Source organism: Caballeronia sp. SEWSISQ10-4 2 (assembly GCF_030464885.1).
GTDB lineage: Bacteria > Pseudomonadota > Gammaproteobacteria > Burkholderiales > Burkholderiaceae > Caballeronia.
This window is the reverse complement of record NZ_JALPRJ010000005.1, coordinates 1-115,343: the sequence shown is the minus strand read 5'-3', so window position 1 is coordinate 115,343 and position 115,343 is coordinate 1. Positions and strand designations below refer to the sequence as shown.

General features: G+C 59.7%; 109 protein-coding genes and 1 pseudogene (1 of these 110 running past the window's edge). 66 read left to right on the top strand and 44 right to left on the bottom strand.

Annotation, left to right across the window (positions count from 1 at the left end):
• The 6 genes from M0D69_RS04990 to M0D69_RS04965 all read left to right on the top strand — a co-directional run.
• Nucleotides 1–1,459 carry the 3' portion of a fatty acid--CoA ligase gene (locus tag M0D69_RS04990; RefSeq protein ID WP_301780966.1) on the top strand. It extends 191 nt beyond the left edge of the window, so 1,459 of the gene's 1,650 nt are visible here — the last part of the coding sequence; its start codon lies off the left edge, out of view; the stop codon is at nt 1,457–1,459.
• A gap of 24 nt (nt 1,460–1,483) precedes the next feature.
• On the top strand, nt 1,484–1,948 hold the full coding sequence (locus tag M0D69_RS04985; RefSeq protein ID WP_301780965.1) for a MaoC family dehydratase: 465 nt from the start codon (nt 1,484–1,486) through the stop codon (nt 1,946–1,948).
• A gap of 60 nt (nt 1,949–2,008) precedes the next feature.
• A complete protein-coding gene (locus M0D69_RS04980) occupies nt 2,009–3,715 on the top strand; it encodes an alpha/beta fold hydrolase (protein WP_301780964.1) in 1,707 nt (568 codons plus the stop codon).
• Nucleotides 3,716–3,809: 94 nt separating this feature from the next.
• Entirely contained in the window at nt 3,810–4,232 is a 423-nt protein-coding gene (phaP, locus tag M0D69_RS04975; RefSeq protein WP_301780963.1) for a TIGR01841 family phasin, read from the top strand.
• A 72-nt stretch (nt 4,233–4,304) separates the two neighbouring features.
• Nucleotides 4,305–5,147 (top strand): poly(3-hydroxyalkanoate) depolymerase, encoded by an 843-nt coding sequence (gene phaZ, locus M0D69_RS04970; RefSeq protein WP_301780962.1) that lies wholly within the window; start codon nt 4,305–4,307, stop codon nt 5,145–5,147.
• Complete coding sequence (locus M0D69_RS04965; protein ID WP_301780961.1) at nt 5,144–6,403, top strand: DUF445 domain-containing protein; 1,260 nt, start codon at nt 5,144–5,146, stop codon at nt 6,401–6,403. Before phaZ ends, M0D69_RS04965 begins: the two co-directional genes overlap by 4 nt.
• A gap of 87 nt (nt 6,404–6,490) precedes the next feature.
• Here M0D69_RS04965 and M0D69_RS04960 read toward each other — a convergent pair whose 3' ends face one another.
• On the bottom strand, nt 6,491–9,232 hold the full coding sequence (locus M0D69_RS04960; protein ID WP_301780960.1) for a LuxR C-terminal-related transcriptional regulator: 2,742 nt from the start codon (nt 9,230–9,232) through the stop codon (nt 6,491–6,493).
• Between the two features lie 245 nt (nt 9,233–9,477).
• Here M0D69_RS04960 and M0D69_RS04955 point away from each other — a divergent pair, with 245 nt between their 5' ends.
• The 10 genes from M0D69_RS04955 to M0D69_RS04910 all read left to right on the top strand — a co-directional run bounded on the left by M0D69_RS04955 (nt 9,478) and on the right by M0D69_RS04910 (nt 20,977).
• Nucleotides 9,478–10,734, top strand: a complete 1,257-nt coding sequence (locus M0D69_RS04955) for an acyl-CoA dehydrogenase family protein (protein WP_301780959.1) — start codon at nt 9,478–9,480, stop codon at nt 10,732–10,734.
• A 35-nt stretch (nt 10,735–10,769) separates the two neighbouring features.
• Nucleotides 10,770–11,885 (top strand): trans-acting enoyl reductase family protein, encoded by a 1,116-nt coding sequence (locus M0D69_RS04950; protein WP_301780958.1) that lies wholly within the window; start codon nt 10,770–10,772, stop codon nt 11,883–11,885.
• A 66-nt stretch (nt 11,886–11,951) separates the two neighbouring features.
• A complete protein-coding gene (locus M0D69_RS04945) occupies nt 11,952–13,193 on the top strand; it encodes a thiolase family protein (protein ID WP_301780957.1) in 1,242 nt (413 codons plus the stop codon).
• A 72-nt stretch (nt 13,194–13,265) separates the two neighbouring features.
• Complete coding sequence (locus M0D69_RS04940) at nt 13,266–14,870, top strand: AMP-binding protein (RefSeq protein WP_301780956.1); 1,605 nt, start codon at nt 13,266–13,268, stop codon at nt 14,868–14,870.
• Nucleotides 14,871–15,004: 134 nt separating this feature from the next.
• Entirely contained in the window at nt 15,005–15,754 is a 750-nt protein-coding gene (locus tag M0D69_RS04935; protein WP_301780955.1) for an electron transfer flavoprotein subunit beta/FixA family protein, read from the top strand.
• A 21-nt stretch (nt 15,755–15,775) separates the two neighbouring features.
• Nucleotides 15,776–16,735 (top strand): electron transfer flavoprotein subunit alpha/FixB family protein, encoded by a 960-nt coding sequence (locus M0D69_RS04930; protein ID WP_301780954.1) that lies wholly within the window; start codon nt 15,776–15,778, stop codon nt 16,733–16,735.
• Nucleotides 16,736–16,750: 15 nt separating this feature from the next.
• Nucleotides 16,751–18,541 (top strand): acyl-CoA dehydrogenase C-terminal domain-containing protein, encoded by a 1,791-nt coding sequence (locus tag M0D69_RS04925; protein ID WP_301780953.1) that lies wholly within the window; start codon nt 16,751–16,753, stop codon nt 18,539–18,541.
• 77 nt (nt 18,542–18,618) lie between these two features.
• Nucleotides 18,619–19,374 (top strand): OmpW family protein, encoded by a 756-nt coding sequence (locus tag M0D69_RS04920; protein ID WP_301780952.1) that lies wholly within the window; start codon nt 18,619–18,621, stop codon nt 19,372–19,374.
• Between the two features lie 108 nt (nt 19,375–19,482).
• Nucleotides 19,483–20,319, top strand: coding sequence for an SDR family oxidoreductase (locus M0D69_RS04915; RefSeq protein ID WP_301780951.1), 837 nt, complete (start codon nt 19,483–19,485; stop codon nt 20,317–20,319).
• Between the two features lie 34 nt (nt 20,320–20,353).
• Nucleotides 20,354–20,977, top strand: a complete 624-nt coding sequence (locus M0D69_RS04910; RefSeq protein WP_301780950.1) for a phospholipid-binding protein MlaC — start codon at nt 20,354–20,356, stop codon at nt 20,975–20,977.
• A gap of 55 nt (nt 20,978–21,032) precedes the next feature.
• Here the strand turns inward: M0D69_RS04910 and M0D69_RS04905 are convergent, their stop codons facing one another.
• Nucleotides 21,033–22,679: an extracellular solute-binding protein gene (locus tag M0D69_RS04905; RefSeq protein WP_301780949.1), complete on the bottom strand. Its 1,647-nt coding sequence runs from the start codon at nt 22,677–22,679 to the stop codon at nt 21,033–21,035.
• Nucleotides 22,680–22,881: 202 nt separating this feature from the next.
• Here M0D69_RS04905 and M0D69_RS04900 point away from each other — a divergent pair, with 202 nt between their 5' ends.
• From M0D69_RS04900 to M0D69_RS04890, 3 genes are all read left to right on the top strand, one after another.
• Nucleotides 22,882–23,898, top strand: a complete 1,017-nt coding sequence (locus tag M0D69_RS04900) for a sugar ABC transporter substrate-binding protein (protein WP_301780948.1) — start codon at nt 22,882–22,884, stop codon at nt 23,896–23,898.
• An 82-nt stretch (nt 23,899–23,980) separates the two neighbouring features.
• Nucleotides 23,981–24,772, top strand: coding sequence for a TIM barrel protein (locus tag M0D69_RS04895; protein ID WP_301780947.1), 792 nt, complete (start codon nt 23,981–23,983; stop codon nt 24,770–24,772).
• Between the two features lie 52 nt (nt 24,773–24,824).
• The gene (locus M0D69_RS04890; RefSeq protein ID WP_301780946.1) at nt 24,825–25,880 is read left to right on the top strand and encodes a Gfo/Idh/MocA family oxidoreductase; all 1,056 of its coding nucleotides are present in this window, start codon (nt 24,825–24,827) and stop codon (nt 25,878–25,880) included.
• An 81-nt stretch (nt 25,881–25,961) separates the two neighbouring features.
• On the opposite strand, the gene M0D69_RS04885 is transcribed toward M0D69_RS04890, so the two are convergent.
• Nucleotides 25,962–26,345 carry a hypothetical protein gene (locus M0D69_RS04885; RefSeq protein WP_301780945.1) on the bottom strand — a complete coding sequence of 128 codons (384 nt, stop codon included), beginning with the start codon at nt 26,343–26,345 and terminating at the stop codon, nt 25,962–25,964.
• Between the two features lie 23 nt (nt 26,346–26,368).
• Between M0D69_RS04885 and M0D69_RS04880 the strand changes: the two genes are divergently transcribed.
• The 12 genes from M0D69_RS04880 (at nt 26,369) to M0D69_RS04825 (ending at nt 39,142) form a co-directional block, all read left to right on the top strand.
• The gene (locus tag M0D69_RS04880; protein WP_301780944.1) at nt 26,369–27,175 is read left to right on the top strand and encodes an aspartate/glutamate racemase family protein; all 807 of its coding nucleotides are present in this window, start codon (nt 26,369–26,371) and stop codon (nt 27,173–27,175) included.
• 764 nt (nt 27,176–27,939) lie between these two features.
• Nucleotides 27,940–29,232 carry an NAD(P)/FAD-dependent oxidoreductase gene (locus M0D69_RS04875; protein WP_301780943.1) on the top strand — a complete coding sequence of 431 codons (1,293 nt, stop codon included), beginning with the start codon at nt 27,940–27,942 and terminating at the stop codon, nt 29,230–29,232.
• 18 nt (nt 29,233–29,250) lie between these two features.
• Entirely contained in the window at nt 29,251–29,976 is a 726-nt protein-coding gene (locus M0D69_RS04870) for an SDR family NAD(P)-dependent oxidoreductase (RefSeq protein WP_301780942.1), read from the top strand.
• A 123-nt stretch (nt 29,977–30,099) separates the two neighbouring features.
• Nucleotides 30,100–30,492, top strand: a complete 393-nt coding sequence (locus tag M0D69_RS04865) for a Rid family hydrolase (protein ID WP_301780941.1) — start codon at nt 30,100–30,102, stop codon at nt 30,490–30,492.
• A gap of 173 nt (nt 30,493–30,665) precedes the next feature.
• Nucleotides 30,666–31,796, top strand: coding sequence for a porin (locus M0D69_RS04860; protein ID WP_301781032.1), 1,131 nt, complete (start codon nt 30,666–30,668; stop codon nt 31,794–31,796).
• A gap of 83 nt (nt 31,797–31,879) precedes the next feature.
• The gene (locus M0D69_RS04855; RefSeq protein WP_301780940.1) at nt 31,880–32,734 is read left to right on the top strand and encodes an ABC transporter substrate-binding protein; all 855 of its coding nucleotides are present in this window, start codon (nt 31,880–31,882) and stop codon (nt 32,732–32,734) included.
• Nucleotides 32,735–33,025: 291 nt separating this feature from the next.
• Nucleotides 33,026–33,727: an amino acid ABC transporter ATP-binding protein gene (locus M0D69_RS04850; RefSeq protein ID WP_301781031.1), complete on the top strand. Its 702-nt coding sequence runs from the start codon at nt 33,026–33,028 to the stop codon at nt 33,725–33,727.
• Between the two features lie 10 nt (nt 33,728–33,737).
• Nucleotides 33,738–34,409, top strand: coding sequence for an amino acid ABC transporter permease (locus tag M0D69_RS04845; RefSeq protein ID WP_301780939.1), 672 nt, complete (start codon nt 33,738–33,740; stop codon nt 34,407–34,409).
• Nucleotides 34,410–34,419: 10 nt separating this feature from the next.
• Nucleotides 34,420–35,082, top strand: a complete 663-nt coding sequence (locus tag M0D69_RS04840) for an amino acid ABC transporter permease (protein WP_301780938.1) — start codon at nt 34,420–34,422, stop codon at nt 35,080–35,082.
• A gap of 192 nt (nt 35,083–35,274) precedes the next feature.
• Nucleotides 35,275–36,618, top strand: a complete 1,344-nt coding sequence (locus tag M0D69_RS04835) for an FAD-binding oxidoreductase (protein WP_301780937.1) — start codon at nt 35,275–35,277, stop codon at nt 36,616–36,618.
• A 186-nt stretch (nt 36,619–36,804) separates the two neighbouring features.
• Nucleotides 36,805–37,545, top strand: coding sequence for an SDR family oxidoreductase (locus M0D69_RS04830; RefSeq protein ID WP_301780936.1), 741 nt, complete (start codon nt 36,805–36,807; stop codon nt 37,543–37,545).
• A 613-nt stretch (nt 37,546–38,158) separates the two neighbouring features.
• Nucleotides 38,159–39,142 (top strand): LysR family transcriptional regulator, encoded by a 984-nt coding sequence (locus tag M0D69_RS04825; RefSeq protein ID WP_301780935.1) that lies wholly within the window; start codon nt 38,159–38,161, stop codon nt 39,140–39,142.
• A 54-nt stretch (nt 39,143–39,196) separates the two neighbouring features.
• Here M0D69_RS04825 and M0D69_RS04820 read toward each other — a convergent pair whose 3' ends face one another.
• The gene (locus tag M0D69_RS04820; protein WP_301780934.1) at nt 39,197–40,423 is read right to left on the bottom strand and encodes a GNAT family N-acetyltransferase; all 1,227 of its coding nucleotides are present in this window, start codon (nt 40,421–40,423) and stop codon (nt 39,197–39,199) included.
• 166 nt (nt 40,424–40,589) lie between these two features.
• Here M0D69_RS04820 and M0D69_RS04815 point away from each other — a divergent pair, with 166 nt between their 5' ends.
• Nucleotides 40,590–40,766, top strand: coding sequence for a hypothetical protein (locus tag M0D69_RS04815; RefSeq protein ID WP_301780933.1), 177 nt, complete (start codon nt 40,590–40,592; stop codon nt 40,764–40,766).
• 257 nt (nt 40,767–41,023) lie between these two features.
• Here M0D69_RS04815 and M0D69_RS04810 read toward each other — a convergent pair whose 3' ends face one another.
• From M0D69_RS04810 to M0D69_RS04800, 3 genes are read right to left on the bottom strand one after another with little or no spacing between them, the layout of a single operon-like run.
• Nucleotides 41,024–41,548: a DUF1993 family protein gene (locus M0D69_RS04810; protein WP_301780932.1), complete on the bottom strand. Its 525-nt coding sequence runs from the start codon at nt 41,546–41,548 to the stop codon at nt 41,024–41,026.
• Nucleotides 41,545–42,039 carry an SRPBCC domain-containing protein gene (locus M0D69_RS04805; RefSeq protein WP_301780931.1) on the bottom strand — a complete coding sequence of 165 codons (495 nt, stop codon included), beginning with the start codon at nt 42,037–42,039 and terminating at the stop codon, nt 41,545–41,547. Before M0D69_RS04805 ends, M0D69_RS04810 begins: the two co-directional genes overlap by 4 nt.
• The gene (locus M0D69_RS04800; RefSeq protein ID WP_301780930.1) at nt 42,036–42,410 is read right to left on the bottom strand and encodes a helix-turn-helix transcriptional regulator; all 375 of its coding nucleotides are present in this window, start codon (nt 42,408–42,410) and stop codon (nt 42,036–42,038) included. The genes M0D69_RS04805 and M0D69_RS04800 overlap by 4 nt, the downstream gene beginning before the upstream one ends.
• A gap of 161 nt (nt 42,411–42,571) precedes the next feature.
• On the opposite strand from M0D69_RS04800, the gene M0D69_RS04795 reads away from it, so the two are divergent.
• Nucleotides 42,572–42,820 carry a hypothetical protein gene (locus tag M0D69_RS04795; protein WP_301780929.1) on the top strand — a complete coding sequence of 83 codons (249 nt, stop codon included), beginning with the start codon at nt 42,572–42,574 and terminating at the stop codon, nt 42,818–42,820.
• Nucleotides 42,821–42,939: 119 nt separating this feature from the next.
• Here M0D69_RS04795 and M0D69_RS04790 read toward each other — a convergent pair whose 3' ends face one another.
• A complete protein-coding gene (locus M0D69_RS04790; protein WP_301780928.1) occupies nt 42,940–43,686 on the bottom strand; it encodes an SDR family NAD(P)-dependent oxidoreductase in 747 nt (248 codons plus the stop codon).
• Nucleotides 43,687–43,852: 166 nt separating this feature from the next.
• Between M0D69_RS04790 and M0D69_RS04785 the strand changes: the two genes are divergently transcribed.
• From M0D69_RS04785 to M0D69_RS04700, 18 genes are all read left to right on the top strand, one after another.
• Nucleotides 43,853–44,767: a LysR substrate-binding domain-containing protein gene (locus M0D69_RS04785; protein WP_301780927.1), complete on the top strand. Its 915-nt coding sequence runs from the start codon at nt 43,853–43,855 to the stop codon at nt 44,765–44,767.
• A gap of 122 nt (nt 44,768–44,889) precedes the next feature.
• Complete coding sequence (locus M0D69_RS04780) at nt 44,890–45,222, top strand: helix-turn-helix transcriptional regulator (RefSeq protein WP_047897031.1); 333 nt, start codon at nt 44,890–44,892, stop codon at nt 45,220–45,222.
• Between the two features lie 2 nt (nt 45,223–45,224).
• Entirely contained in the window at nt 45,225–45,683 is a 459-nt protein-coding gene (locus tag M0D69_RS04775) for an SRPBCC domain-containing protein (RefSeq protein WP_301781030.1), read from the top strand.
• 96 nt (nt 45,684–45,779) lie between these two features.
• On the top strand, nt 45,780–46,280 hold the full coding sequence (locus M0D69_RS04770; RefSeq protein WP_301780926.1) for a glutathione S-transferase family protein: 501 nt from the start codon (nt 45,780–45,782) through the stop codon (nt 46,278–46,280).
• Complete coding sequence (locus tag M0D69_RS04765; RefSeq protein WP_367619688.1) at nt 46,202–46,411, top strand: glutathione S-transferase family protein; 210 nt, start codon at nt 46,202–46,204, stop codon at nt 46,409–46,411. The genes M0D69_RS04770 and M0D69_RS04765 overlap by 79 nt, the downstream gene beginning before the upstream one ends.
• A 536-nt stretch (nt 46,412–46,947) precedes the next feature.
• Nucleotides 46,948–47,331 carry an integrase gene (locus M0D69_RS04760; RefSeq protein ID WP_301780924.1) on the top strand — a complete coding sequence of 128 codons (384 nt, stop codon included), beginning with the start codon at nt 46,948–46,950 and terminating at the stop codon, nt 47,329–47,331.
• A gap of 557 nt (nt 47,332–47,888) precedes the next feature.
• Nucleotides 47,889–48,344: a hypothetical protein gene (locus M0D69_RS04755; protein ID WP_301780923.1), complete on the top strand. Its 456-nt coding sequence runs from the start codon at nt 47,889–47,891 to the stop codon at nt 48,342–48,344.
• 68 nt (nt 48,345–48,412) lie between these two features.
• Entirely contained in the window at nt 48,413–49,426 is a 1,014-nt protein-coding gene (locus M0D69_RS04750) for an S-adenosylmethionine-binding protein (protein WP_301780922.1), read from the top strand.
• Nucleotides 49,427–50,968: a DEAD/DEAH box helicase gene (locus M0D69_RS04745; RefSeq protein WP_301780921.1), complete on the top strand. Its 1,542-nt coding sequence runs from the start codon at nt 49,427–49,429 to the stop codon at nt 50,966–50,968. It abuts the gene before it with no gap.
• Nucleotides 50,965–51,876: a toprim domain-containing protein gene (locus M0D69_RS04740; RefSeq protein ID WP_301780920.1), complete on the top strand. Its 912-nt coding sequence runs from the start codon at nt 50,965–50,967 to the stop codon at nt 51,874–51,876. The genes M0D69_RS04745 and M0D69_RS04740 overlap by 4 nt, the downstream gene beginning before the upstream one ends.
• Nucleotides 51,873–52,433 carry a hypothetical protein gene (locus M0D69_RS04735; protein WP_301780919.1) on the top strand — a complete coding sequence of 187 codons (561 nt, stop codon included), beginning with the start codon at nt 51,873–51,875 and terminating at the stop codon, nt 52,431–52,433. The genes M0D69_RS04740 and M0D69_RS04735 overlap by 4 nt, the downstream gene beginning before the upstream one ends.
• Nucleotides 52,426–52,761, top strand: a complete 336-nt coding sequence (locus M0D69_RS04730; protein ID WP_301780918.1) for a hypothetical protein — start codon at nt 52,426–52,428, stop codon at nt 52,759–52,761. The genes M0D69_RS04735 and M0D69_RS04730 overlap by 8 nt, the downstream gene beginning before the upstream one ends.
• On the top strand, nt 52,758–53,093 hold the full coding sequence (locus tag M0D69_RS04725) for a hypothetical protein (protein WP_301780917.1): 336 nt from the start codon (nt 52,758–52,760) through the stop codon (nt 53,091–53,093). Before M0D69_RS04730 ends, M0D69_RS04725 begins: the two co-directional genes overlap by 4 nt.
• A gap of 168 nt (nt 53,094–53,261) precedes the next feature.
• A complete protein-coding gene (locus M0D69_RS04720) occupies nt 53,262–53,789 on the top strand; it encodes a hypothetical protein (RefSeq protein ID WP_301780916.1) in 528 nt (175 codons plus the stop codon).
• A gap of 72 nt (nt 53,790–53,861) precedes the next feature.
• Nucleotides 53,862–54,539 carry a hypothetical protein gene (locus M0D69_RS04715; RefSeq protein ID WP_301780915.1) on the top strand — a complete coding sequence of 226 codons (678 nt, stop codon included), beginning with the start codon at nt 53,862–53,864 and terminating at the stop codon, nt 54,537–54,539.
• 84 nt (nt 54,540–54,623) lie between these two features.
• On the top strand, nt 54,624–55,466 hold the full coding sequence (locus M0D69_RS04710) for a S49 family peptidase (protein WP_301780914.1): 843 nt from the start codon (nt 54,624–54,626) through the stop codon (nt 55,464–55,466).
• A 48-nt stretch (nt 55,467–55,514) separates the two neighbouring features.
• On the top strand, nt 55,515–55,775 hold the full coding sequence (locus M0D69_RS04705) for a hypothetical protein (RefSeq protein WP_301780913.1): 261 nt from the start codon (nt 55,515–55,517) through the stop codon (nt 55,773–55,775).
• 61 nt (nt 55,776–55,836) lie between these two features.
• Nucleotides 55,837–56,190: an HNH endonuclease gene (locus tag M0D69_RS04700; protein WP_301780911.1), complete on the top strand. Its 354-nt coding sequence runs from the start codon at nt 55,837–55,839 to the stop codon at nt 56,188–56,190.
• A 376-nt stretch (nt 56,191–56,566) separates the two neighbouring features.
• Here the strand turns inward: M0D69_RS04700 and M0D69_RS04695 are convergent, their stop codons facing one another.
• Both M0D69_RS04695 and M0D69_RS04690 read right to left on the bottom strand, forming a co-directional pair.
• Nucleotides 56,567–57,298 carry a hypothetical protein gene (locus M0D69_RS04695; protein WP_301780910.1) on the bottom strand — a complete coding sequence of 244 codons (732 nt, stop codon included), beginning with the start codon at nt 57,296–57,298 and terminating at the stop codon, nt 56,567–56,569.
• Nucleotides 57,299–57,723: 425 nt separating this feature from the next.
• Entirely contained in the window at nt 57,724–58,065 is a 342-nt protein-coding gene (locus M0D69_RS04690) for a hypothetical protein (protein ID WP_097268374.1), read from the bottom strand.
• Between the two features lie 465 nt (nt 58,066–58,530).
• Here M0D69_RS04690 and M0D69_RS04685 point away from each other — a divergent pair, with 465 nt between their 5' ends.
• The 3 genes from M0D69_RS04685 to M0D69_RS04675 are packed head-to-tail and all read left to right on the top strand — an operon-like array spanning nt 58,531 to nt 60,760.
• A complete protein-coding gene (locus tag M0D69_RS04685; protein WP_301780909.1) occupies nt 58,531–59,238 on the top strand; it encodes a hypothetical protein in 708 nt (235 codons plus the stop codon).
• Nucleotides 59,235–59,924: a hypothetical protein gene (locus tag M0D69_RS04680; protein ID WP_301780908.1), complete on the top strand. Its 690-nt coding sequence runs from the start codon at nt 59,235–59,237 to the stop codon at nt 59,922–59,924. The genes M0D69_RS04685 and M0D69_RS04680 overlap by 4 nt, the downstream gene beginning before the upstream one ends.
• A gap of 20 nt (nt 59,925–59,944) precedes the next feature.
• Nucleotides 59,945–60,760 (top strand): hypothetical protein, encoded by an 816-nt coding sequence (locus M0D69_RS04675; protein ID WP_301780907.1) that lies wholly within the window; start codon nt 59,945–59,947, stop codon nt 60,758–60,760.
• Nucleotides 60,761–61,510: 750 nt separating this feature from the next.
• On the opposite strand, the gene M0D69_RS04670 is transcribed toward M0D69_RS04675, so the two are convergent.
• Nucleotides 61,511–62,560 (bottom strand): site-specific integrase, encoded by a 1,050-nt coding sequence (locus M0D69_RS04670; protein ID WP_301780906.1) that lies wholly within the window; start codon nt 62,558–62,560, stop codon nt 61,511–61,513.
• Nucleotides 62,561–62,690: 130 nt separating this feature from the next.
• Here M0D69_RS04670 and M0D69_RS04665 point away from each other — a divergent pair, with 130 nt between their 5' ends.
• Entirely contained in the window at nt 62,691–63,440 is a 750-nt protein-coding gene (locus M0D69_RS04665; protein WP_301780905.1) for a thioredoxin family protein, read from the top strand.
• A gap of 429 nt (nt 63,441–63,869) precedes the next feature.
• Here the strand turns inward: M0D69_RS04665 and M0D69_RS04660 are convergent, their stop codons facing one another.
• The 3 genes from M0D69_RS04660 to M0D69_RS04650 form a co-directional block, all read right to left on the bottom strand.
• Nucleotides 63,870–64,448, bottom strand: coding sequence for an NnrU family protein (locus tag M0D69_RS04660; RefSeq protein WP_301780904.1), 579 nt, complete (start codon nt 64,446–64,448; stop codon nt 63,870–63,872).
• 100 nt (nt 64,449–64,548) lie between these two features.
• Entirely contained in the window at nt 64,549–64,674 is a 126-nt protein-coding gene (locus tag M0D69_RS04655) for a hypothetical protein (RefSeq protein ID WP_301780903.1), read from the bottom strand.
• Complete coding sequence (locus tag M0D69_RS04650) at nt 64,674–65,570, bottom strand: LysR family transcriptional regulator (RefSeq protein WP_301780902.1); 897 nt, start codon at nt 65,568–65,570, stop codon at nt 64,674–64,676. Before M0D69_RS04650 ends, M0D69_RS04655 begins: the two co-directional genes overlap by 1 nt.
• A gap of 150 nt (nt 65,571–65,720) precedes the next feature.
• On the opposite strand from M0D69_RS04650, the gene M0D69_RS04645 reads away from it, so the two are divergent.
• Both M0D69_RS04645 and M0D69_RS04640 read left to right on the top strand, forming a co-directional pair.
• A complete protein-coding gene (locus tag M0D69_RS04645; RefSeq protein ID WP_301780901.1) occupies nt 65,721–67,100 on the top strand; it encodes an NAD(P)H-dependent oxidoreductase in 1,380 nt (459 codons plus the stop codon).
• A gap of 76 nt (nt 67,101–67,176) precedes the next feature.
• Complete coding sequence (locus M0D69_RS04640) at nt 67,177–68,481, top strand: MFS transporter (protein ID WP_301780900.1); 1,305 nt, start codon at nt 67,177–67,179, stop codon at nt 68,479–68,481.
• A gap of 147 nt (nt 68,482–68,628) precedes the next feature.
• On the opposite strand, the gene M0D69_RS04635 is transcribed toward M0D69_RS04640, so the two are convergent.
• From M0D69_RS04635 to M0D69_RS04610, 6 genes are all read right to left on the bottom strand, one after another.
• Nucleotides 68,629–69,750, bottom strand: coding sequence for a porin (locus M0D69_RS04635; protein ID WP_301780899.1), 1,122 nt, complete (start codon nt 69,748–69,750; stop codon nt 68,629–68,631).
• 208 nt (nt 69,751–69,958) lie between these two features.
• Nucleotides 69,959–70,690 carry an ethyl tert-butyl ether degradation protein EthD gene (locus M0D69_RS04630; RefSeq protein ID WP_301780898.1) on the bottom strand — a complete coding sequence of 244 codons (732 nt, stop codon included), beginning with the start codon at nt 70,688–70,690 and terminating at the stop codon, nt 69,959–69,961.
• Nucleotides 70,691–70,748: 58 nt separating this feature from the next.
• The gene (locus M0D69_RS04625; RefSeq protein ID WP_301780897.1) at nt 70,749–72,185 is read right to left on the bottom strand and encodes an amidohydrolase; all 1,437 of its coding nucleotides are present in this window, start codon (nt 72,183–72,185) and stop codon (nt 70,749–70,751) included.
• Nucleotides 72,182–73,729: an amidohydrolase gene (locus tag M0D69_RS04620; protein WP_301780896.1), complete on the bottom strand. Its 1,548-nt coding sequence runs from the start codon at nt 73,727–73,729 to the stop codon at nt 72,182–72,184. Before M0D69_RS04620 ends, M0D69_RS04625 begins: the two co-directional genes overlap by 4 nt.
• A 60-nt stretch (nt 73,730–73,789) precedes the next feature.
• Nucleotides 73,790–75,118, bottom strand: coding sequence for an MFS transporter (locus M0D69_RS04615; protein WP_301780895.1), 1,329 nt, complete (start codon nt 75,116–75,118; stop codon nt 73,790–73,792).
• A 234-nt stretch (nt 75,119–75,352) separates the two neighbouring features.
• Complete coding sequence (locus M0D69_RS04610; RefSeq protein WP_301780894.1) at nt 75,353–76,303, bottom strand: LysR family transcriptional regulator; 951 nt, start codon at nt 76,301–76,303, stop codon at nt 75,353–75,355.
• Between the two features lie 185 nt (nt 76,304–76,488).
• Between M0D69_RS04610 and M0D69_RS04605 the strand changes: the two genes are divergently transcribed.
• The 4 genes from M0D69_RS04605 (at nt 76,489) to M0D69_RS04590 (ending at nt 80,869) form a co-directional block, all read left to right on the top strand.
• Nucleotides 76,489–77,928, top strand: coding sequence for an amidohydrolase (locus tag M0D69_RS04605; protein WP_301780893.1), 1,440 nt, complete (start codon nt 76,489–76,491; stop codon nt 77,926–77,928).
• Nucleotides 77,929–77,964: 36 nt separating this feature from the next.
• The gene (locus tag M0D69_RS04600; protein WP_301780892.1) at nt 77,965–78,732 is read left to right on the top strand and encodes an alpha/beta fold hydrolase; all 768 of its coding nucleotides are present in this window, start codon (nt 77,965–77,967) and stop codon (nt 78,730–78,732) included.
• 156 nt (nt 78,733–78,888) lie between these two features.
• Nucleotides 78,889–79,140, top strand: a complete 252-nt coding sequence (locus M0D69_RS04595; RefSeq protein ID WP_301780891.1) for a DUF4148 domain-containing protein — start codon at nt 78,889–78,891, stop codon at nt 79,138–79,140.
• Between the two features lie 619 nt (nt 79,141–79,759).
• Complete coding sequence (locus M0D69_RS04590) at nt 79,760–80,869, top strand: poly(3-hydroxybutyrate) depolymerase (protein WP_301780890.1); 1,110 nt, start codon at nt 79,760–79,762, stop codon at nt 80,867–80,869.
• Between the two features lie 94 nt (nt 80,870–80,963).
• Here M0D69_RS04590 and M0D69_RS04585 read toward each other — a convergent pair whose 3' ends face one another.
• From M0D69_RS04585 to M0D69_RS04575, 3 genes are all read right to left on the bottom strand, one after another.
• A complete protein-coding gene (locus M0D69_RS04585) occupies nt 80,964–81,995 on the bottom strand; it encodes an alpha/beta fold hydrolase (protein WP_301780889.1) in 1,032 nt (343 codons plus the stop codon).
• Nucleotides 81,996–82,098: 103 nt separating this feature from the next.
• Nucleotides 82,099–83,607, bottom strand: a complete 1,509-nt coding sequence (locus M0D69_RS04580) for a M81 family metallopeptidase (RefSeq protein WP_301780888.1) — start codon at nt 83,605–83,607, stop codon at nt 82,099–82,101.
• Between the two features lie 105 nt (nt 83,608–83,712).
• Nucleotides 83,713–85,002, bottom strand: a complete 1,290-nt coding sequence (locus M0D69_RS04575) for an MFS transporter (RefSeq protein ID WP_301780887.1) — start codon at nt 85,000–85,002, stop codon at nt 83,713–83,715.
• A 133-nt stretch (nt 85,003–85,135) separates the two neighbouring features.
• Between M0D69_RS04575 and M0D69_RS04570 the strand changes: the two genes are divergently transcribed.
• Nucleotides 85,136–86,098 (top strand): LysR family transcriptional regulator, encoded by a 963-nt coding sequence (locus tag M0D69_RS04570; protein ID WP_301780886.1) that lies wholly within the window; start codon nt 85,136–85,138, stop codon nt 86,096–86,098.
• A 110-nt stretch (nt 86,099–86,208) separates the two neighbouring features.
• A complete protein-coding gene (locus M0D69_RS04565) occupies nt 86,209–86,415 on the top strand; it encodes a hypothetical protein (protein ID WP_301780885.1) in 207 nt (68 codons plus the stop codon).
• A 53-nt stretch (nt 86,416–86,468) separates the two neighbouring features.
• On the opposite strand, the gene M0D69_RS04560 is transcribed toward M0D69_RS04565, so the two are convergent.
• Both M0D69_RS04560 and M0D69_RS04555 read right to left on the bottom strand, forming a co-directional pair.
• A complete protein-coding gene (locus M0D69_RS04560) occupies nt 86,469–89,924 on the bottom strand; it encodes a molybdopterin-dependent oxidoreductase (protein ID WP_301781029.1) in 3,456 nt (1,151 codons plus the stop codon).
• Nucleotides 89,925–90,027: 103 nt separating this feature from the next.
• Complete coding sequence (locus M0D69_RS04555) at nt 90,028–91,473, bottom strand: short-chain fatty acid transporter (protein ID WP_301780884.1); 1,446 nt, start codon at nt 91,471–91,473, stop codon at nt 90,028–90,030.
• Nucleotides 91,474–91,768: 295 nt separating this feature from the next.
• On the opposite strand from M0D69_RS04555, the gene M0D69_RS04550 reads away from it, so the two are divergent.
• Nucleotides 91,769–92,656, top strand: a complete 888-nt coding sequence (locus M0D69_RS04550) for a LysR family transcriptional regulator (protein ID WP_301781028.1) — start codon at nt 91,769–91,771, stop codon at nt 92,654–92,656.
• A gap of 1 nt (nt 92,657) precedes the next feature.
• On the opposite strand, the gene M0D69_RS04545 is transcribed toward M0D69_RS04550, so the two are convergent.
• From M0D69_RS04545 to M0D69_RS04495, 11 genes are all read right to left on the bottom strand, one after another.
• Nucleotides 92,658–98,123: an AAA family ATPase gene (locus M0D69_RS04545; protein WP_301780883.1), complete on the bottom strand. Its 5,466-nt coding sequence runs from the start codon at nt 98,121–98,123 to the stop codon at nt 92,658–92,660.
• Nucleotides 98,124–98,941: 818 nt separating this feature from the next.
• Nucleotides 98,942–99,910: a pseudouridine-5'-phosphate glycosidase gene (locus M0D69_RS04540; RefSeq protein ID WP_367619687.1), complete on the bottom strand. Its 969-nt coding sequence runs from the start codon at nt 99,908–99,910 to the stop codon at nt 98,942–98,944.
• A 145-nt stretch (nt 99,911–100,055) separates the two neighbouring features.
• Nucleotides 100,056–101,111, bottom strand: coding sequence for a 4-hydroxy-2-oxovalerate aldolase (dmpG, locus tag M0D69_RS04535; protein WP_301780881.1), 1,056 nt, complete (start codon nt 101,109–101,111; stop codon nt 100,056–100,058).
• A gap of 14 nt (nt 101,112–101,125) precedes the next feature.
• The gene (locus tag M0D69_RS04530) at nt 101,126–102,043 is read right to left on the bottom strand and encodes an acetaldehyde dehydrogenase (acetylating) (RefSeq protein ID WP_301780880.1); all 918 of its coding nucleotides are present in this window, start codon (nt 102,041–102,043) and stop codon (nt 101,126–101,128) included.
• Between the two features lie 15 nt (nt 102,044–102,058).
• The gene (gene dmpE / locus M0D69_RS04525; protein ID WP_301780879.1) at nt 102,059–102,841 is read right to left on the bottom strand and encodes a 2-oxopent-4-enoate hydratase; all 783 of its coding nucleotides are present in this window, start codon (nt 102,839–102,841) and stop codon (nt 102,059–102,061) included.
• Nucleotides 102,838–103,824 (bottom strand): pyridoxal-phosphate dependent enzyme, encoded by a 987-nt coding sequence (locus M0D69_RS04520; protein WP_301780878.1) that lies wholly within the window; start codon nt 103,822–103,824, stop codon nt 102,838–102,840. The genes dmpE and M0D69_RS04520 overlap by 4 nt, the downstream gene beginning before the upstream one ends.
• A 59-nt stretch (nt 103,825–103,883) precedes the next feature.
• Complete coding sequence (locus M0D69_RS04515; RefSeq protein WP_301780877.1) at nt 103,884–104,363, bottom strand: RidA family protein; 480 nt, start codon at nt 104,361–104,363, stop codon at nt 103,884–103,886.
• 66 nt (nt 104,364–104,429) lie between these two features.
• Nucleotides 104,430–105,062, bottom strand: a complete 633-nt coding sequence (locus M0D69_RS04510; protein ID WP_301780876.1) for an alanyl-tRNA editing protein — start codon at nt 105,060–105,062, stop codon at nt 104,430–104,432.
• A gap of 378 nt (nt 105,063–105,440) precedes the next feature.
• A complete protein-coding gene (locus M0D69_RS04505) occupies nt 105,441–106,253 on the bottom strand; it encodes an AraC family transcriptional regulator (RefSeq protein WP_301780875.1) in 813 nt (270 codons plus the stop codon).
• Between the two features lie 218 nt (nt 106,254–106,471).
• Nucleotides 106,472–107,425, bottom strand: a complete 954-nt coding sequence (locus tag M0D69_RS04500) for a DMT family transporter (protein ID WP_301780874.1) — start codon at nt 107,423–107,425, stop codon at nt 106,472–106,474.
• Nucleotides 107,426–107,542: 117 nt separating this feature from the next.
• Complete coding sequence (locus tag M0D69_RS04495) at nt 107,543–108,526, bottom strand: NADPH:quinone reductase (protein WP_301780873.1); 984 nt, start codon at nt 108,524–108,526, stop codon at nt 107,543–107,545.
• A gap of 715 nt (nt 108,527–109,241) precedes the next feature.
• Here M0D69_RS04495 and M0D69_RS04490 point away from each other — a divergent pair.
• Nucleotides 109,242–109,730 (top strand): SRPBCC family protein, encoded by a 489-nt coding sequence (locus M0D69_RS04490; protein ID WP_301780872.1) that lies wholly within the window; start codon nt 109,242–109,244, stop codon nt 109,728–109,730.
• 235 nt (nt 109,731–109,965) lie between these two features.
• Here the strand turns inward: M0D69_RS04490 and M0D69_RS04485 are convergent, their stop codons facing one another.
• The 7 genes and pseudogenes from M0D69_RS04485 to M0D69_RS04460 form a co-directional block, all read right to left on the bottom strand.
• Nucleotides 109,966–110,298: a BON domain-containing protein gene (locus M0D69_RS04485; RefSeq protein ID WP_301780871.1), complete on the bottom strand. Its 333-nt coding sequence runs from the start codon at nt 110,296–110,298 to the stop codon at nt 109,966–109,968.
• A 242-nt stretch (nt 110,299–110,540) separates the two neighbouring features.
• Nucleotides 110,541–110,705 carry an aldehyde dehydrogenase family protein gene (locus M0D69_RS04480; protein ID WP_301780870.1) on the bottom strand — a complete coding sequence of 55 codons (165 nt, stop codon included), beginning with the start codon at nt 110,703–110,705 and terminating at the stop codon, nt 110,541–110,543.
• Nucleotides 110,706–110,763: 58 nt separating this feature from the next.
• Nucleotides 110,764–110,874: pseudogene (locus M0D69_RS43700) on the bottom strand (aldehyde dehydrogenase family protein); the annotation flags it as partial.
• A gap of 160 nt (nt 110,875–111,034) precedes the next feature.
• Complete coding sequence (locus tag M0D69_RS04475) at nt 111,035–111,814, bottom strand: alpha/beta fold hydrolase (protein WP_301780869.1); 780 nt, start codon at nt 111,812–111,814, stop codon at nt 111,035–111,037.
• Nucleotides 111,815–111,889: 75 nt separating this feature from the next.
• Complete coding sequence (locus tag M0D69_RS04470) at nt 111,890–112,180, bottom strand: muconolactone Delta-isomerase family protein (RefSeq protein ID WP_301780868.1); 291 nt, start codon at nt 112,178–112,180, stop codon at nt 111,890–111,892.
• 57 nt (nt 112,181–112,237) lie between these two features.
• Nucleotides 112,238–112,573 (bottom strand): 4-oxalocrotonate tautomerase family protein, encoded by a 336-nt coding sequence (locus M0D69_RS04465; RefSeq protein ID WP_301780867.1) that lies wholly within the window; start codon nt 112,571–112,573, stop codon nt 112,238–112,240.
• Nucleotides 112,574–112,682: 109 nt separating this feature from the next.
• Nucleotides 112,683–113,501 (bottom strand): oxidoreductase, encoded by an 819-nt coding sequence (locus M0D69_RS04460; protein WP_301780866.1) that lies wholly within the window; start codon nt 113,499–113,501, stop codon nt 112,683–112,685.
• Between the two features lie 103 nt (nt 113,502–113,604).
• Between M0D69_RS04460 and M0D69_RS04455 the strand changes: the two genes are divergently transcribed.
• A complete protein-coding gene (locus tag M0D69_RS04455; RefSeq protein WP_301780865.1) occupies nt 113,605–114,519 on the top strand; it encodes a LysR family transcriptional regulator in 915 nt (304 codons plus the stop codon).
• A gap of 38 nt (nt 114,520–114,557) precedes the next feature.
• Here the strand turns inward: M0D69_RS04455 and M0D69_RS04450 are convergent, their stop codons facing one another.
• Complete coding sequence (locus M0D69_RS04450) at nt 114,558–115,244, bottom strand: IS6 family transposase (protein WP_301781027.1); 687 nt, start codon at nt 115,242–115,244, stop codon at nt 114,558–114,560.
• Nucleotides 115,245–115,343 lie beyond the last annotated feature (99 nt).

The window sequence follows — 115,343 nt, the reverse complement described above, 5'->3', positions numbered from 1 at the left end:
GCGGCATGGCAGTACCGTCGCCGTGATGGACTGGGACAGTCACCGTTACCTCGAATGCTACTTCGCGGTCCCGATGATGGGAGCCGTGCTGCAGACGGTCAACGTGCGACTTTCGCCAGCGGAGATCGCCTACACGATCAATCATGCAGGCGCGGACGTGCTGCTTGTCCACACCGATTTTCTGCCTGTGGTCGAAGCGATCAAGGACCAGCTCGAAACGGTGCGCACATTCTTGTGGATCGCCGAAGACGGCAGTGAAGCTTGCGCACACACCATCCCGTTTTCCGTCGAATACGAGGCGATGCTTGCCGCCAGTTCGCCCAGCTATGAGTTTCCGGACTTCGACGAAAACACGCGAGCCACCACGTTCTACACGACCGGCACAACTGGCTTGCCCAAGGGCGTCTACTTCTCGCATCGTCAGCTGGTTTTGCACACCATCACCTTGATGGCTGCGTTATCGAGTCCGGTGTCTGGTCAGCGCTTTCACCGCGGTGACGTGTATATGCCGCTCACGCCGATGTTTCATGTGCACGCGTGGGGCATGCCCTACATTGCCACCGTGCTCGGAGTGAAGCAGGTCTATCCGGGCCGCTATGTGCCGGACCGGCTGGTGCAGCTCGTGCGCGACGAAGGCGTCACGTTCTCGCATTGCGTCGGCACGATCATGCACATGGTGTTGAGTTGCCCAGAGGCCAAGACTGCCGATCTGAGCGGATGGAAGATCATCATTGGCGGGGGCGCATTGCCTCACGGCCTCGCGCGTGCCGCGCTCGACCGCGGCATTGATATCTTTACCGGATACGGCATGTCCGAGACCTGCCCCGTGCTGAGTCTCGCGCAGCTAAAGCCTGGCCCTGAACCGCTCGATACCGATGAGGAGGTGCGCCAGCGCTGCAAGGCCGGTTTGCCCGTACCGCTCGTCGATCTGCGCGTTGTCAATGACGCGATGAAGGACGTTGCGCACGACGGACAGGCACACGGGGAGATCGTCGTGCGCGCCCCCTGGCTGACCCAGGGCTACCTGAAAAATCCGGCGGCCTCCGCGCAGCTTTGGGAAGGCGGCTATCTGCATACCCAGGACATCGGGAACATCGACACTGCAGGCTGTCTGCAGATCACCGATCGCATCAAGGACGTGATCAAGTCTGGCGGCGAGTGGGTATCGTCGCTCGAAATCGAGAGCTTGATCTCGCGGCACCCGGACGTCGCCGAAGTTGCGGTGATCGGAATCAAAGATGATAAATGGGGCGAACGGCCCGTCGCGCTGGTGGTTCTCAAGGCGGATGTCCCGACAACGGTTACTGAGGAAGACATCAGAAAGCATGTCCTCGCGTTCAGTGAAACAGGGCAGATCTCGAAGTATGCGGTGCCGCAGATCGTCAAGTTCGTGGATGCGCTGGAGAAGACGAGCGTCGGCAAGATGAACAAGAAGTGGATGCGCGACCAGTTCGCCTGACCGATCAAAAAGAGGAGACAACCGATGAGCATCCAGGGATATAGCGTGGCGACGCTTGGCGACTTCGTCGACAGGGAGTTGGGCGTGTCGGAGTGGGTCGTCGTCGATCAGGCACGCATCGACGCATTCGCGCAGTGCACTGGCGACAAGCAGTGGATCCACGTGGACGTGGAGCGCGCGAGACGCGAGAGCCCCTACGGCGACACGATCGCTCATGGCTACCTGACGCTCTCGTTGCTGGCAGCACTGGCGATCGACGTGGGCATCATCCCTGCGGACGCAAGGGCCGGCCTGAACTACGGGCTGGACAAAGTGCGCTTCGTCGTGCCAGTGAAAGCCGGAGCACGCGTGCGAAGCCGTGTGGTGCTGCTCGCGGTTGAGGAAAAAGGTGGTGGCCGCGTCATCTTGAAGACCGCAAACGAGTTGCAGATCGAGGGCGAGGACAAGCCGGCGCTGATCGCGGAAACCTTGGCGATGCTGGTGACCTGACACTGAACCGGCTGAGGAAGTCGAGGACGTAACTCAGGGAGCAATTTAAGGAGCAGTCAAATGGCAGCAAGCAAGGACAACCCGTCGAAAAGCGGCGCGCCGGACGATCTCGCGGTTAGCGCGACCGAGGGCATGCTCGGCCCGAACCCGTTCGTCGGGGTGCGTCCGTGCGATATTCTAGCCACCGCCCAGCAGATCGGTGCGCAAGCGGTTCAGCACCCCACGTTGCTTGTGGAGCAGGAAGCGGCCTTGGCCCGCGAGCTGATTTCGGTATTGTGCGGCAACGCGACGTTGACGCCGCTGCAAGGCGATAAACGCTTTAACGATCCTGCGTGGCGGGACAATTCGCTGTACCGCATCACGCTGCAAAGCTATCTTGCCTGGCGCAACGCGCTGACGGGTTTTGTCGACAGATCGGCGCTGGATGACAAGAGCAAGGAACGCGCGCAGTTCGTGCTGTCGCTCCTCACCGATGCACTGGCACCGACGAACACGCTGATCGGTAATCCAGCTGCGCTCAAGAAGATCATCGAATCAGGAGGCGCAAGCCTGCTTGGCGGTTTCAGGAACATCCTGACGGACATGCTGAAGAACCATGGGATGCCCGCGCAGGTGGACAAAACTGCGTTCGAGGTGGGCAAGAATCTGGCTGCCTCACCGGGAGCGGTGGTGTTTCGCAACGAGGTGCTTGAACTGATCCAGTACACGCCGGCGACCCGCGAGGTCTACGCTCGCCCGCAACTGATCGTGCCGCCCCAGATCAACAAGTTCTACGTTTTCGACCTGTCCGAGGGCAAGAGCATCGTCGACTATCTGGTGAAGAGCGAGTTCCAGGTGTTCGTCGTGAGCTGGCGCAATCCCACTGCCGAGCAACGTGACTGGGACCTGGACACCTACGTCACCGCGCTGCTCGAAGCCATCGCAGCGGTGCGGGACATCACCGGCAGCGAAGACATCAACCTGCACGGCGCCTGCTCCGGCGCGATGACCATCGCGGCGTTGCTTGGGCACCTGGCGGGCCGCGGCGAAAAGATGGTCAATGCCGCCACGCTAATGGTGGCCGTACTCGACAGTACGGCCGAGTCGCAAATCGGTCTCTTTGCCACGCCGGAAACCATCGCGGCGGCCAAACAGAACAGTACGGCCAAAGGTGTGCTCGCCGGTGAGGAGATGGGCCGCGTGTTCGCATGGATGAGACCCAACGATCTGGTGTGGAACTACTGGGTCAATAACTATCTGCTGGGCAACACTCCTCCTGTGTTCGACATCCTTTACTGGAACAACGACACCACCCGGTTGCCCGCCAGGCTCCACGGCCAGTTGCTCGACATTTTCACAGGTAATCTGTTCAGCAAGCCTCGTGCGCTGACCATCCTGGGTACGCCGATTGATCTGTCCAACGTGAAGTGCGACAAGTATGTCGTGGCCGGCATTACAGATCACATCACGCCGTGGAAGGGTGTGTACAACACGGCAAGGACGTTCGGAGGCAATACACGGTTCGTACTGAGTTCGAGCGGCCACATCCAGAGCCTGATCAATCCGCCGGGCAATCCAAAGTCGAAGTTCTTCCTCAACTCCGAACTGCCGGCGAGTCCCGACGAATGGCTCACCGCTGCCCAAACCGAAAAGGACTCGTGGTGGGGCAATTGGAGAGACTGGCTGATCGCACGTTCCGGTGAACGGCGAGCCGCACCGGAGTCGCTCGGCAGCAAGCGGCATCCGCCGACGGTCGCGGCGCCCGGGACCTACGTTACTCAAACGTGATGCGCAGCACCACGTCCGTATTCGCAGCACCACGTCCGTAACGTCCGTATTAACACCACGACTTATTCAACGCAGTTCTTCCGGAGATTTGATAATGGAATCAACCAATCCTCAAAGCCTTTTCGCCGAGTACACCAGGATGATCGGGCAGTTCAAGCTGCCGGGCATTGACGTCGCCGCCATTCTGGAGTCGCGGCGCAAGGACATCGAGGCGCTGCTGGCGGCCAACACGGCGGCGCTCACGGGGATGCAGGCGCTCGGTCAAAAGCAGGCAGAAATCGTGGGCTCGACGATGACCGGGTTGCAGTCGCTAGTCACGCAACGGACTGCGTCGGAAGGCAAGCCTTTCGCGAGCGCGGGCGAACTGGTCCAACAGGTATGGCGCAAGAGTTTGGCGAACATGCAGGAGCTGGCGGATACGGCCTGCAAGACCCAGTCCGATAGTTTGGCGGTGATCGGCAGGCGCGTTGCGGAGAACGTCGAGGAGTCGAGGGCGCTCTTGCAACCCAAAAAATAGCGCAGTACTGCAATGCGAAGCGCCAATGCGTCCGACGAGATGCCCTGCCTGAAAGTCACCCGGATGAGAGAAATGGACAAGAGTCCTGAGTTTGTCTGCGGCATGCAAATCCAGACGATCGATCTGGATGGCCAGGCGCTTCGCGTCGGTATCCGGCACGGCAGCGACGTGTCGCCGCCGCTGCTCATATTCAACGGCATCGGCGCCAATCTCGAACTGGTCGAGCCGTTCGCCGCGGCGCTGGAGGACGTCGAGGTCATCATCTTCGATATCCCCGGCGTAGGCGGCTCGCCAGCGCCGGCCGCGCCGTATCGCTTCTCGACGCTTTCCGTGCTGACCGACAAGCTGCTGTCGCGGCTTGGCTATGAAGGGCCAGTCGACGTGCTCGGCGTATCCTGGGGCGGCGCGCTCGCGCAGCAATTCGCGCATCTGTATCCCGTGCGTTGCCGCAGGCTGATCCTGGCGGCGACTTCGCCGGGCGTCGTGATGGTGCCGGCCAAGCTCTCGGTGCTGTCGAAACTGATTGGACCGCGCCGCTACACAGATCCCGCATACCTTCAAAAGATAGGCGCCGAAATATACGGCGGAGCGTACCGGCGGGATCCCGCCTTGCTGATGGAACACAGCCGTCACATCCAGGCGCCGCGCGGCCGTGGATACATCTACCAGCTGCTTGCCGCCTGGGGCTGGTCCAGTCTGCCGTGGCTCGGCACCTTGCGCCAGATGACGTTGGTCATGCATGGCAACGACGATCCTATCGTGCCCTTGAGCAACGCGAAGATTCTCGCCGCCCGCATCCGCAATGCGACGCTTTATGTGATCGACGACGGCCATCTGTTCCTCATCGCCCGCGCAAAGGACGTTGCTCCCGTGGTGCGCAGATTCCTGCGGCAGGAGTCGAGTTCAGATGCATGACTGACAACGCAACATCTGATGCGAGGGAGGACCGGAAAGCAGTCCGTTTCAAGCGGATGCGACGAACTGCGACGTGCTTGCTGGGCGCCATGATCGCGCTGCTGTTCGCGTGCGTCGTCTACCAAGCTGAGTATCCCTGGCTGACCTGGTTGCGCGCGTTTGCTGAGGCCGGCACCGTCGGCGCCATAGCAGACTGGTACGCCGTGGTCGCGTTGTTCCGGCATCCGTTTGGTATGCCGATCCCGCACACCGCGATCATTGCGCAGAACCAGCAGCGAATCGCCGAGAGTCTGGGCAATTTCGTCGAGGAAAATTTCCTGACGCCGGAGCTCGTCACCGGCAGACTACGCGACCACAATGCCTCAAGAGCGCTGGCTGAGTGGCTGGCCGAGCCGGCGAACAGCCGGGCAATAGCGGACGTGGTGGCAGACTCCCTCCCCGGACTGCTGAACGGCATCGATGACGCGGACGTCGCGCGATTCTTCGATCGCTCGGTGATGCTGCTGCGCACGCTCGATGTATCCCGCATCGCCGGCAACATCCTGAAAGTCGTGACTGAAGGCGATCGGCACCAGCCCCTGCTGGATCGTGGACTTCAGGCGCTGGAGCAGTGGCTCACGCTCAACGTGGACCTGATCAAGGCGAAATTCAGCACGGCGTCGAGATACACGCCCGCCCGGCTTGACGCCTACATCGTCGATAAATTCGTCGAAGGCATCGTTGCTCTGCTTCATGAAGTCGTCGCGAACGAGCAGCACGAGCTTCGCCGCCAGTTCGACGAAGCCATGCAGGATCTGATCGTCCAGCTGCAAACATCCGCGGTCCATCGCCGCTTTGGCAAAGGGTTGATGCGCGACTGCGTGCGGCACCTCAGGAACGGTGATTACCCTCGAGTGCTGCTTGACCAGGTCCGAACGCGAGTGACAGCGGACGTGAATCGCGAAAACTCACTCGTCCGCGCAGTAGCGGCCAGTCTGCTGGCTTCGCTAGGCAAGGGCCTGCGGAGGGAGCGTGCGATGCAACATAAGCTGAACGCGTGGTGGCTTGATCTCGCTCACACGCTGGTTGTGCGCTATCGGCGCCAGATCCCGGCGCTGATCACCGAGGTCGTGAAAAGCTGGAATGCAGAGGAAGTCAGCCGGAAGATTGAAGCGGAGATTGGTCGCGACCTGCAATACATCCGTATCAATGGCACGTTCGTCGGTGGCGTGGTCGGCGTCCTGATCCATGCAACCGCGCTATTTGCGACCCGGTGACATGTCCGCTTTTGATCAGCCGCCGCAACAGGAGACGCAATCGCGGATATGCGGTAGGGCCCGGAGCCGCGAAGATCGATGCGCAGACTAGCTGATTCCAACGAGGCCGAGCCCCTGTGCGCGCGCGACAGCGTGGGCGCGCTTGTCGACATCCAGTTTCATGAAGATGCTCTTCACATGGGATTTGACGGTTTCAGGCGCAATCCCGAGGGTGCGCGCAATTTCCTTGTTCGACTGCCCCTCGGCGATCAACTCGAGGATGTTGCGCTCCCTGGCGCTCAGCGATTCCCGCTCGGCACCGGGAATTTGTCTGCTCTCGGGTTGGTACCGCGCCCGCCAGCCTTCAAGAAGATGATCGATGTACGCCAATAGCTCCTTCGTCTGCGCCGTGCATCGCGTATCTTCCCGAACCGCATGCAGCAGCGTGCCGATTTCCGGGCCCTGATCGAGAATGGTCCGATACATGCCTGCGGGCGCCGCGACCTTCAGGACGTCGCGAAAGACCTCGACTGCCCTGGCGCGCTCGTTTGCGCCCAGCCACGCGACCGCGATTGCAGTCCGCACGCGCAGCGCGTGATAGTCGCTATGCCGGCTTTCCAGGCTCTGCAGCACCTTGCTCAACAGCGCGACCGCATCCTGCATCCGGTTATGCGCCATCGCCACGAAAGCCGCTCCAACTGCGCAATAGTTGGCGATTTCTGCCGAGTTGGAACGGCGAGGGTTCGAGTAGGCGGCGGTCAGCCGCTCGAGTTGCACGACGCACGCGGACGCTTCGGTCATCCTGCCTTCCGCAAGATAGAGCCGCGTGCGTTCGACCAGGGCGACGGCGATCAGGCGATCCCATTGACGTGCGTAACCAAGGGTCTGTGCCTGGTCGAGCAGCGAGTAGGCCTGCTCGGTGTTTGCGCGTGATACCGCGATTCGGACGAGCAGCAGATAAGCGATCAGTACGCCGTCGACCATGACCGCCACGTTCACCACCGGCATGAGATCGACGATCAGCGCTTCGGCTTCGTCCAGGCGACCTTCTTCGTAACGGATCTGGGCGATCATCGGCGCACACAATGCGGCGGAGGCGGACTGCGGGCCCGCATGGTATTCAGCCAGTCGCGCCGACTCCACGAAATACCGTTCGGCGAGCGCAAAGTGCATCTGCTGCATTTCAGCGAGGCCGAGCAAGCAAAGCCGGTAGACCGAAGAAAACACGTTACGCTGGTCTTCCTCGATCGAATAGGGAATCCACGGTGTCGCGTAGAGATCCTTGAGGTCGCCGGCTTTCCAGTGTCCGAAGCGGACCACGTTGGAGACAACGTTAGTAGTCCAGATATCGGTCGATGGTCGATCGAGGCAGCCCTGCGCCATCGTCAGCGCCGTTTGCGGGTCGTCCTGCAGCGCCGTCACGACCGAACGGATGGCCTGGCATTCCCAGCGGATATTGTCGTGTTCGGGTGTTGCGTCAACGGTAACGTCGCGCCCGATCGTGTCCAGCATGGCGAGCGCATCGTCGAAACGCATGGCCAGCGCCATACCCCAGGCGATCGCCAGCGTGACATCGACCTGTCCTCGCATCAGGTGCGCCGGGAAATGGCGTTGCCAGCCCAGCAGGGTAAGCAGGTCGCCTTTCTTGACGAGTGCCATCGCGCAGTTGCCAATCAGGGTGATTGCATCGTCCGTGTCGCCTGCGGCGATCGCGTGCCTGACAGCATCTGTCCAGATTTCCTGCGAGGCATACCACCGGCACGCGCGGCGATGCAGCTCTGCCAGTTCGTCGCCCGACTGCGTTCCCAGCCGTTGGCGCAGATACTCGCCGAGCAGCGGGTGATAGCGGAACCAATGCCCTTCGAGATCCATCGGCTCCAGCAGCAACTGGCGTGCCGCGATAGCTTCCAGCATGCCCTGGCTGGCTTTGACACCGGTTACCGCCTGGCAGAGCGGGGCGGTCAGCCGATCGAGTATCGCTGTGCGCAGCATGAAAGCGACCATGTCGTCGGGCAAGCGCCTGAGCATGTCTTCGAGGTAGGCAGCGAACGGCCGTGAAGCGCCGGACGGCACACTCAACTCAGAACCCGGCCTGGGTTCTTCCCGCGACAGCACCGACGCTGAAATGCGCAACGCTGCCGCCCAGCCTTCCGTTGTCGCATGCAGCGATTTCACGCCGGAGGTGCCCAGCCTGCCGGGGCATTCGCGCTCGACAAAGCGCTGCGTCTCGTCGAAGTTAAAGCGCAGCGTCGACGCGTCGACTTCCAGCAGTTCGTTTTGCGCTCTCAGCCTGGCGAGCGGCAGCGCGGGATCCGCACGGGTGCAAACGATCACATGCACGTGCGACGGTGCATTCGCGATGAAGAACGACATGGCGTCGTGAATCGCCGGGAGGCTGATCAGATGGTAGTCGTCGAGGAAGATGAACACCTCGTCCTCGACTTCCGCGAGCTCGTTGATCAGCGTCGACATGATGGAGTGCGCAGGAACGAGAGAGGTCTCGGCCGTCAGGCCGATCGCTGACACACCGACGCTGCTGCAGGCATGCCGCAACGACTGGGCGAGATGATGGATGAAGCGCGCGGGTTCGTCGTCCGCGTCATCGAGCGACAGCCATGCTACGCGCGCGCCGCTTGCACGCAGCTGGTTGAGCCAGGTGATCGCCAGCGAGGTCTTGCCGAACCCGGCGGGCGCTTTTATCACGGTGAGCCGTCTGTTCTCTGCTTGAGTCACCAGATCGAAGAGGCGCGGACGATCGATCAAGCCAGTCGGCAGACGCGGCGGAAGGACCTTTGTGGCAAGCAGGACGGGCAGCTTCTCGAAGGGCATCGGTTCCTCGGTCAGACGCATGAACTGCTCCTGGCATTCGGGTTGTCCCTTGGTGCCATCCCCCGTCCATGCAATCGCGCTCCCCTGTACGGGGGATGTTGCGCAGCGCTTCGCGGGCACACCATGGTTTCCATAGAGGACATCGAAGTGCAACCGGACCAGCCTGCCGCGCGCCGACCGGCTATTGCGTGAGGGTCAACCAAGCACGCCCGGGACCGCTACGTCACCCAGGAAATGATACGCCCAACAACCTTCAAGGAGGAGACATGTCAACCGCATCGAATCACGCTGCAACGCACAAACTCGGGCCTCTAGGTGCTGAGCCTGAGTTGTCGGAGATGGGCCAGATGGTCCAGCAGACCGTCCATCGTTATGCGGAGGAGGTTATGCGCCCCGTCGGCGTCAAACTTGATCGCATGACACCGGAGGAGGCTATCGCGTCGGGGTCGCCTTACTGGGAGGCCCGCAAAAAATATGTCGAGCTGGGGTTTGGCGTTGACGGGCTTCTTGAGCTCGAGCCCGCCGAACGGGCCAACATCATGTGCATCCTGTTCGAGGAACTCGGCTGGGGCGACTCCGGACTCGCCGTTTCGTACGGCGCCGGCTTGCTCCCGGCGCTGATGAGCACGATGCTAGGCAATCCGTTTTGCCGGGCGCTGGCGCCAGATTCGAAGCTTGGTTGCTGGGCCATCACGGAACCCGATCATGGCTCCGACTCACTGGACGCGAACGGCATGATCCTGCACCCGCAGGGAACCTACGGCCGGCCCAACTGCGTTGCCACGCTGCGCGGTGACGATGTGATCATCAATGGGCAGAAGTCGGCATGGGTGTCGAATGGCATCGTTGCGGATGTCTGTATTCTCTACTGCGCGGCGGACAGCGGCGCCGGTGTGGAGACGAAGCGCGGGGCCGTGATCGTCGTGCCGATGGACGCCAAAGGCGTATCGCGTGGCAAGCCTCTCGACAAGGTCGGCCAGCGCGCCCTCAACCAGGGGGAAATCTTCTTTGAAAACGTCAAGCTTTCCAAGGAGCACATCCTCGCTGGCCCCGATCAATACCTCGACGCCGTCTACGCAATTCACACGTTCGCCAACGCGATCATGGGTACCGTTTTCACCGGCGCGGCACGTGCTGCCTTCGAACTAGCTCTGGCCTACGCGCATGAACGCAAGCAGGGCGGGTTGCCGATCATCCGTCATCAGTCGGTGGCGTCGAGGCTGTTCCACATGTTCAGGAAGGTGGAAGCGGCTCGTGCCCTGGCGCGCCGTGTCGTGCACTACAACTTCACGTCGCCGCATCCGTCGCTGCACGCAGCGATGACGGCCAAGATCACCGCGACCCAAACCGCGTTCGAAGTTGCCAACGACGCACTTCAGATCTTTTGCGGCAACGGGCTCACGCGCGAGTATCCGATCGAAAAGATCTGGCGTGACGCGCGGGCATCCCTGATTGAGGACGGCTGCAACGAAGTCCTCGCGATCAAGGGCGGCTACTACCTGATCGACCCCGAGCTGCTTTGAACCGCATGCGCCAGCAACTTCAAGGAGACGACGAAATGGCAACGACATACGAAGTGGTGCTCTACGGAGCGAGTGGTTACACAGGCAAGCTCACGGCGTGGAAGCTCGCCGAACGCGGGATTCCGTTCATCGCCGCGGGGCGCAACAAAGAGCGGTTGCAAGAGGAGATGTCCAAGGTGCCGGAACTTGCCGGACATGACTATCAGTGCGTCGCGGTCGAGCACGAAACGAACGCGCTCACCGAACTTTTCAAAGGCAAGAAGGCGGTCATCAACATCGTCGGGCCGTTCATGCAGCTCGGCCGCCCGGTGGTCGAGGCCAGCCTCGCGGCGGGTTGCCACTATTTCGACACGACGGGTGAAACCGACTGGATGTCCATGTTGAAGCGCATGTACGGAGAGGCGTTTGCCAAAAAAGATCTGGCGCTGTGTCCCGGCAACTCGTACATGTGGACCGAAGGCAATCTGGCGGCCGAGATCGCGCTGGAGACCCCGGGCATCGACACGCTCGACGTGGTCTACCTCGGCGATTCGGAAGTCAGCGTCGCGTCGACGATGTCGTTTCTGCGGATGTGCACGAAACCGCAGTTCTTCCTGCGCAACAAGGAGCTGGTGCAATGGCCCTGGGCGACGCCGTATCAGGTCCATGTGCCTGGTGAACACGTGCTGCTGAGCGCGCTGCCCTGGGGCGGAGGCGGCGAACCGATCTGGTACGAGAGCGATCCGCGTGTGCGCAATTGCCAGACGCTGGTGTCGTTCAGAAACCAGGAGCGTTTCAATGGGGTTGTCGGCTTGCTGAGGAAATTCGAGGAAGAGTGCCGGCATCTGGATCCAGCCAAACAGGAAGAGATCACCAACGAATGGGGCAAGGCTGTGACGCAAACCGAGCCTGCCCGTGAGAACCCCGATGTCAACCGTTGCACGCTGTCATGTCAGGGGCGCGGCAACATGAATTCTGTCAGCGTGATTCTGCGCGGCAATTCACCCTATGCGCAAACCGGCGTGCTCGGTGCCGAAGCAGTACGTCGCATTCTGCGAGGGCAGTTGCATGCGGTCGGTTTCGTTTCGCCGGCGCAGGCGTTTGGCGCGCGCAATCTCCTCGCAGCTCAGGCCGAAGAAGGCTACCTGAACTACGAAGTGAAGAGCGTTTGAGCAGGCGTGGATCGGACAGCGCCACGTTGCATCGTCGCGCAGCCAATGAGCGAGGGAGAAGTGACCATGAGCAAGGAAGTGTACGTCGCGGGCATCGGCATGACGCCCTTTGGCAAACATCTGGACACCAGCGTGAAGCAGATGACGTGCAAGGCAGTGGAGGACGCGCTCGCCGATGCCGGTTGTGACAAAGGGCAACTGCAGGGCGCGTTCTTCGGCAACTCGACGCAGGGGCATATGGACGGACAGCACATGATCCGCGGCGAGCTTGCCTTGCGGGCGATGGGCGTGCACGGGCTGCCCGTGATCAACGTCGAGAACGCATGCGCGAGCGCCAGTACGGCGTTTCATCTGGCGGTGAACTACGTGAAGGCGGGTGCAGCGGACATCGTGCTCGCAGTGGGCGCCGAAAAGATGTTTTCGATGGACAAGGCGCGTACGTTCAGCGCGTTCGACGGCGCATGGGATGTGCACGACACCGAGAACGGCAAGCGCAGGTTGCTCGACATGGGCAAGGGGATCGAACCGCCTGAAGGAAGCGTGTCGGAGAAGCCTTATAGCGTGTTCATGGATATCTATGCGTCGATGGGACGCCTGCACATGCGGGAGTTCGGCACGACTCAAAGGCAGATTGCCGCGGTGTCCTCGAAGAATCACGGGCACTCGGTACACAATCCGCTCGCCCAGTATCGGCAGGCCTACACCGTGGAAGAAGTACTCAGCGCGCCTCCGATCACCTATCCGCTGACGCTGCCGATGTGCTCGCCGATCAGCGACGGTGCGGCCGCGGCGATTGTGTGCAGCGAGGCTGGCCTTGAGCTGCTCAAAGGCCGGCGTTCACGTGCCATTCGCGTGCTGGCTTCCGTGCTTCAGACCGGCAGCGACCGGCCGGCTGCCGCGTTCGACCAGCATCTGGTCCGGCTTGGCTCCGTAAAGGCCTATGAACAGGCTGGCGTGGCGCCGCAAGACGTTTCGGTAGCCGAAGTACACGATGCGACTGCGATCGGCGAAATCATCCAGTCTGAAGTACTCGGACTGTGCGAACAGGGCATGGGGGGCGTAGCGGCGGAGCGCGGAGACACCTCGATCGGCGGGCGGATTCCGATCAATCCATCCGGCGGCCTGGAATCGAAAGGGCATCCAATCGGCGCGACCGGGCTGGGACAGCTCTATGAACTCGTTACCCAGCTACGCGGTGAAGCGGGACAGCGCCAGGTCGAGGGCGCGCGTATCGCACTTGCCGAGAACGGCGGCGGTCTGTGCGGTGTGGAGGAGGCCGTAGCCAGCATCACGATTCTGGGACGTTAGCGTTGAGACCGTGGCGGCCGGCGGAGATCCGGCACGAACACGATATCCAACACCATCAGGAGACACAGTGCCATGAGCACCAGACCAGACACCATCCTGGCGGCGCTGATCGCCAATCGCGTCGAGACCATGCCAGATCGGGACGTACTCACGATCGAGGGGGCCGGTGCGCGGCCCGACGAGGTACGCACCTACCGGCAACTCTGGGAAAACGGCCAGCGTCTCGCTCAAGTCCTGATTGATCGGGGCCTGCGTCCCCGAGAGCACTTCGCGTTGCTGATGGCTAACCATGCCGAGTTCATCGAAGCCATGGTGGCGGCATCGATCTCGGGCACCGTATTCGTGCCGATCGATCCGCGCACGAAAGGCGACAAGCTCGCCTACATGCTCGATAACGCCCAGTGCAGAGGCGCCATCGCCGCCGACTACGCGCTCGACAATCTCGCCGCCGTGCGGGGAACGCTTACGCAACTGTCGTGGGTGATCGGGCTTGAAACGGACGAAGGCGCGAAGCCGCTCTCTGACTTTCCCGATGTGCTGTCTTACCGAGCGTCACGGCCGGAGCAGGTACCCGAGTTGCCCATCCTGACCCGCGACCCCGAAAGTCCGATGCAGCTGATCTTCACGTCCGGCACGACCGGCGATCCGAAAGGCATCGTCATGACGCATCTGCGCTACTGCGCAACGTCAGCAGCGGTGCCGGCAATGTTCGGCTACGCAGCCGACGAGCGCCCCTATTCAGGGCTGTCGCTGACCCACGCCAACGCTCAGGTCATTACGCTGGGCGCGTCGCTCGCCACCGGAATGCGGGCCGTGCTGTCGCGCCGCTTCACGAAGTCGCGGCTGTGGGGCATCACACGCAAGTATCAGTGCACCACCTTCACGCTGCTCGGCGGAATGACGACGGCGATCTACAGCGAGCCGGCGAGGCCCGACGACTCGGACAACCCGGTGCGCTTCGTGGTTTCCGCGGGGATGCCCGCTGCGATCTGGACCGAGTTCGAGCAGCGCTTCGGCGTGCGGATCGTCGAGTTCTATGGCGCGGCGGAGGGCGGGCTTACGGTCAAGCATGTCGGGATCGGGCCAGTCGGCAGTATTGGCAAGCCGGTGGCCACGCTCAAGCACCGCATCGTCGACGACGACGGCCGCGACTGCGCACCCGGGGTGCCCGGCGAATTGCTCTTCCGGCCGGCGGACGGATCGCCGTACAAGCTTGAATATTTTGGCAATCCGGAAGCGTCTGCGAAGAAGAGCAAGGACGGCTGGCTGCACATGGGTGACGTCGTGCGTGAAGACGAGAACGGCTGGCTCTTCTTCGAATACCGGAAAGGAGGCGGGATTCGGCATAACGGTGAATTCATCAATCCCGCGCCGATCGAGAAGGTGATTGCCGAGTCAGGCGCAGTCGAGGACGTCTATGTCTATGGCGTCAAGGCGTCATCCGGTGCGCCAGGTGAGAAGGATGTGGTCGCGGCCGTGGTGCCGAAACGTGCGTCCGACTTCGACCCGCAGCAGGTGTTCCGCTTCTGCCGCGCGCAGCTCGAAGCGAGCTCGGTCATCTCCTTCCTGCAGGTCGTGCCCGAGATTCCCAAGACTGCGTCGGAGAAGCCACTGGAGCGCCATCTCCTCGAAATGTTCGAACAGCGGCGCGACAGCGTTTTCACCGAGATTCCATGACGGTTGCCGCAAGCGAGCCGATTACCGTGCACGCGAAGTCGAGATCGAATCGGCGACCCGCCGTGCCCCAACCACCTGAATCTACCCGCTCGTAGCCGGCCGGGTAGAACATCTTTGTCACAACGGAGTGAGCAATGAAAGTACTTGTTCCCGTCAAGCGCGTCGTCGACGCCAATGTGAGGGTTCGTGTGAAGGCTGACGGCAGCGCCGTCGACATCGCCAACGTGAAGCTGTCGATGAACCCGTTCGACGAGATTGCCGTGGAGGAGGCCGTGCGTCTGAAAGAGGCCGGTGTAGCCACGGAGGTGGTCGTGGTCTCCTGCGGCGTGCAGGCGTGCCAGGAAACACTGCGCACTGCGATGGCGATCGGCGCTGACCGCGCCATCCTGGTCGAGACCGGGGCCGACCTGCAACCGCTCGCAGTGGCCAAGCTGCTGAAGGCACTGGTCGACAAGGAGCAGCCGCAACTGGTGATTCTCGGCAAGCAGGCAATCGACGACGACGCTAACCAGGTCGGCCAGATGCTCGCTGCGCTGCTTGGCTTGCCACAGGCGACGTTCGCATCAAAGGTGATCGTGGAAGCCGGGAAGGCGACGGTTACGCGCGAGATCGACGGCGGGCTGGAAACGATCGAGGTAGACCTGCCGGCTGTCATCACCGCCGATCTCCGGCTCAACACGCCGCGTTACGCAACGCTGCCCAACATCATGAAGGCGAAGAAAAAGCCTCTCGATGTCGTGACGCCCGATGCCCTCGGTGTCGACGTCACCCCGAGGCTGACGACGCTCAAGCTGGCGGAGCCCGCGAAACGCCAGGCGGGCATCCGGGTGGCCGACGCCGCCGAGCTGGTGGACAAGCTGAAGAACGTTGCGCGCGTGATCTAGAGAAAAGAGGAGGAGACAAACATGTCAGTACTTGTTATTGCAGAACACGACAATCAAACGCTCAAGACAGCGACCCTGAGCGCCATCACCGCTGCCGCCAGCCTTGGCGACGAAATTCATGTTCTCGTGGCTGGATCTCAATGCGGGAAAGTCGTCGAGCAGGCGGCCAGCATCGCAGGCGTGGCCTGCGTGCGCGTGGCTGACGCCACGCACTATGAGCACGCGTTGGCGGAGAACCTGGCCGCACTCATTGTTGGGCTCACTACGGAGCTAGCTCCCGGCTACAGCCACCTGTTCGCGCCGGCCACCACTTCCGCGAAGAACGTGATGCCGCGCGTGGCAGCCCTGCTCGATGTCGCGCAGGTCTCGGAGATCGTGGCGGTGGAGTCGGCGGATACGTTCGTGCGTCCCATCTACGCGGGGAACGTGCTGGCTACGGTGCGAAGCGCGGATCGCATCAAGGTCCTTACGGTTCGAACCACAGCCTTCGCCGCGGCACCGGGCGAAGGGGGGAGAGCAGTGATCGAACCGATTGCGCCGGCCACGGAGGTTTTGGCTTCCCGCTTCGTAAGCCAGCAACTAACCCGCTCCGAGCGTCCTGAACTGATCTCTGCACAGCGCGTCATCTCAGGCGGCCGGGGCATGGGTTCCGGCGAGAACTTCGCTCTCCTCGACAATATTGCCGACCAGCTCGGCGCGGCGGTCGGCGCATCCCGTGCCGCTGTGGATGCCGGTTTCGCGCCCAATGACTATCAGGTAGGCCAGACCGGCAAGGTCGTCGCCCCGCAGCTTTACATCGCGGTGGGCATATCGGGCGCGATCCAGCATCTGGCCGGGATGAAGGATTCAAAGGTGATCGTGGCGATCAACAAGGATGAAGAAGCACCAATCTTCCAGGTTGCGGACTACGGCGTGGTCGGCGACCTCTTCAAGGTGTTGCCGGAGTTGTCGCGTGAACTGGGCAAGCTGCAACAGAACTGATCCCGGGAGTAAATCATGACCACCTATATTGCGCCGTTGCGCGACATGCATTTCGTGATGAGCGAGTTGGCCGGTCTCGGCACGTTATCGTCGCTACCGGGCTTTGAGGACGCGACACCGGAACTCGCCGGGGCCGTGCTCGAGGAGGCAGCCAAGCTCGCCACGGAAGTGCTTGCGCCGCTCAACAAGACAGGCGACGAGCAGGGTGCGCGCCTGACCCGCGATGGCGTCATTGCGGCAGACGGCTTCAGACCGGCCTACCAGCAATTCGTTGGCGGAGGCTGGAACGGGCTCAGTGGCGATCCTGACTATGGCGGCCAGGGTCTGCCCGAACTGCTGCATGCGGCGACCGTGGAGATGTGGAACTCCGCCAACATGGCCTTCGCCCTGTGCCCGCTGTTGACCGCCGGCGCCACCGAGGCATTGCGACAGCACGGCTCACAGGAACTCAAGGCGCGCTACCTGCCAAATCTAGTTTGCGGGGAGTGGACCGGCACGATGAACCTGACCGAACCGCAAGCCGGTTCGGACCTGGCCGCCGTTCGCGCGCGAGCCATTCCCGAGGGGGATCACTATCGGCTGTATGGCCAGAAGATCTTCATTACGTGGGGCGATCACGATATGACCGGCAATGTCATCCATCTCGTGCTGGCGCGCACGCCGGATGCGCCCGAAGGCGTGCGCGGCATTTCGCTTTTTCTGGTGCCCAAGTTTCTCGTGAATGCCGACGGCTCTCCGGGGCAACGCAACGATGTGCACTGCGTGTCCCTCGAACATAAGCTCGGCATTCACGCGAGTCCGACCTGCGTGATGAGCTTCGGCGATCAGGACGGTGCGACTGGCTATCTGGTCGGGCAGGAAAACAAGGGTCTCGCACATATGTTCACGATGATGAACGAGGCCCGCCAGAAGGTCGGCATTCAAGGATTGGCGATGGCCGAGCGCGCGTATCAACAGGCGCGTGAATACGCGAAAGAGCGCATTCAGGGCAGGCCGGTCTCAAGCAAGTCGAGCGCCGCTGTCGCGATCATTGAACATCCGGACGTGCGGCGCATGTTGCTGACAATGAAGGCCCAGGTGGAAGCGATGCGAGGGTTCGCCTACGTGATGGCGGCCAATGCGGATTACGCGCACCGGCATCCGGATGCCAAAGACCGCAACCGTTATCAGACCCGCGTCGACCTCCTGATACCGGTCCTGAAGGGGTGGTGCACTGAACTTGGCGTGGAGATCGCGTCGCTAGGTGTACAGGTGCACGGCGGGATGGGCTACATCGAAGAGACCGGCGCGTGCCAGTACCTGCGCGACGTCCGCATTTCAACGATCTACGAGGGCACGACGGGCATCCAGGCAGCAGACCTCGCGGGCCGCAAGCTTGCCATAGATCAGGGGGCGGCAATGGCTGAGCTGATTGCGGAGATGCGTCAGCTCGCGCTTGAACTGGAGCGTAGCGCGGATACGCGCCTTGTTCCGGTCGGAACCGCGGTGGCCACCGGCGTGCGGGCGCTCGAGGACGCCACCGCATGGATGCTTGGAGCGCTTACGAAAAACGTGGACGAAGCATTGGCCAGTTCATTCGACTATCTGATGCTCACTGGCTACGTGTGTGGTGGATGGCAGATGGCGCGTGCCGCGCTGGCTGCGTCGAGAAAATGCGCGGCGGGTGAAGATCCGGACTTCCACGAGACGAAGATCGCGACGGTACGGTTCTACGTGGACAAGATATTGCCCAAAGCGAACTCTCATCTGGAGATGATCCGGTCAGGCGCATCCAGCGCACCGGATATCGCCGTCGAGCAATTCTGATCCGGGTTCTTAAACGAGTCGATGAACTAACAAGCTTATATAAATTCGTAATGCGAAATAAATATTGGAGACAAAAAATGAAAATAACCAGATATCTCCCCTTGTTGACAGGGGTAATGTGCGCCGGCGCACTGGCCCAGAGTGCCGGCAGTTTCATTGCGACAGGCGGTACTACATGGATTGACTATGGCCCGTCGTCGGCAACGCCATTGCAAAGCAGCTCGGCGGCGGGCACCTTCACCTCAGCAGGGACGACCGGCCAGATACACAATACCTGGACGGTCGAAACGGCGTTCACCTATTTCATCACGGACAACATCGCGGTCGATCTGGCTACTGGCGTGCCGCCGAAGCTCAAGCTTTACGCGCAGGGTACGGTGACGCCGTTCGGCCCCGGCGGTCCCGGGCTCGGACTGGGCAATCTGCAACCGCTTGCCACAACAAGAGCGTGGCCACCGATTCTCTTCCTCAAGTACTACTTTGGCGCGGCGCAGACGAAACTGCGCCCCTTCATCGGTGTGGGTGTCAATTACACGTGGTATACGGCGATCCAGCTCAATCCGACATTCAATGGTGCGTTGCACACGGTCGCGGGACCAGGAGGGGATGTCAAGGCATCGCTTAGCCCGTCGTGGAATCCTGCATTCAATGCGGGCATCTCCTATAACTTGAGTAAGAACTGGTACGCCACCGCATCGGTGACCTATCTGCCACTCAAGACGAATGCGACGATCACTGCTGTCGCGGCCAACGGGCAAACCGTGCTGACCAACAGGACGCGTATCACGGCCAATCCGTGGATCGGCTTCGTGGGGATCGGATACCGGTTCTAGCGTACGGGATTGGCGGGGCGTCTGAAGCGATCCCTATTCTTCGTTAATCTAACGTCTTGAGTTCAGTGATGCCCTCTTCGGTGCGAGGGCGTACAACCAGGGGGAAACATGCTAGTCACTCGATACCTGGCGAACGACCTGTTCGCAGGTAAAACCGTATTCGTCACCGGTGGCAGCAGCGGCATCAATCTCGGCGTAGCGAGGAATTTCGCAGCCTTGGGCGCCAAGGTGGGCATCTGCGGCCGTACCCAGGAAAAGCTGGACATTGCTGCAACGGAGCTGCGCGCACTCGGCGCCACGGTCTGCCCCGTCGTTGCCGACGTGCGTGATTTCGCCGCGCTGGAAGCGGCCTTCGCCAGGAGCCGGGCGGAACTGGGTCCCATGGACGTGCTGGTCTGCGGCGCGGCCGGCAATTTCCTGGTTCCGGCGGAGAAGCTCTCCCCCAACGGCTTCAAGACCGTCATCGACATTGACCTGCTTGGAGCCTTCAACGCCTCGCGGGCGGCCTTCGAGCAGTTGAAGGAGACGCAGGGCACCATCATCTACATTTCTGCCGGCATGGCCTACATGCCGTACGCCTTCCAGGTGCACGTGGGCGCCGCCAAGGCGGGCATCGACATGTTGATGAGAAACCTGGCGCTGGAATGGGGCCGCTATGGTATTCGCACGAACAGCATTGTCCCCGGACCCATCGAGGGGACCGAAGGCATGAAGCGGCTGTGGAGCGCGGAGCGAAAGGAGGAGTTCATCAACGCCATTCCGCTGCGGCGTATGGGCACGGTGGACGACATCGGGCAGAGCGCGGTCTTTCTCGCCTCGCCGCTCGCTTCCTACATTTCCGGCTGTGTCGTGGTTTGCGATGGCGGCCAGAACCTGTCCGGCTCGGCGCTGTTCAACATGGGGGCCGAGCAGATGCTGCGCGCGCAGGAAGGCGATCGAGTCTAGTATCGCGTTAACGCATTCAGCCAGGCATCGGCATATGAAAACGCTATTCCTGATCCTGGTGTGGTCAACGCTGCTCACATGCGGCGGCGTGGCGTATGCGCAGGTGAACCAATCGGATCCGCAGGCGCTGATCGAGACAGCAACACAGCAGGTGCTGGACGAGGTGCGCATTCGGGCGGTCGAACCGGGCGATATCCCTCGTATCGTCGGCATCGTGAATAAAAGCATCCTTCCCTACACCGATCTTCGTCGCACGACGCAGCTCGCGATGGGCCGGCACTGGAAGACAGCGACGCCTGCGCAGCAGGAGCAGGTCACCGAACAGTTCAAGATGCTGCTGATTCACACGTATTCAGGCGCCATTGCGCTACTTCGCCCGGATCAACAGATTGAGTACCCGCCGTCGCGCATCTCACCGACCGACACGGACGTCGTAGTGCGCACAATCGCGATGAGCAACGGCCATCCAATGGAGATCGACTACCGGTTGTACAGAACGCCAGGCGGTTGGCGCCTATATGACCTGAACGTGCTCGGCGCCTGGCTGATCCAGGCATACCGGCAACAGTTCAATGACAAGATCCAGCAGGCTGGCGTGGAAGGACTGATCCAGTTCCTCGTTGAGCGCAACCAGCAGCTTGCGTCGGGACGACCGTAACCGGCTGCCCTCAGGCAATGGACCTTCGCCTGACGACCATGCTCATTTCTTGATTTCAACGTTCGTAAGAGATATTGGCCAGCGCGTCTTGCAGCTTGCCGAGCCCTTGGCGTATTTCGCCGGCGCCATCAAACAACAAGGCTTGCAGACGATCGCTCAGGATTTGCGTCAGATCGTGGTATCGCGGTGCGGCCGGGCAAGGAAATGCCTGGATGCCGCCGGTCTTGGCTAGCCGATCCATCACGGCAATGACGCGATTGCGCTGCAACACGTAGCGGTCCTCCGCAACCGAATGACGCGCATTACCCGCGGCACCATGCAAGACGAAATACTTCATCAATTCAGGCGACGTCAGCGTTTCGACCGCGTTCCATGCCGACTTCGCGGCGCGTTCAGTGTTTCTCGACGGTATCGCCAGCAGCGCACCTCCCAGCGGCGAAATCGGCTTCATGCCGGGTGCGAACGTTGGATGCAATTGCAGCCCGATACGACCGCCTTTCTGCAACAGCGCATGGCTGTCGAGCATGCCGTACCGATTAGACCAGTGATAACACATGGCCGCTCGGCCGGAGCCGAAGATTTGCGCGTTGCGCGCCCAATGCAAACTGCGTAGTTCAACGGGTGAATAGGGGATCAGCTCTCGAAGATATTCGATGACGCGCCTGCCGGCTTCGCTATCGATATGCAGGACATCTTCGTCGACAGAAAGCGCTCCTTGCGCGCCGAGAATCTGCAGGAATGATTCCGCAAGCGGCAAGCCCGGTGCTGCGCTCCAGGTGATACCCGCGCGCTCCTGGCTCGGCCGCTGCAGGCGGCGCGCGCAGTGAACGACGTCCTCGAAGGTAACTGGAGGGCTGAGACCTTCGGCCTCGAACAGATCCTGGCGGTACCAGAGGAAATCGAGCGTCGGCTGCAGCGGGATCGCGTACAACTGGCCATTGCTCCAGCCGGCTCGCCAGACCGCATCGTAGAAATCCGCGCCGGAAAAGCGCCCGCCAGCTTGCAGCGCCTGCAGTTCGAGCAGGTGTCCATGACGCGATAGTTCGGCTAGCCACGGAAAGGGAATGGCGACGAGCAGCGGAGCCGTTTCTTCGACGTGGGACTCGCCTGCGAGTGTCTGCTCGAGCGCCTGACGGTAAGCATCCTGCGGATACGTCAGCACCCGCAGGCGGACGCCGAGGAAGCGCTCAATGTCGGTGCGGTTGTGCTTGACGATGTCGAAGACCGGATCCTCATAGGCGACGAGCGTCAGTTCGATCGCGTCGTTGAAACCCTGGATCGCCGCGCGCGGCCATGCAATGTCCGGTGCGGGCGCGAGGCTGGCTGCGTCGAAGCGATCGAGCGAATGGGTGTGGCTGGTGCCCACGATGAGGCGGATCGTCTGCTCGGTGATGCTGTCGAGGCGCTCGAGCAGGGCCGCGGACGGGGTCACCGTGGCGCGATTCCCTGTGCCGGAAAGCGGACGAAATTGAAGCCAGCCCCGGGCCTTCAGTGCGAACACCACACGTCGCGCACTCGTGCGAGGCAGGCCCGACAGGTCGGCCAGCGCAGTGATCGTTGTGTACTTGTCGCTCAGGTGGTTCTGCAGCAGCGCGCCAAGCACCGGCCACATGGTCTGAGCGTCGTCGCCGAGTTCGTGGCGCAGTACCTCCGATAACTTGTCAATGACGGCTATTGCGGCGCGGCAATCACGTACATGCATCGAAAGGAGCTCCCATAACTACCGTGATAACAGTGGGATGGCTTGATCGTGGACCAGCATATCACCTCCTGAGTATTGATTTAATTGCAAATAACCAGAATGGGCATTTTTGTACACCTGTTCTGCGACGACTCCGTCATAGGATGCAAGCACGCAGCGCCCCATGAGGCGAACGCGGCTAAAAACGAACAGGAGACGACGTATGAGACGAGTGGCACGCCTGATAGCGGCAGTGGCCGTACTAGCATTCAGCCTGCACGCAGCAGCGGATGCGCGGTTCGTTGTGGTGACGCACGCGCCCGATGCGGATCCGTTCTGGAATGTGGTCAAGAGCGGGATTCGGGACGCCGAGAAGGATTTCGGCGTGTCGGCCGACTATCGCAATCCTCCCAACGGCGATCTCGCCGACATGAGCCGCCTGCTTGAACAGGCGGGTGCGCGCCACTATGACGGCGTAGCGACGACGATCGCCGATCTTGACGTCGTCACGCGTCCGGTGAAGGCGATCGTGGCCAGAGGCGTGCCGGTCATCACCTTCAACTCCGGTACGGCCAAGCAAAGCGAATCGCTCGGTGCGTTAATGCACATCGGCCAGCCCGAGTACGAGGCCGGCAAGGAAGCCGGCCAACGAGCGAAGGCTGCAGGCGTCAAGAGCTTTCTGTGCGTCAACAACAACGTGACCAACCCGGAGTCTTTCGAGCGTTGCAGGGGATTTGCTGAAGCCATTGGCGCGGACTTCAAGAAGGCGACGCTCGATTCCGGAAACGACCCGATCGAAGTCGAAAACAAGGTGTTCGCAACGCTGCACGAACGGCCGGGGACGCAGGCCGTGCTAGCCCTCGGTCCAACGTCTGCTGTGCCCGCACTGCGCGCGGTCCAGAAGCTCGGGCTGACAGGGAAGATCTATTTCGCTACGTTCGACTTGACCCCCGAAGTCGACCAGGCGATCCAGGCTGGGACGGTCGCGTTCGCAATCGATCAGCAGCCGTACCTGCAAGGCTATATTCCGATCGCGTTGCTGGCGATCATGAAGCGGGACAACAACCGGGACGTCGGCAAGGCATGCGCAAGGCTGGCCGTCGATCCGAAGTTCAAGGGGCATCTGCAGACCTACGGCCTGACGCCGCACTTCGGGCCGGCCGGCGTGGATACCGGGCCAGGTTTCGTCACGCGCGACAACGTCCGGACGGTCGAAAAGTACGCGGGACAGTATCGCTGAACGAGTACTGCGCCGCGAGGGCGCTCAGGCCGGATCGCGCGGCGGCATGAAATCCAATCGTGGATGATCAGGAGGATCACGCATGTTTCAACTGGCCGTATGTGCAGAAATGGTTTTTCGTGACCTGCCATTTGTCGAGCGGGTCAAAAAGATTGCCGAGATGGGCTTCCAGGTCGAGATCTGGGACTGGACGAGGCAGGACATTGGCGCGCTGGTCGATACGGGCGCCACGTTTTCGTCGATGACGGGTTACATCGAAGGCGACCTGGTCACGGCAGATGGTGCACAGGCGCTCCTGCGCACCGCCGCGCAATCTATCGAGGTGGCGCAGCGACTGCGCTGCCCGCGCCTGAATCTGCACGGTACCGGACTGGACGGGACCGGCATGCCTGTGAAGCCGACACCGGTTGTATCGGGCGCGATGTGGCTCGCCGCGCGCCGTACGCTGGCGGAGGTAGCCGAGCTCGGGGAGCGTGCAGGCGTCACTTTCTGCCTCGAGAACCTGAACACCGAGTTGGACCATCCGGGCGTACCGTTTGCGCGCGCAGCCGATACGCTCGCGCTGGTCGAAGCGGTGAATAGTCCGCATCTTCGCCTCAATCTTGATCTTTACCACGCGCAAATCGGCGAAGGCAACCTGATCGGATTGGTTCGCCGCGCGCTTCCCTTTGTTGGCGAAATCCAGGTGGCCGATGTTCCCGGACGCTGCGAGCCCGGCACTGGCGAGATTAATTACCCGGCGATTGCCCGGGCACTGGCGGTTGCCGGCTACCGAGGCATGGTCGCGCTGGAGGCCTGGGCGAGCGGAAACGACGAACAGGCCCTGCAGCGGTTTCGGGACGCCTTCTCGGTACACAAGAACGTCACCGCCTGAATTGACAGTTAGACCATCGTCTGACGCAACCATATTAAAGATAGGAATGCATATGAATACACAAAAACCCGTTCGTGTAGGTCTTATCGGCGCCGGCGCCATCGGTTCATTTCACGGCGAGAGCATTGCGCGCCGACTGCACAATGCGCAGCTTGCAGCTATCGCCGATCCTTCCCCGGGTGCCGCGCAGCGGCTTGCGGAGCGACTCGATTGTCCCGTCGCGGTGACGCAAGCCGAAGAGATCATCGCGAATCCGGATATCGATGCGGTAGTCATCGCCGCGCCAGCCCGCTTTCATGCCAGCCTCGTTGTGTCAGCCGCACGAGCGGGGAAAGCCGTGTTCTGTGAAAAGCCGATGGCGTTGACACTCAAAGAAGCCGACATGGCGATCGAGGCCGCACATGCGGCGGGCGTCCCGCTGCAGGTCGGCTTCAACCGTCGCTACGACAAGGCGTGGGCCGAAGCGCGTGACGCCATTGTCTCGGGTGAACTGGGGACCCCGCAACTGCTGCGTTCGCTGACCCGCGATCCGGGTCTTGCCGATCCGGCGCGCGTTCCGGTGTGGGCGATTTTCTTCGAAACGCTGATTCACGACTTCGACACATTGCGATTTCTCAATCCAGGCTCGGAAGTCACGGAGGTTTATGCCATCGCGGATGCGCTCGTTCGGCCGGATTTCAAAGAGCGCGGCCTGCGGGACACCGCGCTCGTCAGCATGAGGTTCGACAATGGAGCGATGGCCACCGCGGAAGCGAATTTCCATGCTGTCTACGGCTACGATGTTCGCGGCGAAGTTTTCGGTTCCGGCGGGATGGTCACGATGGGCGACGTCCGACGCTCGAACATGACCCGGTTCGCGGCGGATGGCGTGTGCAATGCCACTACCCGGCTCAACACGGACCTCTTTCAGGACGGGTACACGGCCCAGCTTGCGTCCTTCATGGACGCGGTGAGATCCGGTGTGGTCAGCGGACCAGGCGGAGAGGATGCGCGCGCCGCGTTGGCGATCGCGCTTGCGTGCGTGCATTCGGTGAACGAAGGACGGCCGGTACGCCTTGCCGACATTCTCGAATCGCCGCCCGTCCTGGCGCCTTATGGCGTCGCGTGACTATCCTGTAGCAGTGCGCTGTCTCAACTATCTTCGGGGCGACAGGTTTTCCTATAGGACCTTGCTATGGGAAACACCGGTTCAGGGATCCTTCACGGGCATTTTTGACATTCGGATACTCGAATCCAGCTTGATGCAGATCAGTTCGGGGCATACCGCCTCACGGTCAGAAAGAGATGGAGAGAAAGGATGTCGAATCAGGCGCGTTATTGCGTAATTGGAGCGGGTGCTGCGGGCCTGGCGCGCGGCGCGAATGATCTGGGCGAGCGCCTCGAGCGCTTGCAGACGGCGGAGTCGCGCATCAATATCGTGCGACGTTTCTAGCACCAAAACCTCGACGAGACCCATCAGCAGCGCGATGCATTCGAGTACCCGACGGTCGCCGTCGAGGTTGAGCACGAGCTCGTGGTTTGACAACCCGCCGAGATAAGCACGAGATAGGAATAGGGTTTTCCTGTTATCCATTGCTTTGCAATTAAGGGGAAAAGATGCGAATTTGCTGGATTCATCCAACGACCAAGACGCCAGAGCTTGCTCCGCTGTGGACAACGATCGAACAAACAGTGTCGCCTGACTTGTTGCCGGGAACCGAGATCGAATATCGATTTTCAGCGGGCAGCGCAAACTTCACGCGGTCCTCTTATGCTGAGCATCTGAACTCGGTGCTCATGCTGGATCAGGCCATACAAGCCGAGAAGGACGGCTTTGATGGGGTATTCATTGGCTGCTGGAATGACGCGCTGTGGGAAGCCCGAGAGGTTCTTAGCATCCCGGTAGCATCGGTCGGCGAACAGTCGATGCTGGCTGCACTGGCGATGGGTCAGCGATTTGCCGTCGTGACTGTTTCACAAAAGACTGCTGTCGCGATCGAGCGAGACCTTTTCGCGTATGGCCTTCATGAGCGGGCTATTTCGCGACCCGTGCGGTCGATTGCGCCGGAATCCGATGGCGATTTGCTGCTTGGGGCGGTGACCGATCCGCATAGCGGCTTCATTCCGCGCTTTGAAGCCGCCGCTCGCGGTTGCATTGCCGACGGAGCCGACATCATCCTCGTCGGTTGCGCCTACTATGGTCCGCTGCTTCGTCGCGTGGGCTACACGCATGTAGCGGACACGGGCATTCCTGTCATTGATTCTACGACGGTCGCGATCAAGTACCTTGAAGCGATGGTGGGGGTGTCGCGAGCCACGGGCATTACGAAGTCAATGGGCCCAATGTTCAGGACCCCTGACCCGGCGAAGATTGAACGGGCTCGTGCTGCGCTGGCTGTAGTCGAGGCGGGTAAGCTCCGGTAAGGTCGTGTTCACGCCTGTGCCAGGCATGTTGATGCCCCCCCGCAGTCGTTTGTGGCAGGGGGCATCGAACCGAAAAATCTCGACATTGTCGAAGCGGACAAGAAGACAGTCGACGGTGATCGGAGCGCGACCGGGCGACTCCGGGTAAGCCCTATCCAAACCTACGATCTGCCCGTCGATCAACGCGGGACCAACCTCGTAGTCCACGTCTTGGAATATAGGCTCAGGACGCAGAAAGAATTCCGCCTCAGCTAGCGGGCAGGCGCGCAAACCGATCTGGAAATAGCTCGTTTAGCGGAAATCCCCGTATCAAATCTACTTCGACCGAGACGGTACAACGCTACATTTTAGGTAGCGTGGGTGCTCTTTCCTGGCTATCCCTGATCCTTGGAACAGGCCCGTAGTCGTTGTTCGAAGACTCAACCACCTGAGCACCCGCATCTTTTCCTCTGCCTGATTGAAGCGAATAACTGAGCTCGCATGCGCGAGTTCGGGTAATTCCCAGCACTGAATGAAGCGACAGCCAGACGCGCTTCGGACACCGTCAACACCCCGCCGACATTTGCCGAGACGCCCGTGCGACAGGGTGATGCGCCTGCGCGCAGTCTGTTGAACGGTATTTCCCCCCATAGGACCTTGCTATGGGAAACACCGGTTCAGGGATCCTTCACGTGCATTTTTGACATTCGGATACTGGAATCCAGCTTGATGCAGATCAGTTCGGGGCATACCGCCTCACGATCAGAAAGAGATGGAGAGAGAGGATGTCGAATCAGGCGCGTTATTGCGTAATTGGAGCGGGTGCTGCGGGCCTGGCAGCACTGAAGACGTTGACCGATGCCGGCTTTGCCGTCGACTGTTTTGAGAAGGGGGGGCGGGTCGGCGGGCACTGGCATCACGACTACGATGCACTGCATCTGATCACACCGAAGAACAGTTCGTGTTTTGACGGCTTTCCGATGCCGGCTTCGTACCCGACGTATCCGAGCCGCGAGCAGGTGGCGGCCTATATGTGCGGCTACGCCGAGACGTTCGGCCTGGACAAGATGATCACGTTCAGCACGGCCGTTGAGCGCCTGGAGCCGATCGGCGAGCGGGGGCGTGACGGCTGGCGTGTGAGCCTGTCGGACGGTGCCGTGCGCACCTACAAGGGCGTCATTGTTGCGAACGGCCATCTGTGGGACCAGAACATCCCGACGGTCGGCAAGGGCTTCACGGGCCGCTCGATCCATTCGGGTTCGTACAGGAACACCAGCGACATCGAAGGGCGGGTGTTGGTGGTGGGTTTTGGCAACTCCGGGTGCGATCTGGCCGTGGACGCTGCGCAAAGCCGCATGGATGTCACGATCGCGATGCGCTGCGGGCAGGTGTTCCAGCCGAAGACCTTCTTCGGTCTGCCGCGCGGGGAGTTGCCGTCGCTGAATGCGCTGCCACCCGAGATGGCCAACATGGTCACGATGTCGCTGATCACCACGGTGTTCGGCACGCACGAGCACTACCCGGGCATGCCGGCGCCTGAGACCTACGATCTGGAGAAGCAGCCGCCGGTGGTCAACTCGCTGCTGCTCTACTGGATCCAGCACGGGCGCATCAAGGTGGCGCCGGGGCTGCGCGCGATCGAAGGCAAGCGCGTGAGCTTCACGGATGACACCGAGGGTGAGTTCGACACCATTCTGTGGGCGACTGGCTTCAAGACGACGCTGCCGTTCATCGACGCGTCGCTGCTGGAGTGGCGCGATGGTGTGCCGCTGCGCACCGCCGCGATGACACTGCCGACGACGCTCGAGTCGCTGTACTTCGTCGGACTGGCTGCGCCGCGCGGTGCCCAGTGGCCGGTGTACTGCGCACAGAGCCGTCTCATTGCCCGATTCCTGACGCAGCACGAGCGCGGCGTGAATGATCTGGCCGAGCGCTTCGAGCACTTGCAGACCGCGGAGTCGCGCATCGATATCGTGCGGCGTTTCTGGCAACAAAACCTCGACGAAACCTATCAGCAACTCGATGTGTTCGAGCAGCCGACGGTCGCCGCCGAAGCTGAATCTGACCTCTCCATCTGACATTTAACGAGAAAGAACATGCAGACACTCAATCAGCAAACGGCGCCCCAAAGTGTGCTCGTGACGGGCGCCAATTCTGGCATGGGGCGCGCTACCGCGCTGCGCTTTGTTGCCGAGGGTTGGCATGTAGTCGCGGTCGATGTAACTGAGCCGACCCATGCCGCCGACCCGAACATCACGTCCGTAGTCGCCGACATTACCGACGAGGCCGCGCTGTCCGCTGGCGTCGAGCGTGCGCTCATGAACAGGCCTCGCCTTGCCGCCGTCGTCAACGCGGCCGGGATCTTTCCGACGTCGTCGCTTACGAGCTACGACGTCGCGCTGTACCGGCGCATCTTCGACATCAACGTGCTGGGCACACTGAACGTTGCGCGTGTTGGGGCGAAGCATATTGGCCCGGAAGAGGGCGGAGCGATGGTGTTCTTCGCCTCCGTGGATGCTTTCGCGGTCTCGCGAAACCAGCTTCTCTACAGCGCGTCCAAGGCCGCCGTTGTTTCGTTGACCCGGTCGCTCGCGATCGAGCTGGCCGAAAGCCGCATCACGGTGAATGCGGTCGCACCCGGCTGGGTGGATACCGAAGGCACGCGTCGCGGTGGGCGCATCGAGGCCGCGATCCCTGGGATCCCGCTCAAGCGCGCGGCGTCAGTCGACGAGATTGCCACCTGGGTGTGGAATCTTGCGGGCAAGCCGTCGTATATCACGGGAGAGACAGTGTGTATCGCGGGTGGCATTTTCATGCGGTAACTGCAAGTCTCAAGGCTGGCGTCAGCGTAAGTCGAGCAGAACTGACAGTAAGGTCGTATCAGTAGCAGTTCGTCACCTTCCGAATAATCGAGTTCACTTTATTTTTTTATTGGAGATTCATACATGACTTCCGCCGCCGCAACTCGCCAAAATATCTCGTCGGGAGGTCCTTACGAAAACGTGTTCGGATACTCCCGTGCGGTGCGAGTGGGAGCGCATCTGCACATCTCCGGCACTTGCGCGCCGGCGAGTCACGAAAAGAGTGATGCCTATACGCAGACACGCGCCATCATCGCCGTCATCGAAAAAGTTATCGGCGAAGCACAGATGAGCGTCTCGGACGTCGTCCGCACGGTTGTCTATGTTCGCGATATCAACGACGCGGAAGCGGTAGCCAAGGCCCATCTGGAAACGTTTGACACAGTACGTCCTGCGAGCACGCTCGTGCAGGTCGACTCCATGTTGCGTCCCTGGCAGAGAGTCGAGATCGAAACGTTCGCGATTGCGAGCGAATGATGTGAGACTTCGGGGTTTGCCCTGGAGTCTTACGTAAGCAGGGTAGGCAGGACGTGATTTGATAGGCGATACCAACGTAATCACTTCGTAGAGCGAAGTTACCGCGAACGAATCAAGTGAAAAATAGACGCTTTTCGACAAGTTTGGAGAATACTGTGAACTACAAGAGAAAACTGATCGTTGTTGCGACGGCAGCTGTTGCCTCCGGCTCCGCCCATGCACAGTCGTCGTCCGTCACACTGTACGGCGTGATCGACGTTGGTATCGATTTCACGAACAACAGTGGCGGTAAGCAACTCTTTAAAATGCAGGACGGAACGTATGACGGCATGTATGGGAGCCGCTGGGGTCTTAAAGGTGAAGAGGACCTTGGCGGCGGTTTGAAAGCAATCTTCAAACTGGAAAATGGTTTTAACCTCAATAACGGAACGCTGGGGCAAGGCGGCCGGGAGTTCGGGCGGCAGGCGTGGGTCGGTTTGTCAGACGCGCGTTTTGGCACAGTGACGCTTGGTCGCCAGTACGATTCAGTCGTCGACTATCTTCAGCCCGTGACGATGGCCGGCAGTTGGGGTGGCCTGGCGTGGCATGCGAGCGACGTCGACAACACGGCCAACTCGTTCCGGGTCAACAACGCCATCAAGTATGCGAGCCCTGATTTGAACGGGTTGACCTTTGGGGGCATGCTGGGATTGAGCAACTCGAACGCGGAGGGAACCAGTAAGATAGGGACGTGGAGCGCAGGCGCCGCTTACTCAATCGGTGGCCTGAGTCTTGGTGCATCGTACTTGTTCGCAAAACAACCGGCAACGCTGTTCCCCGATGGGGATTATGTTGCGAACACGACCGGTGCCGCCGTGGGTGCAGCGGGTCCGTGGAGCTATGTGGGCAATCCGGGCAACGAGCAGATTGTTGGTGCAGGCGCGACCTATACGCTTGGCAGTGCACACCTCGGGGTGGACTACTCGAACGTAAAGTTCGATCGTGCGAATGGCACAACTTCAGCGGTCAAGTTCAACAACTACGAAGCGTGGGGATCGTACGAGTTCACCCCGGCTGCGACCCTGGTTGGTGGTTACACCTTCACTGATGGCAACATCGGTTACTCGTCTGCGAAGCCGAAATACCATCAGTTCAACCTGTTGGCGGACTACAAAGTGAGCAAGCGTACCGAGGCATATCTCTCGGCGGCATACGAGATCGCCGCCGGCGGACAACCTGCATCCATCTTCGATGGAGTCATCGGTAACGCGTCGTCGACCAATCACCAGTTCGCCATGCGTGTCGGTATTGTTCACAAGTTTTGATCATGTTCAGGCCGGAGAAAGACGGCCCGAGCGCAGCAGATCAGACCATTTTCTTATGCACGTCAAATTTTTCTGGAGCAGTCATGAAAGTCTTGTCAATCATCAGCCGCCACGCGGTTACGTCCTCGGCAGCCGTCACCGCGCTTGCCCTCAGTGCGTTTTTCATCCAGAGCACCGCACACGCGGAGGTTGACCCTGGCAACACATGGCAAAAAGTCCGCCAGGCAGGCGTGCTGCGATGCGGCGCAGGAATCACGCCGCCATACGTCATTCGTGACGCGAAGACCCAGCAATACAGCGGCGTCTTTACCGAGCTTTGCAGAGGCTTCGCTGAGAACGTGTTGAAAGTGAAGGCGGAGTTCATCGACACGAGCTGGCCCAACATGATCGCCGGCGTGCAGTCCAGCAAGTGGGAGATGGCTATGTCGCTGAGTTACTCGGAGGAACGTGCGAAGGCGATCAGGTTCTCCGCGCCGGTGGCCTATTCCAGCGTCACCTTCGTATTCAACAAGAACAATCCAAAGCTGAAAGTCGCGCCGAAATCGGTTGCCGATCTGGACAATCCCGATCTCACGCTTGCGGTGATGTCCGGATCGATCGCGGACAAGGCGGCTACTGGCGCGCTGAAGAAAGCAAACATCATGCGTCTTCCGGGAACTGACGAAACCCGCCTCGCGTTGCTCTCGAAGCGGGCTGACCTCATGGCCGATGATAGCGCCACCAACATGATCGTGACGGCAGCGCACCCGGAGTCGTTGATCGGATTCCTGCCCAACCCAGCCCTGGTACCCCAACCGGCGTGCTTCGGCTTGAACAAGGAGACCCCCGATGCCGACATCGAGGTTCTGAATAAATATATCGAAGAGCAGAAGAAATCCGGTGCGCTCGACAGGCTGACGAAACAGGCTGTCGATGCGACGGTGGCGTCCGAGAAGTAACGAGTTCGGCGACGGCGACCTGCGCTCGACGCGTTCTTCGGTATGGGAACGCGTCTCGCCGCAGGTATTTGGAGCTTGGCCGAGCCTCCTGACGGTCAATGAAATTTTGGATGCCGCAGCGCTGACGCTGCTTGCGCAACCCCGCTGAACGTAATGTTGGAGATGTCATTCATGAATGCCGAAACATCGCTCGAAATTCAATCGGCGAACGCGGCGCACGATCGCACAGTGTCGCCCGCGTTTGTCGAGTTTCAAAACGTCTACAAGTCGTACGGCGAGAATCTGGTGGTCATGAATGGCATGAGCTTGAACATGCGCGCTGACGACCGGCTTGTCATCATTGGACCGAGCGGCAGCGGAAAAAGCTCGCTTCTGCGCTGCATGATGGGGCTGGAAGGCATCCAGGGCGGCGAGATCCGGTTTCAGGAGCAACGCTATGTATATAGCCCTGAACGGGGGCAACCGAGCAGGATAGACCGAAAGCTGCAACGGCAAATCGGGATGGTCTTTCAACATTACACGCTCTTTCCCCACCTGTCGGTGTTGGCCAACCTGATCCTGGCGCCGGTCAAGGTCGGTGGTCTCCCAAAGGAAGCGGCAACGGAACGGGCGAAAATGTACCTTGCTCGTCTAGGACTCGAGAGCAAGCTGCACGCCTATCCTAGCCAACTCTCCGGCGGTCAGAAGCAGCGCGTTGCCATAGCGCGCGCGCTCATGCTTGAGCCCAAGTTGATGCTTTTCGACGAGGTCACATCGGCGCTTGATCCAGAGATGGTGGTCGAGGTGCAGAGCGTGATGTTGCAACTGGCAGAACAGAAGATGTCCATGATCATCGTCACGCATGACATGCACTTCGCACGCGACATTGCGACTCGGGTCGTGTTTTGCGCCAACGGTGCAATTGTTGAGGAAGGTGCTCCGAATCAACTGTTCAGACAGCCGAAGGAAGCACGCACGCGCGAGTTTCTGGAAAAGGTTCTGCACCTCGACTGAGGTAAATACCATGAGCTATCACTTCGACTTCGGTTTTCTCAATGGAAACCTGGATACGCTTTTGAGCGGACTCAAGATCACGCTTGAGCTTACGATCGCATCAAACTTGTTGGGCCTGATACTCGGCTTTCTCCTTTGCCTGACGACAATGAGCCGCAGGGCTTTTCTCCGATGGCCGGCACAGATGTTCATCGAGTTCTTCCGGTGTACACCTGCGTTGCTGCAGATCGTGTGGTTCTTCTACTGCATTCCGATGATGTTCGACTTCTTCATCGCACCGGTTCCGCTGGGAATACTCGCGCTGGGCCTGAATCTCACGGCGTTCAATGCAGAGGCATATCGCGCGGGCGTTCAGGCTGTGCCGAAGGAGCATCTGGACGCATGCGTTGCACTCGGTCTTCGCCCGTGGCAACGCACGCTCTACGTTGTGCTCCCCCAGGCGCTGCGCACAGCCACTCCTATCCTGATGACCAATGGCATAGGTGCGCTTCAACAAAGCGCGCTGGTTGCGATCGTCGCGGTGGGCGACCTGATGTACGTGGGCACACGGCTCGCGACAGAAACATACAGGCCGCTTGAAACCTACACTTTGGTTGCACTCATCTACTTCGCGTTGTCCATTCCTGTCTCGCAACTGGTGCGACTGGTCGAGCGTCGACATGATCTGGCTATGCAGCGCTGAGGAGAGAAACATGTCTTATATATCTGTGGTGGCCCCTTATTTGAGCGCCTTGCTTCGAGGGCTTGGAGTAACCATTGTCTTCACTTTGGGATGCGCTGTCGCAGGAAGCATCGGTGGCTTTGTGATGAGCTTGCTGAGGATGTCCCCCAACAGATGGATCGCAGCCGCGACCAGCCTGTATGTTGAATTCTTCCGGGGAACCCCGTTGATTATCCAGCTGTTCTGGATGTACTTCTGTCTGCCGGTGCTATTCAGCGTTTCGATACCGCCGGCTGTATCCGTGCTGCTATCTCTCACGCTCTACATGATTGCCATCACAAGTGAGACGTTTCGCGGAGCCTTGAGATCGATCGCCGGTGAGCAGCATGATGCGTCCATCGCACTGGGTCTCACTCCTCGGGTCAAGATCCTTTACGTGATATTTCCGCAAGCATTGTTGCGTGCAACGCCACCGCTGCTTTCGAACGTGGTAAGCCTGTTCAAGGAAAGCGCGTTGATTTCCAGTGTCGGTATTACGGACTTGATGTTTGTCGGGCAGAACATCTCGAACAACACCGCGCGCCCTTTCGAGTTTTTGACTGCAGTTGGGGTGATCTATTTTCTCGTTGCGTTTCCCCTGACACGCCTCGTTGGCGTTGTGGAAACGCGGATGCTCAGGCGCTACGCGTATTGATGATCCTCGCGAGTGCTTGAGTCTTCGGTGCCGGGCTGTTTGGCGGCAAGTAGCAAGAGTGGCCTCCCGACAAGTCCGTGGTAACGCGGACGCCCGGCTTGCGGGTGACGCGTGGCATCGCGGGCAACGCGAGGTCAATCGAAGGCGGGTCATTCAAAGGTTCTGTTGCGGATAAAAGAGGGTTGAAATTAAGTGGCTAACGTTGCAAGTCAGGCCGAGAAAATGCGTGAACGTCTTCAGGATAGCGTCTGGTACAAGACAGCACCGGCTGCTCCAGAGACCGAATCACTGGAGTCCGACATTGACACGGAAGTTTGCGTCATCGGTGCTGGGTACACCGGGCTCTCTGCCGGCATACACATTGCCGAACTGGGTGGAGATGTCGTGGTCGTGGAGGCGGAAGAGGCGGGCTTTGGCGGATCGGGCCGGAATTCAGGTCACTGTACGCCGACATTTCACTCGTTCGAGCTGGAGCAGTTCCGTCGAATGATCGGCGAGCCTTTTGGTTCGCGAATGGTTCAAATGCAGTGTGATTCTGCAAATTTCCTCTTCGAGTTGGTCCGAAAATACAGGATTGAGTGTGATGCGATACAAAGCGGCTATGTTGAACCTGCCCATTCAAAGAAGGCATTTCTAGCTCAAGAGAAGAAGGTGGCCGAATACAACGCGCTAGGCAAGAACACGCGTCTCTTGAATATCAGTGAGACCGAGGAGCTGACAGGCTCACCTAGATATTTCGGCGGCTGGTTTCATCCAGAAGGAGGAAACCTCAATCCGTTGGCCTACTGCCGAGGGTTGGTGCGAACGTTGATGGGATTGGGGGGCAGGATTTACACGGCGACGCCGGCGGTGGAGATCACGCGGGTGGGATCGAGATGGCGTGTGAAGACCCCGAAAGGGCAGGTTATGGCGGACAAGGTCATCTGCGCCAGTGGTGCATATTCGGCTCCATCATATTGGCCGGGAATGGAAAAAACCTACGTAATGCTAAATATTGTGGGTATGGCAACCCAGCCGCTGCCCCGTGAGATGTTAGAACGAATACTACCCCACAAAAACACGGTACTTGAGACACGCCATGACCCAGCGAGCTTTCGATTGGATCGTGACGGGCGCCTGGTTACATCGATGATGCTGGAAGGTCGGAGAGGCGGGGACGAAGGATATACGAAAGAACTGCTGACGGCACGCTTCCGCTGGCTGCTACCTCAACTGACAGAGTTGAGATGGGAGCACTACTGGCATGGGCGTCTGGATATGCAGCCGCGGCTGTTTCCGAGATTGTTCGGGCTGGCACCTGGCGTTGCTGCCGTGAATGGATACTCAGGTCGCGGTGTTGCCACTGGCACCATGATGGGCAAAGTGCTTGCCAATTGGGCGACAGGTATCCCGCGCGATGAGCTTGCGGTCCCGCTGGAACCGCTTCGCAATGCGCCCCGGTTGATGAAAGCGGCCATGCGAATCATGTTGCCGTATCTAAGATTCGTGGACCAGCGGGCAGCGAAGAGAGATGGCTTAAACCCGCCGCTGTATTAATCGCGACTAGCTATTGCGCATTCAGGGCTAGGGGGCTATCAAAAGCTCTATGTACCGGTTGAGTAAAGGGGTGAACGTTGGAGGAAACGCTTTGCTGGCACCCGGACTGGACAGCCGGATACGCAAACGAGACCCGATGAACAGTTTGGAGCATCAATCGTCCGCACTCGATCCAAGGCGAACACCATGAACAAGCATCCGTGCAGCATTGCGCTCGTTACCGGCGCGGCCAGCGGGATTGGCCGTGCCATCGCACAACGGCTCGTAAGCGAGGGATTGAAAGTCTACGCACTCGACCGGGACGCATCAAAGCTTAACACGCTCGCTAAAGAATGCGGCGTGCTTCCCATCACGCTTGATCTGCGGGACACGTCGCCCTTGCTCGAGCTGTTCGACCAGACTGCAATCGACGTGGTTGTGAACAATGCCGGGCTCCTACCCGCAATTGCCAAATTTACCGACCGGCCTTCCGCGGATATCGACAGCATGATCGATATCAATCTTCGGGCGCCGCTGCGGATCACGCATATGGCGCTGGATGGCATGGTGAAGAGAAAGCGCGGACATCTGTTTTTCGTCGGCTCCAGCGCTGGACGGCTTCCGCATCCGAATACCGCCGTGTACGGGGCGACGAAAGCCGCGATCAGCCTGTTCTGTGACTCGCTGCGCTGCGATCTGCTCGGCAGCAAAATCCGGGTGACTGAGATTGCACCAGGGCGGGTGCAGACGAGCCTGTATCGAACGGCGCTTGGCGAGGCTACTGCAGACGACAAGCTCTACACGGGCTATCGGTCGATTCAACCGGAACATATCGCAGAGTTGATCGTGAACGCCATGACATTGCCAGATTACGTCGATGTATCGCGCATCGAAGTCTTCCCGACCGATCAGGCGGCAGGCGGCTCGCAAATAGTGTCTGTCAGTTGAGCAACGCCTTCATGGCGGAATGCGTCATGACCTCGCGCTGGCGAGGGATGAGCGTGCCGATCTTTCGCTTGCGATCTCGTCCACGACTTCGCGATCTTGATGGCATGGGCCACCGCCGAACTCTGACATCAGTTGCTTATGATCGGCCGGTATAAAGAGTCGAAGGCTGCTACGCGAGTCGCACCTACAAGCGTGTACGCCTAATCCGCGCTGCTGCCGGATACGCCTTTCCTTCAATACGATCTCCCTGCCTCGATAATCCAGCAAATAATGAAACCCGCGCCGCAGGCATTAAAATAGCGATGGATGGGATTGTGTCCGTTCATCCAGCACGCCGCCGCAGAATGTGAACCGAGTAACCAATGAAGTATCGGACGGTGCGGCAAGTGGTTCCCGGTAGTTTATTAAACAGACAAATAAAAGCGATGCGACGTTGGCCTCGTACTGACGGCGTATCGACGCCGAGCGACAGCAATATCGAGGCACCGTACCTGACGAATTCGCTAAAGATGCCAAACCATTGGCTTTTTCGGGGAAGCACTGCAACGACGCTCGAGGCATCGACGGCAGGCTCAGTCAAGTTCATTAAAGGGTCCACTTTCACGAGAGCGCAATGACGTTACAGCAGCTCCATTATTTTCTCGCAGCGATCGAGCATGGCACGCTTTCCAAGGCAGCCGAACAACTCAACGTAGCGCAGCCGACGCTCTCGGACCAGATAATCCGGCTTGAAGAGTCGGTCGGTACAACGCTTTTCATCCGTACAAATCGTAAATTGATTCTGACAGAGGCAGGGCGGGGGCTGCAACCTTTCGCGCAGGCTGCGACGACTGCGTCAAGGCAGGGATACGAAGCTGTGCAGTCGGTTCGCGAGTTGAAGGGCGGTGTGGCGCGTTTCGGCACTTTCGGCACCGCGCATCACTACTTCCTGGCGGATCTGATCGAGGAGTTTCGTTCGCGCCATCCCGAGATGAAGTTGAAAATAATAGGCAACAACTCGTCAGAAGTTGCGGAGGCGGTGAGTCACGGTGAGCTCGAAGCGGGGCTTGTCATGATTCCATTGAGCGAGCGCAATCTCGCGGTCAGTGAGCCGGTCTGGTCAGCACGGGTGGGTTACATCAGTGCGGATCCAAGCCGCCTGCAGACGCCGAAGACCATCGAAGATCTGGCGGCGGCTCCGCTTATACTTACTGAGGCGCGATGGAGCGCATCCGACTCGATCCGAGCCACGCTTCATGCACGCGCGCAGAAGGCCGGCGTAATTCTGAATCCGATCATTGAGGTCGACCATCAGTCGACGGGATTCGAGCTGGCAGCTCGGGGACTGGGTGACGTGATTGCCTCGCGGCCGATTCTTCATCGCCTCGGCTACGAGAATAAATTGGGTTGGACACCTATCGATCCTCCGCTTTTTGAAGTATTCGCTTTCATCCATCGTTACGATGCACCGCTTTCGGCAGCGACAAGGGTGCTTATGCAGTTGATGCGGGAGCATCTCGCGCGCGTGCAGCGTGCATATGCGCACCTCGATTCGGACTATCCGCCGGATGTAGCCGCTAGCGAGGCGAATGGACCGCATAGGCCCTCGACCGGGTAATCACCTGAGGCCTGCGGCTTGGTGCCCGCGGACACCGAGGTCAGATCTCGTTACTCAAGGCGAGTTCGCGGCCATCTCCCCCGGCGGTTCGACGCTCCGGACCGGCGCCAAGCCCAACGTCCGGGCGAGCCGGCCCGCTCGAGCTCTAACTAGCCCCCAGTTCGTGTTCACCGTGTGGAAAGTCCACGCCGAAGAGACATTTTGGTTACTCCAGTATGACTTGAAACGCTCCGAACCCACCCCAAAATCCAGATCGAAGCGCTGTTCGAACGCCCATTTCACGCAGTGTTCGACCGCTATCGAGCCAGGACCGAACTTGCCATACTTCTCGTCGAAACCGCCAATGATCGCGTTGGCGCAAGGGTTCCCAATAGTCGTGATCAAAGCAGCGATAGGCTCGTTATCCAGAGAGACGATGATGAGGCGCGCCATCGCGCGACCGTCGGCTGCGCTGAGCAGCGCGACGAGAAAGCTCTGGAAGTAAGATGAACTCAGCCAGTCACCATGTTTGTGGACTCGATCGCTCCAGCCACGCTTCCATTTCAGCATCCGGTCGACCATTGTTGCAATCTCTTCCGTGTCAGCCGGATCTGCCATGCGTATGACTAACTCTCCTTCCTTGGACAGGCGGCGTTGAAGCGCGCCGGGTTTTTTGCGGTACAAGGTTCCCAGTTTGCCGCAAAGCACGTCCCAGTCGTTTTCGTCTCTCAGTTTCGCAATCCAGGAATCATCCCGCTTGGCGCTCACGACACGGCGGTGCCGCCGTGCAAGATCGTACAGTTCGGATCCTTCGTGCGTGTACGGCAAGTGCATGAAATCGGCGCCACAGCGACGACATGCCAAACGCCACGCACCTTCGATCAGCGCTGCAGCGAATTGATCACTCGCTACAAGAACGCTTGTGTAGTCGCCGGCGTCCGGGCTCAAAGGAAGCATGTAGGTCCATAAAGCCCGCCTGTAGGTAACGAGGGGCCATACCATCACCAGGCGCCCATTTTCGCGACACACGAGGCACCGTAGGCGTCTGCCTTGTGGCTTGGCTACGTGAAGCCACGCGAGCAGGCAAACACTGAAGGCCTGATAGTAGCGGCCATTTGCTCTAGACCAAAGCGCGTCCCAATCATCCTTCAGCGCACGGAACTGGTTTTCGTCGCTGATGATTTCATATTGCAGGTCTGTGTCGCGCATGGCATCTCGAAGAATGATCGTGGTTGGGCGCGGTCGTGTCTCTTCTCGTCGGATACATCGCCCGAAACGGCCGGCAAACGCGTTCGGCTTCAATGTTCCTAAGTGCTGGCGGGGAAACCCCTGTTTGCATGTTTTTCACCAGCATTCTCCTCGCTGCATATCGCCACAACCGTTAGCTTGCGAACACAGTCATCATCATTCACTGGCGGGCTCGACGGGGCCTGAATTCGGGGGAGCGCGCCGGGGTGGTTACGGGCACATGTGGTGGACCCGCAATCCGGCTAGCGGCACTCGTGGTCCGGGCGCCACGATCATGCTCTACGGCTACTGGGCTGACGGCCATCTTGGGCAGTACGCGATCGTGGTGCCTTCGCTGGATCTGGTCGTAGTCAATCGTGTCGATCCGAGGCTTACTTCGAAGCGTGTAGGGGAGTAAAGAAAAGCGAAGCTGCTGTGGTTGATCGAATCAGCTGCCGGTACAGCTGCAACGGACGTTGGACCTGAACTGAAGATCGTAGGGCTAAATAAGGCTCATCAAGTTTGGGCCTGAATGTGGCGTTGGCGTAAAGCCAAATGCAACATCTAAAGCGAAAGCGCCCGGATCGCTCGTCGCTGCCATGTACGGAAACTGGACTATTAGAAACCGCTGCCTGGCCGTCGCCATTCAGCGCTTGCCAGCGCGTGCACAGACCGTCATATGCGCGGGCAGACGAAATTGCCTATCTGGCTCAGGTAATCCTGTTTGCCGATGACAACCCCGCTGTGCCGTAGGATGTCGTAGGCGGTTACGACGTGGAAGTAGAAGTGCGGTAAGGCCCAGGCGCGGAGAAACTGAAGACCATCCATCGCGATCATCATCTTGCCCGGAAGCGGAATGTTGCAATCGCGATCCTCTGCCCCTTCGAAAGCAGCCGCGCCGATTCCCTTTAGATTTTCCAGCGTCGTTGCTATGAGGCGTTGCAGTCCGTCGATAGTCGTCTCATCGTCTGAAACCGGCTGCACGACTCGTCCCGTTAGCCGCGAAGTACCTTCCTCGGCATGAAGACAGGCCAACCGTACCTGTTGCGCAAGGGTGCACATGTCCGGAGCAAGCCTGGCATTCACAAGATCGATCTTGCTCTGACGCGCATGCGCTACGCCTTTGTCCAGGATCGCGGACAGGCTCTCCAGCATCGGCACAAAGCTGTCGACTGCCATGGTGTGCATGGAGATTTTCATACACGTTTCCACCCTTCAAAGGTTTCGAGGTAGTCGGCGAGGCGATCACTACTAGTTTCGATCGGCCTACTAAAGCCTATGGCGATTGCGGCGTCGCGATCCTCAAGCGACTGAAATCGGGCAACCATTGCCCACGCGGTTCTCGCGCCCAGGTCATGGAGCGTGACCGTGATGACGGCGGAGGGCGGTCCATCATTCCGTTTGCCGTTCTCGGCATTTCGCCATGCCAGTGTGTTCGGCTTCTCGACGTCGATAAAGACGAAATTCATGTGAAGCTCACGTCCGTCAGGAAAGCGCATCACGTGGTGCCAAAGGCCGCCACGGCGCACGTCCATCTCACACACCGGGTTGGTGACGCCAGGACCGCCCCACCATTGTGCGACGTGCTTTGCCTCCGTCATCGCTTCCCAGACGATTTCGCGTGGGGCGTCGTAGATTCGGCTCATTACGATTACCGCCTCGGCGGCGGGGATCTCCGTCTTCGTCTTCATGGAGCCTTCCTTTTCGAGTTTCGGGGCTTGGATTTTTTGCGGGCGCTAGCGTGTTGCATCGTCGTCAGATAGTCCGCCAGGCTGTCTGCGTTGCGCTCCCAAAAGCAGCGGTAATCCTCGACCCAGGTGAGCACTGCCGAGAGCGGGCTGGCCTCAAGGTGACAAGGGCGCCATTGCGCATCTTTTCCCCGGGAGACAAGGCCGGCGCCTTCCAGAACCTTCAGATGCTTGGAGATCGCCGCAAGACTCATCTCATGAGGTTCGGCCAGCTCAGTCACCGATACGTCGCCAGTGGCGAGGCGGGCAAGAATTTCTCGCCGTGTAGGGTGGGCGAGTGCGGAAAGCGTCGCGCTAAGCGGGTCGGGTGGCACGTTATATTTAACCTATTGGTTGATAACCAATAGGTTAAATATAACTGGTATGCGTGTCAAGGCCATCTTGCGGGGACCGAGTTCGGCCAATGAAGCGGAAATCCAGTACTGCTAGCTGCATGGCAAAATCGCATTCAAGGTCCGAATCACGAGGTTGCCGCATGTTAACTGAGCGTGAATACTGGTTTCCGGCGAAACGCTATGGCTGGGGTTGGGGCCTTCCGTCGCGCTGGCAGGGATGGGCCGTGTTGGTCACGTACTTTGCGCTGATTGGCTTAGATGTACGACTTTTTCCTCCGGCCCGAGGGCCTTTCACTTTTGCCTTGTTTGTCGCGCTATCGAGCGTCGCCCTTGTGGCTGTGTGCTGGCTCAAGGGCGAGCCGCCTCGTTGGCGGTGGGGAAAAGACTGAGCATGCCTGCAGCGGCACGCTCGGCGCCTAGCTTGACAAGTCGCGAGAGTCGCGAGAAGGGTGCCTCGCGAAGACCGCCCTCAGCCGGGCGCGAAGCAAATCTCCGCGCCCGGACAGGATCAGTTGGCGCTATGACCGCCGTCGACGTTGAGGATATGGCCGGTGATAAATGAAGCTTGGTCCGACGCGATGAAGACGATCGCGTCGGCAAGCTCCTCCGAGAGGCCGAGGCGAGCCATCGGAACACCCGTCACCAGCGCCGCCTTATTGTCCGGCGTGCCTGTAAAACGAGTCAGCATTCCGGTGTCTGTAGGACCAGGGGCTACGCCATTCACACGGATTCCCGACTTGGCGATCTCGAGCGCCACCGACTTGGTGATGCCTTCTACAGCGTGCTTGCTGCCGACATAGACCGAGGCTCCCGCCGCACCCTCGTGCCCGTAGGTCGAGGAGACGTTGATAATGCTGCCGCTGCCTTGTCCTTGCATGACGCGTACTTCGTGCTTCATGCTGAGGATCACGCCGAGAACGTTCGTGTCGAACGTCGCGGCATAGCTTTCCGCAGTCTGGTCCGTGATCGGGCCAACCTGGCCTTCGGTGCCGGCATTGTTCACCGCGACGTCGAGACGGCCAAACCGTGCGACGGTCTTGTCGACCATAGCGCGAACGTCACTCTCCTTGCGGACATCGGCGTTGATGAACTCGGCCTCCGAACCGAACGAGCGCAGCTCCTCGACGAGCGTCTTGCCGGCCTCGTCGCGCCGACCGGCAACGACGACCTTCGCGCCCTTTTTGGCAAAAGCGACGGCGGCGGCACGGCCTATGCCTGTGAGGCCTCCCGTGATCAAAACGACTTGCGTGCTCATTGCACTACTCCTGATGACAGATTGATGGATGTAAGCTTTTGAATAACCGGGACTTGTTTTGTCTATCGACTACCCATGCTTCCATGCCGCCCACTCTAGGCTTGCGTAGCGCCCGCGAACAATACTTTGTAAGCTGAGGGGCATACCTATCAGGCATGGAATGATCATGGAGTTGAGGCACCTGCGTTATTTCGTAGCCGTGGCCGAGGAGGGCAGTCTGACGACGGCCGCCGAGCTCCGGCTCCACACCTCACAGCCTTCGCTGAGCCGGCAGATTCGCGACCTGGAGTCAGAGGTTGGGGTCGAGTTGCTGTTTCGCAGCATTCATGGCGTGGAGCTGACCGCGGCAGGCAAGGCCTTTCTCGACCATGCCCGGCTCGCGCTGGCGCAAGTCGATGCCGCAGTGGAGGCGGCGCGCCGAGCTGCACAGCCGGCAAAAAAGACGTTCGCCATCGGCTTCCAGACCGGTCACGAGATGAACTGGCTGCCGCGGGCCATGTATGTGCTGCGCGACGAGCTGAAGAACATCCAGGTCACGGTATCGAGCGACTATTCGCCGAACCTCGCCGCGGCGCTCGTCTGCGGCCGGCTCGACGTGGCCTTCCTGCGCCTCGAGCCGGCCTTCGACCTGAGCTACGAGGTGGTGGACCACGAACCGTTAATTGTCCTGATGCCGGGCGACCATCGCCTCACCAGCCGCGAAGCGATTCATCCGCGGGAATTCATCGGTGAGATCTTCATCGGCGGTTCGAACAAAGCCAGGGTGCTGCGCGCCGTGACGGAGGACTACCTGCGCCGCGCCGGGCTCGACATCAAACTGGATCATGGAGTGGACAACATGGCGATGGCCATTTCCCTGGTTGCGTCCACTCGCGGGTTGGCGCTTATGCCCGCCTATGCGAAGAATCTGCTGCCGCGGTCCGTGGTCAGCCGTCCGCTGGAGGGGGAAGTGCCAACGATCGATCTGGCCGTGGGTTACAGCAAGGCCAACGCATCGCCGATTCTCAAGCTGTTCCTCGAGGGGATGAAGCAGCTTGGGAGCGAAAGCCCGATGCACCTTTCGGCCCCTGCGGATCGATAACGGGTTGGCGTGAGCAATCTCCCACCGCCAGAAGTTTCGCTATCCGATAGCACACGCTCACGACACGTCATTTCACTCACGAAAATCTTGACAGCGGGCGATCATCGTCTATAGTTCGCCATATGGTGAAGTCTCCTGTAAGTCAGCTTGATCGAACATTTTCCGCCCTTGTGGACCCCACACGCCGGGCGATTCTCGCGCGCCTCGAGCGAGAGCCCGGCTTGTCGATAACGGAGATCGCTCGACCGCTGCCGCTCAAGCTCCCTGCGGTCATGAAGCACCTCGACGTGCTGAGCGACGCGGGGTTGGTGTCACGCAACAAGCGTGGGCGAACCGTTTCGGTGGAACTGATCGCCGGCCCCATGGAGGAAGCGATGGATTGGCTCAAGCGCTATGAGCGGTTCTGGTCCGCCAGTCTTGATCGGCTCACTGACTTTGTTGAGGATGACGAATAATGATCAAGGAGCAGCCGAGCCTGACCATCGTCCGGCGCATAAAGGCGTCGCCGGAGAAGATCTACGCAGCGTGGACCAAGCCCGAACTGATGGCGCGATGGTGGGGGCCTGACGCTGGGCCGGTGCTCAGCGCCGAAGCCGATCCGCGCGTTGGCGGCGCCTTCCGGGTCGTATTTCAGACGCTGGACGGTGAAACGCATGATTGCCGCGGGGAATACCGGGAAGTCGAGGCGGGCCGGAAGCTCGTCTTCACCTGGGAGTGGGTCACCATGCCCGAGCGCCGGTCCCTCGTGACGATCAGGCTGCGTCCGATCGCGGAGGGAACCGAGCTCAATTTCACTCATGCCCAATTCTTCGACGAGGCTGCGCGCGATAGTCATTACGTCGGTTGGAACGGTGCGTTCGACAAGCTCGAAGCGCTTCTTGCCGAACCGGAAAGAACGGGTGACACAACCGCATAAGATCGTGTCCCGGCAAGAATGGCTACCCGATGCGACGCTTCTCCAAGCCGCAAGACGTGATCTTCAAGTCAGATGCAACTGATACTGAGGTCGAATATGAAGCTCTATTACGCTGAAACCCTGGCTCCCCGGAAAGCATGCGCTGTCGCCAAATATCTTGGTCTGCCGGTGGAATATGTCTTTGTCGATCTAAAGAAAGGCGAACAAACCGCACCGGCCTATCTGGCGATAAACCCCAACGGCAAGGTTCCATGCCTGGTTGACGGTGACAAAAGCATTTGGGAGGCCGACGCCATCATCTGCCATCTGGCGCAGCGCGCGGACTCCCGTCTTTGGCCAAAGGACGCACGTCAAACTGATGTCGTGCGTTGGCTCAGCTGGAACAGCCACCATTTTTATCGACATGGCGGGTCGCTTTACTTCGAATACCTCATCAAACCGCAGATCGGACTTGGCGACCCCGACCCGTCAGCGGTAGCGGAAGGGCAGGGCAGGGCTTGTTTCGCAAGTTTGCCACCGTGCTCAATCAGCATCTCCGGGGCCGCAAGTGGCTGGTGGGCGATGACCTCACGATCGCGGACTTTTCCGTCGCTGTGACCCTTCCTTACGCGAAACGAGCGGCGATGCCCCTGGAAGAATTTCCGGAGGTTCAGCGCTGGCATGACCAACTCAGCGCAATCGACGCGTGGCGGGAACCGTTTCCAGCGAGACCGGCGTTGAACGCCTGAGTTTCTGCCCGGTTGGTCCTGACCCCGTGCTTACTTTGGAGGATTGGAACATGGAAACGCACAAGGTTGTGTCGCCTGATGAATGGACGAAGGCGCGAGTCGCATTCCTCGCCAAGGAAAGGTAAACATAATAAAATCAATAACTTATATACGTTTTGTACAGTTTGGTACAGTAGGGCAAACCGCCTGTTTCTGCGCCTTCCCGCCTTGTCAAGTCGCATTCCTCAGACGTTGCGAAAAAGTGACGCCGCGCTGTTAAGATCCCGCTCGGGTCGCTGCTGCGCACGACGACTTACACCGCGTCGCTGCCCTCGCAATGCAGCGTTAACTTTAAGGCCGCATTCCCCCAAGGTTTGCGGCTTCTTTGTTGCCCGGAACAATATCCGTAACGTAACGAATAATCACTTGCCGCCCGCCGACCGGCCCGGACCAAAAGCGGACGTGAACGCTGACGCCATCGCGTCGGTTTTCGTTTCACCGCCCTTCGATGATCCGAAGACAAACCCGACCACCTGTTGCGCGTTCGTGCTTACGTATTGGATAACGGTCCCGACGAAGCCCGCGACCATGCCGACGTAAAGAGCATTACGAAGCAGATTGGTGACCGGCAACTGGCGAAGTCAAACCGCGACCCGGCAAAGAACCGCACGAAAGCCGCAAATGCGTTGATGCTTTCGGGCGGCGGATGGACCCCGCCCGACTCGCGGCGCACCGGTTTGACCTTCATGGAATGTTTGGGCGTGCTGCCCGCCGTGATCGACAGGGTGTTAAACCATCGCGAGCCGAACAAGTTGCGGCGCGTCTACTTGCGTTACGACTATTCGAAGCAAAACCGCGAGGCGTGGCGTCTCCTCGGTGAACGTCTCGGCTTGCTGTTGCGCGACGCCAGCAACGTCGTCGTGCTCAAGTTACGGGCGTGATCCCTCATCAGGCAGAGTGGCGTTCCGGTGCGTCAACAATCAAAAAACTAACGTCAGTGCGACTCGCCAACTTAAATAGTTTGTGGCGAAAAAATATTTTCGTGGTCTCGCACCGTCCAGAATATTTACTGGTGTAAATAATCTGAGTGCCGTGAAACCTTCACAGCCCGCATGCAACGGTCTATTACATCATGTCACGTGGATGGAACGGCTTATAACGCACGAAATATAAGTTACTCCAGTGATCTTCTTAGCGGCGCGAATGCGGTTTTCCGCACTCTTGCGCACTCTTGCGCTCCCTTGCGCGACCGGTATAGTGAGAACCACACCGCACTGCATTGGCGCGTATCAACGATCTGAACTCAATACCGATGCGGTAACCGGGCCGTCCGGATCGAGCCAACGATCCGGTGACTCAATAAGGCATCCTAATGTTGTTTGAATGGCGACACGACCGCGACCATTCAAGTATCTGGTTGGCTCCCGCTGTCGAAAAGCGAACGTTGGCTGGTTAATGCATTTGCCATTTAAATCTGTGCTCACCTGGAGTTACTCGCATGGCTGATATGAATCGCAAGATTATCGAATCAATGTTCGCGGCAGAGAACAGCACAGACAGCGACCAACCGGTCAAGCGCGGCCCCGGCCGCCCGCGCAAAGCAGCGTCCTGCCTTCCTCCGGAACCCGCCCCTGACGATACCAGCGACCTCCGTGCAATCTCTAGTCGTGAGGTGATGTCGATCATGGGCATAAGCTCTTCGTCGCTCCAGCGGCTGAATCAAAGCGACGACCCGGACTGGCCGCGGCCTTTCAGCCTCGTCGGCCCCGCTAAAAACCATTATTTGTTGGCAGACGTTCTGGCGTTCCTGCGCAAAAAGGCAGCCGACGCGCGGGCCGCCAAGGACCGCGCCGAGCAACAGCCTGAACGCAGCACGATCAAACCCGTGTCGCGCCCGACCAAGGCCAAGCCTGTCGAGACGGCCCAAATGAACCAGCGCAAGGCCGCCAATTGATCCGGCAATAGACCACGCACCGCAGAGACACCTAACCCGAGTGGTTCTTACCAGTAGGACTCCAAATTATGGACGATGCCACGGCTGTCAAAAAACCCGATGCGAAAGTGTTCCCGCCGAAGGGCGCGCTTGAACTTCATTCGCTCAGCACCTTGTTCCCGCCCATGACTGATGCGGAGTACGCGACGCTGAAAGCAGATATCGCTGCACACGGCCAGCGCCTGCCGATTGTCATTCATGAAGGCGCGATTCTCGACGGCGCGCACCGCTATCGCGTATGCGCGGAGATCGGCGTGGAGCCGACGATTGTCGAATTCGCTGGCGATGATCCTGTGGCGTTCGTGCTGTCGGCGAACCTGCATCGTCGGCATCTGACGCAGGGGCAACAGGCGGCGATTGTGGCGAACGCTCAGGACTGGGGCCGTGCGCAGACGGTCGGCGGAGACGGCAGCAACCAGCATAAGAGCAAAGCGGCAACGTTGCCGGATAGCTCGGGGCCGCGCGATACGGTCGCTAGCAGGGCGGCGCAAGCTGGCGTGAGCGAGCGTACTCAGCGCATGGCCGATACGGTAGCGAAGGCATCGCCCGAACTCGCGAAGCAGGTTGCCCACGGCGCAGTGAGTCTTCCACAGGCGATCAAGCAGATCAAACCCGCCGATACCGAACCGGAAACGTCCGCGCATGACCGCGCTGGCGTCAAGCCTGCTGGCAAGCCAAAAGTCGCGCTCACGCCGACTCAAAGCGCTTCCTCCGCCAGCGTGGACGAGGACGCCTTCGGCGGCTTTGACGCGGTGGCCGAACTGGAAATCGCGCAGAAGGAAATCGCCGCCTTGCAAGAGCAAGTCGAGGCGCTGTCGTCTGGCGATACCGCTGCGGAACTGGTGAAGGAAATCAAGACGCGCCAAGGCATCGAGGCGCGGCTTGCAGAGACGATGAATAAGGTCAGTCAGCTTGACAATGAGTTGCGCGGTTTCGGCAAGTTGACGAAGAAGTTGCGCGACCTGCTCGGCGTCGAGGCTAATTCCCGGATCGTCAGTGCTGTAAGCGCCGTGCTCGACGCGCTCAAGCGCAAGGCGGCGTAAGTGACTATCTCGCCGGAAGATCAGGCTGTGTTCGACCGGTTCGCGCTTCGCCCGTACCAGATCGAGGCGATCCTCGCAATTCGCGAACTGATTCGGCAGGGCAAGAAAAACATTCTGATTTGCGCGCCTACAGGCTCCGGCAAGACGCGGATAGCCGCCTGCATCATTTTCATGTCGGGGAAAAAAGGCAGCCGCTCCGCCTTCGTGGTGGATCGCCTGAATCTGGTTGATCAGACCTGCAGCACTTTCGACGACTACCGCATCGAGCATGGCGTGCTGCAGGCAAGCCACTGGCGCTTCCGTCCCTATGAGCGCGCGCAGATTTGCTCGGCGCAGACGCTGGCCCGCCGCAAGTGGCCCGAAGCCGACCTGATCGTGGTGGACGAGGCCCACACCGTTCACCAGGTCACGAAAACGCGCATCGAGCCGCGCGACACGACCGCGCTCGGCCTGACCGCGACGCCGTTCACCAAAGGACTCGGCAAGCTGTACGACGCCTTGGTGAATGTCGCGACGACCAACACGCTGATCGAACAGGGTCACTTGTCGAAATTCCGCATCTTCGCTGCGAGCGCGCCCGACATGGAAGGCGTGAGGGTCGTCGCTGGCGAGTGGGACGAAAAGGAAACTTCGAAGCGCGCGATGGCTGTCGTCGGCGATTGCGTGGCGGAATATCTGAAGCACGGAGACGGCAGGAAATTTATCTGCGCGGGAGTCGATTGTAGGCACGTCGAGGAATTGCAGCGCCAGTTCATGGCAGCGGGCGTGATGTGCGCCACGTACACGTACCGGGTGAGCGACGACGAGCGCGCCGACATCGTGAAGGAATTCCGCAAGCCCGATAGCTACATTCGCGGCCTGATCACCGTCACGGCTGCATCGAAGGGTTTCGACGTTCCGGACATCGGCGTCGTCATCATGGCGCGCCCGTTGCGCCGGTCGCTTAGCGAGCATATCCAGTTCTTCGGACGTGGCCTGCGCGCGCATCCGGGCAAGGACGAGTGCATCGTGCTTGATCACTCAGGCAACAGCGAGCGCTTCTGGGACGAATGGACCGCGTTCTTCGAAACCGGCGCGCTCAAACTGGACGATGGTCGCAAGGCGAAACCAAAGAAGAAAGCCATCGACATTGAAGATCGCATGCGCAAGTGCCCGGCTTGCAAACACTTGCATATGGCGATGCCGTTTTGCCCCGCATGCGGTCATGAATACCCGAAGCGTGAGGCCGTCAAGCATCTCGCCGGCACGCTCGCCGAACTGATGGCGAGTGGCGACCGCCGGGCATTGACCGCCGAACTGTGGCCGCAGGTCGTCGGGTACGCGCGCGGGAAACGCACCGGCGATGCCGCGCGCAAGCTGGCGCTCGCGCTGTACCGGAAAATGACCAACCAATGGCCGGGCGCGGACTTCGAGAGCACGCAAGACGCGCCGCTGACCAAGGAAGTAGCGAACAAGATTCGCTCGTTGAACATCGCTTTTGCGAAGTCGAGGCGGCCTGCGGGTTCCCATGACGCCTCGTCCGGCGCGGAGCCGAGGGCATGAATTTTCGCGAAGCCATGACCATCTTCGGCCTGAATCCTCGCGACATCGTGGCCGATGGCCGCTGGTATCGCTGCTCGACCGCCGATCACCCGAAGAAAAAAAACGGCTGCTACATGCTTCGTCCGTGCGGATCACGGGGTTACTTCAGGAACTACGCGCTGGATGACGAATGGCGCGAATGGCAGGACGACCAACCGATGACGCTGGCGCAGCGCGTGCGAGCCGATGTCGAGCTTGCCGCTGCCCGCAGGCGTGAAGCCGAACGCCGGATGCGCGCCGTCAGGCAGATGCGCGCCTATTGGGGCGGCCTCCCGCCGCTGCGCGGTGTGCAGCATTCGTATCTCGAAGGCAAGGGCCTTTCGATGTTGGGCTGCACTGGCCTGCGCGCAGACGGCGACCTTCTGGTGATCCCCGCCGTGCATCGCGGCGCGCTGGTGAGCCTGCAAACGATCACGCCTGACGGCGAGAAGCGATACCGCTATGGGTGCTCGATCAAGGGCGCGGCCTACGCGCTGACGCGCCCGCGCGCGGTGCTCACCTGTCTGGCCGAAGGCTTCGCCACCGGGCTTGCGATCTATCAATCGCTGCCGCAATCGTCGGTGGTCGTGTGCTTCGACGCCGGGAACATGGTGCAAGTAGCGAGCGAGATGAAGCTGCGCGGCATGACGGTGGTGTGCGCCGATAACGATTGGGAAACTGCCGGGCGAACCGGCATCAATACGGGCATCCAGAAGGGCCGCAGCGCCGCCGCAGCGCTCGGGTGTGGGGTTGCCTACCCCGAGGGCATCGAAGGCACTGATTGGGCCGATGCGCTCGCCGAATGGGGCGAGCGCGGGCCGCACAGGTTGCGCATGGAAATCATGCGGCACGTGCGCCCCGCAATGGCCTTGACGGGGGGCGGCGCATGAAGGATCGCAAAAACGCGAAAGAACGTTTCGTCGGGATACCGCATTGGGTCATGATTCACCCGGCATTTCGCGCGGCGTCGCACCGTGCGCGCGCCCTGCTGCTCGATGTGGCGTTGCAGTACAACGGATCGAACAACGGCAAGCTGGTGGTCTGTGGAAAGGCCCTGAAGCCGCTGGGCTGGAATAGTAACGATGCGTTATACAAGGCGAAGAACGAACTGTTGACGCTGGGGCTGCTCACCGAGACCCGGTGCGGCGCGAAGCCGAACAAAGCGGCGTGGTACGCGTTGGGCTGGCGGCCCTTGGATGTCAAAGACGGTCTCGACATCAACCCCCGGTCGTATGTGACGCTGGCCGCCCGAAAAATTGAATCCGGACCCCCGCCACACGGTGCAATGAATCCAAAAACTGCACCGTGTGGCGGTGCAAGGGGTGCGCCGTCTACACCGCCACACGGTGCAGTAGAAGGCACTTTTGGTCCCTCGTCTACACCGCCACACGGTGCGTATATAGATTGCCATACCAGGCGTTTGACCGAAGGGGGTGAGCATGGTTGAGTTGACGGAAATCGGCCTATCCGCACGCATACGCAGACTTGAGCATCGCCGTAGTGATCTTTGGTCGGTAGCCGGTGGTGCCGGGTTAGCGGCGCGCGTTTGCCGTGAGGTATTGAACGGACAGCGCCCGCCGTCCCGAGAGATGCTCGCGCGCTGCTGTTGGAGCCGGGTCGATGTCATCGCCGCCTATCGGGAACGGCTGGCGGAGCGGCTCACCGTCAATCTGCTCGCACGTGCGCAGGCGAAGGCGATCACGCTTGAAATCAGGAAACTGCGCGGTTTGGCGATACGCCCACACAGGGCGACAACGGAGGAGGATTTTCAATGACACGCGACTCAATATACGCACGCATCGCGGCAGTCGCCGATGCGCCGCTAGACGACGACCCGGATGCGGTGAGCCTGCTCGCCAGGGTGGTGGACGCGCTGATGCGCGACGACACCAGCGACGAAACGCGCGCCACTTTGGAATACGTGGCAGGGCATGTGATCCGCTCATGCTGGTGGGCAGCACAGCACGATGCGAGTCTTGGCCTTGGCGGCATCTACGAGACGCCGTCCGCATTGCTGGCGCAGTTCCGCCGGGAACTGGTGGATGCGGCACAGGTGCGCGAGATTCTGCGCGCACCGCGTGCGAGCACGGACGGAGTGGGGCCATGATCGACGCGCTAGTTAGTGGCTGCCGACATAGACCAGTCACGCAGACGGCACATTGACCCGAAATCCCGTTTTCGGCAAACCGGGAAATTTCGGGAAACCGGGCATCGCGGGTAAAAGGTAGGACAAGCAGTTGTGTTCTTTTAATATCATCAAGGAGTATTAATAATCATGGAAAATATTCAAACTTTATCCGATCATTCACCCGAGCTTATGGCATTAGAGAATGACGCCGAGCGGGCGACCGCAGCCTTTAAAGCCGCAGATATTGCTTATCAGGAGTCCAAGCGTGTGATGCAAAAAACGCATTGGGCTTACGACAAGGCGCTCATGGCCCGTGAAGACGAGTCCGGGCGCATCTTGATCGAATTGGAGCGCGCAGCGCGGCCCGAACTCGAAGCCGCCATCGCGAATTTAGAATCCTTTGACCTATTGTTGCGCCGCGCGATTCGGGTCGGCTACTTTGGAGATGAAGACGTCGGGAAACCAATCTCGAATGCTGACGACATCGCGGCAGCACGCAAGGAGGTTGCCGCCGCACAACGGGCGATTCGCGAATTGGCGCACGACGCCCAGATGCCGGGTGACGAAATGGTTAGGCGCTGCACGAAACTCGTTGATGGCGCGCTTCTAGCCGGAATCGAGTGGGTACCGAAGGACAAGTGGAACCACGCAGCAGCCGGGTCTCGCAATTATTAACTCACGTGCAACGGGGTATCGCCAAAAGTGGCGACACGCCGACGCGGCACTTTCAAACATTGGAGTAACACCATGAATAGCCTGTACGAACAATCCGCCGAACTGATCGATCTGGTCGAAAAGTCCGGCATGCGCGGCGAACTGGAAGCGCGCGTCGAAGCGCAGAATCTCGCAGAGTGGCGGCAGCAAATTGCCACGCTGCACGCGCAGCGCAAAGAGCGCGATCAAGTCATGCCGGCAATCGATGCTGCGGCAGTCGAAGCGCGGGAAGCCTACGCGCTGGCCGAGCAGAAGGCGCTCGATGCGCGTCTGCTCATGAACTACGCGATGGGACGCGCTTATGCCACGCGGTGCGGGTTCGGCGAAGGGCAGGTCACGTCCCTGATCGAAAAGCACGCGCCGAAATTCATGCATGACGCCTACGATGATTTGCAGGAGCCGATTGACTTCCTTCGGGGCACGGTCCGGGTTTACTCAACCCGGCAACGGGTCGCGTGGGGCTTTCATAGCATCGACGTGAGCATGAGCAACGCCGACGAGGTTTTCGCGATACGCCATCGGTGCGAGGCCGGTCAATCTGAAATCCGCCGCATGATGCTGGACGACGTCACCCCGCTCGATGAACATCGCGCGCGCTGTGCCGCTATCGTTCACGACTGCCTCGTCTTAACGCAGCCGCATCTCAAAGATGATCGGGAGTGGTTGCGGCACGAGCAAAAAAAGCAGAGTGCGAAGCAGAAATCGGCCTGATTACCTAAACCGGGGTATCGCCAGTTTTGGCTTAGTAATGGAATCAATCACTTGCCAGTGCCACAACGCTGCGCCGGAGGCTCTATGCAACATTCACTCGACAGCATTCGCGCTGCGCCGTGGGCGATAACGCCAGATCGTTTACAGATTATCGCGGCCCTGCCGAGCGTCGGCAGCGGCGAAGCCCGCGCACCGTCGGTTCCTGCGCCCGCGACGATTGGTGGTATCGCCGTGTTGCCGTTGGTCGGCGTTTTAGTACCGAATGCAAGTGATTTGGGCGAGATACTCGGGTTGTTGTCACTCAAGCGTTTCACGCAGAGTTTTCGCGCGGCGCTTGCCGATGATTCGGTCCGAGGTATCCTCATCGACATTGACAGCCCCGGCGGCAGCCTGTTCGGGATTCAGGAACTGGCCGAAGAAGTTTTCCGGGCGCGCGCACGCAAGCCGATTTTCGCTATTGCGGACAGCCTTGCCGCAAGTGCGGCTTACTGGATTGGCTCAAGTGCGTCCGAGTTCTACATCACGCCGGGCGGCGAAGCAGGTTCCATCGGCGTGTTTGCGATGCACCGCAATGTCGCGAAGGCGCTCGACAAGGCAGGCATCAAACCGACTCTGATTAGCGCTGGAAAATACAAAATGGAATCGAGTCCTTTCGGGCCGCTCACTGTCGCCGCAAGGAAGCACCTGCAATCTGAAGTCGATACGCGCCACGACAGTTTCACCCGCAGCGTCGCAAGAAACCGCAATGTCGATGTCGCCGCTGTTCGCAACGGCATGGGTCAAGGCCGCGTATTGAACGCGCAGAGCGCCCTTGCCGAAGGCATGGCCGATGGCGTCGGATCGTATGACCAGATATTGAACAAGCTTGCGCGGCGCGTAGGACAGCGCGCCACGGGTGACTCGGCCATCCTGCGACTACTCCATTAGCCGAGCGCCGTTGCCGCTAAGTTAAACGTCTTTTTTTGGGAGAATTTTATGCAACCGACACCGATAGTCTGGCTCGCGCCGGACACCGCAAAAGGCTCGTTGACCGCGCGCATGGACGCCGCGGGCGCCGTCGATTACCTGCTCGTGAAAATTGACACGAATGCTGCATCCGCCGGGAGCGTGGAGAGCAGCGGGCCGCGCTATCGGGAGGCGCGATACGCGCTCGACGAACGGGGGGCCGATTACTGGATCGATGCAATGTCCGGTTTGCGCATCTATGCCGTGGCAGGCTGGGCGCTGGCGCAGTAGCACCGCCGAGATGCCAAGCCGCCCGAACCGCCCCTGTACGCACCCAGGTTGCAGCGCGCTCGTGAACGGGCGCGACAGCAAATGTCCGGTTCATATGCAAGCCGCGCGCAAACGGGAAAACGCCAATCGGGACAAGGCGGTAACGGCGCTGTACGGTTCGCAATGGCAAAAGGCGCGTGCGGTTTTCTTGCGTGAGCATCCGTTATGCGTCGGATGCGCGACAACCGGTTCGATCACGCCCGCGTCGGTTGTCGATCACGTCATACCGCATCGCGGCGACGTTCGCCAGTTTTGGAACCGCGAGAACTGGCAACCGCTCTGCAAACCGTGCCACGACACGAAGACCGCACGCGAAGACGGCGGCTTTGGGCGTGCTCGTATTCAGACCGCGAAGACAGATAGCGACGAGGCGTGAATGCAGGCTCGCCACGCGGTCGGCGTGCGCGTTGGCGGCGCTCATCGGCGACCCTTCACGAAGCCCGCTACGGGCGCGTGCTGGGCCTTGCTGGGCAGGGGTAGGGGGCATCGAATCGCTGGCAGCAGTCGCCCGTAGAACGTTGGGATGCCAAAATTTATTCGGACGCGAAATGAAGCGAGGGGGTATGCGCAACTCGCGCACTGTTTCTTCAAAATTGCGGTGACGCTTTACGTCGATCACGCGCGCCGGTTTCAAATGGTGCGTCACTTAGTTGCCACCCCTTTGCCGTACAGCGCCAAGGCGATTTCGGAAAGCGTCAGGTGCCGCTGACTGGCGCGCTAGGGCTTGTAAAACAGGCCCTATGCGAGCGTACTCACGTCGGTGTGCGCCGCCTCTGCGCCAGCAAGGCCCGATTATGAGACTTGGTGCTGCCATGAGTGTGTGGGCCGCTTTTAGCTGCCGCGTCGTCATGTTTGTCAGTCTCGGCATTAACCAGCCACAACGAGTCATCAACGAGCCCGACATTCGGCGAAGCCACGTCTAGTGAATCGTCCACGCCGAAACTGACTACCACGTCAACATACTGGCTCGGCTTTGCCCGAATCAGGAATTCCGGCATGTACTCGTTCGACGTGCCACTGGAAAGGGTGCCGGTCAGTCCGCCGTGCGAAATCGACGTGTATCCGTGGTCGTGCATCCACTTCATTACGGTGGGATTCGTCGGCCCGTCGTCAACGTTCGCCTCATAAGCAATCCGCCGCCACGAAATCAGCCCGCTATCCTGCGGGTGCCACGGGTCGGGGGCGTCATTGATGGAAAAAGCAGCCCCGAAAGCAGGTTCCCTTGCGGATGTGTCGCCCAGATACAGTTCGGCGCTGGTGTACGTGACATGAATAAGTGACTTGGACGTGTTCTTGTCCGTAACGTCGTAACTCACGTCGTACAAGACTGTGCCGTCTGGATACTTCTTGATCTGGGTTACGGTCAGGTCGCCGGTATATTCGATTGGCTTCTGTTCGTCCGTACCGAGTGCGATTTTCAGTTGTTCGTTCTGATAGGCAAGCTGTTTGAGCGTCTGGTCTTCAAAGGTGTGTTTGAAGGTCAACCACTCATATCCACCCCCGACCAACGTAATCCCCACGATTACGAGGTTTGCGACCCCCAAACCGCGCTCCCAATTCATGTTTTCCCCCGGAACAGAACTCCACGCACTATAACGGTTCGCCGCTCACATACAGCGGAATTGCAACGAAGCGCTTGCGGGTTGGGCGAACCCTGAATCGGTCATTTGCAATGACACGGTTTGGACCTTTTTACCCTGTTTCCCGCAGAAGTCGTTTGCCTCGCGGTATATGTCAGCTTTCGGCCCGTCAGCGGGACCGAACCCGACTTGCGCACTTCGCTTGGACACTGTGTATGTATCGCCGTCCATCGGCACAACGCCCGTGCTTGAGCACGCTGCCGTTAAACACGCGAGAACAAGCATCGCCGTGTAGGTCTTTTTCATTGTTCTGTTTTCGTGAAGATCAGCTACTTCTGTTGGATTTCGATACGCTGATTCGCTTCGGCCCTGAATTTCGGGCGTTGAAGCTGCGGGTCGTCGGGCTTTAGGCAATAGAAAGTGATTTCGGCTTCGCCGCAACCGCCGTGCAACGCGCATTCGCTTGACTGTTCGTGATCGAGCAGGATTTCGCGGGTCTTCGACTCACAAAAGGCATTCGCCTCCGTCAGGGCTTGGCCCTTGGCCGAAGCGGGACCGCCGAACGGGACACGCGTGGAAATCGTGTAAGTGTCAGGACCGACTTTTATCGGTCCCGTGTCAGTGCAACCGGCAAGCGCGAGCACCGCGCCGCATAGGACTAGCAGTTTCATTGCGTTCCCTCGTTATTATTATCAGCACTTCGGCTTAACGGCATTTCGCCGCCCGAAGTTTAGCCCGTATGCGCCCTGCAATGGCACGTACGTCGAGCCGCACCATCGCTCAGCGCCGGACAGCAACCCGTACAACAACTACTCATCGCAAGGCAACGTGAACCCGTACACGGCAAGTTGGGCACAAGACGCCGGGTTACTAATGAGCCGTCACCTACCGCGCTGTCGGTACGGCAACTTTGGGGAAACCCCACTCGTGGGGTTCGGCATGCATGACGCCTTCGGCTGGCAAGTGTTCGGCCGCTGCAGCAATCAACTACGCGCCTGACTTGCCAGTATTGAGTGACGCTTTCAATTTGGCTCTCGGTGGGTTAACCCCCTTTTATGATCGCTCTGAGCGCAGGCGTAGAATGTTGCAGCGCGTCCTTGAAGGCGCTCCTATTGGAGGTTTGCGGAGATGCTCCTATGATTTTGGACTCGTTCACGATACATACGATAGTCATTCAAATGCAGTATTCAGAGGCTTTTATTCTTTGGGACCGTGCGGGGCAAATCTCTTCCCGGATTGTGAAAATATGGCCGGGGCTGACTTTGGTGGATGGCCAACCGAACCAACAGACCCTTCAAACGAAGGGGGTGCAGGTTCAGACTGGACTCAAGCAATCCACCATAACTCTGCGAGGTGAAAAGTCGCTGGACGCCCAAAGGATACGTCAGATTAAAGAAACGTTTGAGTTGCTGCGGGATTTGCTCGAATTGAGCGAATTGACGCGTGTTAGTGCGCGAGCTTCATATGTACGTAAATTCAAAAGCCTTCGCGATGCGAACAGCGCTCTGATAGACCTAAAAATCGTCAACTGGCCCACCGAGCGGGTGTTCGATCAATCGATGGACGGTGAACGCAATGGGATAGAAGTGCAGCTTCGTTTCGAGGACAAAACGTCTTTTTCAGTGTTGCGCCTAAAAGCCGAAGAGATACGGCTTGAAATGGAGATGGATGCGGATTTTTTTGACGAGCCGATCAAAGAGTCTCGATATCGGATGGTTATCGACTTCGATCGAGGTGTGTTGGGGGCAATTGACGCTGCCAAGTTTAGAATGGATGATTGGCTGAAAGGGTACGTTCACGTCCTAAGACGGGATATCAACAAGGTGATTCAGCCAAAACCATGACAACAGAGACAACCATTTCCGTGAACGGGACGGAACTTCCGCAGCCGACCGGGCAAACCACGGGCGCTGCTGTATTTTCGCAGACAGTCCGCACAGCTTGGAAGCCAAGTGTCGTGCGCGTGATTTCGAACCGCGGCGGCTCCACTTTGTCTACCGATGACGAGTTGCCGGCATCCGCCAGTCCGGCTCCTCCGCAGCCGGAGCAGGTTTACCCTCACTTGTTTGACGAAGCTACGTCGGCCGGTCAAACACGCGCGCTCGTTGAGCTAGCATTGAATGATGCCCGACTCGCGCTTGAGTCATTTGGACGTAGTGACTTTGATTCTATCGGGTCACGCCTAGCCTTGATTGCCACTTCGATGCAGAAGGCGCATCGGTTGACCACTTTCAATGAGAGCTTTGGAGCCGTCATTTCATATGTTCGACGCGCGGCTCTTGCAGCGAACAGTCCAGATGTGACCCGCGCGGGGTTAAACGGCTTGATACAGGTTCTACAGTCATTGCGCGCAAATCCAGCGATGGATTTGGACGATGCCAGTGATCTCGTAGAGGCTCTGTCGGCCGAGGGATGGCAAGGCGATCATGATGTGGTTAATGCGCTTATAACGGTACTGTTCACTGAGAGCAATGATTCGGACGTTCCTAACGACCAGGCCGAGTTGTTCTCCGAGTCCAATTCTGTATAGATGACATCAAGGAGGGTAACTTGTCTGGCAGTTTTCTGGATACTACGGTTGTCGTCGAATTGGCAGAAGAAAGTGACCTTGCAAAGACGTGGGGGCGACCATACATCGCGATAAACCAACCCGCCCAAGCCCCCTACTATGCTTTGAAAGAGCTGCTAACCGGGCGAGTTAGAAACCTTTGCGACGCCCACAATAGACTGCAAGCTTCTGAGAACGTCGGGGAAGCACTGATGGGTCTTTCGCGGATGCCGGGGGTCGCGGGACGCAAGAAAGACGCAGCTATCCAATCGTTAGCAGGCGCTCTGAGTAAGGCGTTTGAGACCAATCCGAGTGGTGGCAGAGACGACATCAAGCGGGAAATGCTTCAGGACCTTGCGTTAAAAGTGTCTCGGCTTTGGCGAAATGCGCGCAAGACCGATGGTGTCACGACCGTTCAACCACTGGCATGCTTTAACAATGGAAGCTTGTCGCACGGGCCGACGGGTGAACTTCGCGGACCTGCCGACTCTTTCAACTGTCTCGAATCCGAGCGCTGCGCAGCAGCAGCGTACATTCACGACAACGGGGCAAACCTTTCGAAGCTCATCGACGCGTTACACCCAGACAATCTCGACCCGTTGGCTGCCGCGAAAAACGAGAACCAGAAGCGACGCAAAGCTCTAAAAGAACTAAAGCAGGCCGGTCCAACCGACTTCCGGAAAGCGAATTGTAGAGCCCTTGGGGACGCTTACTTTGCGGCGATGTGTCCCGCCGGATCGGCGGTTCTTACTACCAACTCGTCGGACCACTTGCCACTGTGCTTCTCCCTCGGCAAAGCGGTAGTCTCGCCGAAGTGAGTGTTGGAATTAATTGTCGGTCGTATCAAACCGCACTGCCTGATCGCGGGTCTAATGCGCTGGCGTGGCCGCGACGAGCGTCTGTAGTCCTTGCGCGATTGCCCACGGCGCGGACAGGCGGGTCGGACCAATGATGAATTGCTGGCCGCAAACGTTGGTTGACTGGTCGTAGGTCCTCGCGGCGCGACTGCAACTGAATTACGCCGACCTCGGCTTGCCAGTACTCGATCTGCTGGTCGCGCGCATATCTCCCTACACTTTTGGTGGATAAGCGCGCGGCGCGACTTGACTAGCCCGTAGGTACAGCGGGCGCACTGGTGGTCTGCGCAACAACCGCATCCAACTAGTCGGCGCGCCGCTGCATCGCGAGGCGGCGCTCTGTTGGCTCTGCGCTCGCTACAGCGTGTCAGCCGCGAGCGTGGCGTGGCCCGTAGTCGTCACCGCATTGCTTGAGGAACATTCCGGCATGAAGCAACGGATCAGGCTCGAACAGGTGCGCCCCGAGTTGAAACGCAAGGGTCGGCCCCGCCGCCCGGTGTCACCGATTTAAACGGCCCGTGGCGCGGCTCGCGTGATGTGTTGGCGGGGGTTGGTAGGGGAGCAGGCGGGAACGGGGTGGCGAGGCTATAGACACGACGCGACACCTGCCGGGCCTGTTGTGGGCGTGAGGAGTGGTGCGACAGGCCGGAGAGCACGGCCCAAAATGACAAACGGCCCCAAGCGGGGCCGTTCTCTTTTGGCGGGAAGGGATCAACCGAGCGCATCGGCCATATCGTTCACGTCCGGCGCGTAGTAAGTCATGAGGCTTTTTAGATCACGGTGCCCGGTGTATTTCGCAAGCTCAAGCTCGTTGTGATAGACCTTTGCGGCGCGGCTCGTCGCCTCACGGCGCAAGTCATGGAAGCGGAGTTTTTCAAGCCCGCACTCGGCACGCGCTGCACGCCATATTTTGCCGAAGTTGGATGCGTTGACGGGCACAGTGCGCTCGTGATCGTTACCACGCGGCAACAGCGCCAACAGTGCGCGCGCACGGGATGACAACGGCGCGTCATGCGGATGTCCGTTCTTAGTCATTTCAACGTGAACGTGTTTCGCGAACACGTCACCGCAACGCATTGCCAGAATGTTCCCCTGACGCAGCGCCGTTTCGACCGCGAACAGAGTGCACCAACCGACCCACTCTTTAGATGTTTCCGGGACCGTGCCGCGCACGTACCCGAGCGCGCCGAGCATCAAATCGAGCTGGCTTTCATTGGCGCGTTGCGTGCGATGGTTCGGCTTGACGGGCCAATGAACAAGCGTCATCGGATTCACGGCGAGCGGAATGCGCAAGGTCGTTTTAACCCAATCGAAGAAACCGGAGAGCGCGCCGCACTCGCGAAGGACGGTGCCCGCGCTGACAGGCTTGAAGTGATGGCCGTTCTTTTTATCCCCCCTAAGCCGTCCATCAATGCAAGCTTGCGCCTCGTCCTGTCCGAATTTGCATATGGGCTTTTCGAACACGTCGAAGCGTCCATATAGGCCCGTCAAAAGGCTGCGTGTCGAGTCATACGACTTGTGAACAAGCAGCGCATATTCGGCGAGGTAACGGTCGATAAGGTCACGCGTCGAAGTGTTGGGACCGACCGGGCCGGGGTCTGCAACGAGCCCCGCCGCCATGCGTGCCTCGGTGCGCGCCGCCCAGTCGCGCGCCTCGGTTTCAGTGTCGAAACTTGCTGTGATGACTGTGTGCCCGACCTTACGAATGATTGCGCGTGTGCTGCTGCGTGTGCTGCCGTTGCGCGTTTGGAAGGAAGCCATTTTGGTACACCCTTACGTGTTGTTATGTGAGGTTTCAAGTTACATCAAAAGAGCGTGTGACTGTACAACTGTGGTACACCCATTCAAACTGGTACACGCAAACGGCCCCTTAAAACAAGGGGTCTTATGCGTGTTACATGGATTTCCCCTTTTCCTCGCCAAGGAAAAGGAACTGACGCATCGCAAGGACGCACTAGCCGCCGAGCGGCGCGAACTTCCCTGGATGAAGATTGAAAAGGAATACGTATTCGATGGACCCAATGGACAAGTTACGCTCTCGGACCTGTTCGACGGACGCAGCCAGCTCTTCATCAAGCACTTCATGATGGCCCCGGGCGTTACACACCAGTGCGTCGGGTGTTCGCTTGACGTAGACCACATCGGTCCGCTGTTGCCGCACCTCGAAAATAATGACGTGAGTTATGCGGCCGTGGCGCGGGCGCCGATCGCCGAAATAGAGACGGTGCGTCAGCGGATGGGATGGTCCTTCCTGTGGGTTTCTTCCTGTCGCAGTGACTTCAACTACGATTTCAACGTTTCCTTTACAGCGGAACAAGTCGCTTCAGGCAAAGCACTCTATAACTTTCAGCCGGCGCAAGACTGGGTGGTGGGACTGCAGGATCTCTCGGGCCACAGCGTCTTCTTCAAGAACACGTCTGGCGATATCTTCCTGACCTATTCAGCATTGGGTCGCGGCGGCGAGCAATTCCTTGGGATTTACGGGTTCCTCGACGTCATGCCGAAAGGCCGCAACGAGACCGGCCCATATCACTCCTTGGGCGATTGGGCTCGGCCGCACAACATGTATGGCAAGGGCGGAGCCGTCGAAGCCAACGGCCGCTTTCACGCTCCAGCATGCGGCTGCGGCGCTGATACATAGGCTGAGCCATGTGCTGCGCTATCGCCGCACTTGTGGTGAGCTTGCTGGTCGGCGGGAGATCGCTATCCAGAAGGTTTCTGGCGTGCAGCCGACGGCTGCGCTGGATAGGGATCGCTTTCATTGCGGTTGGCGCCGTCGCTGGCTCTGCGTTCGCTGCGGGTCAGTTCGGAGATGCTCTCGGCCAGCAGCTTGATGTCGAGACCACGCTCAACACGATGCCGATCTGTGGCCGGTTAATCCGGATAGCCAGTGTTTTCGCGCTATCGCACGTCGCAGAGGAGCAACCCCGCAGCAGTGGCCGGGCACCTGCCAAATCGCGCTGAAGGAACATGGCGATACCGCGTTTCCGGGTTCGACGGTCTGGTGTTCGTGAGGAGCGCTCATGGGTCACAACGGCGCGTCAAAACGGAAGTTTCGACAGGGCGTTGCCTACCCCAACGGCCGCACGCCGAACAACCATCCGTGAAGTACGAATGCAAACAATGCCCACGCCACAAGCCCGGAGACAATGACGACGCCATCACGCGCTATGTTTGCCGGCGGATACGTCGTCTTGGCGAGGATGTCGCGCCGTCGCGCCGCAACGAAATCGACGATTGCCCACAGCAGGAACGCGCCGAACAGCACGACTGCCGACAGCGTGCCGTTCGCCAGCAAATGCGCAAAGGCCCACAGCAGCACACCCAGAACCATCGGATGACCGAGCAGCGTCTTGAAGTGGTTGTTCGGGACGTGCGCGGCAGGCACCAGGATGAACGCGATGGCGACGAGGGGTATCGCAACGTGCCGCGCCCATGTCGGCGGTGTCCATACGAGCACCGGGTGCGCCCGAGCCAATCCGTAGCCCCAGATGATCAGCACCAGCCCGACTCCCGAAAGGACAGAGAAGATTCCCTTCCAGCGCTTCTCGCCGATACGTGCGATCTGCGTGCCGCGCCAGTCTTCAGCGACAATGCGCACCGAATGCACGCCCAGAAAGATCAACAATCCCAGTATCAGTACGGTCATGTCTGACTCCACCATGGATCGATTTTATTTCGGTTCGTCGTCGGCAGGCCCGCGTGTCGGCGACGTTCGCCATCAGATGTGAAAGCAGATCGCGAAGCAATCACGCACCATAGGCAATCGCGGCTTGTGGAATGCACAGGAGGAATTCTACGCGAAGAGGCAAGGTCAGCGAACGCTGGATCGAATTGCCCATCACACGCCACAGCTCGTTTGTTCGGGTGGGCATTACCCCGCCCAGAACGATCCAGACGCGCTGCATTCGGCGCGAATGAAATCCGCTAGCAGCTTGACCCGCGCGACATCGCGCGAGTCCGCGTGCGAAACCAGCCAGTAAGAGCGGCTGAGTGCAATCTCATCCGGGAGAATGCGAATGAGCGACGGTTCCGGGCGCGCGATAAAACATGGCAACACGCCGATCCCCGCGCCACCGCTAACCGCTGCTGCCTGGCTGATGACGTTGGAAATACGCACCGTGGGCGTGAGTGACGTGGAAATCTGCGACAAATAATCGAGCTCCGCACTCCACATCAGATCTTCGACATAGCCAATCCACGGATGATTGAAGATGTCCTGAAACGCCGCGATCGGCGCATGCGCATCGAGATACTCGCGCGACGCATACACACCGAGGGAGTAGTCGTTGAGCTTGTGCGCATAAACGCGCCCCTGACTCGGGCGTGTCATGGTGACCGCGATATCAGCCTCGCGTTTGGACAGGCTGAACGTGCGTGGATTGGCGACCAGCTCTATCTCCAGATCGGGGTGCACGGCGGTGAGCTTTGCGATCCTCGGTGCAAGAAAGTAGGTTCCAAATCCTTCAGGTGTGCCAACTCTTACCGTCCCCGTCAAGCCGACCGACGGGTCGCCCAGGCGCGCGTTGATACGCAGGGCCAGACTTTCCATCGCCTCGGCATCGGTCATCAGGCGCTCGCCTTCGGGGGTGAGCAGAAAGCCAACCGAACGCCGTTCGAACAATTGCACCCCGATGCTTGCCTCGAGCGATGCGACACGCCGGCTTAGCGTGGAATGGTCGATGCCCATTTGCTGCGCCGCGACAGTGAGACGCCCCGCACGCGCGATAGCCAGAAAGGCCTGGAGGGAGTCCCAGTCAAATTTTCGCATGGGAATTTTTGCACAGCGCGGTTGTGGAATTGCCCATTCTATTGCAAAAAATTGGCTGCTATCGTTGCTTCAGGTCCTTCCCCGACGAAGGCGCGCGTTTCGATCCGGCACGACGAAGCGCGATTCAACCGTATGAAAAAAGGAGACAGCATGTCGCTTATCGCGAAGCTCGAAACCCGTGCTCAGGCCGGGCGCCCCGTCAGAGTAGGACTGATCGGCGCCGGTAAGTTTGGTTCGATGTATTTGTCGCAGGCGCCGCGCACGCCGGGCATTCATCTGGTCTGCATTGCGGATCTGTCGCCGGCGCGGGCGCGTAGCGCCATGCAGCGCGTGGGCTGGGAAGAAGCGCGCTATTCGGCGAGTTCGTTGGCTGATGCCTTGCGCAGCGGCTCGACTTTTATTACCGACGACGCTGACTTGATGATCGCAAGCGATTACATAGATATTGTGATCGATGCAACGGGTAGCCCGGCCGCGGGTATTCATCACGCGCTGCTGTGCTGCAAGCACAAGAAGCATATCGTGATGGTCAATGTGGAGGCCGATGTGCTCGCCGGTCCGCTGCTCGCGCGGCGCGCGGCAGAGGCGGGCATCATCTATTCAATGGCCTCGGGCGATCAGCCGGCACTGATCGCAGAACTGGTGGACTGGGCCCGCACGATTGGCTTCAACGTCATCTGCGCGGGCAAGGGCACCAAGTACTTGCCGGTCTATCACCAGTCGACCCCCGACACCGTCTGGAGCTATTACGGCTTCACGGAAGCGCAGGTCGCCTCCGGCGACTTCAATGCGCAGATGTTCAACTCTTTCCTCGACGGCACAAAGTCGGCACTGGAAATGGCGGCGGTATCGAACGCATGCGACCTGCGCCCGCCTGCTGACGGTCTTGCGTTTCCCGCGTGTGGCGTCGATGACCTGCCGAACTTGCTGCGCCCCGCCACTGAGGGCGGAATCCTGCCGCATCGCGGCAGCGTGGAAGTGGTCTCGTCGCTCGAACGCGACGGCCGTCCCGTGTTCCGCGACTTGCGCTGGGGCGTCTATGCCGTGTTCGAAGCACCGTCTGATTACGTCCGCGACTGCTTTGCGCAATACGGCCTCAAGACCGACAGCAGCGGGCGTTTCGCCGCCATGTACAAACCGTATCACCTGATCGGACTCGAGCTCGGGGTATCGATTGCGAGCATTGCGGTGCGCGGGGAAGCCACGGGCGCGACCACGGGATTCCACGGTGACGTTGCGGCCACCGCGAAGCGTGACCTGCGCGCGGGCGAGCGGCTGGACGGCGAGGGCGGTCACACCGTCTACGGCAAGCTGATGCCGGCTGCGGACTCGCTGCTACAGGGTGCTCTGCCGATAGGCCTCGCGCACAACATGGTGCTGCAGCGCCCGGTGGCAGCAGGGCACCCGGTTCGATGGAGCGACGTGGCGTTTGATTCCAGCAAGGAAGCAGTGCGCGTGCGTCTCGATATGGAGGCCATGTTCCGTAAGGAACTCGGTGTGGAGCTGGCGGCCGAAAAACTTGCATCGTAAGCATGCCTGATCGAAGCCGGCCGGGCGTCCGCCCGGCCGCGCTCTATAACGTCCGGCAAAGGACGACGGAGGAGACATGAGCCATATCAGCGAAACCCTTTTGGTAGCGCCGGCGGCGCCTGCCGATGTGTACCGCAAGATCAGCTGGCGCATCATGCCGTTCATCGTGCTGTGCTATTTGTGCGGCTATCTCGACCGGGTGAACGTCGGCTTTGCAAAGTTGCAGATGCTCAATGACCTGCACATGAGCGATGCCGTCTACGGCCTGGGCGCCGGCATCTTCTTCATTGGCTATTTTATTTTTGAAGTACCCAGCAACTTGATCCTGCATCGGGTCGGAGCCCGTCTCTGGATCGCGCGCATCATGATTACGTGGGCCATTATTTCGGCGCTCACGCTACTGGTGAAAACGCCGCTGCAGTTCTACACCGCACGTTTTTTTCTGGGCGTTGCCGAAGCCGGATTCTCGCCGGGCATCATGCTGTATCTGACCTATTGGTTTCCTGCGAGAAAACGCGGCTTCGCGCTCGGTGTGTACTACATCGCGATTCCGCTCTCAGGTGTGGTTGGTGGCCCATTGTCGGGGTGGGTACTCAGCAGCTTCAGCCATTCCGCCGTGATGGCGGGATGGCAGTGGCTGTTCCTGATCGAAGCGCTTCCGGCGCTGGTTTGCGGCATTGCGGTGTTTGCCTTGATGGTCGATCGTCCTGCGCAGGCGAAGTGGCTAACGGAGAATGAGAAAGCTCTGGTGACGAGCGAGATCGAGCGGGAGGATGCCGAAAAGACCACGCATCACAACCTTGGCGCTATTCTTTCCGATCGCCACATCTGGAAGCTTTGCGCTGTCTACTTCTGCCAGATCATCGGCCTGTACGGCATCAGCTTCTGGCTGCCGTCGATCATCAAGGACTCCGGGCTGAGCGATGTCTCGACGATCGGCTGGTTATCGGCCATTCCCTATCTCGTCGCCATCCCCGTGATCGTGCTGACCGGAATGAGCTCGGACCGCTTCCGCTCGCGCCGGATGCATTTTTCCGTGCTGGCTGTGATCGGTGCGATCGGGTTTGCTGCGAGCGGTTATGTGGGTCACCACCCTATGCTTGCCGTGATCTGGCTGAGCGTGGCGGCCGCGGGCATCTTGTCGGCGTTGTCGCTGTTCTGGAGCATTCCGTCGTCGTTCCTTGCCGGCACCTCCGTGGCCGTTGGAATTGCGGGAATCAATTGCGTAGGTAATCTCGCGGGTTTTGTCTCGCCCTATGCGGTGGGATGGCTCAACGTGACGACTCACGACAACCGCATGGGCCTTTATTTTGTTGCCGCATGTCTTGTGCTCGGCGCGTTGCTGGTGCGGACCATCTCGGGGAAGCTGGCGGATCGTTGATGCGCGGCGGTGGCCAAAGTAGTAATTCTTCCAGCCAGCTCGCCGTTAAAGAAACGCATGCTATGCCGCGTTGCGTGCTGCCGGAATGCGCTTCAACACGTTCGCGCACCCCTTCAACACATTGCCGTCCTCTCGAAGCCGGGGCTCCTAGAACTTCTTCCGGATCCCAACCAGGGCCATGAACTGGCTGTTGTTGCTGGACGCCGCCGTTCCGTTGAGAATCCACGCATGGGCCGTACCGGCGGCTCTTTGGTAGACAACGTTGCTGTACAAGTCGGTCGTCTTCGACAGGAAGTAGTTGATACCCAATGCACCCTGGTTGTAGTGCGTGTTTCCACCGGCGGCAACGGTGCTTCTCTGAGTCGTGTAGAGATAAGCCGCAGTCAGCACCGTGTCGGGCATGAGTTGATAGCGCAAGCTCGTTTCGTAGTTGTTGAATTTCAACGTGCCGCCGATGGTTGCGTCGAAGGTCGCATGCGTATAGACGACGCTCGCGAGGAGCGAGCCCAATGTATACGTGCCGCCTGCGCCCCATACCGTGTGCTTCGCAATGCCGCCGGCGGCAATCGTTGGAAGCGCGCCATACGTGTTATCCGACGATTCCGCACCGGCTGTGCTGTAGCCTGGCTGATTCACCGTGAAGAAACCCGCATCGAGGTGAACCGGGCCGTTCACATAGTCGGCGCTGCCACTCCACAGTCGGTTGGTATTGATGCCGCCAGCGAGGTTCGAAAACGCATACAGGGCCTTCGCCGTGAAGCCGGCGATGGTAGGCGTCGTGTACTTGACCGCATTGTTGGGCCGGAATGTGCAGTTCATGTCGTCGCTGTCATACGGGTGGAACGTATAACCTGACATGTAGAGGGCGGCCATTTCGTTGCCCACATCTTCCTGGAACGGCATGTATTGGCGACCCGCCGTTACGGTTCCCCAACTGTTGTTGACGAGGCCCACGTACGCGCTGCGGCCGAACATCCGGCCGCCTTGTCCGAGCGCGCCGTTCTGAATGTTGAAGCCGTTTTCAAGCCTGAAGGTGGCTTTCGTACCGCCGCCGATATCTTCGAAGCCGAGCAAGCCCCATCGGTTCGCCGACATGGCGCCGGGCAGCGCCTGTATGCCGTGATTGATGTGGCCGTTGCTCGAACCCATGTTGCTCGTGTAGCCGATTGCCGAATCGACGAGCCCATATAGCGTGACGCTGCTTTGCGCCTGTGCGGTGCCTGCAATGGAGCCGAGCAGGGTAGCGGTGACTAGAACTTTCCTACGCATTTTAAACATCCTCTTAAAGTGCTGCATAGATCGCCCAAAATTTTCTTGTTGATGCTCGATTTTTCGGGTCGATTAGTTGACGGAGTTGAATTCCAAACGTGACTGGCTATCTATTTATAATTAGTATTACTGATGTTGAATAATGCAATGTGAGGCATTGAATGAAGACTTGTCCGGCTCGCATTTCTCCTATGACGAGGTCAATCGTTCAGACGAACGGCGGTGACGTTTCGAAGTACCTCCCGTTGTCCGGAGCGATTACGGCGGTGAGCATCGGGTAATGACAAGCTCGTCCCGAGAACGCTGGAAATCGCCCATTGTCTTCTCGCATTCGCGCACGCACGGGCGACATCAGCGCCTCGGAGAGCAGTTGCGATGAAGGGAAGGTCAGCATGTTTCGCTGCATGTAGTTCACGCGCGTCCATGGCATGGAGTCACACCAGTCGACCCGGGTGAATACGTTGACCTGCAGTACGTGGGGGTAGTCGAGCATGATCTGAGGATGATGCGCGATGTAGTAGGAAAGCCATCCGTTGAAATTTTCCGCAGCGCCTGGGTAATGCACGAGATAGCTGCACAACGCCGGGTCCGCGATCGTCCTCGTGAGAGGCAGGAACGTTCGGGTGAGCATGGCTTGGTGCGTGACCAGGCTTGCGCCAGGCGCGAGCCAATCGTCCGACTGCGCAAGCCGCCAGAGATATCCGCCATCGGCGACTTGTGACTCGAGCGCCTCGATGCAGGCGAACTCGAGCCGGAGCGCGAGCAGGGGCGAATGCCCGTCGTCGTGATAAGTCGTGATCTGGGCGGGTGTATAAAGTTCGGCCTTCAATAAGTCAGGCGTGGTGCGGATGGCTTCCTGGATGAGCCCATAATGTGCCACGCTCATCCGGGCATCCGGATCGTGCTCGTTGGTCGCAGTGATGAAGTAAGAAAATGTCATGGATCAGATCAGCTCAAGTGCGTGCAGGGAATGCGGTTTGGAGCCAGGCAAGATTTCCCTATCCCGTTCTTTTACGCAGCGGCGGTGCGAGCACCGATTCGGGAATAGGGCAGACGTAGGAACGTCCGCCGGTAAGGCGCGCATGTTCTGCCTGAGCTGCGCTGACACGCGACGGCTCCGTCAGCAGATCTACCGCCGTCGCCGCGAGCACCTTTGCTGCATGCAGCATTCCTTTGTGTGCGGCCGGCAGTTTCCCTTGCGATACCAACTGCCACGTGTGCATGTTGGTACCCACTGCGTAGCAGGCGCCGAGGTATTGAGTGGTCGGCACGATCCAACTCACGTCTCCGACATCGCTCGATCCTGTCAGCGACCCCGGTTCGTCGCTCAGTGGAAGGGGCGTGTCGGCGAGTCCATGGGCATCGGCTGGTCCTCGATACGCGTCGAGGCATTCCTGCAAATCACCCGCGCTGATGTTCCCGGCGAGCTGCGTGACGAAATTGCGGTCGGACTGGTCGAAGGGAGGGGGACCGAGCTGTTCGAGGTTATCCATGATCAAGGATTCGATCGTTTCGTTGCGCAGGACATCCGAGCATGCGCGGTCGACTTCGACCTCGACGGTCGTTTCGGTCATCAGCGCAGCGCCCGCGCCGACTCGCCGGACGCGCTCGAATAGCACACGCGCCTGCTCGATATCCGGCGCACGGACGACATACAGCACCTCGGCACGAGCCTGAACAACGTTCGCAGCCAGGCCGCCGGCATCGGTGATTGCGTAATGGACGCGAGCCTCGGCGGGCATGTGCTCGCGCAGGAAATTCACCCCGACGTTCATCAGTTCAACCGCATCGAGCGCGCTGCGTCCGAGATGCGGTGAAGCCGCCGCGTGCGAGGCCACGCCGGAGAAGCGGAAGAATGCCTGAATCACCGCCAGCGATTTGTACTTGAAAATCCCCGAGAAAGGGCCGGGGTGCCAGGTCAACGCGAAGTCGATCTCGTCGAAGACGCCTTCTCGAGCCATGTAAGTCTTGCCGGCGCCACCTTCCTCGGCAGGGCATCCGAAGTACCGGACGATCCCTGGCAAACCTTGGGAAACGAGGTAGTCGCGCGTGGCAACCGCGGCCAGCATCGCACCGGCACCAAGCAGATGATGGCCGCATCCGTGTCCGCCGCCCCCGGTGCATACCGGGCACGCTTCTACGGCCGCGGCTTGCTGGCTCATGTTCGACAATGCGTCGTATTCGCCAAGGAAGCCGACGACGGGCCCTTCGTCTCCGGCCTCGGCGGCGAACGCTGTGGACAGACCAGCGAGGTTCCTCGTGATCCGAAACCCTTCGCGCTCAAGCATCTCGATCTGCGCTTCAACTGAGCGAAATTCTTCCCAACGAGTCTCGGCAAGATCCCAGATTCGATCCGCAAGGCCAATATAGTTGTCGCGCTTTGCTTCGACGAGCTGCTCGATGAGCGCGAGCCTCTGGCTATCTTCACGCTTCATGCGTCGACTCCTGCGTATTGGACTGGAAATGCCCCCCGCACCGGGCTTCTTTGCGTTCGCCCTTCTCGGGCGACGGGAGGAAGCACGTCGTCCGGGATGGGGCAGACGTAGGCTTCATCAGCCAACTGCTCACGCAACTCCGCCTTCGCCTGTTCAAGCAATAAAGGACTCACGTAGAGCGCCGCGGCGGTGGCAGCCATCACCTTTGCGATCTGGAGCATGCCCTTGTGCGCGATCGACGATTTGCCTTGTGCGACCAACTGCCAGGAATGGAACGGCGTGCCCAGTGCGAAGCAGGCTCCGAGACAGCGGGCGGTTGGCACGACCCAACTGACATCCCCCACGTCGGTCGACGCGGGCAACAACGACGGCATCGATTCAACGGGCAGGATCCCGTCATGCAGGACTCCCACGAGCCGATGGGCGCCGAAAATCGACAAGCCGTCCTTTGCTTCGGCGGGTGAAATGACGGCGTGCATGCGCGCGGCAAATTCGTGATCGACGGTGTCGAACGACGTCGGACCGATCGCGAGCATGCGCTCGTACATCAGACCGGACAGCACCTTGTTGGGCTTCATATTCGACATTGCCTTCTCCACCCGGCACACGACGGTGGTGTCGGTCATCATCGCGGCGCCGTCCGCGATCTTTCGCAGCCGCTCGAGCAGCGAATGGATCGTGGAGAGTTGCGGTGCGCGCAATTGATAGACGACCTCGGCGCGAGCCTGCACGACGTTGGGCGCTGTTCCTCCCGTATCGTGCAGCGCGTAGTGAAGGCGGGCGTCGCTGGGCATGTGCTCGCGCAGATAGTTGGCGGCGACATTCATCAGCGTGACGGCGTCGAGTGCGCTGCGTCCCAGGTGAGGCGCGGCCGCCGCATGCGCAGCGATGCCGCTGAACGTGAAGCGCGCGTGGAGCGTCGCAAGGGTTGTCATCGCATCAATAGCGAGGACGCTTGCAGGATGCCAGGTGAGCGCGGTGTCGAGATCGGCGAATGCGCCGGCTCGCGTCATGAACGTCTTTCCGGCTCCGCCTTCTTCGGCAGGACAGCCGTAATAGCGGACCCGGCCCGGACGGCCGGACGCATGGAGCCAATCCTTGATGGCGAACGCGGACATCAGCGCTGCGCCGCCCAGAAGATTGTGGCCGCAACCGTGTCCGCTACCGGCGTCTACTGCCGGTTGCCGGCTGGCGGAGTTGGCGACCTGGCTGAGGTAAGGCAACGCGTCGTACTCGCCGAGAAAACCGATGACAGGACCGCCATCGCCGGCTTCGGCGACAAACGCAGTAGGAATGCCCGCAACTTCCCGCGTGATTCGGAAGCCATGCCGTTCCAGTTCGCGGATTTGCAGTTCCGCCGACTCGTACTCTGCGTAGGCCGTTTCAGCGAGGTCCCACAGCCGGTCGCTCAGGTGGACACATACATCACGGTACGATTCGATCCGTGCGGCAATCTCTTGATCGAGTTGATCGAAATTCACTTGCTCTCCCGTCCGCTTGAAGCACGAGTCCCGTTGCCGTTCGACCTGTAATCGAAATGACATGCCAGGCCTCGCATCCGGATAACGAACATAAACAATCAATCAGGGTGTATTGACGGGCTGCTAGATTCCCGCTTTGGCGTGGAATGCGCTGTTGCGCCCCAGCGTTGCGCGATGCCGCATGTAGAGCGTCAGGACGGCGAGCAGTGAAATGGCGTTTGTGGCGAGCAGATACCAGGCCGGCGACATCGGATCGGCCGTCCTGGCGGCGAGCCATGCGACTACCACTTGCGCGCTGCCGCCGAATATCGTGGTCGGCACGCTGAAACAGATGGACACGCACGTGCTTCGAATCGCGTTAGGAAATATCTCGGGGATGAAGCACAGGTGGAACGGAGCCATCAGCACGCGCAATAACGTCAGCAGTGCGACCATCGAAAGAAAGGTGGCGGCAGTGCCGTTCTGGGTGACCCACACGAATGCCGGCACGATCGCCAGTACGGTAAGAACCTGCGGCAGCACCATCCACTTCGTGTTGGGAAAACGGTCGTAGATCAGGCCTGCGGCCAACGACGCGACGATTCCCACACTGCCCGTGATGAGCCCGACCAGCATCGAGGTCGATGTGGGAAAGTGCAGCACGCGCAGGCCGTAGGTCGTCATGTAGTACCCGACAACATACGCCGTGACCGTCGGTCCGATCAGCACGGCACACGAGATCAGCAAATCGGAAAGGTGCTTGCCGACAATGACGGATGCGAGCTCAGCCGTACCTTTGACCGCAGACTCGGTATCGAGGGTTTCGCTCAGCTGCTTGCGGATATACAGTCCGATCGGCGCGATCAGCAGACCGATGACGAACGGTACGCGCCACCCCCACTCCGCGAGCGCCGCAGGCGACAGCATCGACGACACGACGTAGCCGACCAGCCCGCCCAGCAGCGAAGCCACGCCTTGGGTCGCAAGCTGCCAGCTCGTATAGAAGCCGCGCCGGTTCGACGACGCCATTTCGAGCATGTAAGTTGTCGCGGGCCCCATTTCGCCACCGGCCGAAAATCCTTGCAGCAGGCGGCCGATGACGACGAGGACGGGGGCCACCATGCCGATCGTCGCATACGATGGCGTGAACGCGAGGATCGCTGTGCCGAGCGCCATCAGGCCGATCGTAAGAGACAGCGCCGCCTTGCGTCCTGAACGGTCCGCGTAGGCACCGATCACCAGGCCGCCGATCGGGCGTGCGACGAAGCCGACGCCGAATACGGCGACCGATGCGATCACCTGGCTCGCCGGAGAAAAGGCCGGGAAAAAGGCCTTGCCGATGAATACCGCAAAAAAGGCGTAAACCGTGAAGTCGAAGAACTCCAAGGCGTTACCCACGACCACCGCGATGAAGTCGAGGGTCGATGCAGTGTGGACTCTCGAGTGCTCGTACCCGTTTGCTTGATTTGACACACCCTTCTCCGAATTGGGTTAACGCCGGCACCGTTGCCGCGCAGTTGAAAAAATAATGTAGTTCGTTTTTTCTTCAGTCAACGGGTCAAAATTCATCTGGGTTTCCTGACCGATTGATCATTCGAAAAGCACGCACGAAGCAATCCGGCGCCATGCCGACAGGTATGGCGCGAATGGGCCGCGTTGTGAGAAACCGCTCGCTGCGAAGCGCGTGCTTACCGGAGTGCTTACCGCCTACAACAGGCACTCGACAGAGTGAAAGAGCCGGCGCTTGAAAGGATCTTCCGAGGTCATGGAAGTGCGGATCACGCTGGTCAGGCACTCCACAAAGTATTTAGCGGCATTGCTGAGCGGCGCGCCGCGCCGGTATATGAGACTGACCTCGGCTTCGGCAATTGTGTCGACGAGCGGGAGGACTGCTAATCGTTCCTTGCTCACGAGCAGTTCGGCGAGCGGCCAGGGCATCAGCGTCAACATATTGGTGCTTGCGACCAGCCCAAGCGCGATGGCGCTGGAATGCGATATATGAATGCGTGGTTCGTAGACACGGCAGTATTCGGTGAACGCATTGTTCGCGGCGAGCTCGTCGACGGAGGAGTCGCGATTCAGGATCCACTCGGCGTCCTTCAATTCATGCAGCGATCTGCACGCTGCCAGGCGATGTTCTGCCCGGCTGACCACCGCGTAGCCCGTGCGAAATAGCGGGACATGGGTGAACTCCTCCGTTTGCGTAACGGGGCTGGCCCTTCCAATCGAGATATCGAGAGTTCCGTCACGTAATCTGGGTATCGACACGGTTGCCAATCCTTCGAAGAATTCGATCTTTACCTCGGGCATACGTGTCTGGAAAAGGCCGACAACCTCTCCGAGCAACGTTAGACCGACCCACGACACCGCTGCAATCGACAGGGTGCCGTCCCTCATACCGGATAGCCGCTCCATTTCCTGCCGCGCACGCGCCAATTGCCCGACCGTCAGCCTTGCATGGCCGAGCAGCGTCTGACCTGCCTCGGTCAGCGTCACGCCGGTGGCCTCGCGAATGATCAGAGTGACATTCAGATCTTCCTCGAGCTCGCGTATCGCCTTGGTAATGGCGGCTGGCGAGAGGTCCGTGGCGCGGGCTGCGTTCCGGATGCTGCCGGTGTCGGCTATCGCAACAAGTGCGCGGAGTTGATGTAGCTTCATGGTCAATGTATGACGCCAAATTTTGTCAGGAGGAGACAACCGGGAGTCAACAGCAACACTTTCATTGAGGTGTTGGCTTGTCATCTGTCGACATACTCTACGCCAGCAGAAAGCAGAAGGATTGGCGGCCGGTTGCCGCCGCGAATCTTTCGGAACCGGCTACCGATCCTGAACGAATGGAGGTTATGTTGAAGCACGCAGCACAGGTGAAGCGTCTCATCGAGGCAAAGCAGCAGCGATACCTTGAACTGGCAAATGAAATCTGGGCACATGCCGAGATGCGCTACAGCGAATACCGCTCGGCCGAGTTGCATGCGGCGCTGCTCGAGGAGGAAGGGTTTCGCGTGACGCGTGGCGTAGCCGGAATGCCGACGGCGTTTGTGGCAGAGGCGGGCAGCGGCGGTCCGGTCATCGGATTTCTCGGCGAGTACGACGCTTTGGCCGGACTGAGCCAGGAAAGCGGAGCACTGACCTGCGTACCGGCCGCTGACGGAGTCAACACCAACGGACACGGCTGCGGTCATCACCTGCTCGGCGCGGGCGCACATCTCGCCGCAGTTGCTGCGAGAGATTATTTTGCCGCAAACCATATTGACGCCACGGTGAGGTTCTACGGCTGCCCCGCAGAGGAAGCGGCCGCTGGCAAGACGTTCATGGCGCGCGACGGATTGTTCGATGACCTCGACGTCGCGTTGAGCTGGCATCCGTCGGTCGCCAATTCGGTGTTCATGAACGCCACGCTCGCGAACGTCCAGGCGTATTTCCGTTTTCACGGCAAGGCTGCGCACGCGGCATTGGCGCCGCATCTTGGGCGCAGCGCGCTGGACGCCGCGGAACTCATGAATGTCGGTGTCAACTATCTGCGCGAGCATATGCCGGATCAGGCGCGCGTGCATTTCGCCTACATCAATTCCGGCGGCATTTCGACCAACGTGGTGCCGGTGCTCGCCGAATTGCTTTATACAGTGCGATCCCCTCGCAGCGAAGACGCGCGCGAACTGTTCGAGCGCGTCAAGCAGATCGCGAACGGCGCTGCATTGATGACCGGCACGCGTCTCGAGATCGTTTTCGACAAGGCATGCTCGAACGTGCTGCATAACGATACGCTCGATCAGGTTCTCGACGCGAACATGCGGGCGCTCGGCGGCTTCGACGTCAGCGAGCGCGACGTCGAATTCGCCAGGCAGATTCAGCAGACCATTTCGCCTGGCGATTTCGAGAACAGCGCCCGTCATTTCGCGGTGGCCCTGCGCGACCCGCGGCCGATCGTGACTGAAATCCAGCCGTATCGGGCCGACATGATCCGCCCGGTGACAGGTTCGACCGATGTAGGCGATGTCACCTGGGTCGTCCCGACCACGCAATGCCTGACGTCCTGCTTCGCGTGGGGAACAGGTTTTCACTCATGGCAAATGGTCTCGCAGGGAAAGGCGACGCTGGCTCACCGGGGCATGTTGCTCGCCGCGCAGACGCTGGCGGCAACCGCCGTCGATCTGGCGAGCCAACCGGATGTGCTGCGCGCAGCAAAAGCGGAACTCGACGAAAAGCGCGGGCACAAGCCCTATGATTGCCCGATCCCGCCCGATGTCTTGCCACCGCCGGCACGTACTTTAGCGACCGCCTGAGCGCCGCAGGTCGGGCCTATCAACCGGGAATCGTCCATGCGCGTTCTCATGCTCTCCGGGCAAGATGCGATGCTGCGCTTCCATGACCTTCCAGGGTCAGGCACGCCGCTGGTGTTTATCCACGGGCTTGGCTGCGCGTCCTCGTGCGACTACCCGCAAGTGATTGCGGATTCGGCATTGACCGGCCGGCGCAGCATCCTGGTCGATTTGCTGGGATCCGGATATAGCGATAGGCCTGAGCGTTTTGGATATCGTGTCGAAGACCATGCTCGAATCGTCGTCGAACTCATTCAGAGTCTCGAAAGAGAAGTCGATCTCTTCGGTCACAGCATGGGTGGAGCGGTCGCTATCGTGGCGGCTACGATGGCGCCTCGCGAGGTGCGCCGGCTTGTTCTCGCAGAGCCGAATCTTGACGTGGGTGGAGGATTGTTCAGTCGCGGGATTGCCGCCTACTCCGAATCTGACTACGTGCGGTACGGCCACGCGCAAATGGTTGCGACCGCGTCGAGAGAGGGCGATCCCGTTTGGGCGGCCACTCTCGCGATCTCGTGTCCCAGAGGTATCCATCGTGCGGCGACATCGCTGGTACAAGGCGAATCACGGGCGTGGCGCCAGTTGCTGTTCGGGTTGCAAATGCCGCGCTCAGTGATTTTCGGCGAGCACTCGCTGCCGCATCCCGACGCCGTCAGCTTGGCGGGAATCGGTATCGCGGTCAGTATCGTGCAAAACGCAGGGCACTTCATGATGCGGGACAATCCAGCGGGCCTGGCGTCTGCCATCAATGCGGCGTTGTCCGCCGGGTAGTCGAGCAATGTGTGAGCGACTCTTGCGAATACCTTTCGGGTGGCCCGGCCAACGCATTTTGTTTTCCACGCCTTTCTGTTGTTGCAGATTCGCACCTATACTTGGCTGAGCGAGGCTGGCGCAACCTCATTTAGCGCCTCGCCAGGAGTGTGGATCATGAACATGCCTCGAATGATGGTGCCGGTTGCCGCTATGCTGGTTCTTCTCCCTGGGGCTGCGTTTGCGCAAACATCGAACGATAGCCCTGCCAACCGGACGAAGGTGACGCAGGAACTCAGGGAATTGGTCGGGGTTGGATATCAGCCCGACGCAGTACGGTATGACTATCCAAACGACCTCCTTGCAGCAGAAAAGCGTCTCGATGCCAAACGCGCAGCCCAGGGTAATTCCACTGTTCCAGCGCAGTAACGGAAATACCAGGTTCGGCACGCTGCGCGCACTGCCTCGGCGTGTTCACGGGTTCGGTCGACCAGCACTATCGCCCCTTCACGCTCAAAGAGCCGTGCGTAACAGGATATAAGGCATGCACTAGGTCAACCTCGGCTTGTGGCCCGGACACAGCGCCTCCACGATCAGGGAGGAATCGTTGGACAGCCATATTCTCTTTTCAGGCGCGGCGGCTCAATCAGTTGACGGTCTGTCTACTGGGAGGACCATCGCCATCAGGGCACAGAGACATTGAAGAGAGACAATGTGAATCGGCAGCGGACTGCACATACGCATGGTTCGACAGTCCCTTGCGTAAAAGCACCGAGTAGCGCTTCTGTTTCGAAATGAAACGGAAGCGCTCAGGCCCACCACGACTCGAACGATAAAGTGAGCCATTCCCTCATCCGGTACTTGTCGCGCCGGGGCAAAAAAACTTCGATCCCGACCGCGATTTATTGACTAAGATTGATTCGATGCATCCGCGCCAGAACGTCCTGTGCACTGCTTGAGTGCCGGCGTTCGAGATGCTCCTGATGCGAGGGGGCAATTCCTTTAGCGATGTTGACGAGAAGCACTTTGAACCGCGGAGGACGAGCCCATGAGAGCCATCCTGTGGATCTGTGCCACCGTGCTTGCGACGCTGTCGCCTGGCTCTTTCGCGGACTCGAGCACCTATCCGCCATTGCCGGCGCTCAACATCGATATCACGCAGACTTCAGTCTCCGGGCTGTCGTCCGGCGGGTTTATGGCGGTGCAGCTCGGGGTTGCATATTCTTCTATCATCAAGGGAGTGGGAGTGGTCGCGGGCGGTCCCTACTATTGCTCGCAGGACAGCGCGGTGATCGCGACGACGAAGTGCTCCTGCACGATCCTGCCCCCGGGCGTATGCGAAGTCACGCCAACGAGCACCGACCTGCCGAAGCTCGTCTCGTTCACGAAGGCATCGTCGGCGAGCCACAATATCGACGACGCAGCGAACATCGGTGCGCAACGCGTGATCACTATTTCCGGCGCGAGCGATGCCACCGTACCGCGGCCGGTCGTCACGCAACTGCAGGCGTACTACGCCGCGCTCGGCGTGCCGGCGCAAAACATATCGACGATCGAACTCGACAACGCAGGCCACACCATGCCGACCATGAACTACGGAGTCGCGTGCGAGAAGACCGAGTCGCCGTTCATCGGCAAGTGTCACGTCGATGGTGCAAAGGAGATTCTCGGTTGGATCTACGGCCCCGGTCCGCTCGCCCCACCTGCCGCGTCGACGAAGAAAGGGAGCTACATCCGCTTCGATCAGAACCGTTATCTGCCGGCCGGCCGTCCTTCGAGTTTCACCTGGACCACGGGCATGGACACCAGCGGCTGGCTGTATGTGCCGGCCGCGTGCAATGCGGGGGCGCCTTGCCGTCTGCACATCGTGCTGCATGGCTGTGAGCAGGGCCAGGACTACTTGCCGCTCGAATCGCCGCCGGGCGGCGGCCTCTTCTTCGGCACAACGTTCGTCCGGCACGCGGGCTATGCGCAGTGGGCGGACAATAACCGGATCGTCTTGCTGTTTCCGCAGGCGGTGTCGATTCCCGGACTGAATCCGAACGGATGCTGGGACTGGTGGGGTTACACGGACGACCACTTTGCCGATCAGCAGGGCGTCCAGTTGCGCGCGATCCGCAACATGATCGACAGGTTGGTTTCGGGCGCGACTCATTGATCGACCGCAGGCTTGTTCGTCTGGCGACGGCCTAGATACACGGCGATACAAAAATCCACCCTGGCATCGCGCGTGTTGAGTCCGTGGCGGCTGATCAGAAGCGAGCGACATCGATGACCGCATCGGCGAATGCTTTCGGCGCTTCCTGCGGCAGGTTATGACCGATACCACCGCCGATGTTCCGATGCGCATACTTGCCCGAGAATTTCTTCGCATAGGCGGCAGGATCGGGATGCGCCGCACCGTTGGCGTCGCCTTCCATGGTGATGGTCGGAACCGAGATCAACGGCGCCGTCGCCAGACGCTTTTCCAGATCATCGTATTGCGGCTCGCCCTTGACCAGCCCCAGACGCCACCGGTAGTTGTGGATCACAATCGCAACGTGATCCGGATTATTGAACGACTCGGCGGAGCGCTCGAAGATGGCGTCGTCGAAATTCCATTTCGGCGATGCGGTATGCCAGATCAGCTTGTTGAAGTCGTGGCGATTGGCTTCATAACCTGCATAGCCGCGCTCGGTCGCGAAATAGAACTGATACCACCACGCGAGCTCAGCTTTCGGCGGTAGCGGCGCGCGGTTGGCTTCCTGACTGCCGATCAGATAGCCGCTTACAGAGACCATGGCCTTGCATCGCTCGGGCCACAACGCAGCGATGATGTTCACCGTGCGCGCACCCCAGTCAAAGCCGCCGAAGATCGCCTTATCGATTTTCAACGCGTCCATCAACGCGATGATGTCGAGGGCGACGACCGACTGTTGACCGTTGCGTAGTGTATCGGCGGAGAGGAATCGCGTTGAACCATAACCTCGCAGATACGGCACGATGACCCGATAGCCCGCCGAAACAAGCAATGGTGTCACTTCAGCGAAGCTGTAGATATCGTAGGGCCATCCGTGCAGCAGGATTACGACCGGTCCATTCTGCGGGCCGGCTTCCGCGTAGCCCATGTTGAGCGCACCGGCGTTGACCTGACGAATGTTTTCGAACGAAGCAAGACGGGCCGCTGGCTTGGCGTCGTTCGACTGCGCATTGGCGGATACGCTCAGGCCGAGTTCCAACAAACTGATACCGGCAACGGTCGTCCCAAGCAGGCGACGACGTCGAGTATTAATCGGGTCCGACATAGCTGATTCTCCTTGAAGATGGGCCACATCCGAGCGGTGCCGGATTCGGCACGCTCTTGATGAATTAAAAAAAAGCGGGCGCGTCGGTCTGACATTGCTGCGCTCAACGGGAAGCGTGCTGGAAGGATTTGAACGGCAGACCCATCGGCCGCATGCGGATGTCCGGATCAAGGTGCTTCCACGGAAGGTCGGCCGGATCCGCGGCCATGGGACCGGGCGCTTTTGCCACGAGAATCGCCTCGGCAATGGCCTCGAAGTCCGCTCGGAAGTGAACCGAACTCTTGTTCACGAGGATCTTCATCCGTTCGGGTTCGATGCCGGCCACGCGGAAGAGGTTGCGATCGAACACCTGCATCTTGACGGAGCTCACGGCAATCCTTACGCCGTCGATGCGCAAACAGGCGACCGGTCCCAACTCGCCCTGCATGCCGTTGAGCATCGGTCCGTCGAAGCGGAAGCGTCCGTTCGACAAATACTCGACTTCGAACTCGGCCGCGAGCGGCGAATCGCCTTGCACACCAGAACCGCCGCCCAGCGACAGCGAAATGCGCGCACCCACACCGGCGCGATGCGCCGCTTGCGCTGCCTGCGCATCCCAGATCACGCCCACTGCCGCGCCGGTCGCGCCGTTGCGCAAGAGTGCGCGCACCATGCCCATGGTGTTCGAATCGCCGCCAACGCCCGGGTTGTCCTGCGTGTCCGCGATGATGACGGGCTTGTCAGAAGTCTTGCTCAATCGGATCGCCTCGAGCACGGCTTCGTCCGGCGTCAGGAACGGCACCTCCCAATGCGATTCTTCGTTCACGATCTTCGAAAAGAGCGCGTTCGCCGCGTGCTCAGCGGCTTCTTTGCTGAACGAATAAGCCCAGATGGTCGGACCGCACTCTGGAAAATCGGCAGCCGGAAAGCCCGGTGCAAACGATGCAGAAACAACAGGCTTTTCTTCGAGGTCCGCCAGCAATCGATACATCCCGCGTGCAGGTTCGACCAGCGTACACATGCCGTTCACGGGAATAAGAAACGGCACGCACCGAACCGCACAATGCAACGGGCGCCCTTGCGATACCAGTTCTTCGAGAATCAGCGCAGCACGTTCGCCGGTATCGGCCATATCGACGTGAGGATAGGTCCGGTATGCCACGAGCGCGCTGGCATGCTTGAACATGCGCGCGGTGACGTTGGCATGAAGATCCAGCGAGACGACCACCGGCATGCGGTCGCCGACAATCCGGCGCACGCGTTCGAGAATCTCGCCTTCGCCGTCATCGTGCTGCTCGGTCACCATCGCGCCGTGCAGGTCGAGATAGATCGCGTCGAACCCGCCTGCATTAACAGCAGCAATGATCTCGCCGCCGATCCGCTCGAATGCGTCCGTGCTCACGTGCGCCGATGCACTGGCGCCCGCCCAGATCACGGGCAACAGCTCGTGCCCGCGCGCTTGTGCCGCCTTGATGAATCCGCCGATCGGGACGTTGACGTCGCGAAGCCCAAGCACATCGGCGCCTCGCACCAGCGGTGGAAAGCCCTCTCCTTGAATGAAACTCGGATAGGAAGCCTTGGTCGGCGCGAAGGTATTGGTTTCATGCTGGAAACCAGCGATCAATATTTTCATGAGTCTCACCTTTTACTTGAATCTCACCACGATCCACGAATGAATCGTACGGATACCTACGTTTCATCTGTCTATGAGTAAATTCAAAATGCCGTCCTGTGCGTGCTAGTCCCTCGCTAGGGTCAGCTTGCCCGTCAGTATCAGGACGGCGGCCACGGCGGCCATGCAAGCCATGACAAAGAGGCCGGCATGCATGCTTCCCGTCCATGCCTTTGTCCAGCCAAGCACCGCAGGCCCCCAGAATCCTCCCGATAACCCGACTGTATTGATCAGCGCGATGCCGCCCGCCGCCGCTGTTCCCTCGACAAGCTCGGACGGAATGGCCCAGAAAACCGTATAGGCCATCCACAGGCAAGCTGTTCCCAGGGTCAGCGCCAGAAGGGTCATCGGCAGGTTTCCGTCGGCAAGAATGGTGGCGATCAGGCAGATCGCGGCGGCGAGCGCCGGAATCGCGCAGTGGTAGCGTCGTTCGCCCAGCCGGTCGGAGCGGCGCCCTGCGAGGTACATGCAGACCGCGGCCGCTACATAGGGAATCGCGGTGTACCAGCCGAGGCGGAGCGTATCGCTCACTCCCTGTTCCTTGAGCAGCGTCGGCAACCAGAAGCTGATGGCATAGATCGGGAAAATGATGCTGAAGTACGCAAGCGCGAGCACATAGACCCTCGGGCTTTTCAGCAGCGCCTTGAACGAATCCGCCCGATGCTGGCCCGGCGCAGTTTCGTGCTTCAGCAGCCGCTTTTCGTGGTCGTTCAACCAGTGCGCGTCGTCGGGGCGATCGGACAGCACACGCAGGGTCAGGAGGCCGAGCACGATGCATGGCAGGCCTTCCACAAGAAACATCCACTGCCAGCCCGCCAAGCCGCCGACGCCGGAAAGACGCGTCATGAGCCACGCCGACAATGGACCGCCGACAATCCCGCCGAGCGGCCCGGCCACGAATACGAGGGCTATGGCACGCGCCATGCGAGCCGGGCCATACCAGCACGAGAGGTAATAGATCATGCCCGGCGCGAAACCCGCCTCGAAGACCCCGAGGAGAAATCGCATCGCGTAAAAGGCGGGCACATTACGCACGAACAGCATGCAGGCCGACGTGATGCCCCAGAGCACGAGGATGCGGCTGAACGTCCGCCGGGCGCCTACCCTTGGCAACATGAGGTTGCTCGGCAGTTCGAACAGCACGTAGCCTATGAAGAAGATGCCTGCGCCGACCCCGTATGCGGCGTCCGAGAAACCCAGGTCAGTCTGCATCTGAAGTTTGGCGAACCCGACGTTCACGCGATCCAGATACGCAAACATGTAGCAGGTCACGAGAAACGGCAGGAGCCGCCAGTTGAGCTTGCTGTAGAGCGCGGAGACATCGTCGCCCGCGGTCGATGGGTGGATTGCTGACATGCGTGTCTCCCGGTTTCCGTTCACTGGACCAGTCGTAAGGGTCAAGTTCATGGTGGCAGGGAGAAAATAGACTAGCAAGAGCAACTAAGTTCACATATCGTTGCTTTGCAGACAACACAAACGGAGCAATCAAATGCGCGAGATCAACCAGCAGCGTCTTCGGTACTTCCACGAAGTGCTTACTCACGGCACCATCCGCGGCGCCGCTGAACACATCAATACCTCGCCGTCGGTCATCACGCGGCAGATCAAGCTGCTCGAGGACGAACTTGGCGCCACGCTGTTCGAGCGTCAGGCTCGCGGCGTCAAGCCGACGGAAGCGGCATTTCACCTGCTGGAGTTCTGGCAGGGCTACCGGTCGCAGCAGGAGAAACTCGAAGACCAGCTGCACGCGTTGAAGGGACTTCAGCAGGGCCGCATCCAGCTCGCCGTGAGCGAGGGGTTTGTCGATACGCTCGTTGACGACGTGCTGGCGCCGTTCTGCGCCCGCTATCCCCGCCTGGAAATCAGCATGACCATGCTGGCGGTGGACGCGCTGCTGGACGAGGTAGCGGAAAGCCGCGCGCATATTGGGCTCGCCTACAATCCGCCGCCGCATCCGCGCATTGAATATCGGGCGAGTTCCAGCCAGCCTGTCGTGCTGTTGCTGCGACGCGATCATCCGCTCGTTAAACGGATGGGACCGGCGAGCATCGAGGATCTGCGCGTCTATCCGCTGGTGCTCATGCCATCCACGTTCGGGATCGGCCATGTCGTATCGATGCTGGAACTCGCCGAGAACATTACGATCCGCCCTACGATAACAACGAACTCCCTGAGCGCATTGAAGCGCTTCGTGACGGCTGAAAATTTCGTGACGCTCATCGGCGAATTTGCGGCATACCGGGAGCTTGCGAGTGGCGACCTGACAACGGTTCGGATCGCGCATCCGCTGTTTGAAGGCGTGCAGGCGAGGGCATTGGTCAAGACCGGCAGGCCGCTCGCTGCAGGCCCGCTCGAACTACTCAACTGGATTCAGGAACGCATGCCGATGTTTGCCACACCTCGCGCACCAGAATCGCGAACGCGAACGACCCGCGGCCGGCGCATAAGGTAACCCCGCAAACCAGGCGTTGCATTGTTGCCGGGTGTGATAGCCAAAGACGCTGAAGTTCGCGACTGTGGTTGCATCGGCGTGAACACAGACTTGAAAACAATGCGAGGACGGTGGCAATTGCCCTGACGCAAGCGGGAGAAACGCTTGTGGCGCAGTTGATGCCGATCGCGCAGCACTTCGAGGAAGTAGCGGTCGGCGAACTATCGAAGACGACGCTTAAGGTATTCAAGAAGACACGCTCGCCGACGTTTGCTCGCAACTCGATACGATCGAGAACGAGATGGAACTTCCTGCCACTGAAAAATAAGGTCCTTTAAGTCCCGGCACGGTAACGCGACAACGCGACAACGCCGTCATTAACACGGCAAGACTAGGCTTCGATTGTGATTTCGCTGGCTGGTATAGCCTGGCAGGCGAAGCACATGTTCGCTTCCTCTGGGCCGTGACCAGAAATATGTTCCACCTGTCCCGCTGATATCCGGACCATGCAGCTTTCACATTGCCCGACCCGACACCCGCTTGACATGGCGATTCCAAGCCCTTCGGCGAACGCCAGGAGGCTTCCTTTGTCCGGACTCCATTCGGCCTTTTGATGCGATCGTGCGAACTCGACAATAAAGCGTTGTGACGAGTCGACACGTGGCCTCGCGGGCGAACGGAATATTTCCTTGAAAATGTCAAATGGCGGCACACCACGCTCGACGAGGCCGGCGGTGATCGAAACCATCATTGGTTCAGGGCCGCAAATATAGAATCTGGCCCGACGACGGATCAAATCGTCGCTCACTGCGTCAGCCGTAATTCTTCCGTTCACCTCGTAGTCTCGTCCAAGGACCTCACCTAGAGGATCGCTGTAGCAGTTAACTACGTTCAGCAATGGAAGCGATTTTTGCAGCTCAAGAATTCGTTGCCTGAAGGCGTGGGTTGCGCTGTTCCTGTTGGCGTAGAAGAGCCACGTTTCAGGAACTTCGTCGAGGTGCTTTATCGACTCAAGATACGCGACGAACGGCGTTATGCCGATGCCACCCGCAAACATCACTATTGGCTGCCTGGATGCTGGTGGAACAATGAACGTTCCGCTTGGCGAACCTAGCGACACTTCATGTCCAATCGCCAACGCGCGATGGATATAGCCGGACATCACGCCTTCAAACTCGTTTCCCTCGGCCGTCTTGCCCTTTTGGTGGCGTACAGAGATTGAGTATGTCCTGCGATCATTCACGATCGCAGCGCCAACGAGCGAATAGGCGCGCATCGTAGTTTCCGTGCCGCACGCAGGAACCTGTACGGTGATATGTTGGCCCGGCAGATAGTTCGGCAACGGCCCTCCGTTGGCTGCAGCGAAAGTGATCGTTCTGACGCCCACTGCCTCCTCAACGACCGCGGACACCACGAAGTCCCTGAAGCCCGGCCAGTACCGACGCGCCGGGTCGACCGATGGATCAACGCGGACATTGCATGGGATGGAGCGCAGGGGCGACGAACCACTAATAGGGTCGAGCCTTTCATTTGACGCGAGATTGCTGAAGTTACTGTTGTTGTCTCCGTGTGCCGGCAGCGCGGTCATGCCCACCTCATCGCACGATTGCCACCAGCCGTACTCAGCCACAATAACGTCTCGCGCCAACTCCGGCACCACGCGCGCGCGAAATCGCGCTGATCCATTGGAGGTCGTGACGAGCATCCAGTCGTCGTCGAGAATTCCCTTTTCGACTGCAAGCTCGCGGCTGATCTCGGCGGTGGGATAAAGCGCGCGACGGCGCAGGCTCGCAAGACTACGTCCCTGACTGTGGCAGTAGTAGCCGTTCTTGACGGACGTGACGACATGCGGGTATTTCTTCGCGTCTTCGTCTTCGGATCTTGGCCCATGCTGGGGAGGAAGATATTCCGGAAGTGGCGAATAGCCGTGACGTTGCAGCTTTTCGGAGTAGAGTTCTGCGCGGCCCGTCTCCGTATTGAACCCGCGAACGCCATCTTGAGTCCGCGTTGCATAGTTCTTTTCACGCTGCTCGAGCGGGCGATAGATACCCTCGGGATGTTCTCGCAGTGTCGCCACGTCCAGTCCGATCGGTGCGAGCATATGGTTCCACCCGGCCTCAATGCTCCCGCCGAAGAACTGCTCACCCATCCCAAGCCGAACCGCAAGGTCAAGAACGATTTCATAGTCAGAGCGACTTTCGCCCCTCGGCGAAACCATGCGCTGTCTCAACTGGACAAGCTCGACCGCTCGCTCATTGATCTCGAAGCCTGCACGCAGTCCCTCCCTTTCCCAAGGTGTGTTCACGGGAAGCAGAACGTCCGCGAAGCGCGATGAAGGCGTTTCGAAGAGCTCGCAGTGAACGTGGAAATCAAGCGCGCAAAGCGCCTCATTCGCGGTCCCTGCATCGGCGTGCGACAACAGGAGATTCGTTCCAAACGCGAAAAGCGCGCGCACTTTGTAGGGGTGGGACTTCGTAATCGCCCGATATACATCTTTCGTTGTCACCCATCCCTGTGACGGAGGTCCGATAGGCCGCTCAGCAAGACCGAGTGCTTTGGCACGTTGCTCCGGCCTGAGTAGCGTGAAGGAACTGATGGCATTAACGGGGAGTTTTGTGAGCTCGCGGTTCGATCCGTGTGTGTCAAATGCTCCGGTCAGCGCATATAACGTCGCAATGGAGCGTTCTGTCTGAGTTGCATTGGTGTGCTGAGCAATACCGGACCAGGCGTGGTAGGCAATCCGCTGGCCGGGCGCAAGCATCTTTGCAACGGCCACCACGTCAGACGCACGCACGCCAGTAAGCGTTTCGACTCGCTTGGGTGTGTATTCATCCAGCGCGTCCTTGTATAGCTGGAACGCAGGGCTGCACTTCACTATCGCAGATCGGCCCTCGGGATCGCGGACCGAAACGAAATAACTGCCGTCCAATGCAAGCGCCGAAGCCGTCGTATCCCGACCTGCACCGACGATCTCCACGCAGGCACGTGAAACGTTCCAGACCGCATAACGGTTTTGCTGCGGGTTTTGCGGCGATTCAGCGTCAAGGTCATGCTCTCGCAGGAATCGTCCTGTGTCATGCCGAACCAGCAGAGGGGCGTTCGTCCATTCACGAACGAACTTTTCGTCGACATTGCCCGTCGCAATCATTTGTCGGGCAATACCCATTGCGAGCGCTCCATCCGTGCCCGGCTTGACGCGCATCCAGACATTTGCGTCCTTGGCGAAAGCTGTCGGCCGCGGGTCGACCACGATGAGCTTCGCGCCGCTGCGACGACCTTTGCCAATCGCATCGGCCTGCGCGAGCCAGGTATTTGCGGGATTGTGGCCCCATAACAGGATGACGTCGGAGTGTTGATAGTCTGCCGTGGGCATGCCACAACCGAACGTAAAGACATGCGCGAAGTCTTTATGCCAGTTGCAGATTTCCGTTCCATAGCAGATGTTGGGACTGCCGAAGGACCAGATAAAGCGCTCAATCCAGTCGATGCTGTCGCTTATCGGGGTGCCGCTCGGCGTCGTAACGCTGAACGCAACGGATTCGGCGCCGTGCTCACGCTTTAACTGTCCGAGACGCGTCGCGACCTCTGCGAGCGCCTCGTCCCAGCTAATCCTCTTCCAGCCGGGGTCGGGTGAGTCCTTGGGTTTGGTACGGCGCATCGGGTACAGGATGCGGTTGGGGCTGTGGACAAGTTCCGGTGCGGCCCGGCCCTTCATACACATGGCGCTGCCGGTCGGATGGGAATTGTCGGCGCGAATCTTGACGAGCATGTCCCCCTGGACAGCGTTCAACGTGCCGCAACGGGATCTGCAAAGCGTGCAATAGCCCTGTTTCTCCTCAATGTCCATCGCCGATTTGTTCATTTTTTATGGCCGGATCATTTTCATGAGTCTCAAGGACAGAGTTACCGTTCGTGTCCAGGCGCCTCTTCCCGGAAAATCCCGCCGTCACCTATGGCATCACAGGTGGGTGGTACACAAGTGTTCCGCCGAGAATCCAGAGCATGAAAATGACCAAGGGAAAGTGCACGAGCAATTGGGTGAAAGTGAAGCCGACGATGTCGCGGGCCTTCAGCCCAAGGATACCGAGCAAGGGCAGCATCCAGAATGGGTTGATGAGGTTCGGGAGTGCTTCCGCCGCGTTATAGACCGTTACGGCCCAGCCGAGATGAACTTGAAGTGTTTTCGCTGCCTCGATCACATAGGGCGCTTCGATGATCCATTTGCCGCCGCCTGAAGGCACGAAGAAACCCAGAACGGCAGAGTAGATGCCCATCAGCGCGGGAAACGAGGCGTGCGAAGAAATGGCCACGAAGAATTGCGACAGGTATTCCGACAAGGACCCTCCGCTTGAGCCAGTTGCCTTGGTAATAATAAAAGCTATCCCGCCATAGAGAGGGAACTGGACAATCATGCCGGCTATTGAGGGAATTGACTTTGCCACCGCATTGAGAAACCTTCGCGGACGCCAGCTCAACAGCATGGCGATCAGGACGAAAACGAAGTTGTAGGTATTGAGGTTCGAGATGGCGAGGATCGGATTCTTGGTCGAGAACTCGTTCCACACCCATATGCTTCCTAGCAAGACCATCAGGATGGTAATGATCGGGCTGTACTCCAGCCAGTCGCCCGGACGGTCGGGGGAGGGCAGCTTGATATTGGCGTCGTCGACCGGAACGCCCAGATCAGCTGCCGTGCGGACACGGTCGCCGCGAGGCGCGGAAAAGTACGAGAGCCCGACCGAAACAACGAGAAGGACAGCAGCTAACAACATCGATTGAGGAAGCAGGATGGTTTCGGGGAAAGGAATGACCCCGGTAATCGCCAGAAGCGGCTTCGGCAAGCTGGCTGGGTTGGCCTGCAATTGCGAAGCTGCCGAGCTTAGACCCAACGCCCATGTCGCGCCTAGCCCTAGATAAGCGGCGGCTCCGGCGGCCCGATAGTCCATGCGCAGGTCAGTGCGGCGCGCGAGAGCGCGTACAAGCAGCCCGCTGAAAAACAGGCTGATCGCCCAATTGAATAGCGACGCGACAATGCTGACGAGAGCGACAAATGCGATGGCTGAATTTCCGCGGGTCGGCAGCCGCGCGAGCCACGTGATCGCCTTGGACGCCAGCGGTGATTCGGCGACTACATAACCGGTGATTGCGGCGACCGCCAGTTGCATGGTGAACGGGATGAGCGTCCAGAATCCGTCGCCGAATGCAATGCCCACGCTTTTGATGGGCGCGCCGATTGCCAGGGCTCCGATTGCGACGACCACAACCGCGATCGTCGCAAATATGTACGCATCGGGGAACCACCGCTCCGACCAGCCCGTGACTTTCGCCGCCACGAGTTCAAGCAATCCGGGAGCGTCTTTCGCGATAGGTGGACTTGCTTCTGTTAGCTGTTCCATTTTGGTTCCCGATTTCCATGGAGTGACATTCAAATGTTCTGCTTATAAACCGCGCCTGGTCCTGCGGGTCCTCAATAGGTCATATCCGTCCTGTTTGACCCGATCATCGGCAGCCAATAAACATATTTCAAATTCATTGTTTAGATGTCGAGGCATTCATTTTGTCTATGCGTTTCGAGCGCCCGGCAATAAGGGAACGATCATGGAGCGCCACCATTCTGGCGTGCTAGCATCGGCTGGATGCCAACTCTTTTGAGCGTACAGAAAAGTGGCGACCGACATCACTCTGCGTCAAATGGAGTACTTCGTATCCGTTGCGGATACGGGGCAGATTTCCCACTCGTCCAGCCTTTGCAGCGTGGCACAGTCGTCCATGACGATCGCTCTCCAAAACCTGGAGAAGACAGTAGGCGTTGCCTTGCTCGTTCGCCATCCAAAGGGGGTTCGCCTGACTGGCGCTGGCGAGCGATTCCTGCAGTACGCGCAACAGGTTGTCAATCTGGTCAATCACGCGGTGGTAGCGGCCCAGACGGAGCCCGTGCGGATTGAAGGAGAAGTTCGGGTCGGCATTACCGACACCATCTCGGCCTACTTGATGCCGTCCCTGATTTCATCGATCTCCGAACGATTCATGAATTTCCAACTGAAGATCGCGGAGCTTGACTGGACGACAATCGAGGAACAGCTGTTCGAAGAAAAACTGGACATTGGCATGCTGCCGGTGTCGAACGTAACGCTGCCGAACGAGTTGCGATGCGAGACGATCATCCGTTCTCCCCGCAAGTTATGGACTCCGCCGGACCACCCGCTGCAGGAATCAAAGCGGGTAACGCTGGAGGACGTCGCGAAGGAAGGTTTCTTGTTGCTCGACATGGATGAGCATGTTCCTACCTTTAGAAAATACTGGGCGAAGTATGGTGTGTGTCCAAACGTGAAGATGCAAAGTAAATCGATCGAGGCGGTGCGAAGTCTCGTTGCGCTCGGTGAGGGCGTAACGATCCTGTCCGATCTGGTGTATCGCCCGTGGTCGCTTGAGGGCAAACGAATCAGCCGCCGGGAATTGAGCGTTTCCATTCCCACGATGGACGTCGGCGTCGTCTGGCGATCAGGCAATACGTTGTCGCCTCCCACGAAAGCGTTTATAGAAATGCTGCGCTCACGCAAACGCACCAACGCATTCTGAATCAGGTCGAGCTCGCTTGACGATCGGGAAGCCTGACCTTGATCGCGGTGCCGGCGCCCGGCGCACTGACCACCTCGATCTGACCGCCCAGCATCAAGACCCGCTCTTCCATCCCCGCCAGGCCGAACGATGTTTTTCTGATCGCCTGCGCGTCGAACCCCTGACCGTCGTCGCGAACCTCCAGCACGAAGGCGTCGGGCGTTCGTTCGAGCATGATGATCACTTCGGTGGCCGCCGCATGACGGGCGACGTTTGTCAGCGCCTCCTGGACGAGGCGAAACAGCACGATAGCGCGGTCCTCGCTCATGACGATGTTCTCGTCCTGCACGCGAAGCCGGCACACTGTGTGGCCATTGCGATCGAACCCGGCAGCGAGCCACTCGAGCGCTGCCACTATGCCGGCGTCCAATACCGGCGGACGCAGCGACGTAATGACGCCCCGCACAACCTGCATGGTTTGGTCCACCAGCGCAATCAGTGTCCGGGTTTCCTCGAACAGCTCTGGTTGGTCGTCATTGAACCGCATGCGCAATGCCGACGTACGCATGCGAAGCGCGGTGAGATACTGCCCGAGCTCGTCGTGCATTTCCCGCGCGATGTGTTTGCGCTCTTCCTCGCGTGCCGTTTCGCGGCGGGACGTGAGTTCCCGCAACATCTCGTACGACTCCCGCAGGCGGTGCTCTGCTTCCTTGCGCTCGGTCAGATCGACCACGAAGGCGACGCCTTCCTTCCCGCCGGCTTCGAAGGCAACCCTGCCGATCATGACGGCCACGCGGCTACCGTCCTTCCTGAGGTACTCCTTCTCCTCCGGCTGCACGCGCCCGAACTTGCTGAGCTGCGCCAAAGCGAATTCGGTGGTTTCACGCCATTCCGGCGGCGTCAGATCCGTCCAGCGGACACGGCCTGAGAGGAGATCCTCGCGCTCGTACCCCACCATGCGCAGAAATGCGTCATTAGCCTCGAGAATGTCGCCATCAGACCTCCACACGATGATGCCGATGATGTTGGCGTCGACGAGCCGCCGGATCCTGGATTCGCGTTCTGCGAGGTCGCGGTAGAGGCGGGTATTTTCAAGCGACGTCGCGGCCTGGGAGGCGAGCAGCCTCAGCCCGGCAATCCGGGCTGGCGCGAATACACGGGTGATCAGATTGTTTTCGAGGTACAGCGCACCGATGAGCTTGGCACGATTCATCAAGGGCAGGCAGAGCATCGAACGGGTCCGATGCTGACGGATATACGGATCCGTGGCAAACGTGGGCTCGCTCGCGGCATCGTCGAGAATCACGCTCTCCTGCGTGCGCAGGACATGGTAGAGAACCGACTCGGGCAGCATCGCCGCGCTCACCGGCACATCGCGTAGCTGCACGCGCGGTGTGTCACCGTCCGTTGTGACCTCCGCTGCGATGCGTGGCTCTTCGCCGTCAGGAAGAATCAACAAGCCTCGCTCGGCGCCGGCCTGTTCGATCGCCGTGCGCATGACCGTGTCGATCAGCTTGTCGAGCACCATCTCTCCCGAAACCGCTTGCGACACCCTGATCACGGTCGCGAGGTCGAGGTGTTCGACCGGCGCCCCGATTGTGCTGGTCGGTCCAGGCGCCTGCTCTCCTTCCCTGAGATATGGGTGCATCTCGTCGAGTTGCCGCACCTTGCCGTCTGCACCCCAGCGCCGGTAGCCTTGCCGGGCATCGCTCAAATACACGCGTGCGATCTTCTCGAACCCGCGCGCCGCGTAGAAGCGGGACGTGAGTTCGCCGGCGAGCGCTTCGTTGTGCACGAAGCCGTTTGCGCGTGCCGACCGGATAGCCTCTTCGTAGAGGCGCATCGCGTCGAGGTCGCGGCGCTCAAGGCGGGCTATCTCGGCGCTGACCAGCGCCGTGAGGTTCTCGAAGTTTTCGGGGCAAGTTTCCGCTCGCAATTGCAGTTGTCTGTTGTGAGCGGCTATTGCCTGGAGCGACCCCCGCTGCTCGCTGCCGGAAACAGGGCTGCAGTCAGGATTGCAGCGGGCAGCCAACGATAGCGCGCTGTAGAAATGATATTCCGCTTCTTCCAGATAAGAGGCCGCTGTCCACAAAAGGCGTTGTGCCCTCAACGAGGCATCCGTGGCCGCCGCGTAGTCGCCTGCAAAGAAGCGCGCCTGCAATTTTCGGATCCAATACCAGCAATGGGCAATCACCAGGTCTGGATTTTCGAGGAAGTGGCGCTCGATCTGTTTCTCGTCGAAGTGCCCATCGTTAAAAGAGCCGAAGGCGAGCGTCAGGCCCCGCAGCGTTCGTACCAGCCCAAGCTGAGTGGCGCTGACGTCGATGGCGAATCCGAAATGCGCTTTTTGCGCGAACATCAGGCTGGCTTCGGCTTCGCGCTGCACATTGGTGAGCGGATCTCCCGCGATGAGCAAATTGGTCGTCATATGAGTGTAGCAGTAGGCTTCACAAATGAGGTCGCCAGTATTCTTTGCGGCCTCGAGCCCACGGCGTATCAATTCCCGGCCATCCCTGAGAGGTCTGGCCATGGGCAAGATGATATTTCCAAAATGCATATAGGTTCTTGCCCGGAAACGCTTCAACCCGCGCCGTTCGACAAGATCATAACCAAGCTGCCCGAATTGAAATCCGATCTTGTAGTGGCCGAAACGCGCTGCGGCGATCATGCCTAGCCGGACATAGGCGGAGGAAGAACCGTCGCAATTGCCGTACTCAAGGCTGAGGTTGACCGCCCGGGAGACGACCAGGGACCATAGATTGGTATCGGTAAACAAGGCTGCGGGCATGACTTTGACCAGGACGTCCATTGTGGCCAGCGATTCAACGTCGGTCATCAGCCGCAGGTCGATGAGCTCTTCGATCGCGCGGTTCCCAAGCTGGGACCAGATTCGCTCGTATTCTTTGCGCGCTTTCTCTTCCGCGGTATGCGGCGACCAGTCGATCCCCAGATGTCCCAGATAGTCGAGAGCGACCGCAACGGCGTTGCTGGCCTGATCGAGCGTCATGTAGAGGTCGACGCGCAAGCCTGTCACATTCGCGCGTTCAGGCACATTCGCGGCGCGGCGTGAAAGCATGTTCAACCGCTCTTCCGCGACCGGTAACCGGCCCGTCAAAAATTCGCATTCGGCCCGGTTCAACTCCAGCGTGAAGATCAGTTCATGCTGGCGCGCCCAGCAATCGTCTGTCAAAAGTTCCGCACCAGTGGTCAGATAGGTGAGGGCCGATTCATAGGCCGACGACGCCTTCGCGCGCTGGCCGGCAATCAGGTTGAACTCGGCCAGTTGTTCCCGTTCTTCTCGTAGCGTAAGGAGGGCGGCACCGCGGTTAAGTTGATTGACGATCTCGAAGATAGCCTCTTTCCGCTTCTCGGGCAGCGTCTGCGCCGCGAGCAGCCGCCCGATGCGCAGATGGGCCTCCGCGCGCGAGGCCTCCGGGATCATCGAGTAGGCGGCCTCCTGCACCCGGTCGTGCACAAATCGGCAGGATTCCTCCAGTTGTTCGATGAGCTCCTGTTCGACCGCCGGTCGCAGCAACGCCTGGATCTCCTGCCTCGAACTCTCAAGAATGTTCGACAGCATCGCCATTGTGGCCGTGTTGCCGAGGCAGGCAAACTGTTGCAACGCCTGCTGCGTTTCTGCGGCCAGGCGGGCAAGCTTCGCGACCATCAGGTCCGCCACGTTGTCGGTATAGCCCTTGCCATGGATGTTGGGCAGATCCCAGAACCAGCGGGCCGTGTCGTGATCGAAGCCGAGCAAGCCCTCGTCGACGAGTGCGTGCAGAAACTGGATGACGAAGAACGGATTACCGGCGGTCTTCTCATGTACGAGCTGCGCGAGCGGTGCGGCGCGTTCCGGCGCATCGCGAAGCGCCTCCGCGATCAATTGCTCGACGTGCTCGCGCGCAAGCGGCGCCAGGGCGACTTCATCGAACCTCGAGCCCGCGTTCCTGATGGCCTGGAGCTTGCGCATCAGCGGATGTGCGGCATCGACCTCGTTGCTGCGATAGGCGCCGATCAACATCAGATGACGCAGGTCCGGGCGGGTGAGCAGATCCTCCAGCAGATCGAGCGTCGCGGCGTCAAGCCATTGCAGATCATCGAGAAACAGCGCTAGCGGATGTTCCGGCCGGGCGAAAACCCCTATGAAGCGCCGGAACACGAGCTGGAAACGACGTTGCGCCTGATGCGGCTCGAATTCCGGGACAGGCGGCGGGTCCCCGATGATCAGCTTCAGTTCGGGGATCAGATCGGTCATGAGCCGTGCGTTTGGCCCGAGGGCCTCCGTCAGGGCATCGCGCCAGGTCGCCAGTTCCATTTCGCGCTTGCCGAGCAGCGGCCGCACGAGACCCCTGAAAGCTTGCACCAGTGTTGAATAGGGTATGTCGCGCTTGTACTGGTCGAACTTGCCGGAGGCAAAGAGTCCTCTCGGGGGAACCAGCAGCTTGTGCAGTTCATTGACGACCGCGGATTTGCCGATGCCGGAATACCCGGAAATCAGCACCAGTTCCGGCGCGCCGCTGCTGATGACGCGGTTGAAGGCGGCCACTAACGCCCCGACTTCGCGCTCCCGCCCGTAGAGCTTCTCGGGGATGAGCAGCCGGTCGGGCATGTCGTGCGCGCCCAGCCGGAAGGTATCGATGCGATGCAGTTGCTCCCATTCGGCGAGGCAATGCCGCAGATCCCGCTCGACGCCGGCCGCGGTCTGGTAGCGCTCCTCGGGCGTCTTCGCCAGCAGCTTCATGACGAGCGCCGAGACGCCGGGCGGGACCGTCCCGACCCGGGCACTAGGTGGCATTGGCTTGCGGGCGACATGGCAGTGCACCCATTCCATCGGGGTGGCGGCCGTGAACGGCAGTGTGCCGGTAAGCATCTGATAAAGCGCGACACCGAATGCGTAGAGGTCGCTGCGCGAATCGATGGAACGATTCATCCGTCCGGTCTGCTCGGGCGCCATGTAGGCGAGCGTGCCAGCGATGGTTTCGGGCGGCTCGGGCGGCTCGGGCGGCTGCCGCTCGCGCGGGAGCCGCGAGGCAATGCCGAAGCCGGTGAGCCGCACCTGAGCGTCCGCGCAATTCACCAGGATATGAGCCGGCTTGAGGTCCTTATGGACGAGGCCGGCCTGATGGAGCTTGCCCAGCGCCGCCGCGATTCCCACGGCGAGGCGCAGGACGTTTCCTGTCTCCATGGGCGCGCCGATCAGCCGTTCGAGCGGCTCGCCGCCCGGATCCTCGAGCACCAGCACGGTACGGCCGTCCACCCACAGCAGTTCCTTGGGCCGCACTGCCCACGTGCCGTTGAGTTGATCCCTCAACGCGAATTCATGAGCGAGGCGCGCGACGCTGGCGGGCAGGGGATGCTCGGCGGCGATGCGCGCGACCAGCACGCTGTCGCTGCCGTCTCGTGGCCGCTCCCGGCAGAAGACGCGCTCGCCATCCTCCCAGAGAATCTGGAGGCTGCTACCTGCGTCGAATCCGTGTGTGGTGTCCATCTGCCTCATCTGCGCCGGGCGCGCATGCATGGGAAAGGTGACATTTGTGCGGTCGGTAAAGCTTACAACAGCCGGTATTGTTGTCACGATACACCTTGGCGACCGCGACGACATAACCGCCTCAACGGCGTTGCCGGTCGCAGGAGCCGAACCCGCAACCAGGCCAACACGAGTTCGCGGGACGACTTTTCAGCTTGGGCGGTGGCTGGACGCGATCAGAAATTTTATGCTTCCCTGCCGGCGGTAACGGTCATGCGTTAATTTTCCGGAAAGCCAATTGAGTTCCTCCAGATCCACAAGCAGTGGTGTGACCACGTTGATGATCACACGGGCGTCGCTTGAACTTCTGCGAAAGGATCAGTTTGTCGCCTCAGGCATGGCCGACGAATGGTGATTGATGATCTTCCATTTGCCGGATGGCCGTTGGCATCAAGGCGATTTAGCTTGAGGGAATCGCAGCGCGCGAGGACGTTGGCATGGCGCTCGAATCCAACTTGACTAGCAGGGAAGCGGACCGGGTGGTTTTACGAGCGTTTTTTTGAGGCTTGATTTGGCGCCGGAGATTCGCGTGACCAGCCTATTCGCAAGGGGCTTCATTCGACGCCATAGACGCGGACGCGCCGCAGGAACGACGGCGGATCCGCGATGCGGCCCTGGAATGGTCGGGACTGGGAACAGAACCCGGCATCGAGCACCACGTGATGTTCGACGGCCCCATGGCGGCAAGCGACAAAGCGCGGCTGTGGCATTCGGATTTCGGCCCGCTTGACGCGCTCGCGTATCGCAAGGGAACGCTGTCCCAGCCGGCCAACCGACGGTTACAAGTCAAGGCCGGCTACCGTGCGCTTAGGGCACGCGTCGGCCATGTCTGGGTCGGCACCGCTCGAAAGCGACGCATAAGCGACCGCTATCGCGGCCGCCAGCCTGGCGTTGCTGAGACCGATCTGAACACTGCCTCCCGCGCTTGCCCCGCCGGTCAATGCATTCACACGGGAAATAAGGAACGGTGTCACGCCCTTGCCGGTTATACCTTCGGCATCCGCTTCCGCCAGTGCCTGCTCAATCGCAAGATCGATGACCTCACGTGGCAACGCGAATGGCTGGGGAATCGGATTGGCAACCACGAGGCCGTTGTTCAGTCCTAGCGCCCAGTTGGCTGTCATGACACGAGCTATCCGGCGAGGATCGTCGAGGCGCACATCGACACCGAACTCGCTATCGCGAGTAAAGAATCCGGGAAGACTCTCGGTGCCGTAGCCGATCACCGGTACGCCGTGCGTCTCCAGGTATTCCAGGGTCAACTGGATGTCGAGGATCGACTTGATGCCGGCGCACACCAATGCCACCGGTGTGCGGGCGAGTTCCTGCAGATCAGCCGAGATGTCGAAGGTCTCCTGTGCGCCCCGATGCACGCCGCCGAGACCGCCGGCGGCAAACACACGAATCTTCACCAGGTCTGCGATGATCATCGTCGCCGAGATCGTCGTCGCGCCATCGCCGCCACACGCAACAAGAATCGGAATATCGCGTCGGCTGACCTTGGCCACATCGTGGCCGCCGCGACCGAGTTGCTCAATCTCGCCACGCGTCAGCCCGACCTTGATACGGCCGTCCAGAATCGCGCAGGTGGCAGGTATCGCGCCGTGGGCGCGGACTTCGGCTTCGAGCCCAAGCGCTGTTTCGGCGTTCCCTGGCCAGGATGAACCATGCGAGATGATCGACGACTCCAGTGCCACAACCGGTCGCCCTGCGCCCAATGCCGCAGCGACTTCCGGATGGATATCCAAAAATCCACTCAAACACATCGAATCTCTCCCTCCAAGCCCAACGAAGCGACATGCTGCCGCGGGCCGCACGTCTGTCAAATACCGTGTCTACCCACTGAGAGAAACGCGCGCGCAGTGAAGCGCGCGGTCGCCCTCGAAGCGGAATTTACGCCGCACGCGGGTCCGCAGCGGCCGGTTCCAGATTTCGCGCCTTGGCCAGGGTGAGAGCCGTGTCCTCGATCATGTCCTCCTGGCCGCCCACCATGCCACGGCGCCCCAATTCGACCAGGATGTCACGAGCCGGCACGCCATACTTTTGTCCTGCGCGTTTTGCAAAAAGGAGGAAGGAACCGTACACGCCGGCGTAACCGAGCGTGAGCGCATCGCGATCAACGCGGATGGGAAAATCCATAATAGGCACGACCAGGTCCTCGGCCACGTCCTGAATCTTCCAGACATCGACGCCCGTCTGAATACCCATGCGATCACACACCGCGACGAGCACTTCCATCGGCGTGTTACCGGCACCGGCGCCCAAACCCGCGGCGGCTGCATCGACACAGGTCGCGCCAACCTCGATGGCAGCGATGGAGTTCGCTACACCCATTGCAAGGTTATGGTGACCATGAAAGCCGAGTTCGGTCGCAGGTTTCAGCGCCGCACGTACAGCGGAAAGACGGGCTCTTACGTCCTCGGGAAGCATGTACCCGGCGGAGTCAGTTACGTAGACACAGTTCGCACCGTAGCTTTCCATCAGCCTGGCCTGCTTCACGAGACCTTCGGGCGTATTCATGTGCGCCATCATCAGAAAGCCGACGGCATCCATATCTAGCTTGCGCGCGAGCGTGATGTGCTGTTCCGAGACGTCGGCTTCCGTGCAGTGTGTGGCCACTCGGATCGTGTTCACGCCAAGCTCGTGCGCCATTTTCAGATGGTCCACCGTGCCAATGCCCGGAATCAGCAGCGCCGAGACGCGCGCCTGCTTCATGAGGGGGATGACGGCGGAGAGGTATTCCTCGTCCGTGTGAGCGGGAAAGCCGTAGTTCACGGAGTTGCCGCCCAGTCCATCGCCGTGCGTAACTTCGATCAGCGGCACGCCCGCTTCGTCCAGACCCTGTGCAATCACCTTCATCTGGTCCAGCGTCATCTGGTGACGTTTTGGATGCATTCCGTCGCGCAGCGTCATGTCATGCACGACTATCTTCTTGCCTTTGACGTTCATGTCTGATTCCTCGCTTAGTGAGCGACGGGTTCGAGCTTGAGCGAGCCGCTCAGGATTTCTTCGGCGAACATCTCGGCGGTGCGCGCGGCGGCGGCCGTCATGATGTCAAGGTTGCCGGCATACTTGGGCAGGTAGTCGCCCAGGCCTTCGACCTCCAGGTAGATCGAGACCCGATCACCGTCGAACACTGGGCCATTGACGAGCCTGTAGCCGGGCAGGTACTTGCGTACCTGTTCGATCATTTCGTGTACCGACTTCTCGATCGCGGCAGCATTCGGCGTGCCCTCTACCAGGCAATGCACGGTGTCGCGCATCATGAGTGGTGGATCGGCGGGGTTGATGATGATGATCGCCTTACCTTCCTTGGCTCCTCCGACCATCGAGATTGCGGCGGCTGTCGTACGTGTGAATTCGTCGATGTTCTTGCGCGTTCCCGGGCCGGCCGATCGACTCGACACCGTTGCGACGATTTCGGCGTACCGAACGGGCTGCACACGCGACACCGCGTGCACCATGGGGATCGTTGCCTGGCCGCCGCAAGTCACCATGTTGACGTTCATCGCGCCTTTGCCGACTTGCAAGTTCAGATTGACGGGCGGCACGCAGTACGGGCCAATGGCCGCTGGCGTGAGATCAATCATCATCACACCCAGTTCATTGAGCTTGCGCGAGTTCTCCGCGTGCACGTACGCACTTGTCGCGTCGAATGCGATCTGGATGCCGTCGGCTTTCACATGGGGCAGCAAGCCGTCTACGCCTTCCGAAGTGGTTTTCAGTCCCAACGCTCGTGCCTTTTTCAGGCCATCAGACTCGGGGTCGATACCCACCATCCACACTGGTTCCAGCACCTCGCTGCGTTGCAGCTTTGCCAACAGGTCCGTGCCGATGTTGCCCGGTCCGATCAATGCGCACTTCACCTTGTTATTTGCCATGTCTCCTCCTTTGGATCAAACGAATCGCACCGAGCAGTTGCCGATGCCGTCAATAGAAACATTGAGGCTGTCGCCGGCTGCGACTGGAACCATCGCCGCCAATGAGCCGGACAGCACCACTTCACCTGCCTTCAATGACTCGTTCAGTTGGCCCAACGTGTTGGCCAGCCACGCAACCGCTTCGAGCGGGTTCCCAAGCGCAGCAGCACCTGAGCCGGTGGTCACCACCTCGCCGTTCTTCTCCAGTTTCATCGCGCATCCGACCAGGTCGACCTCGCGCGGATCCACAACGTGTTTGCCGAGCACGAACACGCCGCACGATGCGTTGTCGGCCACCGTGTCTTCGATGCGGATTTTCCAGTCCCGGATGCGCGAGTCGACGATCTCAAAGCAGGCCATCACGCCTCCAGTTGCGGCGAGAACGTCCGCGGCAGTAACGCCTGGTCCCTGCAGATCGTGCTTGAGCACAAAGGCAATTTCTCCCTCTGCCTTGGGCTGGATCAGGGAGGCGGCCGGAATCGCGTCGCCTTCCTCGTAAAGCATAGCGTCGGTGAGCATGCCGAAATCGGGCTGATAGACCCCGAGTATGTCCATCACGACCTGCGACGTCACACCGATCTTCTTGCCGATGATGCGTTCCCCCGCTTCGATGCGGCGGGCGTTCAGGCGTTGCTGGATGCGGTACGCGTCATCGATTGTCAGATCGGTGTGGCGACTGGTGAGCGGGTCGAGCACGCGACAGTCTTTTACTGCCGCGTACAGCTCGTCGCCAAGCGAACTGATAAGAACGTCGTTCATGGTTGCTGACTCTCGGGCGAGTTCACTTCATCGGAATGACTGGCGGCGAGCGGGTCGCCCTCCAGCCGGTAAAAATCGGACCACTCCAGCAACTGCTGGCTGGTTGTGCCTACACCACCGCAGGCAATGACGACGATGCGCTGCGCGTCCGGGAAATACTCGGGAACCCGGGCGAGTGCCGCCACCGATGCACCGCAGGCCGGTTCGGTCAGAAGGCGATGCTCTTCGAGCAGGGTCACGCTGCCTTGAATTGCTTCAGCGTCAGTCACCAGGCAGTTCCGGATCTGATGCTCCCTGGCGAGCGCCACGATGCGTGCGGCTACCTTGTTGGCACCAAGCGACGTAGCCACGGATTGGATTTTCGGAAGAGCGACCGGCGCGCCAGCCTTGAGCGCCTCGTTATAGGAGCTAGCACCGTCGGTCTCCACTGCCAACACCGGGATATCGCTCCAGCCGACTCGCCGCAGTCCTTCAATGACGCCTGCGAGCAGACCGCCACCGCCGACCGAGCAAACAAGCAGGTCAGGGCGTTCGGTTTGCCGGGCGATCTCCTCAACCATCGTCGCGTGGCCTTCCCACAACAGAGGGTCGTCGAACGCGTGGAGGTACGCGTCGCCGTCCCCCAGAATCGAAAGTGCATGGTCGTTGGATTCAATGAACGACGCCCCATGAACCACGACCTCTGCTTCTTCGCCACGAATGAGGGCACGGGCTCGCTCAGATGTCGTCTGCGGCACGACGACCGTCACCGGAATGCCCAGCTCCCGGCCCGCGTAGGCCACCGCATACCCCGCGTTACCTCCTGACGCTGTGACGAAGCGACGCGCACCCCGGCGCTTATGTTCTTCGCAGGCGAAGCCAACGCCTCGCAGCTTGAATGAGCCGCTCGGTTGCAACCCTTCAAGCTTCAGGAGAACTGTTCTGCACGTCTTGAGTGAAAGAGCTCGGGACTTGATTAGCGGTGTTTCGATATGCAGTGTCATAGCAGGACTTCATCCGTAAAAGGCGTTGGTCGCCTTTGCGCAATACTGATCCGTTGTCGTTAGCCAAGCTGGATGACAGCGGAGACCTCGACCGGGCAACGAAACGGCAGGCTCGATACCCCTACTGCGGCGCGGCTGTGCCGTCCCTTATCTCCCAGGACTTCAACGAGGACCTCCGATGCACCGTTGATAACTTCCGGGTGCTCCGTAAATTCCGTGGCTGCGTGCACGTAGCCTGTCACGGAGCAGACGCGGATCACGCTCAGGTCGTCCGTCAGTTGCGAACGAAGTTGCGAACGAAGTTGCGACAAAATCGCCATGCCGCTCATCCGCGCGGCTTCTCTCGCCTGCTCGATACTCACTTCTTTGCCGACCTGGCCGAGCGCAAACGGCTTGCCGTCCTTGAAGGCGACTTGTCCAGAAATGTGCAAAAAGCCACCTGCCAGAACGGTGGGTACGTAGTTGGCGATCGCCGCCTTCGGCGGTTGCAGTTCAATGCCAAGTTCTGCGAGACGGGCATCCAGTTCAGCGCGGTTCATGAAATCTCCTTATGGATGAAATAGGTGCCGATGCCCGAGGCAAGCGGCACGAGTGAAATCGGAAAATCAGGATTCGAGGTCGTACTGGATCGAGAGCTGTCCTTTCTTCTCTTTGAGCTTCAGGACCCTTATACGGCCGACCTGTCCAGCGGACTTGACGTGAGTGCCGCCACAGCTATGCATCGGCAGGTCACCGAAGCACACAGACCTCATGCCATCCTTTTCGGCCAGATGGCGCGGCACGTCATCTGCGGTGAGCTGGTTTACTGTCTGCTCTACGCCCTCGGCGGTCAGCGGCTGTGGGTTACCGCGTGGCTCGAAAACCACCCGTCCCTCACCGGGCCAGTGGTGACCTTTGCTCGCGTACCAGCCCATCTGCTCCACGACGCCGGAAATCAGGTGACCGGCAGAGTGGAGTCGTGCGTGCAGCATGCGGATCTCGGGCGATACTTCAATCAGCGCATCGCCGACGGCGACTTCCCGTTCGGCGATGTGAATAACCTTGTTACCCTCCTGCATCACGCGCCCGACCTTCACGCCGGCAATACTTCCCTGATCGGAGAGCTGTCCTCCGCCTTGCGGGTGGAACAAGGTCTCGGCCAGCGTCACACGGAACTTGCCGTCGTCGATGGGCGAGCAGTCGAGCACCTGCGTGCGCATCGTCAGTTCGTCGCTGTTGTAGTAGGTGCGTTGCGTCATTTCGTATTCCTTAATGTATATGCTTCATCGCGGTCCAGCTTCGTCAAAACCCACTTGACGTGAGTCGCGGCTTGTTGGCAAAAGGTGACTCGTGCAGCGCGACAATCGCGGAAAGACAACTCACTTCCCGCATGACTGCAAGTTAAAGGACGGTCGCCCGTCCCGCTTGTAAAAAATTGAGGGTTTGCGCTTGCGGGGTTCAATCGTCGGCAGGGCGCTCGGCGCGGATAAGATGCCGCACATGGTCCAGCTGCCTGGGATATGGCTGTGTGACGCTAATGCCGCCTTAATGCAGCTTCGTCTGACTGCTGGGGGAGTGCTAGGAGAGTGCTGGAGGGCGCAACGCTTTGGCCAAGTGGCCTGCTGCGATCTGGAATGTCAATACTTCGACGGGGATACACCAAAGGCTTGCCGGAACGCCCGATTGAAGTGGCTCTGATCGTAGAAGCCAACTTCCTGAGCCACCTGCGTCAGACAGCGGTCGGTGTGACTCAGCAAGGAGCACGCGCGCTCCAGCCTCAGCCGTATGACCCAGGCGTGTGGAGTCATGCCGGCTGTCCGCTTGAAAAGCTTGAGGAAATGGAAGCGCTCGAGGTTGCAAAGGGCCGCAAGCTCTTCGAGGGTGATTTTTTCGGCCAGGTGGACGTCGCAATACTCCCTGACTCGCTGCCACTGCACCGATGTGAGTGTGCCTTTGACAAACTGCGGTTTGACCATACGCGTCTGGACGAACAGGCGGTCAAGTAAGGTCAGCCATTCGGACTGTACTTCCATGGGCTCGGACCCTGGCGGAGCCGCCCGCAGTGCATCGTGCAATCGGGACAGATGACCGGCAAGCGACGAATCCTGAAGGACCGCACCGCCCAGTGCAGGGAAACGATCCTGCCCCGAGATTTCCTCTCCGAGTCCGTTCAGTAACTGAGGTGAGAGGCGAAACGTCTTGAGTGTGTAAGACTCGTCCCCGGCGCTGATGCCGTCATGCACCTCACCGGGTGGCATCAACTGGACGCTGCCCGGCGTGAGCAGCAGCGTTTCGCCATGGAATCCCTGTCGCTGGACACCCTCGGTCACCAGCGCGACATGGTAGTCCAGATGGTAGTGACGCTCGAAGCGGAAATCAGAAAAGCGCGCCTCGCTAAGCACGAGACCCGGAATCTCGTTGCTGCGTTTGTACTCGACGCGATCCTTCATCAGGGCCTCCTGCAGGGCTTTCCTTTCACGTTGGAGCGAACTGCCGTCCCAAGGCGCAACTTGCTCTGTGTTCTCCGAACCATTCACAATATCGTGCCTATTATAGACAAAACGACGTTTCGGGCCCCGCATCCGGCCTGGGCGAGCGCAATGATGCGGTGAGCGTATGCCCGTAGCGGGGGCGCGCTTTTGCGCGGAGTTCTGTCAAGTCTGAAAGTTCAGGACGGGGTAAGAGGTTTGGTAGACCAAGGTCCGGGACGCTTGATCTCACTTCGATTTCTCGCGGCGCATGCAACACCGGCCACAATCGCCACCATGCCTAGAACCTGATAGCGGTGAACCGCCTCATGCAGGAACAGCACGGCAAGCATGACTCCGAAGAGCGGGATCAGATGGATCGAGAGGCCGGCTCGTGTTGCCCCGACGCGTACCACTCCGATGTTGTAGAGAAGATAGGCGACGACGGACGGGAAGATGCCAAGATAGGCCAACGCACCGATCGACTGGATATTCCACGTAGGTGCGACGCCGGATGCACGCTCACACAGCCACAGCGGCACCAACACCACGAGCGCTAGCACGATCTGGGCACCCATCAGGCCGATGCGGTCGATGTCTGCGGGAAAGCCGCGCAACCACAGAGTGTAGAAAGCCCAGGACACCATCGCGCAAAATATCAGGAGATCGCCGTGGGAAAAAGACATCGATGCCAGGCCGGACCAATCTCCGTGCATGACGATGATGAGGACTCCGGCAAACGACAACGTGAGTCCAAGCACCTGCGCAACATGCAGCCGCTGTCTATAGAAGATTGCAGCTAGCAGCACGATCAGGATAGGGATGAATGAGTTCATCAGCAGAGCGTTCGATGCCGTGGTCGACTGCAACCCGAGATAGACAAGGGAATTGAAGGACACGACACCAGCCAGCGACACGCCTAGCACGCGCCAGCGATATTTCCAGTACTTGAGCAAGTCGCGGCGCATCGGCCGTAAGGCAAAGGGAAGCATGAAGAAGAGTGCAATCACCCAGCGCCAGAGCGACAGCGCCGTAGGCGGAACATGGTTGTGCATCGCCCGGCCGACAATAAAATTGCCGGCCCAGAACAAGGGTGGCGGCAAAAGCAGCAGCAAGTCCCCGGCACGCAGCGAGCCTGTGGTTTTGGCGGGCATCTTCATTTTCGTGGCTGACCGGTGAGGGCGTCAATCTGAACGAAATCGCGTGGCATGGTCCCGGGATTCTTTTTGGGCGGTGAAAGGAGTGCGCTGAAGTTTGAGGATTGCGAACCCCTATCCGCGCGTATCGACGATGATCTTTGCGTTCGCACCAGACTCGACGCGTTCGTGGGCCTTCGCGATTTCCGACAGAGGAAAAATTTCGACCTGAGGATGTTGCAGCGCCCCTCGTTCCAACAGAGGGGTGAGCACATCGATGGCAGCCTTCCTCACCGGGATGGGCAAGTTGTAGACGATAAAGAATCGCAGATTCGCGAAACTAACGATCATCGGCCTAAAGGGGACCTCGATCGATCCGGCCCCCGAACCATAGATGATCACGTCGCCGCCGAACTTCAACAGTTCTCCATATTTGCCGGCATTTGCTGCTGCGTCGACTTCAATGATGGCGTCTACACCTTGGCCGTCTGTGATCTCACGTACCGAAGCAGCCACATCCTGCTCGTTGCGATTGATGACCCACTCGGCACCAAGGCGGGAAGCGAGTTGGCACTTCTCCCGACTGCCCGCCACGCCAATGACTCTTGCGCCCGAGAGCGCGGCCAGTTGCGTCGCGTAGCCACCTACCGCGCCGGTGGCACCGTAGACAAGAACCGTCTTGCCGAGAAGTCCTCCGCAAGCATGCACCGCGTACCAGGCCGTCAAAAGCGGAATCCCAAGTGAGGCGCCCGTCTCGGTCGACATACTGTCAGGGAGACGCGCGACCTGGCTTTCGGGCAAGGCGATCAGTTCGGCCGCTGTACCGAACGGTCGCTGCCACTGGCCGTTGATCGTCCAGACTCGCTGTCCGCTCCACTGTTTCGAAACGCCTTCCCCAACTGCCTCGACGACGCCAGCGCCATCGCTGTGAGGAATAACGCACGGAAACTCCATTGCGGAGCTTGTGACGCCCGACCGCGATTTGACGTCTGAAGGATTCACGCCCGAGTGTGCGATGCGCACCAGGACTTCGCCCACTTGAGGGGCCGGATCACGCTGCTCGCCAACGACGAGAACGTCTCGAGCGGGGCCTTTTGAGGAATAGTGCGCGGCCTTCATATCTTTCAACCTCCAAACTGGTTTAGTGAAGAGCGCTCGCAAACCGACGTGCCTCAGCCGACGAGTCCCGGCCGACGAGTCCCAGTCGAGCTTTTCAGCGCAACGCTACCAATACTGTGATCCTTCGCATCTGAGCGCGCTTGTAAAAAATTGACGATACAAACTACCAGCCGCCGCCGGGCCAGACGTAACACCCTTACCACGGTCGCTGGATGCCTGCCGAGAACGGTTACCCATTGGATAGTTTGTTCGGGCAAACCTGGCCGATTAAAAAACTCGGCGTCTCGCTCCATTCGTGCTTCCCAACAACGTCTATGGAGTTCGGTTACAGCGAAATTTGAACAACCCGAACGCCTTGCGGTACTGTGCTCGCGGAACTGCGGCGACATACCTTCTGGGGCGAGTTACGCTATTGCCGTTGAAAACGGACGTCTCAAAACGCTCGGCGAGCAGTCATTCGTCGTGATGGGTCGAAGGTCCGGAACGGGTCTACATGAGGCGGTCGCGTCAGGGAGCAGTCGACCGGATTTGGCTGAGGTGAAGCTCTCGGTCGTCGGCTCTCGCGCACTGGCCGGCCGCCTCTAGCTGTCCTACTTTTGCTGCAGATGGCTCGACGAGATATCGAGGATGGTAGCGCGGTGCTGTTTCGCCGGTGATGGCAAGTGCAGTGAGCATCTGACAAAATCGCCAGAAGAATACTAAGAATGGAGGCAGCTTGCGGACGGTCGAATACCGCTTTTCCACCATTTGGCGCATCGATGCGCCAGTGCAGGAAGTTTGGGCGGCAATTCAGGATTCGGCGCGCTGGCCCGAGTGGTGGAATAACGTCGAGCGCGTAGACCAGCTGGAGGCGGGCTCCGATCAGGGCGTGGGCATCGTACAACGCTACACGTGGAAAGGCTGGTTGCCCTATCGCCTCGTGTTCGATATGCGGGTGACGCGCGTCGACCCGCTGGTCGCGCTGGAGGGGGAAGCCAGTGGCGACGTCGAAGGCGCCGGCCGGTGGAGCTTTTCGACCGACGGACGCAACGTTACGGTGGTCCGCTATGACTGGTGCGTACACACGAACCGCGCATGGATGAATGCATTGGCGCCGTTGTTGCGACCGGTTTTCCAATGGAACCACGATGCAGTGATGCGCGAAGGCGGCGCGGCGCTAGCGCGGCGGCTGGACGCGCGGCTGCTTGGCATCGAGCATGGATGAAGCCAGCGCGGCAATGGATTGAGCGCTCTGGCTCTGATAATCATATAGCCGGCCTGCCTCCGTCCCAGTAGAACGGCTGGCGTAGAGTCGGAGTGCGGACAGCGACTTGACGCACAGGAGGCCGGCTATATGATTATCAGAGCCCTTGACAATGCTATCAAATTTGTTAAGCCGCATACCCAAACGCCCAGGGCATTCCCACTAACGCGTCGCCCTTGCATTCGTACGTCGGAAATTAATGCCCTTCAGTTCGAAGCGTCAAATCGTTTTGAACATTCTCAACGCCCTTTACACTCTTCGCGACGTTACCCGCGACTTGAATTTCCTCGGCTCGCTGAACTGTTCCTTCAAGCGCGACATCTCCGTTTTTCACTTTAAGCCTGATGTCCGACGCATCCAGTTTTTCCTTATCGAGCGCCTTTCTGACGGAGTTCTCGAGCTGACGATTCTGGGCGCGAGCAGCCTTTTTCGAGCTCGACGTGCTCGCCTTCGACACGTCCTGTGCGTAAGTGGTTCCGAGCGTTGTAGCGAGTGCCGCGGCGATGATGATCGATTTAATGAGCTTCATTTTTTACTGTCCTATGTTAATAAATAATGTTCCTTACTTGTACCTAGCGGTACAGGCATCGAACGCGTTCCCCAACTATCATTTACTGGCGGACCTCGCGGGCTCTCTTTAAGCGGCCCCGAGTCACCCAACTTGCATCTCAAGTTTCGCCATCGTTTCGGCGCCTCGCCGGCGATCCGCTTCTGAACTGGCAAGGCTAGGACCTGTTGACTAGCGGTAACGTTTTTCGAAAATGGCCGTGGTCAGAAAGGAAACTGACGCGTGCCGTGTTGCACCGAGATCCAGTGCTCGGTCGTGAAGTCCTTGAACATTCCATTGGCGCCAAACCGGCCGAGACCGGAGTTCTTCTCGCCGCCAAACGGCATGTTTGCGAGATCCACCGCTGGAAGGTCGTTGACGTGGGTCACCGGCCTCGACCTGATGTGCGAACCGCACGCCGCGATCGATGTTGCGTGTCAAGACGGCGCTCGACAGACCGTATTCGGTATCGTTCGCCATACGCAACGCATCCGATTCATCCTTGGTGCGCGAGATCGGTACGACAGGCCCAAAAATCTCATCTCGCCCGAGACGCACATTCTCCGGTGGACATGAGCATTATTCTTTGTGATTGTCGAAACCCAGGCCGACAGCCTCACCGACAGCCTGGGGCCGCGTTGCCGTTGATGAAGGACCGTCGAGACATGGGGAATGTGGCGGGCTTCCTCTTAAGTGGACCGCGCCCGCCTATACGTTGCTACTTCACGGGTTGTCCCGCAGCGGCGATGATGAGCTCCGCAATTTCCTGCGGATGGGAGATCAGCGAGAGATGGCTGGCCTTCACTTCGATTGTTTTGGCGCCCATGCGCTTAGCCATGAAGCGTTCGAGATCGGGGTTGATCGTTCGATCTTCCGTCGAGACGGCATAAAAGCTCGGCTTCGACCGCCAGGCCGCCTGCGTGGTCTTGCCCGTGAGCAGCTCCCTGTGGAACGGCTCCTGTACCGCATAGAGCACCTTTGCCTTCGCTTCCGGCAGGTCGCCCGCGAAATCACGTAAGAACGCAACTTCACTTAGGCGTCCTTCGTCGCCATCGAAGACGATTCCCGCCGAGGCGGGCGGCGTCGGGAACGTCTTGGCCAACGCCGTATAATCTTCGCCCGCATCGGGTGCTCGCGCCGCCACATAGACAAGAGCAGAGACGTTCGGATGCATGCCGGCCTCGGTGACGATCATCCCTGAGAAGGAATGGCCAACCAGGACCGTGGGGCCGTCCTGCCGGGCGAGCACCCGCTGTGCCGAGGCGACCGCTTCCGGCAGCGTCGTCAAAGGGTTCTGCACGGCTGTAGCGTTGAGGCCCGCGGCCTGCAATCGTGCGATTACCTCTGACCAGCATGACCCGTCGGCGAACAGCCCATGTACCATGACCACGTTTTTGGCGATGGGCACGGTCGCCGATCGGGCCGCGGCCGGGAGGAGATTTGCCGCCGCTATTGCGGCGATTGCGATGGTAAAGGTGCGTCTGTCGATCTGGGGCATGAGCCTGTCGTTCCTTCGATGTTCGATGTCTTCGGCAGCGAGCGGGATCATCGCGTTCAGGTGCCCGAAGAGGCGCTATTCGGTCGCGAAGCCGCGGTAGGGCGCCAGTGGCACAATGGAGACCGCTTCTTGCATGCCCAAAACAAACAATGGCAGCCTGTCCAGGGCAGATTTCACGCCGTCTTCGGATTCGACTTCGAGCAGGAGGCATGCACCCCCCACGTCGCCACGGTGCCAAATGTGGCGCACGATGCCGTCGCCATAGAGCTTGCGAACGGCGGCGGTTTCGGCTGCGAGTCTCTCGGGGGTGTAGTCGGAGTCCGGGAATTTTTCGCTGCGCCGGCGGGTTATCACGATGTATTGCATTTGATTGCTCCTGGTGTGTTGCCTCGAAGGCAAGTCTAGATTCGAACGTGACCGACTCTACTTCTGGGCGTGGAGCTTGGACGCCTGCTCGGAGGCATCAACGGGCGGCAGGACGGTGGCGAACTCGTCTCTGGACATCGGCGTCCCATCAATCATTTCGAAGACGTCCTTGGACCGACCCAGCGTGCCCATCAGGGACGGCGGTCCGACGAACGGCTCTCCGCCGATGTGCCAGCCGTCGGTGTGAAGTTCCTCGATCAAGACCCAGGTCACCTGGCGAAACGCCTCGGAGCCCTCGAACTTGACCATGACGTCCGTTAGGGCCTTTGCCAGTGCATGTTTCTGGGTGCTGGTGAAGACGCCATCGACCAGTTTCACATTTACGAAGGGCATGTTTTTCTTTTTGGGAATTTGGAGCGCAGCGGGGCGTTGCAGGAGCGGGATTGCGCCTGCAACGATGACTACGCATGTCGGCTCTCAAGCGGTAGAAGGCAGGAAAGCCTCAGGGTTCGAACGCGGTTGCGGTGGCCCGCTCGCGCCACGCCGCCATGTCGGATTGCACTTTCGCGATCTTTTCATCAATCCTGGCAAAGGCATCGGCGCCCAGCGGCAGCCGCAATGGCGGGAACTCGGATTCCGCCGCCGCGATGATCACCTGCACAGCCTTCGCCGGATCGCCGGGCTGGCTACCATCGCGGCTTCCGACGTTCGCGCGTGTCACGCCGGCGGTCGGCGCGTAGTCCTCGATCACGCGCTCGGCTTTGGACATGGATTGCGACGACAGGAATTCGGTGCGGAAGTAGCCGGGCTCGACGATCATCACGCGAATGCCGAAAGGGTTCACCTCCAGAGCAAGCGCTTCGGACATGCCTTCGACGGCAAATTTGGTCGCGTTGTAGATCCCGAACCCGGCCGAACCCGCCATGCCGCCAACCGATGAGAAGTTGATGACGAGGCCGGAACGCTTTTCTCTGAGGGAGGGTAGAACCGCTTGAATGACGTTCAGCGTTCCAAACACGTTCGTCGCGAACACATGTCGCGCTTCATCCGGTGAGACCTCCTCGACCGCGCCGACCATGCCGAAGCCGGCATTGTTGACTACTACATCGATTGGCCCGACGGTCTCGATGATATCGAGGACGGCTGCGTGCACATCTTCCGGGTTCGTCACGTCGAGCTTGAATACGGTCAGATTTGCGTGACGAAGATCGCTGAGGCCGTTGCGTGTCGTGCCAGCGACACGGTGTCCATTCTTCAGAAGTTCTTCCGACAATTGCTTTCCGAAGCCCCGGGAAATTCCAGTTACCAACCAATTGGACACGATTTAGCTCCTCAGCAGTGTTGTTCATCTCGTGCAAACAGAATACGATTGCCCACGCTCACCGTCCAATCGACTATCACCGGCTCTGTGATTAGAGAAACTTATGAGCCCGATCGACTTCAAGCACCTGCGCTATTTTGTCGGCGTCGCCGACGAATTGCATTTCGGACGCGCGGCAGCAAAGCTCGCGGTGACGCAGCCAGCGTTGAGCCAACAGATCGCAGCGTTGGAAGCCATTCTGGGTGTGCAGCTTCTGATCCGTGATCGAAGAGGCGTCGTACTGACGGCCGCAGGCGAGGTCTTTCAGGCGCAGGCGATCGAGGTCTTGGCCCAGATGGAAACGATGGTGGAGGTCACGCGCCGCACCGCGTTTCAAAACGAACAGCGGATCGCGATCGCTATGGTCGAATACACCGATCTGCCCTTTATCGTGCCGGCGTTGACGGAACTGCAGAAGCTCTATCCCAACGTCAAGATCAGCCGCAAGGAGATGGTATCAACGCAGCAAGTCAAGGCCCTGATCACCCACCAGATTGACATTGGCATGGGCGTGCTGTTGGCGAATGAAGATCAGACGGCGAAGGTTTCGACCCGGTTTGTCCTCGAGGGGCGATGGCTATTGGCCGCGCCGCGCATTCACCGGCTGGCACAGGTCAAGGTTATTCATCTGGCAGATCTCGTAGACGAAAACTTGATAATCTTTTCCCGCAATGTTAACGAGCCGCTCTACGATGCTGTTCTGGCGAGCTTTCAACGCGCCAAGGTTGTGCCAAACTTCGTTTACGAGACCACGCAAGCGCAGATCGGTCTGCGCATCGTCAAGGATAGTGGCGGGTTGATGCTCGGCGCCGATTACGCGTTGAGAGAGAGGCACGATGGCATCATCTATGTCCCGATCGAGGGGCTCCCGAATTTGAACGTGCATATCTTTTGGCGGGAGCAGGAAAGCTCCGGTCTCGTCTTGGACTTCGTGGAGTTCCTGGCCGAGGCGGCGCTGCGCGAGGCGCTGTCTCGTTGACCCATCGGCGGCGTAAAACTGCAGGAGACCCGTGTTTCTCAGGAGGCAGACGGACCCCGGGCGGGCTCGGTGAAGCGATGCCACGCGTCAAAACGCTGAGCGAGCTGTTTGCGGTAGAACGAAGCGCGCAACAAATGTCGCTTGAGCGCGAAGTGCTGCCTGATTGGTCCGAAGCTCGAGAGGAACGCCTGGGTGCGCTTTGGATTGCGAAACCCGCGTAAGCGCCGCTCACGTTCACGCGTAGGTTGATGACTATGCTCGGCACGATTATTAACGCGAGCTGCAGCTTCGACGAACACGTGTTTGACGGTGGCCAGCGCGGGGATCCTGGATTTCGCGACTGGATAACTGCGCAGCTGGTCGGTGACGATCTTGCGCGGCACCGGGCACGAACGAAGCACGCGCTTGAAGAATCGTTTGGCGGCGGCCATGTCCCGCCGCTTCTGCAGCAGGATATCGAGTTCGGCGCAGTGTTCGTCAACGGCTCGCCACATCACATAAGGTTCTCCGCGCAGCCTCACGAACATCTCATCGAGATGCCAAGTACTGCCCGGTTTGCGCCGAGGGCACTTGACGCGATGCGCGAACCCAGAGCCAAATTTTTCGCACCAACGGCGCACGGTTTCGTAGCTCACGACGATGCCGCGTTCGAACAGCAACTCTTCAATGTCGCGCAGGCTCAACTGAAACCGAAAGTACCAGCGGACGGCACAACTGATCACCACCGGCGGAAAGCGATGACCGTGGGTATGCCGAGGGGCCTCGTCTTGCCGTTTTTCTTCAGAATAAAAACCCTCCGAAGCGGAAGGGGCGAGTAACCCCGC

Bases quoted from the DNA above. Each gene is read 5' to 3' on its own strand.
- M0D69_RS04985 (WP_301780965.1), top strand. From the start codon at position 1,484: ATGAGCATCCAGGGATATAGCGTGGCGACGCTTGGCGACTTCGTCGAC.
- M0D69_RS04980 (WP_301780964.1), top strand. From the start codon at position 2,009: ATGGCAGCAAGCAAGGACAACCCGTCGAAAAGCGGCGCGCCGGACGAT.
- phaP (WP_301780963.1), top strand. From the start codon at position 3,810: ATGGAATCAACCAATCCTCAAAGCCTTTTCGCCGAGTACACCAGGATG.
- phaZ (WP_301780962.1), top strand. From the start codon at position 4,305: ATGGACAAGAGTCCTGAGTTTGTCTGCGGCATGCAAATCCAGACGATC.
- M0D69_RS04965 (WP_301780961.1), top strand. From the start codon at position 5,144: ATGACTGACAACGCAACATCTGATGCGAGGGAGGACCGGAAAGCAGTC.
- M0D69_RS04960 (WP_301780960.1), bottom strand. From the start codon at position 9,232: ATGCGTCTGACCGAGGAACCGATGCCCTTCGAGAAGCTGCCCGTCCTG.
- M0D69_RS04955 (WP_301780959.1), top strand. From the start codon at position 9,478: ATGTCAACCGCATCGAATCACGCTGCAACGCACAAACTCGGGCCTCTA.
- M0D69_RS04950 (WP_301780958.1), top strand. From the start codon at position 10,770: ATGGCAACGACATACGAAGTGGTGCTCTACGGAGCGAGTGGTTACACA.
- M0D69_RS04945 (WP_301780957.1), top strand. From the start codon at position 11,952: ATGAGCAAGGAAGTGTACGTCGCGGGCATCGGCATGACGCCCTTTGGC.
- M0D69_RS04940 (WP_301780956.1), top strand. From the start codon at position 13,266: ATGAGCACCAGACCAGACACCATCCTGGCGGCGCTGATCGCCAATCGC.
- M0D69_RS04935 (WP_301780955.1), top strand. From the start codon at position 15,005: ATGAAAGTACTTGTTCCCGTCAAGCGCGTCGTCGACGCCAATGTGAGG.
- M0D69_RS04930 (WP_301780954.1), top strand. From the start codon at position 15,776: ATGTCAGTACTTGTTATTGCAGAACACGACAATCAAACGCTCAAGACA.
- M0D69_RS04925 (WP_301780953.1), top strand. From the start codon at position 16,751: ATGACCACCTATATTGCGCCGTTGCGCGACATGCATTTCGTGATGAGC.
- M0D69_RS04920 (WP_301780952.1), top strand. From the start codon at position 18,619: ATGAAAATAACCAGATATCTCCCCTTGTTGACAGGGGTAATGTGCGCC.
- M0D69_RS04915 (WP_301780951.1), top strand. From the start codon at position 19,483: ATGCTAGTCACTCGATACCTGGCGAACGACCTGTTCGCAGGTAAAACC.
- M0D69_RS04910 (WP_301780950.1), top strand. From the start codon at position 20,354: ATGAAAACGCTATTCCTGATCCTGGTGTGGTCAACGCTGCTCACATGC.
- M0D69_RS04905 (WP_301780949.1), bottom strand. From the start codon at position 22,679: ATGCATGTACGTGATTGCCGCGCCGCAATAGCCGTCATTGACAAGTTA.
- M0D69_RS04900 (WP_301780948.1), top strand. From the start codon at position 22,882: ATGAGACGAGTGGCACGCCTGATAGCGGCAGTGGCCGTACTAGCATTC.
- M0D69_RS04895 (WP_301780947.1), top strand. From the start codon at position 23,981: ATGTTTCAACTGGCCGTATGTGCAGAAATGGTTTTTCGTGACCTGCCA.
- M0D69_RS04890 (WP_301780946.1), top strand. From the start codon at position 24,825: ATGAATACACAAAAACCCGTTCGTGTAGGTCTTATCGGCGCCGGCGCC.
- M0D69_RS04885 (WP_301780945.1), bottom strand. From the start codon at position 26,345: ATGGATAACAGGAAAACCCTATTCCTATCTCGTGCTTATCTCGGCGGG.
- M0D69_RS04880 (WP_301780944.1), top strand. From the start codon at position 26,369: ATGCGAATTTGCTGGATTCATCCAACGACCAAGACGCCAGAGCTTGCT.
- M0D69_RS04875 (WP_301780943.1), top strand. From the start codon at position 27,940: ATGTCGAATCAGGCGCGTTATTGCGTAATTGGAGCGGGTGCTGCGGGC.
- M0D69_RS04870 (WP_301780942.1), top strand. From the start codon at position 29,251: ATGCAGACACTCAATCAGCAAACGGCGCCCCAAAGTGTGCTCGTGACG.
- M0D69_RS04865 (WP_301780941.1), top strand. From the start codon at position 30,100: ATGACTTCCGCCGCCGCAACTCGCCAAAATATCTCGTCGGGAGGTCCT.
- M0D69_RS04855 (WP_301780940.1), top strand. From the start codon at position 31,880: ATGAAAGTCTTGTCAATCATCAGCCGCCACGCGGTTACGTCCTCGGCA.
- M0D69_RS04850 (WP_301781031.1), top strand. From the start codon at position 33,026: ATGAATGGCATGAGCTTGAACATGCGCGCTGACGACCGGCTTGTCATC.
- M0D69_RS04845 (WP_301780939.1), top strand. From the start codon at position 33,738: ATGAGCTATCACTTCGACTTCGGTTTTCTCAATGGAAACCTGGATACG.
- M0D69_RS04840 (WP_301780938.1), top strand. From the start codon at position 34,420: ATGTCTTATATATCTGTGGTGGCCCCTTATTTGAGCGCCTTGCTTCGA.
- M0D69_RS04830 (WP_301780936.1), top strand. From the start codon at position 36,805: ATGAACAAGCATCCGTGCAGCATTGCGCTCGTTACCGGCGCGGCCAGC.
- M0D69_RS04825 (WP_301780935.1), top strand. From the start codon at position 38,159: ATGACGTTACAGCAGCTCCATTATTTTCTCGCAGCGATCGAGCATGGC.
- M0D69_RS04815 (WP_301780933.1), top strand. From the start codon at position 40,590: ATGTGGTGGACCCGCAATCCGGCTAGCGGCACTCGTGGTCCGGGCGCC.
- M0D69_RS04810 (WP_301780932.1), bottom strand. From the start codon at position 41,548: ATGAAAATCTCCATGCACACCATGGCAGTCGACAGCTTTGTGCCGATG.
- M0D69_RS04805 (WP_301780931.1), bottom strand. From the start codon at position 42,039: ATGAAGACGAAGACGGAGATCCCCGCCGCCGAGGCGGTAATCGTAATG.
- M0D69_RS04795 (WP_301780929.1), top strand. From the start codon at position 42,572: ATGTTAACTGAGCGTGAATACTGGTTTCCGGCGAAACGCTATGGCTGG.
- M0D69_RS04790 (WP_301780928.1), bottom strand. From the start codon at position 43,686: ATGAGCACGCAAGTCGTTTTGATCACGGGAGGCCTCACAGGCATAGGC.
- M0D69_RS04785 (WP_301780927.1), top strand. From the start codon at position 43,853: ATGGAGTTGAGGCACCTGCGTTATTTCGTAGCCGTGGCCGAGGAGGGC.
- M0D69_RS04780 (WP_047897031.1), top strand. From the start codon at position 44,890: ATGGTGAAGTCTCCTGTAAGTCAGCTTGATCGAACATTTTCCGCCCTT.
- M0D69_RS04770 (WP_301780926.1), top strand. From the start codon at position 45,780: ATGAAGCTCTATTACGCTGAAACCCTGGCTCCCCGGAAAGCATGCGCT.
- M0D69_RS04755 (WP_301780923.1), top strand. From the start codon at position 47,889: ATGGCTGATATGAATCGCAAGATTATCGAATCAATGTTCGCGGCAGAG.
- M0D69_RS04750 (WP_301780922.1), top strand. From the start codon at position 48,413: ATGGACGATGCCACGGCTGTCAAAAAACCCGATGCGAAAGTGTTCCCG.
- M0D69_RS04740 (WP_301780920.1), top strand. From the start codon at position 50,965: ATGAATTTTCGCGAAGCCATGACCATCTTCGGCCTGAATCCTCGCGAC.
- M0D69_RS04735 (WP_301780919.1), top strand. From the start codon at position 51,873: ATGAAGGATCGCAAAAACGCGAAAGAACGTTTCGTCGGGATACCGCAT.
- M0D69_RS04730 (WP_301780918.1), top strand. From the start codon at position 52,426: ATGGTTGAGTTGACGGAAATCGGCCTATCCGCACGCATACGCAGACTT.
- M0D69_RS04725 (WP_301780917.1), top strand. From the start codon at position 52,758: ATGACACGCGACTCAATATACGCACGCATCGCGGCAGTCGCCGATGCG.
- M0D69_RS04720 (WP_301780916.1), top strand. From the start codon at position 53,262: ATGGAAAATATTCAAACTTTATCCGATCATTCACCCGAGCTTATGGCA.
- M0D69_RS04715 (WP_301780915.1), top strand. From the start codon at position 53,862: ATGAATAGCCTGTACGAACAATCCGCCGAACTGATCGATCTGGTCGAA.
- M0D69_RS04710 (WP_301780914.1), top strand. From the start codon at position 54,624: ATGCAACATTCACTCGACAGCATTCGCGCTGCGCCGTGGGCGATAACG.
- M0D69_RS04705 (WP_301780913.1), top strand. From the start codon at position 55,515: ATGCAACCGACACCGATAGTCTGGCTCGCGCCGGACACCGCAAAAGGC.
- M0D69_RS04690 (WP_097268374.1), bottom strand. From the start codon at position 58,065: ATGAAACTGCTAGTCCTATGCGGCGCGGTGCTCGCGCTTGCCGGTTGC.
- M0D69_RS04685 (WP_301780909.1), top strand. From the start codon at position 58,531: ATGATTTTGGACTCGTTCACGATACATACGATAGTCATTCAAATGCAG.
- M0D69_RS04680 (WP_301780908.1), top strand. From the start codon at position 59,235: ATGACAACAGAGACAACCATTTCCGTGAACGGGACGGAACTTCCGCAG.
- M0D69_RS04670 (WP_301780906.1), bottom strand. From the start codon at position 62,560: ATGGCTTCCTTCCAAACGCGCAACGGCAGCACACGCAGCAGCACACGC.
- M0D69_RS04660 (WP_301780904.1), bottom strand. From the start codon at position 64,448: ATGACCGTACTGATACTGGGATTGTTGATCTTTCTGGGCGTGCATTCG.
- M0D69_RS04655 (WP_301780903.1), bottom strand. From the start codon at position 64,674: ATGCCCACCCGAACAAACGAGCTGTGGCGTGTGATGGGCAATTCGATC.
- M0D69_RS04650 (WP_301780902.1), bottom strand. From the start codon at position 65,570: ATGCGAAAATTTGACTGGGACTCCCTCCAGGCCTTTCTGGCTATCGCG.
- M0D69_RS04645 (WP_301780901.1), top strand. From the start codon at position 65,721: ATGTCGCTTATCGCGAAGCTCGAAACCCGTGCTCAGGCCGGGCGCCCC.
- M0D69_RS04640 (WP_301780900.1), top strand. From the start codon at position 67,177: ATGAGCCATATCAGCGAAACCCTTTTGGTAGCGCCGGCGGCGCCTGCC.
- M0D69_RS04635 (WP_301780899.1), bottom strand. From the start codon at position 69,750: ATGCGTAGGAAAGTTCTAGTCACCGCTACCCTGCTCGGCTCCATTGCA.
- M0D69_RS04630 (WP_301780898.1), bottom strand. From the start codon at position 70,690: ATGACATTTTCTTACTTCATCACTGCGACCAACGAGCACGATCCGGAT.
- M0D69_RS04625 (WP_301780897.1), bottom strand. From the start codon at position 72,185: ATGAAGCGTGAAGATAGCCAGAGGCTCGCGCTCATCGAGCAGCTCGTC.
- M0D69_RS04620 (WP_301780896.1), bottom strand. From the start codon at position 73,729: ATGTCATTTCGATTACAGGTCGAACGGCAACGGGACTCGTGCTTCAAG.
- M0D69_RS04610 (WP_301780894.1), bottom strand. From the start codon at position 76,303: ATGAAGCTACATCAACTCCGCGCACTTGTTGCGATAGCCGACACCGGC.
- M0D69_RS04605 (WP_301780893.1), top strand. From the start codon at position 76,489: ATGTTGAAGCACGCAGCACAGGTGAAGCGTCTCATCGAGGCAAAGCAG.
- M0D69_RS04600 (WP_301780892.1), top strand. From the start codon at position 77,965: ATGCGCGTTCTCATGCTCTCCGGGCAAGATGCGATGCTGCGCTTCCAT.
- M0D69_RS04595 (WP_301780891.1), top strand. From the start codon at position 78,889: ATGAACATGCCTCGAATGATGGTGCCGGTTGCCGCTATGCTGGTTCTT.
- M0D69_RS04590 (WP_301780890.1), top strand. From the start codon at position 79,760: ATGAGAGCCATCCTGTGGATCTGTGCCACCGTGCTTGCGACGCTGTCG.
- M0D69_RS04585 (WP_301780889.1), bottom strand. From the start codon at position 81,995: ATGTCGGACCCGATTAATACTCGACGTCGTCGCCTGCTTGGGACGACC.
- M0D69_RS04580 (WP_301780888.1), bottom strand. From the start codon at position 83,607: ATGAAAATATTGATCGCTGGTTTCCAGCATGAAACCAATACCTTCGCG.
- M0D69_RS04575 (WP_301780887.1), bottom strand. From the start codon at position 85,002: ATGTCAGCAATCCACCCATCGACCGCGGGCGACGATGTCTCCGCGCTC.
- M0D69_RS04570 (WP_301780886.1), top strand. From the start codon at position 85,136: ATGCGCGAGATCAACCAGCAGCGTCTTCGGTACTTCCACGAAGTGCTT.
- M0D69_RS04560 (WP_301781029.1), bottom strand. From the start codon at position 89,924: ATGGACATTGAGGAGAAACAGGGCTATTGCACGCTTTGCAGATCCCGT.
- M0D69_RS04555 (WP_301780884.1), bottom strand. From the start codon at position 91,473: ATGGAACAGCTAACAGAAGCAAGTCCACCTATCGCGAAAGACGCTCCC.
- M0D69_RS04550 (WP_301781028.1), top strand. From the start codon at position 91,769: ATGGAGTACTTCGTATCCGTTGCGGATACGGGGCAGATTTCCCACTCG.
- M0D69_RS04545 (WP_301780883.1), bottom strand. From the start codon at position 98,123: ATGGACACCACACACGGATTCGACGCAGGTAGCAGCCTCCAGATTCTC.
- dmpG (WP_301780881.1), bottom strand. From the start codon at position 101,111: ATGAACGTCAAAGGCAAGAAGATAGTCGTGCATGACATGACGCTGCGC.
- M0D69_RS04530 (WP_301780880.1), bottom strand. From the start codon at position 102,043: ATGGCAAATAACAAGGTGAAGTGCGCATTGATCGGACCGGGCAACATC.
- dmpE (WP_301780879.1), bottom strand. From the start codon at position 102,841: ATGAACGACGTTCTTATCAGTTCGCTTGGCGACGAGCTGTACGCGGCA.
- M0D69_RS04520 (WP_301780878.1), bottom strand. From the start codon at position 103,824: ATGACACTGCATATCGAAACACCGCTAATCAAGTCCCGAGCTCTTTCA.
- M0D69_RS04515 (WP_301780877.1), bottom strand. From the start codon at position 104,363: ATGAACCGCGCTGAACTGGATGCCCGTCTCGCAGAACTTGGCATTGAA.
- M0D69_RS04510 (WP_301780876.1), bottom strand. From the start codon at position 105,062: ATGACGCAACGCACCTACTACAACAGCGACGAACTGACGATGCGCACG.
- M0D69_RS04505 (WP_301780875.1), bottom strand. From the start codon at position 106,253: ATGAAGGATCGCGTCGAGTACAAACGCAGCAACGAGATTCCGGGTCTC.
- M0D69_RS04500 (WP_301780874.1), bottom strand. From the start codon at position 107,425: ATGCCCGCCAAAACCACAGGCTCGCTGCGTGCCGGGGACTTGCTGCTG.
- M0D69_RS04495 (WP_301780873.1), bottom strand. From the start codon at position 108,526: ATGAAGGCCGCGCACTATTCCTCAAAAGGCCCCGCTCGAGACGTTCTC.
- M0D69_RS04485 (WP_301780871.1), bottom strand. From the start codon at position 110,298: ATGAAGCTCATTAAATCGATCATCATCGCCGCGGCACTCGCTACAACG.
- M0D69_RS04475 (WP_301780869.1), bottom strand. From the start codon at position 111,814: ATGCCCCAGATCGACAGACGCACCTTTACCATCGCAATCGCCGCAATA.
- M0D69_RS04470 (WP_301780868.1), bottom strand. From the start codon at position 112,180: ATGCAATACATCGTGATAACCCGCCGGCGCAGCGAAAAATTCCCGGAC.
- M0D69_RS04465 (WP_301780867.1), bottom strand. From the start codon at position 112,573: ATGCCCTTCGTAAATGTGAAACTGGTCGATGGCGTCTTCACCAGCACC.
- M0D69_RS04455 (WP_301780865.1), top strand. From the start codon at position 113,605: ATGAGCCCGATCGACTTCAAGCACCTGCGCTATTTTGTCGGCGTCGCC.